102 protein-coding genes, 2 tRNA genes and 1 riboswitch are annotated in these 111,867 nt (G+C 72.6%); of the genes, 40 read left to right on the top strand and 64 right to left on the bottom strand.

Annotated features, from left to right (window positions below):
- Window positions 1-51: 51 nt before the first annotated feature.
- Complete coding sequence (locus tag ACWEJX_RS07710; protein ID WP_451606616.1) at window positions 52-1,626, bottom strand: hypothetical protein; 1,575 nt, start codon at window positions 1,624-1,626, stop codon at window positions 52-54.
- A gap of 40 nt (window positions 1,627-1,666) precedes the next feature.
- A complete protein-coding gene (locus ACWEJX_RS07705; RefSeq protein WP_451606615.1) occupies window positions 1,667-1,840 on the bottom strand; it encodes a hypothetical protein in 174 nt (57 codons plus the stop codon).
- A 334-nt stretch (window positions 1,841-2,174) separates the two neighbouring features.
- On the opposite strand from ACWEJX_RS07705, the gene ACWEJX_RS07700 reads away from it, so the two are divergent.
- Window positions 2,175-3,512 carry a UDP-glucose dehydrogenase family protein gene (locus tag ACWEJX_RS07700; protein WP_451606614.1) on the top strand — a complete coding sequence of 446 codons (1,338 nt, stop codon included), beginning with the start codon at window positions 2,175-2,177 and terminating at the stop codon, window positions 3,510-3,512.
- A gap of 60 nt (window positions 3,513-3,572) precedes the next feature.
- Here the strand turns inward: ACWEJX_RS07700 and ACWEJX_RS07695 are convergent, their stop codons facing one another.
- From ACWEJX_RS07695 to ACWEJX_RS07680, 4 genes are all read right to left on the bottom strand, one after another.
- On the bottom strand, window positions 3,573-4,508 hold the full coding sequence (locus tag ACWEJX_RS07695; protein WP_451606613.1) for a membrane dipeptidase: 936 nt from the start codon (window positions 4,506-4,508) through the stop codon (window positions 3,573-3,575).
- Between the two features lie 154 nt (window positions 4,509-4,662).
- Entirely contained in the window at window positions 4,663-5,871 is a 1,209-nt protein-coding gene (locus tag ACWEJX_RS07690) for a dipeptidase (RefSeq protein WP_451606612.1), read from the bottom strand.
- Window positions 5,868-6,365, bottom strand: coding sequence for a 5-(carboxyamino)imidazole ribonucleotide mutase (purE, locus tag ACWEJX_RS07685; RefSeq protein ID WP_451606624.1), 498 nt, complete (start codon window positions 6,363-6,365; stop codon window positions 5,868-5,870). Before purE ends, ACWEJX_RS07690 begins: the two co-directional genes overlap by 4 nt.
- A gap of 34 nt (window positions 6,366-6,399) precedes the next feature.
- Window positions 6,400-7,539 (bottom strand): 5-(carboxyamino)imidazole ribonucleotide synthase, encoded by a 1,140-nt coding sequence (locus tag ACWEJX_RS07680; protein ID WP_451606611.1) that lies wholly within the window; start codon window positions 7,537-7,539, stop codon window positions 6,400-6,402.
- A gap of 187 nt (window positions 7,540-7,726) precedes the next feature.
- On the opposite strand from ACWEJX_RS07680, the gene ACWEJX_RS07675 reads away from it, so the two are divergent.
- Window positions 7,727-8,242: a GtrA family protein gene (locus ACWEJX_RS07675; RefSeq protein WP_451606610.1), complete on the top strand. Its 516-nt coding sequence runs from the start codon at window positions 7,727-7,729 to the stop codon at window positions 8,240-8,242.
- A gap of 31 nt (window positions 8,243-8,273) precedes the next feature.
- Here ACWEJX_RS07675 and ACWEJX_RS07670 read toward each other — a convergent pair whose 3' ends face one another.
- Together ACWEJX_RS07670 and ACWEJX_RS07665 are read right to left on the bottom strand one after the other, a co-directional pair.
- Window positions 8,274-9,539, bottom strand: a complete 1,266-nt coding sequence (locus ACWEJX_RS07670) for an ATP-binding protein (protein WP_451606609.1) — start codon at window positions 9,537-9,539, stop codon at window positions 8,274-8,276.
- 20 nt (window positions 9,540-9,559) lie between these two features.
- A complete protein-coding gene (locus ACWEJX_RS07665; RefSeq protein ID WP_403801360.1) occupies window positions 9,560-10,237 on the bottom strand; it encodes a response regulator transcription factor in 678 nt (225 codons plus the stop codon).
- 449 nt (window positions 10,238-10,686) lie between these two features.
- On the opposite strand from ACWEJX_RS07665, the gene ACWEJX_RS07660 reads away from it, so the two are divergent.
- Window positions 10,687-12,207 (top strand): peptide MFS transporter, encoded by a 1,521-nt coding sequence (locus tag ACWEJX_RS07660; protein WP_451606608.1) that lies wholly within the window; start codon window positions 10,687-10,689, stop codon window positions 12,205-12,207.
- Between the two features lie 96 nt (window positions 12,208-12,303).
- Here the strand turns inward: ACWEJX_RS07660 and ACWEJX_RS07655 are convergent, their stop codons facing one another.
- From ACWEJX_RS07655 to ACWEJX_RS07630, 6 genes are all read right to left on the bottom strand, one after another.
- Complete coding sequence (locus ACWEJX_RS07655; RefSeq protein ID WP_451606607.1) at window positions 12,304-13,683, bottom strand: hypothetical protein; 1,380 nt, start codon at window positions 13,681-13,683, stop codon at window positions 12,304-12,306.
- Window positions 13,680-14,753: a hypothetical protein gene (locus ACWEJX_RS07650; RefSeq protein ID WP_451606606.1), complete on the bottom strand. Its 1,074-nt coding sequence runs from the start codon at window positions 14,751-14,753 to the stop codon at window positions 13,680-13,682. Before ACWEJX_RS07650 ends, ACWEJX_RS07655 begins: the two co-directional genes overlap by 4 nt.
- Window positions 14,750-15,679, bottom strand: coding sequence for a COG1470 family protein (locus tag ACWEJX_RS07645; protein WP_451606605.1), 930 nt, complete (start codon window positions 15,677-15,679; stop codon window positions 14,750-14,752). Before ACWEJX_RS07645 ends, ACWEJX_RS07650 begins: the two co-directional genes overlap by 4 nt.
- Window positions 15,679-16,389 (bottom strand): peptidase, encoded by a 711-nt coding sequence (locus ACWEJX_RS07640; protein ID WP_451606623.1) that lies wholly within the window; start codon window positions 16,387-16,389, stop codon window positions 15,679-15,681. Before ACWEJX_RS07640 ends, ACWEJX_RS07645 begins: the two co-directional genes overlap by 1 nt.
- A 108-nt stretch (window positions 16,390-16,497) precedes the next feature.
- Complete coding sequence (locus ACWEJX_RS07635) at window positions 16,498-16,926, bottom strand: ATP-binding protein (RefSeq protein WP_451606604.1); 429 nt, start codon at window positions 16,924-16,926, stop codon at window positions 16,498-16,500.
- Window positions 16,927-17,007: 81 nt separating this feature from the next.
- Window positions 17,008-17,373 carry an STAS domain-containing protein gene (locus ACWEJX_RS07630; protein WP_451606603.1) on the bottom strand — a complete coding sequence of 122 codons (366 nt, stop codon included), beginning with the start codon at window positions 17,371-17,373 and terminating at the stop codon, window positions 17,008-17,010.
- A 171-nt stretch (window positions 17,374-17,544) separates the two neighbouring features.
- On the opposite strand from ACWEJX_RS07630, the gene ACWEJX_RS07625 reads away from it, so the two are divergent.
- A complete protein-coding gene (locus tag ACWEJX_RS07625; RefSeq protein ID WP_451606602.1) occupies window positions 17,545-18,399 on the top strand; it encodes an RNA polymerase sigma factor SigF in 855 nt (284 codons plus the stop codon).
- An 18-nt stretch (window positions 18,400-18,417) separates the two neighbouring features.
- Here ACWEJX_RS07625 and hutI read toward each other — a convergent pair whose 3' ends face one another.
- The 4 genes from hutI to hutU form a co-directional block, all read right to left on the bottom strand.
- A complete protein-coding gene (hutI, locus tag ACWEJX_RS07620; protein WP_451606601.1) occupies window positions 18,418-19,665 on the bottom strand; it encodes an imidazolonepropionase in 1,248 nt (415 codons plus the stop codon).
- An 11-nt stretch (window positions 19,666-19,676) separates the two neighbouring features.
- Window positions 19,677-21,011, bottom strand: a complete 1,335-nt coding sequence (locus tag ACWEJX_RS07615; RefSeq protein WP_451606622.1) for a formimidoylglutamate deiminase — start codon at window positions 21,009-21,011, stop codon at window positions 19,677-19,679.
- Window positions 21,008-22,210 (bottom strand): allantoate amidohydrolase, encoded by a 1,203-nt coding sequence (locus ACWEJX_RS07610; protein ID WP_451606621.1) that lies wholly within the window; start codon window positions 22,208-22,210, stop codon window positions 21,008-21,010. The genes ACWEJX_RS07615 and ACWEJX_RS07610 overlap by 4 nt, the downstream gene beginning before the upstream one ends.
- Before the next feature lie 122 nt (window positions 22,211-22,332).
- Window positions 22,333-23,997, bottom strand: a complete 1,665-nt coding sequence (gene hutU, locus ACWEJX_RS07605) for a urocanate hydratase (RefSeq protein ID WP_403801388.1) — start codon at window positions 23,995-23,997, stop codon at window positions 22,333-22,335.
- A 141-nt stretch (window positions 23,998-24,138) separates the two neighbouring features.
- Here hutU and ACWEJX_RS07600 point away from each other — a divergent pair, with 141 nt between their 5' ends.
- From ACWEJX_RS07600 to ACWEJX_RS07575, 6 genes are all read left to right on the top strand, one after another.
- A complete protein-coding gene (locus tag ACWEJX_RS07600) occupies window positions 24,139-25,500 on the top strand; it encodes a diaminopimelate decarboxylase (RefSeq protein WP_451606600.1) in 1,362 nt (453 codons plus the stop codon).
- A gap of 13 nt (window positions 25,501-25,513) precedes the next feature.
- Entirely contained in the window at window positions 25,514-25,993 is a 480-nt protein-coding gene (locus ACWEJX_RS07595; RefSeq protein WP_451606599.1) for an SRPBCC family protein, read from the top strand.
- 187 nt (window positions 25,994-26,180) lie between these two features.
- Window positions 26,181-26,567: a hypothetical protein gene (locus tag ACWEJX_RS07590; protein ID WP_451606598.1), complete on the top strand. Its 387-nt coding sequence runs from the start codon at window positions 26,181-26,183 to the stop codon at window positions 26,565-26,567.
- An 89-nt stretch (window positions 26,568-26,656) separates the two neighbouring features.
- Window positions 26,657-27,403 carry a transcriptional regulator gene (locus ACWEJX_RS07585; RefSeq protein ID WP_451606620.1) on the top strand — a complete coding sequence of 249 codons (747 nt, stop codon included), beginning with the start codon at window positions 26,657-26,659 and terminating at the stop codon, window positions 27,401-27,403.
- Window positions 27,404-27,444: 41 nt separating this feature from the next.
- Window positions 27,445-27,837, top strand: a complete 393-nt coding sequence (locus tag ACWEJX_RS07580) for a roadblock/LC7 domain-containing protein (RefSeq protein ID WP_451606597.1) — start codon at window positions 27,445-27,447, stop codon at window positions 27,835-27,837.
- Window positions 27,838-27,892: 55 nt separating this feature from the next.
- On the top strand, window positions 27,893-28,264 hold the full coding sequence (locus tag ACWEJX_RS07575) for a hypothetical protein (protein ID WP_451606596.1): 372 nt from the start codon (window positions 27,893-27,895) through the stop codon (window positions 28,262-28,264).
- A gap of 59 nt (window positions 28,265-28,323) precedes the next feature.
- On the opposite strand, the gene ACWEJX_RS07570 is transcribed toward ACWEJX_RS07575, so the two are convergent.
- Complete coding sequence (locus tag ACWEJX_RS07570) at window positions 28,324-29,157, bottom strand: MurR/RpiR family transcriptional regulator (RefSeq protein ID WP_451606595.1); 834 nt, start codon at window positions 29,155-29,157, stop codon at window positions 28,324-28,326.
- Window positions 29,158-29,495: 338 nt separating this feature from the next.
- Window positions 29,496-30,890, bottom strand: coding sequence for a cystathionine beta-synthase (locus tag ACWEJX_RS07565; protein WP_451606594.1), 1,395 nt, complete (start codon window positions 30,888-30,890; stop codon window positions 29,496-29,498).
- Window positions 30,891-31,027: 137 nt separating this feature from the next.
- On the opposite strand from ACWEJX_RS07565, the gene ACWEJX_RS07560 reads away from it, so the two are divergent.
- The 3 genes from ACWEJX_RS07560 to ACWEJX_RS07550 all read left to right on the top strand — a co-directional run bounded on the left by ACWEJX_RS07560 (window position 31,028) and on the right by ACWEJX_RS07550 (window position 34,578).
- The gene (locus ACWEJX_RS07560; RefSeq protein ID WP_451606593.1) at window positions 31,028-32,119 is read left to right on the top strand and encodes an SGNH/GDSL hydrolase family protein; all 1,092 of its coding nucleotides are present in this window, start codon (window positions 31,028-31,030) and stop codon (window positions 32,117-32,119) included.
- A gap of 111 nt (window positions 32,120-32,230) precedes the next feature.
- Window positions 32,231-33,451 carry an acetyl-CoA C-acetyltransferase gene (locus ACWEJX_RS07555; protein WP_451606592.1) on the top strand — a complete coding sequence of 407 codons (1,221 nt, stop codon included), beginning with the start codon at window positions 32,231-32,233 and terminating at the stop codon, window positions 33,449-33,451.
- A gap of 212 nt (window positions 33,452-33,663) precedes the next feature.
- A complete protein-coding gene (locus ACWEJX_RS07550) occupies window positions 33,664-34,578 on the top strand; it encodes a hypothetical protein (protein WP_451606591.1) in 915 nt (304 codons plus the stop codon).
- A 55-nt stretch (window positions 34,579-34,633) separates the two neighbouring features.
- Here the strand turns inward: ACWEJX_RS07550 and ACWEJX_RS07545 are convergent, their stop codons facing one another.
- Window positions 34,634-34,969, bottom strand: a complete 336-nt coding sequence (locus tag ACWEJX_RS07545; RefSeq protein ID WP_451606590.1) for a hypothetical protein — start codon at window positions 34,967-34,969, stop codon at window positions 34,634-34,636.
- A 100-nt stretch (window positions 34,970-35,069) separates the two neighbouring features.
- Here ACWEJX_RS07545 and ACWEJX_RS07540 point away from each other — a divergent pair, with 100 nt between their 5' ends.
- Both ACWEJX_RS07540 and ACWEJX_RS07535 read left to right on the top strand, forming a co-directional pair.
- Window positions 35,070-35,300: a DUF4287 domain-containing protein gene (locus ACWEJX_RS07540; RefSeq protein ID WP_451606589.1), complete on the top strand. Its 231-nt coding sequence runs from the start codon at window positions 35,070-35,072 to the stop codon at window positions 35,298-35,300.
- Between the two features lie 77 nt (window positions 35,301-35,377).
- Window positions 35,378-35,938 (top strand): TetR/AcrR family transcriptional regulator, encoded by a 561-nt coding sequence (locus ACWEJX_RS07535; protein WP_451606619.1) that lies wholly within the window; start codon window positions 35,378-35,380, stop codon window positions 35,936-35,938.
- A gap of 65 nt (window positions 35,939-36,003) precedes the next feature.
- Here the strand turns inward: ACWEJX_RS07535 and ACWEJX_RS07530 are convergent, their stop codons facing one another.
- Both ACWEJX_RS07530 and ACWEJX_RS07525 read right to left on the bottom strand, forming a co-directional pair.
- Window positions 36,004-36,882: a Bax inhibitor-1/YccA family protein gene (locus ACWEJX_RS07530; protein WP_451606588.1), complete on the bottom strand. Its 879-nt coding sequence runs from the start codon at window positions 36,880-36,882 to the stop codon at window positions 36,004-36,006.
- Between the two features lie 144 nt (window positions 36,883-37,026).
- A tRNA-Leu gene (locus tag ACWEJX_RS07525) sits at window positions 37,027-37,111 on the bottom strand.
- Window positions 37,112-37,544: 433 nt separating this feature from the next.
- Between ACWEJX_RS07525 and ACWEJX_RS07520 the strand changes: the two genes are divergently transcribed.
- Together ACWEJX_RS07520 and ACWEJX_RS07515 are read left to right on the top strand one after the other, a co-directional pair.
- The gene (locus ACWEJX_RS07520; RefSeq protein WP_451606587.1) at window positions 37,545-38,318 is read left to right on the top strand and encodes an ABC transporter ATP-binding protein; all 774 of its coding nucleotides are present in this window, start codon (window positions 37,545-37,547) and stop codon (window positions 38,316-38,318) included.
- A gap of 125 nt (window positions 38,319-38,443) precedes the next feature.
- A complete protein-coding gene (locus ACWEJX_RS07515) occupies window positions 38,444-40,975 on the top strand; it encodes an ABC transporter permease (protein ID WP_451606586.1) in 2,532 nt (843 codons plus the stop codon).
- Window positions 40,976-41,048: 73 nt separating this feature from the next.
- Here the strand turns inward: ACWEJX_RS07515 and ACWEJX_RS07510 are convergent, their stop codons facing one another.
- From ACWEJX_RS07510 to ACWEJX_RS07465, 10 genes are all read right to left on the bottom strand, one after another.
- Window positions 41,049-42,263 carry a phospholipase D-like domain-containing protein gene (locus tag ACWEJX_RS07510; protein WP_451606585.1) on the bottom strand — a complete coding sequence of 405 codons (1,215 nt, stop codon included), beginning with the start codon at window positions 42,261-42,263 and terminating at the stop codon, window positions 41,049-41,051.
- A gap of 114 nt (window positions 42,264-42,377) precedes the next feature.
- Window positions 42,378-43,673, bottom strand: coding sequence for a class I SAM-dependent methyltransferase (locus tag ACWEJX_RS07505; RefSeq protein WP_451606584.1), 1,296 nt, complete (start codon window positions 43,671-43,673; stop codon window positions 42,378-42,380).
- A 171-nt stretch (window positions 43,674-43,844) separates the two neighbouring features.
- Window positions 43,845-45,230, bottom strand: coding sequence for an NAD(P)/FAD-dependent oxidoreductase (locus tag ACWEJX_RS07500; protein WP_451606583.1), 1,386 nt, complete (start codon window positions 45,228-45,230; stop codon window positions 43,845-43,847).
- Window positions 45,231-45,655: 425 nt separating this feature from the next.
- Complete coding sequence (locus ACWEJX_RS07495) at window positions 45,656-46,576, bottom strand: Ppx/GppA phosphatase family protein (RefSeq protein WP_451606582.1); 921 nt, start codon at window positions 46,574-46,576, stop codon at window positions 45,656-45,658.
- Window positions 46,573-47,121: a DUF501 domain-containing protein gene (locus tag ACWEJX_RS07490; protein WP_451606581.1), complete on the bottom strand. Its 549-nt coding sequence runs from the start codon at window positions 47,119-47,121 to the stop codon at window positions 46,573-46,575. The genes ACWEJX_RS07495 and ACWEJX_RS07490 overlap by 4 nt, the downstream gene beginning before the upstream one ends.
- A gap of 31 nt (window positions 47,122-47,152) precedes the next feature.
- Window positions 47,153-47,623: an FtsB family cell division protein gene (locus tag ACWEJX_RS07485; RefSeq protein ID WP_403801447.1), complete on the bottom strand. Its 471-nt coding sequence runs from the start codon at window positions 47,621-47,623 to the stop codon at window positions 47,153-47,155.
- A gap of 116 nt (window positions 47,624-47,739) precedes the next feature.
- Window positions 47,740-49,026: a phosphopyruvate hydratase gene (eno, locus tag ACWEJX_RS07480; protein WP_451606580.1), complete on the bottom strand. Its 1,287-nt coding sequence runs from the start codon at window positions 49,024-49,026 to the stop codon at window positions 47,740-47,742.
- A 239-nt stretch (window positions 49,027-49,265) separates the two neighbouring features.
- Window positions 49,266-49,964 carry a transglycosylase family protein gene (locus ACWEJX_RS07475; protein WP_451606579.1) on the bottom strand — a complete coding sequence of 233 codons (699 nt, stop codon included), beginning with the start codon at window positions 49,962-49,964 and terminating at the stop codon, window positions 49,266-49,268.
- A 3-nt stretch (window positions 49,965-49,967) separates the two neighbouring features.
- Window positions 49,968-50,141, bottom strand: a riboswitch (cyclic di-AMP (ydaO/yuaA leader).
- A gap of 258 nt (window positions 50,142-50,399) precedes the next feature.
- Complete coding sequence (locus ACWEJX_RS07470) at window positions 50,400-51,404, bottom strand: transglycosylase family protein (protein ID WP_451606578.1); 1,005 nt, start codon at window positions 51,402-51,404, stop codon at window positions 50,400-50,402.
- A 114-nt stretch (window positions 51,405-51,518) separates the two neighbouring features.
- Entirely contained in the window at window positions 51,519-52,781 is a 1,263-nt protein-coding gene (locus ACWEJX_RS07465) for a cytochrome P450 family protein (protein ID WP_451606577.1), read from the bottom strand.
- 97 nt (window positions 52,782-52,878) lie between these two features.
- On the opposite strand from ACWEJX_RS07465, the gene ACWEJX_RS07460 reads away from it, so the two are divergent.
- Window positions 52,879-53,502, top strand: a complete 624-nt coding sequence (locus tag ACWEJX_RS07460) for a Uma2 family endonuclease (RefSeq protein ID WP_451606576.1) — start codon at window positions 52,879-52,881, stop codon at window positions 53,500-53,502.
- A gap of 105 nt (window positions 53,503-53,607) precedes the next feature.
- Window positions 53,608-54,819, top strand: a complete 1,212-nt coding sequence (locus tag ACWEJX_RS07455) for a globin domain-containing protein (protein ID WP_451606575.1) — start codon at window positions 53,608-53,610, stop codon at window positions 54,817-54,819.
- A 33-nt stretch (window positions 54,820-54,852) separates the two neighbouring features.
- Here ACWEJX_RS07455 and ACWEJX_RS07450 read toward each other — a convergent pair whose 3' ends face one another.
- The 5 genes from ACWEJX_RS07450 to ACWEJX_RS07430 all read right to left on the bottom strand — a co-directional run bounded on the left by ACWEJX_RS07450 (window position 54,853) and on the right by ACWEJX_RS07430 (window position 59,342).
- Window positions 54,853-56,007, bottom strand: coding sequence for a calcium-binding protein (locus tag ACWEJX_RS07450; protein ID WP_451606574.1), 1,155 nt, complete (start codon window positions 56,005-56,007; stop codon window positions 54,853-54,855).
- Between the two features lie 218 nt (window positions 56,008-56,225).
- On the bottom strand, window positions 56,226-57,203 hold the full coding sequence (locus ACWEJX_RS07445; RefSeq protein WP_451606573.1) for a nucleoside triphosphate pyrophosphohydrolase: 978 nt from the start codon (window positions 57,201-57,203) through the stop codon (window positions 56,226-56,228).
- Window positions 57,204-57,222: 19 nt separating this feature from the next.
- The gene (locus tag ACWEJX_RS07440; RefSeq protein ID WP_451606572.1) at window positions 57,223-57,867 is read right to left on the bottom strand and encodes a SurA N-terminal domain-containing protein; all 645 of its coding nucleotides are present in this window, start codon (window positions 57,865-57,867) and stop codon (window positions 57,223-57,225) included.
- Window positions 57,868-57,948: 81 nt separating this feature from the next.
- Window positions 57,949-58,383 carry a GtrA family protein gene (locus ACWEJX_RS07435; RefSeq protein WP_451606571.1) on the bottom strand — a complete coding sequence of 145 codons (435 nt, stop codon included), beginning with the start codon at window positions 58,381-58,383 and terminating at the stop codon, window positions 57,949-57,951.
- Entirely contained in the window at window positions 58,380-59,342 is a 963-nt protein-coding gene (locus ACWEJX_RS07430; protein ID WP_403801474.1) for a glycosyltransferase family 2 protein, read from the bottom strand. The genes ACWEJX_RS07435 and ACWEJX_RS07430 overlap by 4 nt, the downstream gene beginning before the upstream one ends.
- 142 nt (window positions 59,343-59,484) lie before the next feature.
- On the opposite strand from ACWEJX_RS07430, the gene ACWEJX_RS07425 reads away from it, so the two are divergent.
- Window positions 59,485-61,842, top strand: a complete 2,358-nt coding sequence (locus ACWEJX_RS07425) for a YfhO family protein (protein ID WP_451606570.1) — start codon at window positions 59,485-59,487, stop codon at window positions 61,840-61,842.
- Window positions 61,826-62,167: a DUF5713 family protein gene (locus ACWEJX_RS07420; RefSeq protein WP_451606569.1), complete on the top strand. Its 342-nt coding sequence runs from the start codon at window positions 61,826-61,828 to the stop codon at window positions 62,165-62,167. Before ACWEJX_RS07425 ends, ACWEJX_RS07420 begins: the two co-directional genes overlap by 17 nt.
- A 9-nt stretch (window positions 62,168-62,176) precedes the next feature.
- On the opposite strand, the gene ACWEJX_RS07415 is transcribed toward ACWEJX_RS07420, so the two are convergent.
- Window positions 62,177-62,905 (bottom strand): leucine-rich repeat domain-containing protein, encoded by a 729-nt coding sequence (locus tag ACWEJX_RS07415; RefSeq protein WP_451606568.1) that lies wholly within the window; start codon window positions 62,903-62,905, stop codon window positions 62,177-62,179.
- Window positions 62,902-63,414, bottom strand: a complete 513-nt coding sequence (locus tag ACWEJX_RS07410; protein ID WP_451606567.1) for an NADPH-dependent FMN reductase — start codon at window positions 63,412-63,414, stop codon at window positions 62,902-62,904. Before ACWEJX_RS07410 ends, ACWEJX_RS07415 begins: the two co-directional genes overlap by 4 nt.
- Before the next feature lie 119 nt (window positions 63,415-63,533).
- Between ACWEJX_RS07410 and ACWEJX_RS07405 the strand changes: the two genes are divergently transcribed.
- Together ACWEJX_RS07405 and ACWEJX_RS07400 are read left to right on the top strand one after the other, a co-directional pair.
- Complete coding sequence (locus ACWEJX_RS07405) at window positions 63,534-64,013, top strand: carboxymuconolactone decarboxylase family protein (protein ID WP_451606566.1); 480 nt, start codon at window positions 63,534-63,536, stop codon at window positions 64,011-64,013.
- Between the two features lie 240 nt (window positions 64,014-64,253).
- Complete coding sequence (locus ACWEJX_RS07400; RefSeq protein WP_451606565.1) at window positions 64,254-64,484, top strand: hypothetical protein; 231 nt, start codon at window positions 64,254-64,256, stop codon at window positions 64,482-64,484.
- Window positions 64,485-64,488: 4 nt separating this feature from the next.
- On the opposite strand, the gene ACWEJX_RS07395 is transcribed toward ACWEJX_RS07400, so the two are convergent.
- The gene (locus tag ACWEJX_RS07395; protein ID WP_451606564.1) at window positions 64,489-64,968 is read right to left on the bottom strand and encodes a nuclear transport factor 2 family protein; all 480 of its coding nucleotides are present in this window, start codon (window positions 64,966-64,968) and stop codon (window positions 64,489-64,491) included.
- Window positions 64,969-65,100: 132 nt separating this feature from the next.
- On the opposite strand from ACWEJX_RS07395, the gene ACWEJX_RS07390 reads away from it, so the two are divergent.
- Complete coding sequence (locus tag ACWEJX_RS07390) at window positions 65,101-65,925, top strand: LysR family transcriptional regulator (RefSeq protein ID WP_451606563.1); 825 nt, start codon at window positions 65,101-65,103, stop codon at window positions 65,923-65,925.
- 82 nt (window positions 65,926-66,007) lie between these two features.
- Here the strand turns inward: ACWEJX_RS07390 and ACWEJX_RS07385 are convergent, their stop codons facing one another.
- The gene (locus tag ACWEJX_RS07385) at window positions 66,008-66,733 is read right to left on the bottom strand and encodes a DUF4232 domain-containing protein (RefSeq protein ID WP_451606562.1); all 726 of its coding nucleotides are present in this window, start codon (window positions 66,731-66,733) and stop codon (window positions 66,008-66,010) included.
- A gap of 348 nt (window positions 66,734-67,081) precedes the next feature.
- Between ACWEJX_RS07385 and ACWEJX_RS07380 the strand changes: the two genes are divergently transcribed.
- Complete coding sequence (locus ACWEJX_RS07380) at window positions 67,082-68,272, top strand: DUF6004 family protein (protein ID WP_451606561.1); 1,191 nt, start codon at window positions 67,082-67,084, stop codon at window positions 68,270-68,272.
- A 4-nt stretch (window positions 68,273-68,276) separates the two neighbouring features.
- Here the strand turns inward: ACWEJX_RS07380 and ACWEJX_RS07375 are convergent, their stop codons facing one another.
- A complete protein-coding gene (locus ACWEJX_RS07375) occupies window positions 68,277-68,678 on the bottom strand; it encodes a VOC family protein (protein ID WP_451606560.1) in 402 nt (133 codons plus the stop codon).
- 178 nt (window positions 68,679-68,856) lie between these two features.
- Window positions 68,857-69,774 carry a LysR family transcriptional regulator gene (locus ACWEJX_RS07370; RefSeq protein ID WP_451606559.1) on the bottom strand — a complete coding sequence of 306 codons (918 nt, stop codon included), beginning with the start codon at window positions 69,772-69,774 and terminating at the stop codon, window positions 68,857-68,859.
- Window positions 69,775-69,835: 61 nt separating this feature from the next.
- Between ACWEJX_RS07370 and ACWEJX_RS07365 the strand changes: the two genes are divergently transcribed.
- A complete protein-coding gene (locus ACWEJX_RS07365; RefSeq protein ID WP_451606558.1) occupies window positions 69,836-70,189 on the top strand; it encodes a DoxX family protein in 354 nt (117 codons plus the stop codon).
- Between the two features lie 61 nt (window positions 70,190-70,250).
- On the opposite strand, the gene ACWEJX_RS07360 is transcribed toward ACWEJX_RS07365, so the two are convergent.
- Window positions 70,251-70,658, bottom strand: coding sequence for an LppU/SCO3897 family protein (locus ACWEJX_RS07360; RefSeq protein ID WP_451606557.1), 408 nt, complete (start codon window positions 70,656-70,658; stop codon window positions 70,251-70,253).
- A gap of 214 nt (window positions 70,659-70,872) precedes the next feature.
- On the opposite strand from ACWEJX_RS07360, the gene ACWEJX_RS07355 reads away from it, so the two are divergent.
- Window positions 70,873-72,114: a globin domain-containing protein gene (locus tag ACWEJX_RS07355; RefSeq protein ID WP_451606556.1), complete on the top strand. Its 1,242-nt coding sequence runs from the start codon at window positions 70,873-70,875 to the stop codon at window positions 72,112-72,114.
- 92 nt (window positions 72,115-72,206) lie between these two features.
- Complete coding sequence (locus ACWEJX_RS07350; protein WP_451606555.1) at window positions 72,207-73,664, top strand: serine/threonine-protein kinase; 1,458 nt, start codon at window positions 72,207-72,209, stop codon at window positions 73,662-73,664.
- Window positions 73,665-73,715: 51 nt separating this feature from the next.
- On the opposite strand, the gene ACWEJX_RS07345 is transcribed toward ACWEJX_RS07350, so the two are convergent.
- The 4 genes from ACWEJX_RS07345 to ACWEJX_RS07330 all read right to left on the bottom strand — a co-directional run bounded on the left by ACWEJX_RS07345 (window position 73,716) and on the right by ACWEJX_RS07330 (window position 79,762).
- Window positions 73,716-75,122 (bottom strand): hypothetical protein, encoded by a 1,407-nt coding sequence (locus ACWEJX_RS07345; protein ID WP_451606618.1) that lies wholly within the window; start codon window positions 75,120-75,122, stop codon window positions 73,716-73,718.
- Between the two features lie 305 nt (window positions 75,123-75,427).
- On the bottom strand, window positions 75,428-76,972 hold the full coding sequence (locus ACWEJX_RS07340; RefSeq protein ID WP_451606554.1) for a protein kinase domain-containing protein: 1,545 nt from the start codon (window positions 76,970-76,972) through the stop codon (window positions 75,428-75,430).
- Window positions 76,969-77,556, bottom strand: a complete 588-nt coding sequence (locus tag ACWEJX_RS07335; protein WP_451606553.1) for a hypothetical protein — start codon at window positions 77,554-77,556, stop codon at window positions 76,969-76,971. Before ACWEJX_RS07335 ends, ACWEJX_RS07340 begins: the two co-directional genes overlap by 4 nt.
- A gap of 85 nt (window positions 77,557-77,641) precedes the next feature.
- On the bottom strand, window positions 77,642-79,762 hold the full coding sequence (locus ACWEJX_RS07330; protein ID WP_451606552.1) for an N-6 DNA methylase: 2,121 nt from the start codon (window positions 79,760-79,762) through the stop codon (window positions 77,642-77,644).
- A gap of 171 nt (window positions 79,763-79,933) precedes the next feature.
- Between ACWEJX_RS07330 and ACWEJX_RS07325 the strand changes: the two genes are divergently transcribed.
- Both ACWEJX_RS07325 and ACWEJX_RS07320 read left to right on the top strand, forming a co-directional pair.
- Window positions 79,934-80,683: a DUF4190 domain-containing protein gene (locus ACWEJX_RS07325; RefSeq protein WP_451606551.1), complete on the top strand. Its 750-nt coding sequence runs from the start codon at window positions 79,934-79,936 to the stop codon at window positions 80,681-80,683.
- Window positions 80,684-80,741: 58 nt separating this feature from the next.
- A complete protein-coding gene (locus tag ACWEJX_RS07320; RefSeq protein WP_451606550.1) occupies window positions 80,742-81,530 on the top strand; it encodes a hypothetical protein in 789 nt (262 codons plus the stop codon).
- Between the two features lie 88 nt (window positions 81,531-81,618).
- Here the strand turns inward: ACWEJX_RS07320 and ACWEJX_RS07315 are convergent, their stop codons facing one another.
- Both ACWEJX_RS07315 and ACWEJX_RS07310 read right to left on the bottom strand, forming a co-directional pair.
- A complete protein-coding gene (locus ACWEJX_RS07315; protein ID WP_451606549.1) occupies window positions 81,619-82,371 on the bottom strand; it encodes an N-acetyltransferase in 753 nt (250 codons plus the stop codon).
- An 86-nt stretch (window positions 82,372-82,457) separates the two neighbouring features.
- A complete protein-coding gene (locus ACWEJX_RS07310) occupies window positions 82,458-83,351 on the bottom strand; it encodes an SCO6745 family protein (RefSeq protein ID WP_451606548.1) in 894 nt (297 codons plus the stop codon).
- Between the two features lie 92 nt (window positions 83,352-83,443).
- Between ACWEJX_RS07310 and ACWEJX_RS07305 the strand changes: the two genes are divergently transcribed.
- The gene (locus tag ACWEJX_RS07305) at window positions 83,444-84,031 is read left to right on the top strand and encodes a TetR/AcrR family transcriptional regulator (RefSeq protein WP_451606547.1); all 588 of its coding nucleotides are present in this window, start codon (window positions 83,444-83,446) and stop codon (window positions 84,029-84,031) included.
- 60 nt (window positions 84,032-84,091) lie between these two features.
- Window positions 84,092-85,384, top strand: a complete 1,293-nt coding sequence (locus ACWEJX_RS07300) for an SGNH/GDSL hydrolase family protein (protein WP_451606546.1) — start codon at window positions 84,092-84,094, stop codon at window positions 85,382-85,384.
- Window positions 85,385-85,461: 77 nt separating this feature from the next.
- Here the strand turns inward: ACWEJX_RS07300 and mfd are convergent, their stop codons facing one another.
- From mfd to ACWEJX_RS07280, 4 genes are all read right to left on the bottom strand, one after another.
- Complete coding sequence (gene mfd / locus ACWEJX_RS07295; RefSeq protein ID WP_451606545.1) at window positions 85,462-88,992, bottom strand: transcription-repair coupling factor; 3,531 nt, start codon at window positions 88,990-88,992, stop codon at window positions 85,462-85,464.
- 209 nt (window positions 88,993-89,201) lie between these two features.
- On the bottom strand, window positions 89,202-89,477 hold the full coding sequence (locus tag ACWEJX_RS07290) for a hypothetical protein (protein ID WP_451606544.1): 276 nt from the start codon (window positions 89,475-89,477) through the stop codon (window positions 89,202-89,204).
- Window positions 89,478-89,596: 119 nt separating this feature from the next.
- A complete protein-coding gene (locus tag ACWEJX_RS07285) occupies window positions 89,597-92,176 on the bottom strand; it encodes an ABC transporter permease (RefSeq protein WP_451606543.1) in 2,580 nt (859 codons plus the stop codon).
- Complete coding sequence (locus tag ACWEJX_RS07280) at window positions 92,173-92,979, bottom strand: ABC transporter ATP-binding protein (RefSeq protein ID WP_451606542.1); 807 nt, start codon at window positions 92,977-92,979, stop codon at window positions 92,173-92,175. The genes ACWEJX_RS07285 and ACWEJX_RS07280 overlap by 4 nt, the downstream gene beginning before the upstream one ends.
- A gap of 203 nt (window positions 92,980-93,182) precedes the next feature.
- Between ACWEJX_RS07280 and ACWEJX_RS07275 the strand changes: the two genes are divergently transcribed.
- Window positions 93,183-95,018, top strand: coding sequence for an MFS transporter (locus tag ACWEJX_RS07275; RefSeq protein WP_451606541.1), 1,836 nt, complete (start codon window positions 93,183-93,185; stop codon window positions 95,016-95,018).
- Here ACWEJX_RS07275 and ACWEJX_RS07270 read toward each other — a convergent pair.
- From ACWEJX_RS07270 to ACWEJX_RS07250, 5 genes are all read right to left on the bottom strand, one after another.
- Entirely contained in the window at window positions 94,993-95,259 is a 267-nt protein-coding gene (locus ACWEJX_RS07270; RefSeq protein WP_403801552.1) for a hypothetical protein, read from the bottom strand. The two genes, ACWEJX_RS07275 and ACWEJX_RS07270, sit on opposite strands and share 26 nt — an antisense overlap.
- Window positions 95,260-95,569: 310 nt before the next feature.
- Window positions 95,570-96,751: a baeRF2 domain-containing protein gene (locus tag ACWEJX_RS07265; RefSeq protein WP_451606540.1), complete on the bottom strand. Its 1,182-nt coding sequence runs from the start codon at window positions 96,749-96,751 to the stop codon at window positions 95,570-95,572.
- 10 nt (window positions 96,752-96,761) lie between these two features.
- Window positions 96,762-97,286: a DUF5709 domain-containing protein gene (locus ACWEJX_RS07260; RefSeq protein ID WP_451606617.1), complete on the bottom strand. Its 525-nt coding sequence runs from the start codon at window positions 97,284-97,286 to the stop codon at window positions 96,762-96,764.
- Window positions 97,287-97,288: 2 nt separating this feature from the next.
- Window positions 97,289-97,471, bottom strand: a complete 183-nt coding sequence (locus ACWEJX_RS07255) for a hypothetical protein (RefSeq protein WP_451606539.1) — start codon at window positions 97,469-97,471, stop codon at window positions 97,289-97,291.
- A gap of 382 nt (window positions 97,472-97,853) precedes the next feature.
- On the bottom strand, window positions 97,854-99,113 hold the full coding sequence (locus ACWEJX_RS07250) for an MFS transporter (protein ID WP_451606538.1): 1,260 nt from the start codon (window positions 99,111-99,113) through the stop codon (window positions 97,854-97,856).
- A 133-nt stretch (window positions 99,114-99,246) separates the two neighbouring features.
- On the opposite strand from ACWEJX_RS07250, the gene ACWEJX_RS07245 reads away from it, so the two are divergent.
- Window positions 99,247-100,101: a DUF5937 family protein gene (locus tag ACWEJX_RS07245; RefSeq protein ID WP_451606537.1), complete on the top strand. Its 855-nt coding sequence runs from the start codon at window positions 99,247-99,249 to the stop codon at window positions 100,099-100,101.
- A gap of 287 nt (window positions 100,102-100,388) precedes the next feature.
- On the opposite strand, the gene ACWEJX_RS07240 is transcribed toward ACWEJX_RS07245, so the two are convergent.
- The 3 genes from ACWEJX_RS07240 to ACWEJX_RS07230 all read right to left on the bottom strand — a co-directional run bounded on the left by ACWEJX_RS07240 (window position 100,389) and on the right by ACWEJX_RS07230 (window position 105,313).
- Window positions 100,389-101,300: a cellulose-binding protein gene (locus ACWEJX_RS07240; RefSeq protein ID WP_451606536.1), complete on the bottom strand. Its 912-nt coding sequence runs from the start codon at window positions 101,298-101,300 to the stop codon at window positions 100,389-100,391.
- Window positions 101,301-101,388: 88 nt separating this feature from the next.
- Entirely contained in the window at window positions 101,389-104,304 is a 2,916-nt protein-coding gene (locus tag ACWEJX_RS07235) for an SUKH-4 family immunity protein (protein ID WP_451606535.1), read from the bottom strand.
- 7 nt (window positions 104,305-104,311) lie between these two features.
- Entirely contained in the window at window positions 104,312-105,313 is a 1,002-nt protein-coding gene (locus ACWEJX_RS07230; RefSeq protein WP_451606534.1) for an SMI1/KNR4 family protein, read from the bottom strand.
- A 261-nt stretch (window positions 105,314-105,574) separates the two neighbouring features.
- On the opposite strand from ACWEJX_RS07230, the gene ACWEJX_RS07225 reads away from it, so the two are divergent.
- Both ACWEJX_RS07225 and ACWEJX_RS07220 read left to right on the top strand, forming a co-directional pair.
- Complete coding sequence (locus ACWEJX_RS07225) at window positions 105,575-106,108, top strand: YwqJ-related putative deaminase (protein WP_451606533.1); 534 nt, start codon at window positions 105,575-105,577, stop codon at window positions 106,106-106,108.
- Window positions 106,109-106,117: 9 nt separating this feature from the next.
- Entirely contained in the window at window positions 106,118-106,618 is a 501-nt protein-coding gene (locus ACWEJX_RS07220) for an SUKH-3 domain-containing protein (protein WP_451606532.1), read from the top strand.
- A 46-nt stretch (window positions 106,619-106,664) separates the two neighbouring features.
- Here ACWEJX_RS07220 and ACWEJX_RS07215 read toward each other — a convergent pair whose 3' ends face one another.
- Window positions 106,665-107,984, bottom strand: a complete 1,320-nt coding sequence (locus ACWEJX_RS07215; RefSeq protein ID WP_451606531.1) for a sensor histidine kinase — start codon at window positions 107,982-107,984, stop codon at window positions 106,665-106,667.
- Between the two features lie 153 nt (window positions 107,985-108,137).
- Here ACWEJX_RS07215 and ACWEJX_RS07210 point away from each other — a divergent pair, with 153 nt between their 5' ends.
- The 4 genes from ACWEJX_RS07210 (at window position 108,138) to ACWEJX_RS07195 (ending at window position 111,750) form a co-directional block, all read left to right on the top strand.
- Window positions 108,138-109,001, top strand: a complete 864-nt coding sequence (locus ACWEJX_RS07210) for a hypothetical protein (RefSeq protein WP_451606530.1) — start codon at window positions 108,138-108,140, stop codon at window positions 108,999-109,001.
- Window positions 109,002-109,025: 24 nt separating this feature from the next.
- Window positions 109,026-109,100, top strand: a tRNA-Gln gene (locus ACWEJX_RS07205).
- Window positions 109,101-109,206: 106 nt separating this feature from the next.
- Window positions 109,207-110,655, top strand: a complete 1,449-nt coding sequence (gene glmU / locus ACWEJX_RS07200) for a bifunctional UDP-N-acetylglucosamine diphosphorylase/glucosamine-1-phosphate N-acetyltransferase GlmU (protein ID WP_451606529.1) — start codon at window positions 109,207-109,209, stop codon at window positions 110,653-110,655.
- Window positions 110,656-110,775: 120 nt separating this feature from the next.
- Complete coding sequence (locus ACWEJX_RS07195; protein ID WP_365761115.1) at window positions 110,776-111,750, top strand: ribose-phosphate diphosphokinase; 975 nt, start codon at window positions 110,776-110,778, stop codon at window positions 111,748-111,750.
- The last annotated feature ends 117 nt before the right edge of the window (window positions 111,751-111,867 follow it).

The following is a 111,867-nucleotide window of genomic DNA, read 5'->3' as shown; positions in this document are numbered from 1 at the left end:
CAGTAGTGTGCTCTTCCGATGTGTCCCTTGTCCGGAGGGCCGATCGGCCGGTCAGCCCACCACCCGGTAGAGCGACTGGTTGTTCGGCCCCTTCGTCACGAAGCGCAGCGCCGGGTCCTTTCCGGAGAGCCCGCCCTCGGTCTGCCACTGCAGCACCCACTTCACGTGGTACCGGTGCAGGATGGCCAGCCGCTCGTCGCGCGGCGTGCCGGGCGCGAAGTACCGCTGCGTGTCGGTGATGCGCTGCCGCTCGTCCGGCAGGAACACGTCCGGATAGCCCGCCATGACGGTGTATCCGCCGTAGCCGGGCAGTTTCTGCGCCGTCCACGCGCCCGTCATGAAGACGTCGCCGTAGGCGGTGTACGGGGTGAGCCAGGCGTACGAGGTCTTCGCCGGCGCGGCGTCCCGGGTGACCGCGTTCGGCAGCGCGTCGTCACGGAAGACGAAGGTGAGGGCGCCCTTCTGACCCCAGGCGCCGACGGCGAGCGCCGCGGCGAGGAGGGTGCCGAAGGTGGCCCGCAGCAGCCGCCTGCCCCCTTCCACCGCGCAGAGGGCGGCCGCGATCTGCGCCGGGATGATCATGGCGGGCTCCGCCCGGCCCAGCGACCACTTGTGGAGGACGGCTCCGGCGCCGACCGTCAGAAGTCCCAGGACGAACCAGACGACCAGCGGGTCACGAAGGTCGCGCCGCAGGCGCACGGCGAGCGCGAGCACCCCGATCGGCAGCAGCGTGAAGCGCGCCGGCAACCGGCCGTACAGGTTCTCGTGGATCGACTCCAGGCCACCCACGCCGAAGAGATGGAAGAACGAGTAGTACGGCCACACCGCCAGGAGCAGGAGGCCGAACGCGAGGGCCGCGCCGAACCGTAGCCACACCGCCCTGGTGGGCCGGACTCGGAGCGAGGCGAGGAGGCCGAGCGCGCCGAAGGTGAAGACCACGCCCGAGAACTGGTGGCTGAGGGTCATCCCCGCCCACATCACGCCCAGGCCGAGGTACGCGGCCCAGGTCGACGTCCTGCGGTTGAGCGCCCGGTGGAGCAGGGCCAGGAAGTGGAAGCCGAGGCCGGTGGCGAACGTGCTGGGATAGGAGACGTTCAGGGCGAGGGACGTGAATCCGAGGAAGCCGCTCCACACCAGGACCTCCGTGCCCCAGAGGAAGAGCAGGCAGAGCACGGCCAGCGGCGGGGCCGCCCGGTGCGGGGTGAGGGTGCGGGTGAAGTGCCACACGCCGCTGAGCAGCAGGGTGAGGCCGATGGCGGCGGCGCACCGCAGCACGTCGAAGGTGCCGAGGTCGGTGGCCTTGGCGAACAGCGCGAGGAAGACCGTCCACGGCGAGTAGTACGGACTGTCCGTCGGGGAGTCGACCATCGGGTTCCCCGGGTGGACCAGGTCGTGCCGGAGCCGTTCGATCGTGGCGGCGTGCACGCCCAGGTCGCCGCGCCAGGGCAGCCTGACGACCATGAAGACGTAGGTGGCCGTCACCAGGAGCACCGCGCCGTTCAGCGCGGCGGTGAGGCGGTCCGCGCCGAGCGTGCGCCGCCGTGGGGGACGGCGGCGTCGCCGGGAGGGCGCGGGCCCGGCCGGTCGGGGGTCGAGGGCACTGGACGTGCCGAGGACGCTGGACATCAGAGGGGACGCTCCGCGCTCTTCGGGCTCTTCGGGCTCTTCAGCCGCCTCCGACGGAGCGGGCCCGGAGCTTCCACGGCATGGCGAGGGACTCCAGCTGGACCGCCGGGTTCATCTCGGACTCGCCGACCGTGCGGTCCTCGAAGTGGATCGGGACCTCCATCGCCTCGGGCAGCGCGACGGCCGTGGTGGTGGTCTGGTGTTCGCCTGTCACTGGGTCGTGCCTCACTGAGTTCGCTCGCACGCCTCTGCCGACGGCCTGCGCGCCGTCAGCCCGGGAGCTCACTCCCCCGCGCGAAGTGTCGTGGTGTCTTCCCCCCGCCGGCGGTGCGGTCCACTCGATCACAGAACTCACGAGGACTCGTTCGACTCACCGGCCCGGCCGCGTCACCTTCACACCGTTGCCGCACGGCAGCCCCCCGGCCGGCCCCCGCACACGAGAAGCGGCCCGAAAGCCCGAAAGGCAGGGCGAGACCGGGTGCCGGTCGAGGCCCCGACTATGCTCGGGCAGGCATTCCGCCCGACCTCGACTCCTCACTGGAGACCGCATGGCCCTCAAGATCACCGTGATCGGCACCGGCTACCTCGGCGCCACCCACGCCGCGGCCATGGCGGAGCTCGGCTTCGAGGTCCTCGGCCTCGACGTCGTGCCCGAGAAGATCGAGATGCTCGCGGGCGGGCGCGTCCCGATGTACGAGCCCGGCCTGGAGGAGCTGCTCGCGCGGCACGTCGCCGGGATCGAGGGATCCAGCGGGCGGCTGCGCTTCACGACCTCCTGGGAGGAGGCCGGCGCCTTCGGTGACGTCCACTTCGTCTGCGTGAACACTCCGCAGAAGCACGGCGAGTACGCGTGCGACATGTCGTACGTGGACGCCGCCTTCGCGTCCCTCGCCGGTGTCGTACGCGAGGGGGCGCTGGTCGTCGGCAAGTCGACCGTGCCGGTGGGCTCCGCGCAGCGGCTCGCCGCGCTGCTGCCGGAGGGCGTCGGACTGGCCTGGAACCCGGAGTTCCTGCGCGAGGGCTTCGCCGTGCAGGACACCCTGCACCCGGACCGGATCGTGGTCGGCGTGCCCGAGGGCACGGACGGCGAGCGGTACGAGAAGGTGCTGCGCGAGGTGTACGCGGGGCCGATCGCGGAGGGCTCGCCCTTCGTGGTGACGGACTACCCGACCGCCGAGCTCGTGAAGACCTCCGCGAACTCCTTCCTCGCCACGAAGATCTCCTTCATCAACGCGATGGCGGAGGTCTGCGAGGCCGCCGGCGGCGACGTCGCCAAGCTGGCCGAGGCGATCGGGCACGACGAGCGGATCGGCGACAAGTTCCTGCGGGCCGGGATCGGCTTCGGCGGCGGCTGCCTGCCCAAGGACATCCGGGCCTTCATGGCCCGGGCCGGCGAGCTGGGCGCCGACCAGGCGCTGACCTTCCTCCGCGAGATCGACTCCATCAACATGCGGCGCCGCGCGTCCATGGTCGAGATGGCCCGCGAGGCGCTCGGCGGCGGCTTCCTCGGCAAGCGGGTCGCGGTACTCGGCGCGACCTTCAAGCCCGACTCGGACGACGTCCGCGACTCGCCGGCGCTCAACGTCGCCGGCCAGATCCACCTCCAGGGCGGCCAGGTCACCGTCTACGACCCCAAGGGCATGCCCAACGCCCGGCGCCTCTTCCCGACGCTCGGCTACGCGGACTCGGCGCTCGACGCGGTGCGCGGCGCCGACGTCGTGCTCCACCTCACCGAATGGCGCGAGTTCCGCGACGCGCTCGACCCGGCCGCCCTGGCCGCGGTCGTCTCCTCCCCCGTCATCCTCGACGGCCGCAACGCGCTGGACCCGGCGCGGTGGCGCGAGGCGGGCTGGACGTACCGTGCGATGGGCCGACCGCGCGCCTGACGCCCGTCACTCACACCGCCGACAGCGGCGCCCCGCACCCGCGGGGCGCCGCTGTCGGCATCAGGCTGCCGTCCGCAGGCGGGACGCTCTCGCTCGGAACTCCGTTTCCCTCAGGACTCGCGTCGCGTTGGCGTGGGACAGCCCCACCAGGTCCTCGGCCGGCCAGGCGCGCCGCAACAACTCCGTGAAGAGGGGGGCGTAGCCGGTGGCGGGGGGTGTGGTGTGGGAGAGGGCCACGGCTCGCGGGCCCGCGAGGGTGCGGACGCGGTCGAGGGCGTCGGCCGTGGCGGACGCGTCCGGGGTGACCGGGACCATGCACACGCCGTCGTGCTCGCCGAGCAGGCGCAGCAGGTCGTCGGGCACGGCGTCCGGTTCCGCGCGGGTCATCAGGACCGGGGCGCGGCTGACCGCGAGGGTCTGGCGGACGGTGTCGGGGTCGGCGTCCGTGAGGTCCACGGTGAGGCCGAGCCGGTTCATCTCCCGTACCGCCTCGCGGGCGAAGCGGTCGTAGCGGGTCAGGTTGACCACCCGTACCCCGAGCGCGTGATACGCCCTGAGGGTCGCGAGCGAGCCGCCGACCGCGGCCCAGCTCACCGGTCCGAGCAGCACGGCGACGCGGCCGCAGTTGCGGGCGTGCTCCATCTCGGCGGTGCTGTGGGCGAGGCGCAGGTCCTCGGGGCAGGCCGCCACGAGCGCGCGGACCGCGTCGATCCGGCGCAGCGTGCCGAGCACGCCCTCGTCGGCGTCGACGCGCAGCGACCAGAGCTGAGCGCCCGTCTCGGCGGCGCGTGCCGGTGGCAGGTCCTCCGGATCGGGGTCGGCCACGAGGGGTGGTTCCGTGTGCCCCTCGACGACCGGCTGCGCCGCGAGCAGGGCGCGGGCCCGGGTGGACTCGTCGAGGGGCCGGGGATGTTCGGGGGTGTCGGCGTCGCCGGCGCCGTCGGCGTGGGCGACGGTGAAGGTCGTGGTGGTGGGATCGTCGAGCAGATCTGCCATGGGGGACTCAACTCCGTACTACTGAGGCAGTACACCAACCGTCCCACCCAGACGGGGCACGGGCGCGGCGGACTGAGCCGTCCGGGGGATGTCCGCGAGACGCGCCGAGGGCCCCGGCTCAGCCGGGGCCCTCGGTGACGTGCCGTCAGTTCGCTCAGGCCGTGAAGGAGTTGATCGTCGCCACCGACGGGCCGCGCAGCGCCCGCTGCTCCCGCGCCACCGCCTCCGCGTCCCGCAGCACCCGTACCGCGTTCGACCACGTCAGCTTCGCGAGGTCCGCACGCGACCAGCCGCGTACGAGCAGCTCCGCGATCAGGTTCGGGTAGCCGGCCACGTCGTCGAGGCCCGACGGGGTGAACGCCGTGCCGTCGTAGTCGCCGCCGATGCCGATGTGGTCGATGCCGGCGACCTCGCGCATGTGGTCGAGGTGGTCGGCGACCGTGGCGGCCGTGGCGATCGGGCGCGGGTTCTCCGCCTCGAAGGCGCGGTGCAGCGCCATCGCCGGGGCGGTCGTGTCGAGGTGGTGGAAGCCGTGCGCGCGCAGGTTCTCGTCGGCCCGGTTCGTCCACTCGACCGCCGCCGGGAGGATGAACTTCGGCACGAAGGTCGCCATCGCCACGCCGCCGTTGGCCGGCAGCCGCTCCAGGACGTCGTCCGGGATGTTGCGCGGGTGGGGGCAGACCGCGCGGGACGAGGAGTGCGAGAAGATCACCGGCGCGGCGGTGGTGTCGAGCGCGTCCCGCATCGTCGTCGCGGCGACGTGCGAGAGGTCGACCAGCATGCCGGTGCGGTTCATCTCGCGGACGACCTCGCGGCCGAAGGCGGTGAGCCCGCCGTGCCGCGGCTCGTCGGTGGCCGAGTCCGCCCAGTCGTTGTTCTCGTTGTGGGTGAGCGTCATGTACCGCACGCCCAGGGTGTGCAGGGCGCGCAGGGTGGCCAGCGAGTTGTTGATGGAGTGGCCGCCCTCGGCGCCCTTGAGGGAGGCGATCCGGCCCTCCGCTCGGGCCGCCTCCATGTCGTCGGCGGTCAGCGCGGGCGCGAGGTCGGCCCCGTACCGCGCGAGGAGCAGGTCGACGGCGTCGATCTGCTCCAGGGTGGCGCTCACCGCGTGGTCGCCGGCGAGGCCGCCGGGCACGTACACGGACCAGAACTGGGCGCCGACGCCGCCGGCCCGCAGCCGGGCGAGGTCGGTGTGCAGGGCGCCCGACTGGTCGCCGGCGATGTCGAGCCTGTCGAGGTCGTAGCCGCAGTGCTCGCGCAGCGCCCAGGGCAGGTCGTTGTGCCCGTCGACGACGGGGGCGGAGGCGAGGAGTTCCCGCGCCTCCGCGAGCCGGTCGGCGGCGGTCTCGCCGGCGCCGCTCACTGGGCGAACCCGAAGGACGCCGAGCCCTCGACCTTCTGCCGCAGCCGCTTGCCCTTCTCCGTGGCCTGGTCGTTGAGCTCCTGCTGGAACTCCTTCATGCGGGCGAGCAGTTCGGAGTCGTGCGCGGCGAGCATCCGGGCGGCGAGCAGGCCCGCGTTGCGGGCGCCGGCGACCGAGACGGTGGCGACCGGGACGCCGGCCGGCATCTGCACGATCGAGAGCAGCGAGTCCATGCCGTCGAGGTACTTCAGCGGCACCGGCACGCCGATGACGGGCAGCGGGGTGACGGAGGCGAGCATGCCCGGCAGGTGGGCCGCGCCGCCGGCGCCCGCGATGATCGCCTTGAGGCCGCGCTCGGCGGCCTCCTCGCCGTACGTGATCATCTCGCGCGGCATGCGGTGCGCGGAGAGCACGTTGACCTCGTAGGGGATCTCGAACTCGTCGAGGGCCTGTGCGGCGGCCTCCATGACGGTCCAGTCCGAGTCGGATCCCATCGCGATGCCGATGAGCGGGTTGCCGTCAGCCGGGTTACTCAACGATCGTCCCTCGCAGGTAGTCGGCGGCGTGGCGGGCGCGCTCCAGCACCTCGTCCAGGTCGTCGCCGTAGGTGTTGACGTGACCGACCTTACGGCCGGGCTTCACGTCCTTGCCGTACATGTGGATCTTCAGCTGCGGGTCGCGGGCCATGCAGTGCAGGTACGCGGAGTACATGTCCGGGAAGTCGCCGCCGAGGACGTTGCACATCACGGTCCACTTCGCGCGCGGGCGCGGGTCGCCCAGCGGCAGGTCCAGGACGGCCCGGACGTGGTTGGCGAACTGCGAGGTCACCGCGCCGTCCTGGCTCCAGTGGCCGGAGTTGTGCGGGCGCATGGCGAGCTCGTTGACGAGGATGCGGCCGTCGCGGGTCTCGAACAGCTCGACGGCCAGGTGGCCGACGACGTCCAGCTCCTTGGCGATGCGCAGCGCCAGCTCCTGGGCCTGCCCCGCGAGCTCGTCGGAGAGCTCGGGCGCGGGCGCGATCACGGTGTCGCAGACGCCGTCGACCTGACGGGACTCGACGACCGGGTACGCCACGGCCTGGCCGTGCGGCGAACGGACGATGTTCGCCGCCAGCTCGCGGGTGAAGTCGACCTTCTCCTCGGCGAGCACCGCCACGCCGGCCTTGAAGGCGTCGTGGGCGTCGGCCTCCGACCGGACGAACCAGACGCCCTTGCCGTCGTAGCCGCCGCGGACGGTCTTGAGGATGATCGGGAAACCCCCGCCCTCGGCGGCGAAGGCCGCCGCGTCGGCCGGGTCGGCCACGATGCGGTGCCGCGGGCTGGGCGCGCCGATCTCGTCGAGCTTCGCCCGCATCACCCCCTTGTCCTGGGCGTGCGCGAGGGCCGCGCGGCCGGGCCGGACGACGACGCCGTCCGCCTCCAGGGCCGCGAGGTGCTCCGCGGGCACGTGCTCGTGGTCGAAGGTGATCACGTCACAACCGCGCGCGAAGTCACGCAGCGTGTCCAGGTCGCGATAGTCGCCGATGACGACGTCGCTGACCACCTGGGCCGCCGAGTCCTGCGGGGTGTCACTGAGGAGCTTGAACCTGATGCCGAGCGGGATGCCAGCCTCGTGCGTCATACGAGCGAGCTGACCGCCGCCGACCATGCCGACTACCGGGAAAGTCACCCTCTTAGGGTATCCGCACAAGTGGCGGACCCTCGTCCGGCTGTGTTTTGTCACAGGTCGGGTGGGGTCGCCTACGGAACGCGCACGATCGCGGCCTTCCCGGGCGGGCGGGGGGTGGCGTGGTTAGCATGGCTTGGTTGACGCCGTCCGGCGTCGAGGGGTCAACGAACAGGACTGAGCCATCACGATGAGTGAACCCGGCGCGCTGCGCATGCGAGTGGACCGGCTCGTCCGCGAAGTCGCCAAGTTCGGGGTCGTCGGCGGACTTGGCGTCCTCGTGAACCTGGTGGTCTTCAACCTGGTCCGCCACCTCACCGGGCTTCCGGTGGTACGGGCGAGCATCATCGCCACGATCGTGGCGATCCTCTTCAACTACGTGGGGTTCCGCTACTTCACGTACCGCGACCGCGACAAGTCCGGTCGTACGAAGGAACTGATCCTCTTCCTGCTGTTCAGCGTCGTCGGCATGATCATCGAGAACGGCGTGCTGTTCGTGGCGACGTACGGCTTCGGCTGGGACAGCCCGCTGCAGAGCAACTTCTTCAAGTTCTCCGGCATCGGCGTCGCGACGCTCTTCCGCTTCTGGTCGTACCGCACCTGGGTCTTCAAGGCCCTGCCGGCGAAGGAGGCCGTGCAGACCGCCGAGTCCTTCCTGGAGCAGGCGCCGCGTCAGGCCACCCGCAAGCAGCCCGACCGCGTCTGATCACCTACAACCGATCACATGGAGCGCCCGGTCAGCGGACCGGGCGCTCCGGCTGGGTGCGGCTCCTGACCTCGCGGCTCAGGAAGAGCGCGAAGACCGGCGGCTGCTGCTGGAGCAGTTCCAGGCGGCCGCCGTCCGCCTCCGCGAGGTCGCGGGCCACCGCCAGGCCGATCCCGGTGGAGCTGCGGCCGCTGACCGCCCGCTCGAAGATCCGCGCGCCGAGGTCGGCGGGGACGCCGGGGCCCTCGTCGGTCACCTCGATCACCGACTGGTTGCCGGTGACGCGGGTGCGCAGGGCGACCGTGCCGCCGCCGTGCATGAGCGAGTTCTCGATGAGGGCGGCGAGGACCTGCGCCACCGCGCCGGGGGTGCCGACGGCCCGCATGCCCTGCTTGCCGGAGTGCACGATGGCGCGGCCCGCACTGCGGTAGGCCGGCCGCCACTCCGCCAGCTGCTGGGTGATGACCTCGTCGAGGTCGAAGGCGACCGCGGAGCCGGTCCGCGGGTCGCGCGAGTTCGTGAGCAGCCGCTCGACCACGTCCGTGAGCCGCTCGACCTGGGTGAGCGCGATCGTGGCCTCCTCCCGGACCGTCTCCAGGTCGTCGGCGACGGCGACCTCCTCCAGGCGCATGGAGAGCGCGGTGAGGGGCGTACGGAGCTGGTGGGAGGCGTCGGCGGCGAGCCGGCGCTCGGCGGTGAGCATCCGGGCGATCCGTTCGGCGGAGGCGTCGAGGACGTCCGCGACCCGGTCCAGCTCGGGCACTCCGTACCGCTTGTGGCGTGGGCGGGGGTCGCCGGAGCCGAGCCGCTCGGCGGTCTCGGCGAGGTCGGTGAGCGGCGAGGACAGCTTGTTGGCCTGCCGTACGGCGAGGAGCACGGCCGCCACGACGCAGAGCAGCGCCACCCCGCCGGTGGTCATGGTGGTGCTGAGGACCTCGGAGGTGATCGTGGAGCGGGACTCCTCGACCACCACCTGCTCGCCGCGCTCGCCCTCGGCGCGGCCGCGGAGCACGCTGCCGCCCGGCCGGACCCCGATCTCGATCGGCGGGCGGCCGGGGATGCTGATGTGCGCGTACCGCTTGGCGCCGCTCTGCTCGGCGAGGATGTCCGGGGTGACCGGCTCGCCGCCGATCAGCCGGCTGTCGACGATCGAGACGATCCGCAGCGCCTCGGAGTCCACGCTCTCCTGGGCGCCCTCGGTGATCGTGCGGGTCTCGACGATGACGAGGGCGCTGCCGAAGACGGCGATGACGACGAGCACCACGGCGAGCGTGGAGTTGATCAGACGGCGGCGCACCCCGTTACGTACCTTCGCTGTCAGTTCTTCTCGAAGCGGAAGCCCACGCCGCGGACGGTGGCGATGTACCGCGGGTTGGCCGCGTCGTCGCCGAGCTTTTTGCGCAGCCAGGAGATGTGCATGTCGAGGGTCTTGGTGGAGGACCACCAGGTGGTGTCCCAGACCTCGCGCATCAGCTGGTCGCGGGTGACGACCCGGCCCGCGTCCCGGACCAGGACCCGGAGCAGGTCGAACTCCTTGGCGGTGAGCTGGAGCTCCTCGTCGCCCATCCAGGCGCGGTGCGACTCGACGTCGATGCGCACGCCGTGGGTGGTGGGCGCGGTGGCCGGCTCGGTGGCGCCGCGCCGCAGCAGGGCCCGGACGCGGGCGAGCAGTTCGGCGAGGCGGAAGGGCTTGGTGACGTAGTCGTCGGCGCCGGCGTCGAGGCCGACGACCGTGTCGACCTCGTCGGCGCGGGCGGTGAGCACCAGGATGGGCACCGTGTGGCCCTCGGCGCGCAGCCGCCGGGCGACCTCCAGGCCGTCCATGCCGGGCAGACCGAGGTCGAGCACGACCAGGTCGACCCCGCCCTGGAGTCCGGCGTCGAGGGCGGTCGGGCCGTCCTCTCTGACCTCGACCTCGTATCCCTCCCGCCGCAGGGCGCGGGCCAGCGGTTCCGAGATGGAGGCGTCGTCCTCGGCGAGCAGTACACGGGTCATGAAGGTGATGGTAGTCCGCGCGGCGACGGTGCCGGGGCGTGATCCACAGCCCCGTCGCCCCGCTGTGCGCCTGGCATCCGCGACCCTATGGATCATGATGCCCAAGTGGCTTGGGACCTTCGAAAGGGCGAAGTTGGTTCCGTCAGGGCCTGTGATCCATCTCTCAAGTCCTTCCATACCGGGCAGTGTCGTGTCGTATGGTGGCGAGAGTTCTGTAGCGGTAATCGGGGACCTTTGGCCGTGTTGAGGCGCCAAGGGTCTCTTTTCTGCACAAGTCGCCGTCGGCGGTCTTGAGGACAGTGAATGACCTGTGGGCCGGGTCCGACGGCGCGATAGCGCGTCAAGGGCGTGGATCCCGGGGAGGTGCGACCGCACCTCGCCGGTGCCGGCCTCCCCCACCGGGCGCACCCCGCTCACGAAGCGCGCGTCCCGACAGAGCAAGGATCGACATGGCGTCCACCCTCGCCACGCCTTCTACCGGAACCTCTGGTTCCGGGAAGACGTTCTTCGGCCACCCCCGTGGTCTGGCCACCCTCTTCATGACCGAGATGTGGGAGCGCTTCTCCTACTACGGCATGCGCGCCCTCCTCGTCCTGTACCTGGTCTCCGGCGGCGCCGACGCCGCCACGGGCAGCCAGGGCGGCGGCCTCGCCATGACGGCCGCCACGGCCACGGCGATCTACTCCGTGTACGTGTCGATGGTCTACCTGATGGCCATGCCCGGTGGCTGGTTCGGTGACCGTGTGTGGGGTGCCCGCAAGACGGTCACCATCGCCGGCTTCGTGATCATGGCGGGTCACACCGCGCTCGCGATACCGGGCCAGGCGGCGTTCTTCGCCGGTCTCGCGCTCGTCGCCGTCGGCTCCGGTCTGCTGAAGGCCAACATCTCGACGATGGTGGGTCACCTCTACGACGGCCCGGACGACGCGCGCCGTGACGGTGGCTTCACGCTCTTCTACATCGGCATCAACCTCGGCGCCTTCCTCGCGCCGCTGGTCATCGGCACCGTCGGTGAGAGCTACAACTGGCACTTCGGCTTCCTGCTCGCCGCCATCGGCATGGCGATCGGCCTGGGCCAGTTCCTCCTCGGCACCAAGCACCTGAGCGAGAAGAGCAACCGGGTCCCGAACCCGCTCTCCGACGCCGAGCGCAAGGCCGTCATCGTCAAGGTCGCCGCCGTCGTCGCCGTCGCCGCCGTCTTCTACGCGGCCGTCGTCGCCCTCGGCATGTACACCCTGAACTGGGCCCTCGTCCCGATCACCCTGGCCGGTCTGCTCATCCCGATCGCCGTCCTGGTGCGCATCAAGCGCGACAAGGAGCTCGACAAGGCCGAGCAGTCGAAGGTCTCCGGCTACATCTGGTTCTTCGTGGCCGCCGCCGCCTTCTGGATGATCTACGACCAGGGTGGCTCGACCCTGTCCCTCTTCGCGGACAGCAAGACCAGCGACCACATCGGCCCGCTGAGCTTCCCGGCCACCTGGTTCCAGTCGCTCAACCCGCTCTTCGTCATGGCGCTGGCTCCGGTCTTCGCCTGGCTGTGGCTGTGGCTCGCCCGCCGCAACCAGGAGCCGAGCACCATCGTGAAGTTCTCGCTGGGTCTGCTGGGCATCGGCATCTCGTTCTTCGTCTTCCTCGCCCCGATCGGCCTGGCCACCGGCGACGCCAAGGTCAGCCCGATGTGGCTGGTCGGGATCTACATGATCCAGACCATCGCGGAGCTGTGCCTTTCGCCGGTCGGCCTCTCGGTCACCACGAAGATGGCGCCGCAGAAGTACTCCTCGCAGATGCTGGGTGTCTGGTTCCTCGCCGTCACCGCCGGTGACTGCACCACGGGTCTGCTCTCCCTCGCGGGCGTCGACCTGAACGGCACGGGCATCATCGCCCTGCAGGCCGCGGCCGCAAGCGCCGCCGCCGTCGCCGTGTTCATGTACCGCAAGAAGGTCAAGGCGCTCATGGGCGACGTCCACTGACGGACGTACCCGCCTGACGTACGTACGAAGGCCGCCGCACCGGGTTCGGTGCGGCGGCCTTCGCCGTTTCCGTACGTCGTCCCCCGTGCGTTCCTCCTAGCGGCGGAGCTTCGCCCACGGAGTGAACGTGAACACCGCGCCGCCCAGCAGGATCACCGTGCCGGCCACCAGCGCGAGGGCGCGCAGGGCGCCGTCGTCGCCGGCGCCGGTCTCGGCGAGGCCGCCGCCCGAGGAGCCGCCGGAACCGCCGGAGGCGGACGTGGAACCGCCGGAGGTGCCGGTGCCCCCGGAGGCGCCGCCCGCCTGCTTGCTCGTGTCCAGGGTCAGGGACGCCTGCACGGAGCCCTTGACCTCGCAGGGGATCACGATCGGCGAGCCGCCGAGCGAGACGCTGATGGTGAGCTTCCCGGGGCTCAGCGTGGACTTCCCGCTCGCGCCGGGCTTGTACGTGCCCGTCATGTCCGGCAGGTCGACGGGCTTGCCCGCCTCCAGCGGGGCGGGGTTGCCGGGCCCGGTGACCTTCACCGAACCGGAGTCGGCGCCGCCGAGCTTCACGTCCATGGAGGGCTTGAGGGCACCGGCGGGGAGGGCGGCGGGGCTGTTCATGACGCCCTTGGCCGTCCTGACGGTGAGGGCGTAGGAGCCGCCGCTCTTCTTGGCGTCGATGGTGACCTTGGAGCTGATGGAGGCCGGCCCGGGCGCCTGACAGGCGAACGTGACCGACACCTGCTTGCCGTGGAAGTCGGTCTGCCCGCCGCCCCCGCCGCCGGTGGAGCCGCCGGATGTGGTCGTGCCGCCGGAGGCGGACCCCCCGGACGTCGTGGTGCCGCCGGACGTCGTCGTACCGCCGGACGTGGTGCTCCCACCCGTACCGCCGCCGGAGGTCGTCGTGCCGCCACCGCCGGAGGAACCGGATCCGCCTGACGAGCCCCCGTCGGACACCTTGATCGTGGCGCCGACCGCGACCGTCTCCTTCGGCGAGCACTTGGTGTCCGTGGACATCGGCTTGGAGACGTTGATGTCGTACTTGTCGGGCGTCAGGGTCACGTCGCCCGCCTTGGTCAGCTTCAGCTTGCCCTTCATGTCCGGCAGGACCATCGGGCTGTTCTTCTTGATCGGCGGGTTCTGCCGCGGGCCCTCCATGGCCAGCGTGCCGCTCGCCGCGCCGCCGAGGTTGATCACCCCGGTCGGCTTCACGGTGTCCTTGTCCAGGTCGAGGATGTCCGGGTTCTTGGACGCGGCCTCGACCGTCTTCCAGACCACCTCCACCTCGTCGCCGACCTTGGCCTGCGCGGGCGCGGTGATCTGCACCCTGGTCGTGCCCTCCACCGGCGGCAGGCCGGAGATGGCGGGCGGGATGCACTCGGTCTTGTACGAGACCTCGGCGGCCAGCGCGGGGCTCGCGGTCAGCAGGATCCCCGCTCCGCCGAGCATCAGCGCGATCCCGGCCGCGATCGTCCTCCGTTGCGTGCTCACGACAGTTCCTTCCTCGTCGGGCTGTTCTCGGGCGGTGCGGACGGTGCGGACGGTGCGGCGTCGGGGGTGAACCAGGGCAGGGCCGCGGTCGGTACGGGTTCGGGCTCGGACGCGGGCGCGGGCGCGGAGGTTCGGTGGGCCCGCCGGGGGCGCCGGGCGCGACGCCGGGCGGGGGCCCGGGCCGCCTCCGGCCGGACCTTGTCGACGATCGCCATGCCGATGCGGAACAGGGCGGCCGGGACGACGAGCGCGAGCAGCAGCCAGAAGAGCACCACGCCCCACGGCCGCCCCACGCCCCACGGCTGTTCGACGAGCACCTTCCCGCCGTACCGCACCGAGACCTGGTAGTCGCCGTGCGCGCCGGCGGTGAGCTCGACGGGCAGCCGCACCAGGGCCTTCTGGCCGGGTGCGATCGTGCCGCGCCACTGCCGCTCGTCGTACTGCGGCGAGAAGACACCGTGGCTGCCGCCGACCTCGAAGACCGGGTCCTTGACGGTGGTCTGGCCGAGGTTGCCGAGGGTGACGACGACCTCGCGGCGGGCGGGCGCGCCGAACCAGACGAGGACGCCACTGGAGCCTTCGAGCCGGGCCGAGGTGAGCGGCACGAGCCGACCGCTGCCGGTGGCCTCCGGCAGCGGGGCGGTCGGGTGCCCGGCGACGGTGAAGGCGACGTCGACGGCGTCCTGCTGCCCGGTGACCCCGGCGACGTGCACCACGCAGGGGCAGGGCCTGGGCGGTTCGGCGACCGGCACTTTCTGGCTGAAGGTGCCCTTGGCGTCGACGGTGGCGGCGCGCCCGTCGGTGTTGGCGCAGGAGTTGGTGCCGCCGATGACGCCCCTGCCGGGCGCGGACTGGCCGCAGACCAGCAGCATCAGCAGGGCGCCGGGCTTCCAGCCGGAGCCGCTGACGGTGATCTCGCCGCCCTTGCCGCCCTCGCTCTGCGAGAGCGCGGCCGTCGGGCCGGGTGCGGCGGTCGCGGGCGCGGGCGCGAGCACGGTCGGCGACAGCGCGAGGAGCACGAGGAGCGCGAGGAGCAGTACGGAGGGCGGCGCCGTACGCGGGTGGGTCATCGTCGTCTCCTCCGGATCGCGTACGTCGTGGCCGCGCCCGCCGCCGCGAGGAGGACGGCCGCCGCGCCGCCGAGGCCCGCCGGGGAGGCGAAGGAGGCGTCCGCGCGGGCGGTCGCGGGGGCCGCGTCGGGCGCGCCGGCGGTCAGCCGGACGGTGACCGAGTCGAGCGCGGGCGGGTCGGGCCAGGGCTCGGTGCGGGTGGCGCGCTCGCCGGGGCGCAGGACGAGCGGGAGCGGGCGCTCGGGGCGGTCGAGGACGGTGCCGAGGACGCCGTCGGCGTGCACGGCGAGGCGCGGGGCGAGGACGGTGTTGCCGCGGTTGACCAGGGTGTAGCGGATGCCGCGTGACCGGTCGACCGTCACGTCCTCGACGGTGAGCGCGGCGAGGCACGGCCCGCTGACCCTGAGGTGGAGCGGGACGACCGCCGCGCGGCCGGCGGCCTCGGCCCGTACCGCGCCTCTGCGCTCCCCGGGCGGGGTGTCGGCCGCGACGGTGACGGCGAAGGGCACGTCGGCGCGGGTCCGGGCGGGCACGGTCACGGTGCGGGCGGCGAAGGCGACGGGCGCGCCCTGGGCGGTGAGCCGTACGGTGAGCGGCCCGGAGGTGCGGTTCGTGACGGACAGGGTGTCCTGGAGGACGCTGCCGGGGGCGCCCTCCAGATAGACGTACGGGCGGCCGGCGGCGGGCGTCGCCGTCCAGGCCTCGGCGGCGCGGGGCGGCGGGGCGGCCGCGAGCACGCCGAGGACCGCGACGGCCCCGAGCCCCGCCCGTACCGCCTGCCCCGCCCGTACCGCGTGCCCCGCCCGCCCTGCCTGCCCCGCCTGCCCTGCCCGTACCGCCCGTGCCGCCCGCCCTGCCCGTACCGCCCGTGCCTCCCGTACCGCCCGCCCTGCCCGTACCGCCTGCACCGCCCGCACCGCCCGCATCAGCGCGCCGTACGCCGGGTGAGCCAGAGCACCCCGGCCGCGCCGGTCAGCAGCACGGTGCCGCCGAGGGTGCCGAGCGCGACGGCGGAGTCGAGCGGCCCGGTCTTGGGCAGTTGCCCGCCGGAGCCGCCACCGGAGTCCGTACCGCCGGAGCCGCCGCCGCTGGACCCGCCGTCGGACCCGCCGGAGCCGCCCGCGGCGGTGACGTCCAGCTCCAGGGACGGCTTGGGGCTGTTGGTCGGCTTGCAGACGGCGGCGTCCATGCCGAGCGCGTGGACGGTGAGGGTCCCGGCCGTGAAAGTGACCTTGCCGCTCTTCTTCGGCGTGTACGTGCCCGTCAACCGCCCGATCTTGATGGGGGTGTTGGGCGGTATCGCCGCGGTGTTGGGCGTGCCCTTGACCTGGACCCTGCCGCTGTCGGCGCCGCCGAGGACGAGTTCGGCGCGCGGGGTCATGACGCCCTTCGGCAGCTCGACGGGGCTGTCGGAGACGCCTTTGTCGAAGGACATCGTGATCGTGTACGAGCTGCCGCTCTTCTCGGCCGTGATGTCGACGGGCGATACGGCGCTCTTGGGGCCGATCTTCGTCTCGCAGGCGTAGTCGACGTCGACGACGGCGGCGTGCGCGACGGGGGCCGAGAGCAGCACGGCCGAGCCGGCCACCGCCACCGCCGCCGTCAGCGCACTGGCTGTTCTTCTCCGGTTCGGCACGTTAGGCACCCCGAGCACCCCTCACCGCGAGTTACTGACGGTCTATCAGATTGGCCGTCAAGGTACGCCGGGGCCCTTGGGGAGGGAAGAGAGAGGGCTGTGAAAGTCCTATGCCGGAGCGGCGAGTTCGGCCCAGACGGTCTTGCCGGGGGCGCCGGGCACGCGGTCGATGCCCCAGGAGCGGCAGAGCCGCTGCACGATGAACATGCCGTGGCCGCCGGGGCGTCCGGCCCGGTGCGGGGTGCGCGGCGCGGGCTGGCCGGCGCCACGGTCGGCGACTTCGAGGCGGAGGACCCCGGCGAGGCGGAGGACGCGCAGGCTCTCGGGGCCCTCGGCGTGCAGGCAGGCGTTGGTGACGAGTTCGGAGACGACGAGGAGGACGTCCTCGGCGGCGGCCCGGCGGTCGGCGGTGGCGGCGGGCAGCCAGCCCCACTCGTGGAGCAGCTGCCGGGTGAAGTCGCGGGCGAGCGGCACGGTGCCGCTGGCGGACCCGAGGACGAGGTGGCGGACGTCGGGTTCGCCGGAGGTGGTCTCCATCAAGCGCTTCACCTCACAGGGACGGTCAGGACGGCGGTCGGGGCGGTACGGGGCCGGGGCCGGGCCGGGGGCCGGTCGGGCTCAGCCGGGAAGGGCCGAGTCCAGCGACTCGTGGAGGGTGAAGACGGCGTCCGCCCCGGTGATCTCGAAGACCCTGGCGACTTGGGGCGGCATTCCCGCCAGATGGACCCCGCCGCCGGCGGCGTCCGCCCGCAACCGGGCGGTCAGCAGCACGTTGAGTCCGGTGGAGTCGCAGAACTCGAGGCGTGAGCAGTCGAGTACGAGGCGTGTGCGGCCCGCGTCGAGCGCGCGGTCGAGTGGCGCACGCAACAGTTCGGCGGTGTGGTGATCGAGCTCACCCACGGGGGTGAGCACCTCGCTCGCCCCCACGGTCCGGACCTCGACCCGGAACCGCCCGGGTGCGCTGCCGATGTGCTGGCGGTACATGCGTCGAACCATACAAGTCGGGGCTCTACCTGTGCACACGAGCTCCACCTCAAAACGCAACAAACCAGACAATTGCCACTTGCAACCATCGTGGTCGAGCGGGTAGGGCTAGAAGGACACGTTCCGCATAGCCGGCCTCGGAGGCGCCGCAAACCGCAGCAAGACATCACGATGGAGGAGACCATGTCCCCCCGGCTCGACGTACCGGACCTCGCAGTCCTCACGGACCTGCACCGGCTTCCGCCCGTCGACGAGATCGCGCCGCACGACGCGCGCGCCCTGTCGAAGACCCTCTTCGCCCGCCTCGGCGACCTGGAGGAGGGCACCCACGAGCACGCGTACGTCCGCAACACCCTGATCGAACTCAACCTGGCGCTCGTGAAGTTCGCCGCCTCGCGGTTCCGCACTCGCAGCGAACCGATGGAGGACATCGTCCAGGTCGGCACGATCGGCCTGATCAAGGCGATCGACCGCTTCGAACTGACGCGCGGCGTCGAGTTCCCCACCTTCGCGATGCCGACGATCATCGGCGAGATCAAGCGCTTCTTCCGCGACACCTCGTGGTCGGTGCACGTCCCGCGCAGGCTCCAGGAACTCCGCCTCGACCTCGCCAAGGCCGGCGACGAACTCGCCCAGCGCCTCGACCGGGCCCCCACGGTCGACGAACTCGCCCGCGAACTCGGCATCCGCACCGAGGAGGTCGTCGAGGGCATGGCCGCCGCCAACGCCTACACCGCCTCCTCCCTCGACGCCCCGCCCGAGGACACCGACGCCGACGGCGCCACCCTCGCCGACCGCCTGGGCTACGAGGACCACGGCATCGAGGGCATCGAGTACATCGAGTCCCTGAAGCCGATGATCGCCTCCCTCCCGCCCCGCGAACGCCGCATCCTCTCGCTCCGCTTCACGGCGGGCCTCACCCAGTCGGAGATCGGCGAGGAACTGGGCATCTCGCAGATGCACGTCTCCCGCCTGCTGTCGCGCACGCTGGCGCGACTGCGCCGGGGGCTGACGGTCGAGGAGTAGGGCGCCCGCGCTTTCGACTCAGGTCGCCCGTACGCCCTTTCGCCAGACCTCCGAGACCAGCGGCACGCCCGGCCGGTAGGCCAGGTGGACGTGGGACGGGGCGTCGAGGACGACGAGGTCGGCGCGGGCGCCGGGGGTGAGGCGGCCGACGTCGGTGCGGCGGAGGGCCGCGGCGCCGCCGGCGGTGGCGGACCAGAGGGCCTCGTCGGGGGTCATCAGCATGTCGCGGACGGCGAGGGCGATGCAGAAGGGCATCGAGGACGTGAAGGACGAGCCCGGGTTGCAGTCCGTGGAGAGGGCGACCGTCACGCCGACGTCGATCAGACGGCGGGCGTCGGGCCACTCGGCGCGGGTGGAGAACTCGGCGCCCGGCAGCAGCGTCGCGACCGTGTTGCCCTGGGCGAGCGCGTCGATGTCGGCGTTGGTCAGGTGGGTGCAGTGGTCGGCGCTCGCCGCGTCCAGTTCGACCGCGAGCTGCACGCCGGGGCCGTACGTGAGCTGGTTGGCGTGCACGCGGGCCTGCAGGCCCTTCGCCATGCCGGCCTTGAGGATCGCGCGCGCCTGGTCGCCGTCGAAGGCGCCCTTCTCGCAGAAGACGTCGACCCAACGGGCGTACGGGGCGCAGGCGTCCAGCATCTCGCCGGTCACCAGCTTCACGTACGCCGCCGGGTCGTCGGCGTAGTCCGGCGACACGATGTGCGCGCCGAGGTAGGTGACCTCGTCGGTGTGCTCGGCGGCGATGCGCAGCGCGCGGGCCTCGTCCTCGACGGTGAGGCCGTAGCCGGACTTGGTCTCGAAGGTGGTGGTGCCCTGGCGCAGGGCCTCCCACATGTAGCGGGCGACGTTGGCGGACAGCTCGGCGTCGGTCGCCGCGCGGGTCGCGGCGACGGTCGTCCGGATGCCGCCCGCCTTGTAGGGCTGGCCGGACATCCGGGCGTTGAACTCGGCCGTGCGGTCGCCCGCGAAGACGAGGTGCGAGTGCGAGTCGACGAAGCCGGGGATCACGGCCCGGCCGGCGGCGTCGACGCGATTGTCAGAGGCGGGTGCTTTGCTTGATTCACCGACCCAGACGACGGTGTCGCCTTCGATGACGACGGCCGCGTCCTGGATCAGACCGAGTGGCGAACCATCACCGAGGGAGGGGTCGTTGGTGACGAGACTTGCGATGTTGGTGACGACCGTGGCGTTCGTCGCCACGGCGCTGTTCGCGCTCGTGGGGGCGGAGGTCGCCGCCGGCCTGTTCGTCGCCGCGGGGCCGGTGTTCATGTTGAGCTCCTTCAGCCGCGCACGGCGGCGATCGAGTCCGCGAGGGCCTGTGCCACGTCCGGTACGGAGACGTGCGCCCCGTCCCGTACGACCTGGCGTCCGCCCACGATCGTGTGCCGCACGTCCGCGGCCGACGCTGCGAATACCGCCGTCTCGGCTGCCAGACGCGGCACCGGTCCCGCTGTCCTGACCGAGTCGAGCGCGATCGTCGTGAAGTCGGCGAGCGCGCCCGCCTCCAGGCGGCCGGCGTCGGCCCAGCCGAGGGCCGCGTGGCCGTCGGCCGTAGCCGCGCGCAGCAGCGCGGCCGCGGTCCAGTGGCCGCGGGTGCGGGTCCGGAGGCGTTCGTCGAGCTCCATGGCCCGCGCCTCCTCCAGGAGGTCGATGACGGCGTGGCTGTCGCTGCCGAGCGAGAGGGGGGAGCCCGCGCGCTGGAGGGCGACGGCGGGGCCGATGCCGTCGGCCAGGTCGCGCTCCGTCGTCGGGCACATGCAGGTGCCGGTGGCGGATCCTCCGATGAGCGCGATGTCCTCGTCCGTCAGGTGGGTGTTGTGGACGCCCACGGTCCGCGCGCCGAGCACGCCGTGGTCGGCGAGCAGCTGGGTCGGGGTGCGGCCGTGCGCCGCCAGGCAGGCGTCGTTCTCCGCCGTCTGCTCGGAGAGGTGGACGTGGAGCGGGGCCCGCCGGGCCTCGGCCCACTGGGCGACGGTCGCCAGCTGGTCGGCCGGGACCGCGCGCACCGAGTGGATCGCCGCACCGATCCGCACGCCTGCGCGCTCCTTCAGCGCCGAGGCGCGCTCCGCCCAGGCGTCGGCGGTGCCGTCGCTGAAGCGCAGCTGGTGCGGCTCGGGGGCGGCGCCGAAGCCGGAGGAGAGGTAGGCGGTGTCGAGGAGGGTGATGCGGATGCCGGCCTCGGCGGCGGCCGCGATCAGGGCCTCGCCCATGGCGTTGGTGTCGGCGTAGGGGGTGCCGCCGGGGGCGTGGTGGAGGTAGTGGAACTCACCGACGGAGGTGATGCCGGCGAGCGCCATCTCGGCGTACACGGCCCGGGCGAGCGCGAAGTAGCTGTCCGGGGTGAGCTTCTGGGCGACGGTGTACATGACCTCGCGCCAGGTCCAGAAGGTGCCGGAGCCGACCTGGACGGTGCCGCGCAGCGCGCGGTGGAAGGCGTGGCTGTGGGCGTTCGCCAGGCCAGGGATGGTGAAGCCGCGCAGGACGACGGCGCCGGGCGGCGGGGTCTCGACCCCGGTCCGTACGGCGGTGATCCGGCCGTCCGTCGTGGACACGTCCAGGGCCACGCCCGGCTCGACGTTCGTGTCGAGCCAGGCGTGTTCCAGCCAGTACGTCATCGGCACGCCAGACCCTCCAGGACGTCGGCGAGTGCGTGGACCCCGGACAGGCAGTCGTCCTCGGCGGCGAACTCGGCCGGGGAGTGCGAGACGCCGGTGGGGTTGCGTACGAACAGCATGGCGGTCGGGACCGAGGCGGAGAGGATTCCCGCGTCGTGTCCCGCGCCCGTGCCCAGGACCGGCACCTTCGCGCCGGTCGTGTCGCCGAGGATCCGCGCCATCTCCTCGCGCAGGGCGTGCCCGAACTCGACGACGGGGGTGAAGGACTCGCGGACGACGGCGAGGTCGACGCCCAGGCGGACGGCGTGCTCGCGGGCCGCGGCCTCGATGCCGGCGACGACGGTGTCCAGGGACTCCTGGTCGGCGGCGCGGGCGTCGAGCCAGCCGCGCACGAGCGACGGGATGGCGTTGACGCCGTTGGGCTCGACGGCGATCTTGCCGAAGGTGGCGACGGCGCCGGCGAGTTCGGCCTCCCGGCGCGCCGAGAGGACGGTCTCGGCGTACGGCAGCATCGGGTCGCGCCGGTCGACGAGCCGGGTGGTGCCCGCGTGGTTGGCCTCGCCGTGGAAGTCGTACCGCCAGCGGCCGTGCGGCCAGATGGCGGAGGCGATGCCGACGGGGTCGCCGGACAGGTCGAGGGCGCGGCCCTGCTCGACGTGGAGCTCGACGAAGGCGCCGATGCGGGCGAGCCGCTCCCGGTCCGGGCCGATGGCCTCGGGGTCGTAGCCCGCCGCCTCCATCGCCTGCGGCAGGCTGATGCCGTCGGCGTCGCGCAGCTCGAAGGCCTTCTCCTTGGTCAGCTGGCCGGAGGTGAGCCGGGAGCCGACGCAGGCGAGGCCGAAGCGGGCGCCTTCCTCGTCGCCGAAGTTGACGATGGCGAGGGGGCGCTTGAAGGAGACGCCGCGGGCGCGGAGTTCGTCGAGCGCGGCGAAGGCGGACACCACGCCGAGCGGGCCGTCGAAGGCGCCGCCGTCGGGCACGGAGTCCAGGTGGGAGCCGGTGACGACGGCGTCACCGGCGGTGGGGTCGCCGAGCCAGGCCCACTGGTTGCCGTTGCGGTCGGTCTCGACGTCGAGGCGGCGGGCCTCCGCCTGCATCCGGAACCAGAGCCGGCAGTCGGCGTCGGCGCCGGTCCAGGCGTAGCGGCGGTAGCCGCCGGAGGCCGCGTGGCGGCCGATGGGGGCGAGGCTGCGCCACATCGCGTGGAACGAGGGCGAGTCCGGCCGCCCCGCGCCGGCCTCGCGGCCGGCGGCTGCGGCGCCCTCCGCCGAGGCGGCCCGGGCCGGGCCGTGGGCCGCCTCGGTGGCGTCGTGGGGCGAGGTCACGCGGAGTCACCCTCGCGCATCGGGATGCGGACCCCGCGCTCGTCGGCGACCGACTCGGCGATGTCGTAGCCGGCGTCGACGTGGCGGATGACGCCCATGCCGGGGTCGTTGGTGAGCACGCGGCGGACCTTCTCGCCGGCGAGCGCGGTGCCGTCGGCGACGGTGACCTGGCCGGCGTGGATGGAGCGGCCCATGCCGACGCCGCCGCCGTGGTGGATGGAGACCCAGGAGGCGCCGGAGGCGACGTTGACCATGGCGTTGAGCAGCGGCCAGTCGGCGATGGCGTCGGAGCCGTCGAGCATGGCCTCGGTCTCGCGGTACGGGGAGGCGACGGAGCCGCAGTCGAGGTGGTCGCGGCCGATGGCGAGCGGGGCGGCCAGCTCGCCGGAGGCGACCATGTCGTTGAAGCGCTCGCCGGCCTTGTCGCGCTCGCCGTAGCCGAGCCAGCAGATGCGGGCGGGCAGGCCCTGGAAGTGGACGCGCTCGCCGGCCATCTTGATCCAGCGGTGCAGGGACTCGTTCTCCGGGAAGAGCTCCAGGATCGCCTTGTCGGTCTTGGCGATGTCGGAGGCCTCGCCGGAGAGGGCGGCCCAGCGGAACGGGCCCTTGCCCTCGCAGAACAGCGGGCGGATGTAGGCGGGGACGAAGCCGGGGAAGGCGAAGGCGCGGTCGTAACCGGCCAGCTGGGCCTCGCCGCGGATCGAGTTGCCGTAGTCGAAGACCTCGGCGCCGGCGTCCATGAAGCCGACCATGGCCTCGACGTGCTTGGCCATCGACTCGCGGGAGCGCTGGGTGAAGCCGGCCGGGTCCTTGGCGGCGGCGTCGGCCATGTCCTCGAAGGCGACGCCGATCGGCAGGTAGGCCAGCGGGTCGTGGGCGGAGGTCTGGTCCGTGACGATGTCGATGGGCGCGCCCTCGGCGAGCATCTGCGGGAGCAGCTCGGCGGCGTTGCCGAGGAGGCCGATGGAGAGCGGGCGGCGGGCGTCGCGGGCCTCGGTGGCGAGCTGGAGGGCGTGGGCCAGGTTGTCGGCCTTGACGTCCAGGTAGCGGTGCTCGATGCGGCGCTCGATGGCGCGCGGGTCGCAGTCGATGCAGATGGCGACGCCGTCGTTCATGGTGACGGCGAGCGGCTGGGCGCCGCCCATGCCGCCGAGGCCGGCGGTGAGGGTGATGGTGCCGGCGAGGGTGCCGTTGAACTTCTTGGCGGCGACGGCGGCGAAGGTCTCGTAGGTGCCCTGGAGGATGCCCTGGGTGCCGATGTAGATCCAGGAGCCGGCGGTCATCTGGCCGTACATGGTGAGGCCGAGGTGCTCCAGGCGGCGGAACTCCTCCCAGTTGGCCCAGTCGCCGACCAGGTTGGAGTTGGCGAGGAGGACGCGCGGGGCCCACTCGTGGGTCTGCATGACGCCGACCGGGCGGCCGGACTGGACCAGCATGGTCTCGTCCTGCTTGAGGGTCCGCAGGGTGCGCTGCATGGCGTCGAAGGAGCGCCAGTCGCGGGCGGCCTTGCCGGTGCCGCCGTAGACGACGAGCTTGTCGGGGTGCTCGGCGACCTCGGGGTCGAGGTTGTTCTGGAGCATCCGGAGGGCGGCCTCCTGCTGCCATCCCAGGGCGCTGAGTTCCGTACCGCGCGCGGCCCGTACGGGGCGGGGTCCTGACATGGCGATGCCTCCTCGGAGTGGGGATCAGAACGCACGACGAAGAATGTGGTTCAGATATTCACATCCTGGCCCGCTGAATAGAGTTAGTCAACAGCTGCGCGGCGGCTGCGCCCGCGCCCCACCGGGTGGTGCCATGGATCCATGACCGCGACCCTCCGGGAACACACCCGCGACCAGGCCGTCCGCGCCGCCGTCGAGCAAGGACTCCTCCACCCCGCGCAACCCGTCGTCGCCCTCCTCGACACCGCCGGCATCCGCGCCGCCGCCACCGCCCTGACCAGCGCTTTCGCCGCCGCCACCGACGCGCCCGTGCTGCACGCCTTCGCCGTGAAGGCCTGCCCGCTGGTGCCCGTGCTGCGCCTGCTGTACGACGCGGGGCTCGGCGTCGAGGTCGCCAGCCCCGGCGAGCTGGCCCTCGCCCGCGCCGCCGGGGTGCCCGCGGCCCGTACCGTCCTCGACTCCCCCGCCAAGACCGCCGCCGAACTGCGCCAGGCCCTCGCGCTCGGCGTGGCCGTCAACGCCGACAACCTCCAGGAGCTGGCCCGGCTGGACGGACTGATCGGACAGGCCCCCACCGCCTCAACGCTCGGACTCCGGGTGAACCCGCAGGTCGGAGCCGGTTCCATCAGCGCGCTCTCCACCGCGACCGCCACCTCCAAGTTCGGCGTGGCACTGCGCGACGAGGGCGCCCGGGAGGCGGTCGTCCAGGCGTATCTGGACCGCCCCTGGCTCACCCGGCTGCACACCCACACCGGTTCGCAGGGCGTGCCGCTCACGCTGATGGCCGAGGGCGTCGCAGCGGCGTACGCGCTCGCCGAGGAGATCAACACCAAGGCCGGACGGCAACAGATCGACACCCTCGACATCGGCGGCGGCCTGCCGGTGGACTTCCGCTCCGACGACGACACCACGAACTACGCTGACTACGCGCGGCTGCTCGCCGCGACCGTGCCCGGACTGCTCGACGGGCGGTACGCACTGGTCACCGAGTTCGGCCGCTCGCTGCTCGCCAGGAACGGCCTGATCCTGGCCCGCGTCGAGTACACCAAGACCTCCGGCGGCCGCCCGATCGCCGTCACCCACGCCGGCGTCCAGCTCGCCACCCGTACCGTCTACGCGCCCGAGTCCTGGCCGCTGCGGATCCTCGCGTACGACTCCGAGGGCCGCCCCCGCGCCGGCGAACCCGCGGTCGTCCAGGACGTGGCCGGGCCCGCCTGCTTCGCCGGGGACCTGCTCGCCACCGGGCGGGAGCTGCCGCTGCTGCGCCCGGACGACGTGGTGGCGGCGCTCGACACCGGCGCGTACTACTTCGCCCACCACTACGCGTACAACAGCCTGCCCCGGCCCGCCGTGCACGGATTCACCCCGACGGAGGACGGCGGGATCGCCTTCACGACCGTGCGCCGGGCCCAGACCCTCGACGAGATCGTCGCGGAATCGGGCGGCGACCGCCCCGACGCGCTCCTGCGGGACCCGGCGGACGGTGCTCCCATGGAGCCATGACAGGACTGGAGCCATGACAGGGACCACCTCCGTGGTCGTGGAGCGCAAGGTCAACGCCTCCCCCGGGCGGGTCTGGGAGTCGATCACCGACCTGCGCGACCTGCCCCGGATGCTGTCCTCCGTCGAGAAGGTCGAGGTGCTCACCCAGGGCGTCTTCGGGGTGGGCACCCGCTGGCGCGAGACCCGCCGGATGCTGGGCCGGGCGGCCACGGAGGAGTTGACGGTGACCGTCTGCGAACCGGTCGAGCGGTACGTCACCGTCGCCGACTCGCACGGCATGCACTACGTCTCCGAGCTCTCCCTCGCCCCCGACGGGCCCGCCCTCAGCGCCCGGTCCACCACCCTGCGCATGACCTTCACCGCCCGCCCCGCCTACGACCGCGCCCCCGGCGTGCTGACCCGGCTGCTCAGCCGGCTCGGCGCGCGGGCGGTGGCGCGGGCGCTCACGAAGGACCTGACCGAGATCGCGCGGGCGGTGGAGCGGCGGGGGTGACCCGGCGGGGGTGAGCTGGCGGGGCTGATCCGGCGGGGGCGCGGGCGGGCCCGGCTTCGGCCGGCTGTACCACCCACGCGACAAATTCCATTGGAAAATGCCAGAACTCCTGCCCGCGCAGGCGACGTTGAGTAGCGTCACCGTTACTGCCACACGTCCGCACGCCGCGCTCGGGAGGGGATGACGCGTGCCCGGAATCGACGAGTGTCTGCTGGAGGCCATGAGCCTGCCGGGGGCACGCGGGGCCTGGCTGGTCGACTGGACCAGTGGACTGGCCCTCGGGGCAGCGGGCGAGTCGCCGGTCGGCGACCACGAGACGACGGCCGCGGAGAGCGCCGAACTGGCGCGCGCGGCGGCCGAGTTCGAGTCACCGGACCTGACGGAGGCGACCGGCGGCCCGCCCGTCGAGGACCTGATCGTCACCAACCGCGCCGGCTACCACCTCATCCGCTTCGTGGAGACGGCCTTCGACAGCAGCGTCTTCCTCCACCTCTGGCTCGACCGCTCCGTCGGCAACCTCGCCCTCGCGCGCATGAGGCTCGCCGATCTCGCCGAGCGGCTGGTCCTCGGATGACCGCGATACCGGCCCCGTCCGAGGCCCCCTCCGAAGCCCCGCCCGGGACAGCGCCCGGAACGACGCCCCTCGCCGCCCCCGTCTCCCCCATGCTGATCCGCCTCGCCGCCGAGCGGGCCACCGGCGCCCTGCTCCGCGACCACGGCACGCTCTACCTGGTCGACGGCCGGGTGGTGCACGCGGAGAGCCCCAGCGCCCCCGGCGTCGACGTCCTCCTCACCGCGGGCGGGCGGCTGCCCCGCGAGGGCTGGGAGGAGGCCGTGGACCGGGCCGGAGCGCAGGGAGCCGTCGGCCGCTTCCTGGTCGACAGCGGCCGGCTGCACGGCGGCGAGCTGGAGATCTGCCACCTCGGCGCCGTCTTCGACGCGGCCTTCTTCGCCCTCGCGCCCGCCAGCGGCCCGACCCGCTTCCGGTACGGGGTCGGGCACTGGTTCGGCGCGGTGCGGCCGGTCGACACCGGGGCCGTCGAGCGCGAGACCCGGCGCCGGCGCGACCTCCTCGACTCCGTCTGGCCCTACCCCGCCGTCGACACCGCGCCCGTCGTGCCCCGCCCCGCCGCCCCCGGCCAGCCCGTCGGCGCCCGTCAGCGGGCGCTGCTCGGGGCGGCCGACGGCGTCCGGACCCCGGCGGACCTGGCCAGGCTGCTCGGCCGGCCCGCCTTCCACACCCTGCTCGACGTACGGCGGCTCGCCGCGGCCGGCCTGGTCGAGACCCCGTACGAGGCGCCGCCGCCCGCACCGCCGCCCGTCCCGGACTGGGTCGGCGCGGCGGCGACCCAGGACCCCGACATCGCCCTGCTCCGCCGGCTCCGTGACGCCCTGGAGGCAGCTCTGTGATGAGGCGTGCTCTGCGCATGCGCGCCGAGAGGAGACAACTGATGACCGCAGAAGCCGACGTGCTCGGCGAGCTGAGACGGCTGCGGGCCCGGCTGCCGCAGCTCACCGGGGCGCTCGCGGCCAGCGCCGACGGACTGGTGCTCGCCCAGGACGCCGTGGACGGCGAGGCGGAGAGCGTGGCCGCGCTGACGGCCGCCGCGCTCGGCGTCGGACAGCGGCTCGCCGACACCACCGGCCAGGGCGGCTTCCGCGAGCTGCTCGTACGCGGCGAGCACGGCTATGTGGCGACGTACGCGGCGGGCGGCTCGGCCGTCCTCACCCTGCTCGCCGAGCCCCGCATCAACGTCGGCCGGCTCCATCTGGAAGCGCGCCGGTCCAGCGCCCGGATAGCCGAACTGGTCGACGGCGCCCTGGACCGCGGCAACCAGAACTGACCCACTGAGAAGCCCAGAAAAGCCCCGGAAAAGCCCCAGAGAAGAAGGAAGAACCATGGCGAACACCGAGACCTCCCTCAAGGAAGCCGCCCAGATCGAAGGCGCGCTCGGCGCCGCGCTCGTCGACTACACGAGCGGCATGGCCCTCGGCACCATCGGCGGCAGCAAGGACCTCGACCTGAACGTGGCCGCGGCCGGCAACACGGACGTGGTCCGCGCCAAGGTCCGCGCGATGGAGATGCTGGGCATCAAGGAGGAGATCGAGGACATTCTGATCACCCTCGGCACCCAGTACCACCTGATCCGGCTGCTCAGGACCCGCGGCGCGGGCGGCCTCTTCCTCTACCTGGCCCTGGACAAGAACCGCGCGAACCTGGCGATGGCCCGCCACCAGCTGAAGAAGATCGAGTCCGAGCTGGAGATCTGATCCCGGTCGGGCGCCCGAGGGACCGAGGTCCGCGGGGGCCGGGCGTCCGAGGCGCCGGCTCAGTCCACGAACAGGCCCCGCGCCGCCGCCTTCGTGTCGAACTCCTCCAGGCGCGCCTGCGCGTCCGGCAGTTCGTCGGCCATCGCCTCAAGCAGCACCCGGCCGAGCAGCATCGGCGCGCACGCCGTGTCGAAGGCGAGGCCGGTGCCGACGGCGGCCGGGAGGAGCAGGTCGCTGTGGGCGGCGACCGGCGCGAAGGCGGACTCGGCGACGGTGACCACGGTGAGCCCGGCCCGGCGCGCGTAGGCGAGCGCGTCCACGACCTCGCGCGAGTGGCGGGGCAGCGCGAAGCAGAGCAGCGCCGTGGCCCCGGCCCGTACGGCCGCGTCGATGCGGTCGTCGAGCATCGTGCCGCCCTCGTCGAGCAGCCGGACGTCCGGGTGGACCTTGCCCGCGAAGTACGCGAAGCCGCGCGCCTGTGAGGACGCGGCCCGCAGCCCGAGCACGGGCAGCGGCCGGGAAGCGGCCAGCAGCCGGCCCGCGCGCTCGACGGGCGCCGGGTCGGCGAGCAGCTCGGCGAGGTGCTTGAGGTTCTCGATCTCGCCGAGCACGGCCTGCTGGTACTCGTTGTAGCCCGCGGCCTCCTCGGCGGCCGCGGGCACGCTCTCGCGCAGGTGCCGGCGCAGCGCCGGGTAGCCGTCGAAGCCGAGTGCGACGGCGAAGCGGGTGACGGAGGGCTGGCTCACGCCGGCCAGCTCGGCCAGCTCCACGCTGGACAGGAACGGCACGTCGGCGGCGCGCCGCACCATGCAGTGCGCGATCCGCCGCTGCGTGGGCGTGAGCCGCTGCCCTTCGAAGAGCGCCTGCAGCCGTCCGGCCGGGCTGTCGTTCATGCCTGCCGTCCCCCTTCCACCTTCACCACCGGTTATTCATTAACCGGGAACTCTGCATGAGCATATGCAGAGGAGCAAGAGCGGGGCGAAGGGAAAGACTGCGCGGGGACCGCCGCACCCCCGTTTCCGGGGGGCGGGACGACGGCGGTCCCCGCGGGGACACGGGCCCGGGTCAGGGCCGGTCCGCGTCCAACGGCGTGGCCTGGAGGTCCGGGAGCCGCTCCGGAGGTCCGTGACGCCGACGAGGAACACTCTGCCGTCGCCTTGTTAAGGGGGTGCTGCGGGTACGTGACGCGCTCGTACCGTTTGCGCGAACGTACCCACAGCGCCCCGGCACGTCAGTGCTGCTTCGTGCCACCGCTCGCGGCGAGGAAGGCCAGCAGGTCCTGGCGGCTGACGACGCCGGTCGGCTTGCCCTCGACCAGCACGATCGCCGCGTCCGCCTCGCCGAGCACCGACATCAGGTCGGCGACCGGCTCGCCCGAGCCGACCTGCGGCAGCGGGGCGGACATGTGGTCCTCCAGCGGGTCCTCCAGGGCGGCCTTCTGGGTGAACAGGGCGCCGAGGAGCTCGCGCTCCACGACCGAGCCGATGACCTCGGCGGCCATGACGTCGGGGTGGCCGGCGCCCGGCTTCACGATCGGCATCTGGGAGACGCCGTACTCGCGCAGCACCTCGATGGCCTGGCCGACCGTCTCGTCCGGGTGCATGTGGACGAGCGAGGGCACCTCGCCCGACTTGTGGGTGAGGACGTCGGCGACGGTGGCGGAGGTGGTGTCCTCCAGGAAGCCGTAGTCGGCCATCCACTCGTCGTTGAAGATCTTGGACAGGTAGCCGCGGCCGGAGTCCGGCAGCAGCACGACCACGACGTCGTCCGGGCCGAGCTCCTTGGCGACCTCGAGCGCGGCGACGACCGCCATGCCGCAGGAGCCGCCGACGAGCAGGCCCTCCTCCTTGGCGAGGCGGCGGGTCATCTGGAAGGAGTCCTTGTCGGAGACCGCGACGATCCGGTCGGCGACGTTCTGGTCGTACGCGGTCGGCCAGAAGTCCTCGCCGACGCCCTCGACCAGGTACGGACGGCCGGAGCCGCCGGAGTAGACGGAGCCCTCCGGGTCGGCGCCGATGACCTGGACCTTGCCCTTGGAGGCGTCCTTCAGGTAGTTGCCGGTGCCGGAGATGGTGCCGCCGGTGCCGACGCCCGCGACGAAGTGGGTGATCTTCCCCTCCGTCTGCTCCCACAGCTCGGGACCGGTGGTCTCGTAGTGCGAGCGCGGGTTGTTCGGGTTGGAGTACTGGTCGGGCTTCCAGGCGCCCGGCGTCTCGCGGACGAGCCGGTCGGAGACGTTGTAGTACGAGTCCGGGTGCTCGGGGTCGACGGCCGTCGGGCAGACGACGACCTCGGCGCCGTACGCGCGCAGCACGTTGATCTTGTCCGTGGACACCTTGTCCGGGCAGACGAAGATGCACTTGTAGCCCTTCTGCTGGGCCACGATCGCCAGGCCGACGCCGGTGTTGCCGGACGTGGGCTCGACGATGGTGCCGCCGGGCTTGAGCGCGCCGCTCTCCTCGGCCGCCTCGATCATGCGCAGGGCGATGCGGTCCTTGACCGAGCCGCCGGGGTTGAAGTACTCGACCTTGGCGAGGACCGTCGCCTGAATGCCGGCCGTGACGCTGTTGAGCTTCACCAGCGGGGTGTTGCCGACGAGGCTGATCATCGAGTCGTGGAATTGCACCGTAATCTCCGGGGTCTCCGTAATGGTGCTGCCAGCGTATTCCGTGGAATGCGTAGGCGGTGCCGCTTACGGGGCAGTAGACGGCAAGACGGCTTGTTGAACCGCTTGGGTGCGACGGACTGGAGGTGACCGTTCCGATGTCCAGGGCGAGGGTGGCGCGGCGGATCGCGGCGGGGGCGGCGTACGGCGGCGGGAGCATCGGACTGCTCGGGGTCGCCGCGGTCGGGGTGCTGCTCGCCGAGGCGGCGCTGGCCAGGCGGTCGGTGGGCGGCGGAGTGGCGCCGCTGCCGCCGGGCGCCGACGGGCGTTACGGGCGGGAGTACGGCCCCGAGGAGCCGCTGCGGCTGGCCCTTCTGGGTGATTCCACGGCGGCCGGGCAGGGCGTGCGGCGCACCGGGCAGACACCGGGAGCGCTGATCGCCTCGGGGCTCGCCGCGGTGGCCGAGCGCCCGGTGGACCTGCGGAACGTGGCGCTGCCCGGGGCGCGCTCGGACGACCTGGACCGGCAGGTGTCGCTGCTGCTCTCCGCTCCGTCCGGCGCCCCGGACGTCTGCGTGATCATGATCGGCGCGAACGACGTCACCCACCGGATGCCCGCCACCCAGTCGGTGCGCTGTCTGTCGGCTGCGGTGCGGCGGCTGCGCACGGCGGGCGCGGAGGTGGTGGTCGGCACCTGCCCTGATCTCGGCACCATCGAGCCGGTCTACCAGCCGTTGCGCTGGCTGGCCCGGCGGGCCTCGCGGCAGCTCGCCGCGGCGCAGACGATCGTGGTCGTGGAGCAGGGCGGGCGGACCGTGTCGCTCGGCGACCTGCTCGGGCCGGAGTTCGCGGCCAATCCGCGCGAGATGTTCGGCGTGGACAACTTCCACCCGTCGGCCGAGGGGTACGCGACGGCGGCGATGGCGATCCTGCCGACGGTCTGCGCGGTGCTCGGCGTCTGGCCGGAGCCGGACCGGATCGACGTCGCGCGCAACGAGAACTGGCTGCCGGTCGCCAAGGCCGCGGCCGAGGCGGCCCGGGAGGCCGGTACGGAGGTCACCGCGGCCCGGGCGCCCTGGGCGCTGCTCAAGCACCGCAGACGGCGCCGGCTGCCGGTGCCCGGGGTCTCCCTCGTACGGGAGCACGATGGAGAGAGGGAGACGACCGTGCCCCTTCCCCCGGACGAGGCCGTGACGCCGCGGGACGAGGCGGCCGCGGCACCGGACGAGGCCGCCGCGCCGCGCGACTGAGCGAGCGCTTAGAAAAGAGGTCCGCATCACACACCGCGGCCGGTGACCCACGCGGTACGTACAGGTAACTTCCCTTTCTGTCCGCCCACTCCGCACCCTTCTGGAGCCGTGATGCCCGAAGCCGTCATCGTCTCGACCGCCCGCTCGCCGATCGGCCGGGCCTTCAAGGGCTCCCTGAAGGACCTGCGGCCCGACGACCTGACCGCCACGATCATCCAGGCCGCGCTCGCCAAGGTCCCCGAGCTGGACCCGCGCGACATCGACGACCTGATGCTCGGCTGCGGTCTGCCCGGCGGCGAGCAGGGCAACAACCTGGGCCGCATCGTGGCCGTGCAGATGGGCATGGACCACCTCCCCGGCTGCACGATCACCCGCTACTGCTCCTCCTCGCTGCAGACCTCCCGCATGGCCCTGCACGCGATCAAGGCGGGCGAGGGCGACGTCTTCATCTCGGCCGGTGTCGAGATGGTGTCCCGCTTCGCGAAGGGCAACTCCGACTCGTGGCCGGACACCCACAACCCGCTCTTCGCCGAGGCCGAGGCGCGCACCGCCGCCGTCGCCGCCTCCGAGGGCTCCACCTGGCACGACCCGCGTGAGGACGGCCTGGTCCCGGACGCGTACATCGCCATGGGCCAGACCGCCGAGAACCTGGCGCGCTGGAAGGGCATCACCCGCCAGGAGATGGACGAGTTCGGCGTCCGCTCGCAGAACCTCGCCGAGCAGGCCATCAAGAACGGCTTCTGGGAGCGCGAGATCACCCCGGTCACGCTGCCCGACGGCACCGTCGTCTCGGCGGACGACGGCCCGCGCGCCGGCGTCACCCTGGAGGGCGTCTCCGGTCTGAAGCCGGTCTTCCGCCCCGACGGCCTGGTCACCGCCGGCAACTGCTGCCCGCTGAACGACGGCGCCGCCGCGGTCGTGATCATGTCCGACACCAAGGCGCGCGAGCTGGGCCTGACCCCGCTGGCCCGGATCGTCTCCACCGGCGTCTCCGGCCTCTCCCCCGAGATCATGGGCCTCGGCCCGGTCGAGGCGTCGAAGCAGGCCCTGCAGCGGGCCGGCCTCACCACCTCCGACATCGACCTGGTCGAGATCAACGAGGCGTTCGCCGCGCAGGTCATCCCGTCCTACCGCGACCTGGGCTTCGACCTGGACAAGGTCAACGTCAACGGCGGCGCCATCGCCGTCGGCCACCCCTTCGGCATGACCGGCGCCCGCATCACCGGCACGCTGATCAACAGCCTCCAGTTCCACGACAAGCAGTTCGGCCTGGAGACCATGTGCGTCGGCGGCGGCCAGGGCATGGCCATGGTCATCGAGCGCCTCTCCTAACCGCCCCGCGTCCAAGCCGTGACCGAATCTCCCCCAGGATGTGACATACATCCCGGGGGAGAGTCGTTTTCCCAGGTCACAGCCGTTTCGGGACCAAACACCCGGCCGAAATACCTGTCCATTTCGTGACGTAATGCACTGACAGGCGGTGCGCCCCCACGACAAGCTGATGTAGGAAGTCGGGGGATCGACTCGGAATCGGGAGTACGTCAGTGAGCGCACTGTCCATTGCCCTGCTGGTGAGCACGGCCGCTGCCACGGTCGTGGGCGCCGCCGCCCTGCACGCTGCCCACGGTCTCCGCAAGCAGGTCACCGCGCTGCGCGGCGAGCTCGCCACCGCGCACGGCCTCACGGTCCCCCACGCCCGGCAGTCCCCGGCCGCCGAGATACGGGCCGCTGTCGCCGAGGCCCTGGCCGAGGAGCGCGAGCGCGAGCTCGCCGAGGCGCGCGCCTTCTGGGCGGCGCAGGAGGCCCGGGACGCGGCCGACGCCCCGTCGCTGCTCGGCGGCCTGGCCGGCCCGGCCGAGGAGGGCCCGTACTTCGTGCCGCGCCAGTCCGACTTCGTGGGCCTGGAGGCGATGGCCCTGGAGGCCATGGAGGCGGAGGCCGCCGCGCTGGAGAACCGCGAGCCGCGTGAGACCCGGGACGCGCTCGACGCCGTCGACCCGCTGGACGTCTTCGACACCTTCGACACCTTCGAGGAGTTCCCGGAGCCGGCCGGCGCCGGTGAGTACCCGGAGGACTCCCCCGAGCTGGCCGCGGCCCGCCGCCGCCACCCCTCGCACCCGGACTTCGTGCCGGTCCAGACCCCGGTGGTGACCGACCACGAGCGCACCGTGGCCCGCCTGGAGGAGCTGGCGGACACGCAGACCGCGCTGACCGACGTGCGGCCCGGCCCGCTCGGCACGCTCGACGTGTACGTGTTCGCCGACGGCACCACGCTCTGCATGACCCCCGGCCACCGCGAGACCGCCGAGCGCCTCGCCGAGGCCCTGCGCGCGGGCCGCACCCCGGTCCTGCTCGGCGGCTCGGGCGTCTCCGGCGCGTACGCGCTGACCTTCTCGTGCGGCGAGGCGGTCGAGGACAACGTGTACATCCTCGCGGACCGCGTGATCGCCAGCCTGTGACCCCCTGACGCCCCGCGAAGCGGGGCTACAGCCCGGCGCGGGCCTCCGCACGGGACTACAGCCCGGAGCGCGCCTCCGCCTCCCGCACCAGCCTCACGGCCTCGTGCAGCGCCCCCTCGGCCCCGGGGGTGTCCGCCGGGGCCGTTCGCAGTGTTTCGGCCAGATCCGTGGCGGCCACGACGAGTTGGTCGGCGACCACGAAGAGGCCCGCGTCCGGCAGGGGCGCCGGCTCGCGGCCGGGGAACTCCGCCCGCTGCGCCCGGTCGGCCAACTCCCTGGCCAGCGCCAGGCCTTCGGCTGCGGCCCCGCGCTGGAGGCGGCTCTGCGGGGCGGCCCGCAGCCGGTCGGCGAAACGCTCGGCGGCGGCGGTCAGTTCAGTCGTATCAAGCACTCCGCGACCCTATGCGTCCGCCGGGGACCATTGCCAACGGGCGAACGCTCGGGCACGGTGACGTGAAGGAGCACACGGCACAACGCGTCCGGAGGCGCCGATGTCCCACACATTCTCCGAAGAGACCCACCGCAACCTGCTCGCCCGCATCCCCCGTTGCACCGGTCGTGAGATCGCCGACTGGCTGAAGGCCGTGGAGGAAGGCCCCTCCCTGATCCGCTTCGAGGAGAAGGTCAGCTGGCTGCGTGGCGAGCACGGCCTCGCGTACGGCCACGCCAAGGCGATCATCCACGAGTACGACCTCCGGCGGGCCGCCCGCCGCATGCTCTGACGGGAGCCCCGCCGCAGACCGCCGTAGAGTGGGAGAACGATGGTTCTCCCACTCCGGCCCCAGGGGTGATCGCGATGGTGGAAACGGAAACCGCCGAGCTGAAGCTCCTGGAGACGGCCGAGGCGCTGTTCGACGAGAAGGGGGTCCAGGCCGTCGGCATGGACGCCATCCGCAACGGCTCCGGCGTCTCCCTCAAGCGGCTCTACCAGCTCTACCCGTCCAAGGACCATCTGGTCTGGGCGGTCCTCAAGCGCCGTGACGAGGCCATGCGCGCCGCCATCGCCGCCCACGGCGACACCCACGCCACCAACCCGTACCAGCGGGTCCTGGCGGTCTTCGACTACCTCGGCACCTGGTTCGCCGACCCGGGCTTCCGGGGCTGCGCCTTCATCAACACCTTCGGCGAGATGGGCGGCATCTCCCCGGACGTCGCCGAGATCGCCCGCGGGCACAAGCAGGCCCTGCGGGACTACTTCGCCGAGCAGACCGACGCCATGAACGCCCCGCCCGGGCTCGCCGACCAGCTGGCGCTGCTCGCCAACGGCGCGATGGCCGTCGCCGGCATCAACGGCACCTCGGAGCCGGCCGCGCAGGCGAAGGACGCGGCGCGGGTACTGCTCGACGCCCACGTGGACTAGAGAAGCGGGAAGGGCCCGCCCGGCTGCCGCCGGACGGGCCCTTCCCGTCAGATCACTCGGTGGCGTCAGTCGTCGCCCTGGAGGATCGACAGGAGGCGCAGCGCCTCCAGGTAGATCCACACCAGCGTCATCGTCAGACCGAAGGCCGCCAGCCACGCCTCCTCGCGCGGGGCACCGTAGGTGATGCCGTCCTCGACCTGCTTGAAGTCGAGGGCCAGGAAGCAGGCGCCGATCACGATGCCGACGATGCCGAAGACGATGCCGAGGCCGCCGGAGCGGAAGCCCAGGCCGTCACCGCCGCCGAAGACCATGAACAGCAGGTTGACCGCCATCAGGATCATGAAGCCGATCGCGGCCGCGATCACGAAGCCGTAGAAGCGGCGGGTGACGCGGATCCAGCGCATCTTGTACGCGACGAGCACGCCGGCGAAGACCGCCATGGTGCCGAGCACGGCCTGGGCGACCACGCCGTCGGCGATGTACGTCGACACGGCGGCCGAGATGACGCCGAGGAAGACGCCCTCGAAGGCCGCGTAGCCCAGGATCAGCGCCGGGGTCGGCCGGCGCTTGAAGGACTGGATCAGCGACAGGACGAACGCGACGGCCGCGGCGCCGACGCCGATGCCGTACGACTTGCCGAGGTTCGCCGGGTCCACCGGCAGCAGCAGCCAGGACAGCACCGCCGTGACGACGACCGTGCCGAGCGTCATGGCCGTGCGGCTCACGACGTCGTCGATCGTCATCGTGTGGGTGCGGACCGGCTGCTGGACGCCGAACTGGACGTCCTGAGCCGCGTAGGGGTTGGTCGCGTACGGGTTGCCGGTCGCGTACGGGTTCGTTCCGACGGCGGGGCCCCCGGCCTGCGGCTGCTGCGCGTTGAAGCCCGCGTAGCCGTTGTCGCGGCTGAACCCCCGTCGCGAGAAGACCGGGTTGCTGCTCCTCATCTCACTCCTCCATGGACGGCCGCACTGGCGCGGCCTCGCGTCAAGAGTAATGCGACGGCAAAAGAATCTCCCTCGTGCGCAGGGAGGATCCTTTATAACGATCGGGTGAGCGGTAAGGAGGAGCCTCGAAGGGCTTGGTGCGTCTGGTGCCCGGAGCCGGATTCGAACCGGCACGGCCCGAAGGCCAGCGAGGTTTAAGCTCGCCGTGTCTGCATTCCACCATCCGGGCGTGGCGCGAAGCTCCGCGTTGGCACATGAGCCTATCGGGGCCCGTTCGCCCGATCAGTCGAACGCTGGCCCGATGTTGTCTTATTTTATTGACACCTGAGGGTGCGTCAGCGCAGGTGGGGGCCCCTGAGCCGAAGTGTGACGGGGATCGCGGCAGCAAAGCTCCCGGGTCCGGAATGACGGAAACTCGCCGCCGGATCGGGCGAGGGTTCGTCACCTCGCCACCACGGGGCCACCACGGCGCCGCCACGCGACCGCCACCCTCCGCGCCGGGAATCTCCTCAGGGTCGCCGTCATACCTCAGGATGACGGCCCGCCGCCCCGGTCCGACTCCAGTCGCCCCCAGGAACGGGCACGTGGACGGACGATCCGCGGCTCAACGCTCGACACGATGGAGTGGTTCCCGAACAGACGTAGTGACAGGAGTCCACCTCGTGACCACCTACTCCACCGTGCCCCGCACCACCGCCGCGGTGGCCGCCCGTGCCACCGACCTCTCCAAGGTCTACGGACAGGGCGAGACCCAGGTGGTCGCCCTCGACCGGGTCAGCGTGGACTTCCGGCAGGGCGAGTTCACCGCGATCATGGGCCCCTCCGGCTCCGGCAAGTCGACCCTGATGCACTGCGTCGCCGGCCTCGACTCCTTCTCCTCCGGCTCCGTCCGGATCGGCGAGACCGAGCTCGGCACCCTGAAGGACAAGCAGCTCACCCAGCTACGCCGGGACAAGATCGGCTTCATCTTCCAGGCGTTCAACCTGCTGCCGACGCTGACCGCCCTGGAGAACATCACGCTGCCGATGGACATCGCGGGCCGCAAGCCCGACAAGCAGTGGGTGCAGCAGGTCATCGACATGATCGGCCTGTCCGGCCGGCTCTCCCACCGCCCCTCGCAGCTCTCCGGCGGCCAGCAGCAGCGCGTGGCCGTGGCCCGCGCCCTCGCCTCCAAGCCGGAGATCATCTTCGGTGACGAGCCGACCGGAAACCTCGACTCGCGCTCCGGCGCCGAGGTCCTCGGCTTCCTGCGCAACTCGGTGCGCGAACTCGGCCAGACCGTGGTGATGGTGACCCACGACGCGGTCGCCGCCTCCTACGCGGACCGCGTCGTGTTCCTGGCGGACGGCCGGATCGTCGACGAGATGCTCCAGCCGACGGCGGACGGCGTGCTCGACCGCATGAAGGCGTTCGACGCCAAGGGCCGCACGAGCTGAGCCGCCGGGCCCCTCGCGGGGCCCCCGCCCGGCCCCAGGCCCCAGGCCCCGGCCCCGAGCCCCCGGCACCGGCACCGCCCGGCCCCGGCACCGTCCTCCGTCCCACCTTCCGTTCAGGACCCTCCATGTTCCGTACCGCCCTGCGCAATGTGCTCGCGCACAAGGCCAGGCTGCTGATGACCGTGCTCGCCGTCATGCTCGGCGTGGCCTTCGTCTCCGGCACCCTCGTCTTCACCGACACCCTCTCCAACGCCTTCCGCAACCAGTCCGCCAAGAGCTACGACGACGTCGCCGTGGCCATCACGGCCGCGCCGAACCAGAAGGACCCGAACGCCACTCCGGGCCTGTCCGAGCAGACCCGGCAGAAGATCGCCGCGCTCGACGGCGTCGCCTCCGCCACCGGCCGCGTGGGCGGCTTCGCGGGCGTGCCGGACAAGGACGGCAAGCTGATCGGCGCAGGCTGGTCCAACAAGGGCACCAACTTCTCGCCCGGCAAGGACGGCAAGGACTCCGCGTACGCCTTCACCGCCGGCACCGGCCCGGTGAAGGACGACGAGATCGCGCTCGACAAGGAGACCGCCGAGAAGGGCGGCTACCAGGTCGGCGACCAGGTCCGCGTGGCCACGAACGGCCCGGTCGAGACGTACACCCTGACCGGCGTCTTCACCACCGAGGACGGCGCCGTGAACGCCGGCGGCAGCCTGGTCCTGTTCGACACCGAGGTCGCGCAGAAACTGTTCCTGAAGCCGGGTCACTTCCTCGACATCACCGTGACCGCCAAGCCGGGCGCGGACGCCGACAAGATCCTCGCCGAGGTGCAGCCGGTCGTCGGCGACACCGCGGACGCGCAGACCGGCCAGGAGCTGGCCGATCAGCAGGCCAAGGACATCGAGGCCGGGATGGGCGCCGTCAACCAGATGCTGCTGGGCTTCGCCGGCATCGCGCTCTTCGTCGGCATCTTCCTGATCTCCAACACCTTCACCATGCTGGTCGCCCAGCGCACCAAGGAACTCGCGCTGATGCGCGCGGTCGGTGCCTCGCGCAAGCAGATCACCCGCTCGGTGCTCGCGGAGGCCGGTCTGGTCGGTCTGGTCGCCTCGGTGATCGGCTTCGGGCTCGGCATCGGGCTCGCCGCGGCGCTGCGCTCCGCGATGAGCACCTTCGGTCTGAAGGTCCCGGCCGGTGACCTGGTCGTCACCGCCACCCCGCTGCTCTCCGCGCTCGCCGTCGGCGTCCTCGTCACCATGCTGGCCGCCTGGCTGCCGGGCCGCCGCGCCGCGAAGATCCCGCCGGTCGCCGCGATGAGCAGCGTCCACGCGGTCGCCACCACCAAGTCCCTGGTCGTGCGGAACACCATCGGCGCGATCATCACTGCCCTCGGCGTGGTCGGCATCGCCGGCGGCGCCTCGAAGGGCGGCGACGACGGCCGGATGCTGATCGCCGGTGGCGCGTTCCTCGCCCTCATCGGTGTGATCGTGCTGATCCCGCTGCTGTCCCGCCCGGTGATCGCGCTGGCCCGGCCGCTGCTCAAGCCGTTCGGCGTGGCGGGCGCGCTGGCCGGCCAGAACGCGGTCCGCAACCCGCGCCGCACCGGCGCCACCGCCTCCGCGCTCGCCATCGGTCTCACCCTGGTCACGGGTCTGTCGGTGCTCGGTGCGACGGTCGGCTCGGCCGTGGACCGGATGACGACCGACCAGATCAAGGCCGACTACATGATCACCATGGCGAGCGGCGAGGGCCTCAGCCAGGCCGCGCTGGACGCCGTGGAGAAGACCCCGGGCGCGACGGCGGTCTCGCCGCAGCAGGCCGGCTACCTGGACGTGAAGGGCCCGGGCTTCAAGTCCGTCTCCGGTGTGACCCCCGGTGACGTCGAGAAGGTGCTCAACCTCAAGGTCGTGGACGGTTCGCTCGGCTCGCTCGGCGGCGGCGAGGTCGCGGTCGGCGAGAAGACCGCGAAGTCGAACGGCTGGAAGGTCGGCTCGGAGCTGCGCGTGACCTACTCGGACCACAAGAAGGGTGCGCTGAAGGTCGGTGCGCTCTTCGAGGAGAGCGAGTTCGTCTCGGGTCTGGTCATGGACGCCAAGATCCTCAACGCGCACGACCCGAAGCCGTACATCCCGCAGATCTTCGTGAAGATGGACGGCGGCCCGTCGGCCTCCGCCGAGAAGGCCGTGCAGAAGTCGCTCGGCGACAACCCGGCGATCACGGTCATGGACCAGAAGGACATCCGCGACCAGTTCGGCGGCGCCATCAACATGATGCTGAACATCATGTACGGCCTGCTGGCGATGGCCCTGATCATCGCGGTGCTCGGTGTCGTCAACACCCTGGCGATGTCGGTGTTCGAGCGGCAGCAGGAGATCGGCATGCTGCGGGCGATCGGTCTCGACCGGCGCCGGGTGAAGCGGATGGTCCGTCTGGAGGCCGTGGTCATCTCGGTGTTCGGCGCGGTGGTCGGCATCGGCCTCGGCTCGTTCCTGGGCTGGGCGATCGGCGAGACGCTGCGCAGCAGCCTGCCGGAGTACGCGCTGGTGCTGCCGTGGGGCCGGATCGGGCTCTTCCTGGTCCTGGCCGGACTGGTCGGCGTGCTCGCCTCGCTGTGGCCGGCGCGCAGCGCGGCGAAGCTGAACATGCTCCAGGCCATCAAGGCCGAGTAGTCCCGTCAAGGGCGAGCGGAGAGGGCCGGGTTCCCACCGGGGGACCCGGCCCTTCCGCGTGTGCCGGTACGGGTCAGCTGCCCGCGCAGTACGTCATCAGCTGGTCGTGGTTGGCCCGGTACAGGTCGTAGAGCGCCGGGACGTCGATCTTCAGCAGCGTCTCGTCGCCGGACCGCAGCGCCGGGTAGGTGTAGTTGTGGCTGCCGGTCCACACCAGCTTCTTGCCGGCCACTCCGGCGTACGTGCCCTCGACGAGCAGGTACTTGGAGTGCAGCCCCGCCTTGGCGACGCCGGTGCCCCGGTCCTCGTAGCACTGGACGCGCTTGCTGAGCTTGCCGTACAGGATCGACTCGACGTCCGAGCTCATCGAGCCGGGGGCGCCGTCCTGGGCGAGGATCACCGTGCAGCCGGCGTTCTTCAGCTCGACGAGCCTGGTGGCGACCTCGCGGCGGGTGAAGAGGTTGGCGGCCATCCGGACCTGGGTGGCGCCGCCGGCGCAGTCGACGTTGTCGAGGATGAGCTTGACGGTGTCGGTGCTCGCGTCGGCGTCGTAGGAGCCGCCGGCGGTCTCCTTGCGCGGGAAGAAGTACGCCTTGTACGGGCCGCCGGCCGGCGTCCGGTAGTAGTCGTCGAGGCCGGTCGGGGAGGTGCCGTAGGCGAGCAGGTCGGCGAAGTAGCTCTGGTAGATGCCGTAGAGGCCGGTGTCGACGATCGTGACGGCGTTGTTGAAGAGGTCGGTGCGCTGGAGGCCGGTCAGGTTGGCCGAGGTCTGCACGACGACGTCCTTCGCCCCGCCGGTGGCGGAGAAGAGGAAGAACTTGTTGTGGTTGATGGCCCCGTCGGGGTCGTCGGGCAGCTGCCGGGTGCCGATGCAGCCGCGGCCGGCCGGGCAGGCGTAGACCCAGGAGCCCTGGGTGCGGTCGGTGCCGAGGTCGCGGGCGAGGTCGGCGTACTCGTTGCCGGTGGTGGCGAGGGTGGTGTGGTCGAGGATCACCCGGACGTTCACGCCGCGGGTCTTCGCGGCGGCGAGGGCGGCGGCGACGGTGTCGTCGGTGAAGTTGTACATGCTGACCGAGATGGTGGAGCCGGTCTCGGCGCGGTCGACCAGGTCGGCGATGTGGTCGCGGATCCGGTTCTGGGCGGCCGTGTCGCCCGAGGGGTCGTTGAAGGTGGCGGTGGTGGTCACGGGGGCGGGCGCGGCGCCGGCGGGGGCCGGGGCGGCGGTGAGGAGGCCGACGGCGGCGGCCAGGGCGAGCAGGGGGCGGGTGAATCGGCTGCGCGGGCGCAAGGGTTCCCCTCCGGGGCATAGCTGATCGCCATATGCATGACAATCCGGACACAGGAAGAACGGGGCACCGGTGAGAACACCGGCACCCCGTCCGCCGAAACGTATCCCCAAACGCTACGACTCGGTCCACTCCCGCGACCGCAGCGGCAGCCCCGAGTCGCCCGAGCCCGGCGTCTTCACCGCCAGGAACTGGTTCACGCCGATCCGGTTGCGCTCGAACGACACCGCCGAGGCCGCCATGTAGAGCCGCCAGATCCGCGCCCGGCCCGGCGAGGTGAAGCGGACCGCCCGGTCCCACTCCTGCTCCAGGTTGGCCACCCACTGGCGCAGCGTCAGCGCGTAGTGCTCGCGGATCGCCTCGACGTCCCGCACCTCGAAGCCCGCTTCCTCAAGAGTCGTCAGGGTGCTTCCCATCGGGGAGAGTTCGCCGTCCGGGAAGACGTACGCGTCGATGAAGGCGTCCACCTCGTACGCCTTCTCGTCGGCCTCCGGCCGGCGCGCGATCTGGTGGTTGAGCAGCCGCCCGCCCGGCTTCAGGAGCCGGTACAGGATGTCGGCGTACTCCCGGTACCGGACCGAGCCGACGTGCTCGGCCATGCCGATCGACGAGATGGCGTCGAACGGCCCGTCCACGACGTCCCGGTAGTCCTGCACCCGGATCTCGATCCGGTCCGTCAGGCCCTCGTCGGCGATGCGCTTGCGGGCGTACGCGGCCTGCTCGCGCGAGAGCGTGATGCCGACGACCCGGGCCCCGTACTCCTTGGCCGCGTGGATGGCCATCGAGCCCCAGCCGCAGCCCACGTCGAGCAGCCGGTCGCCCTCCTTCAGGCGCAGCTTGCGGGCGATCAGGTCGAGCTTGTCGCGCTGGGCGTCCTCAAGGGTGCCGCCCTCGGTCCAGTACGCGCACGAGTAGACCATCGACGGGCCGAGCACCAGCTCGTAGAAGTCGTTGCCCACGTCGTAGTGGTGGCTGATCGCCTGCTTGTCCCGGCGCTTGGAGTGCCGGGCGCCGCTGCGGCCGCGGATCTCCTCGACGGGCGGCTTCGGCGGCGGGAACGGACCCGCCAGCTTCAGGAGCGTCTTGGCGGCCGCCCGCACCTTCGGGTCGCGCACGGTCTCCAGAGCGCTGCGGGACTCCTCCCCGCGCTCCCAGATGAACCCGGCGAGCTTGTCCAGGACCTCGTACAGATCCCCCTCGACGTCGATCTCACCGGCCACCCAGGCCCGCGCGAGGCCCAGCTCCCCGGGCTTCCACAGGAACCGGCGCAGGGCGCGGCGCTCGCGCACGATCAGTACGGGGCCGCCCGCAGGACCTGCTTCGCTGCCGTCCCAGGCCCGCAGCCGCACCGGGATCCTCGCTCCCAGCACGTCCTCGGCCAGCGCGGTCAGCCGCGACGCGGCGTCGGCCATGGTGCAACACCTCCGTGATCTCGTGCCCCAGAAATGCTTGTCACCATGGGAACACCGTCGGTAGGCAATCCACTCCCACGACGTCGAAATCAGTCCGGAAAAACACGCGAAGGGCCGTCCGCACCACGGATGGCGGACGGCCCTTGCGGGGTACTGCTGGTGCTGCGGAGGTTACGAGGCCTTGGCCTTCTCCTGCGCCGGGGCGGCCGGCGCCGGGGCGGGCTTGGCCGCCTCGTAGAACTCCTCGCGCGGCGTCTCCATGGCACCGAGGGAGACGACCTCGCGCTTGAGGAACATGCCCAGGGTCCAGTCGGCGAAGACGCGGATCTTGCGGTTGAAGGTCGGCATCGCCATGCCGTGGTAGCCACGGTGCATGTACCAGGCGAGACGGCCCTTGAGCTTGATCTTCATCTTGCCCATGACGATCATCGCGACGCCCTTGTGGAGGCCGAGACCCGCGACGGCACCCTTGTTGGCGTGCTCGTAGTCCTTCTGCGGGAAGCCGCGCATGCCGGCCACCACGTTGTCGCCGAGGACCTTGGCCTGGCGCAGGGCGTGCTGGGCGTTCGGCGGGCACCAGGCGCGCTCGCGCGGGACGCCGGCCTTGATCGAGGCCAGGTCCGGGACCTGGGCGTTGTCGCCCGCGGCCCACACGTAGTCGAGGCCGTTGACCTGGAGCTTCTCGTTGCAGTCCACGTGGCCGCGGGGGCCGAGCGGCAGACCGAAGCGGGCGAGCGCCGGGTTCGGCTTGACGCCGGCGGTCCACACGATCGTGTTGGCGTCGACCTCGAGGCCGTTCTTCAGCACGACGTGGCCGTCGACGCAGGAGTCCATCGACGTCTCGAGGTAGATCTCGATGCCGCGGCTCTCCAGGTGCTCCTTGCCGTACTGGCCGAGCTTGGGGCCGACCTCGGGAAGGATCTTGTCGGCGGCGTCGACCAGGATGAAGCGCATGTCCTCGCGCTTCACGTTCTGGTAGTACTTCGCCGCGTCGCGGGCCATGTCCTCGACCTCGCCGATGGTCTCCGCGCCGGCGAAGCCGCCGCCCACGAAGACGAAGGTCAGCGCCTTGCGGCGGACCTCCTCGTCGGTCGTCGAGTCGGCCTTGTCGAGCTGCTCGAGGACGTGGTTGCGCAGGCCGATGGCCTCCTCGATGCCCTTCATGCCGATGCCCTGCTCGGCGAGGCCGGGGATCGGGAAGGTGCGGGAGACGGCACCCATCGCGATGACCAGGTAGTCGAACGGCAGCTCGTACGCCTCGCCGACGAGCGGCGCGATCGTGGCGACCTTGCGGTCCTGGTCGATGGTGGTGACCCGGCCGGTGAGCACCTCGGCTCCGCGCACGACGCGTCGCAGCGGGACGACGACGTGGCGCGGCGAGATGCTGCCGGCGGCGGCTTCGGGGAGGAAGGGCTGGTAGGTCATGTACGACCGCGGGTCGACGACCGTGACGGTCGCCTCCGCATAGCGCATCTTCTTGAGGATGCGCCGTGCCGCGTACAGACCTACGTACCCACCGCCTACTACGAGGATCCTGGGACGCTCCGTGGTGCTCATGCATCCGAGTATCCACCCCCTCAGGAGGGGTGGCTCGTGCGCCCCTTCACAAGCTCGATGGGCACCTCTGCTACACTCCGCCGCCCACGTGACCCACGTCATGTTCGAGCAAAGGAACCAAGGGCTCGGGGCGAACGTTGTTCACCCCTTGTGAACTGGCCCGGAGAGCCTTCCTTAACGCCGAACCGCAGGGCGCGTTCACACGATGGAAACTTCGAGCGAAGTGGCCCCCACGCCTGGGAAAGGACCCTGGGAAGCCCCTCGGAGGGGCCAAAGGCCCTCCAGGAGGGCTCCTGGAGGGCCTTCCGAGCCCATTCTCTTGTGAAGAACTTCACGAAGCTTTTCGCCGGACCGCTCCACAAGGTGCCCCGGAGGGGTATCGGAGGATCCTCAGAGCCTGCCTCACAGGGGCTTATAGGCACGCACTATGCGACGGATAGCGCGATCCCATCGAGGATGTCGTGCTCGCTGACGACGACCTCGGCGGCGCCGGTGCGCTCCATGATCTCCTCCAGCACCAGGGCGCCCGCGATGATCACGTCGACCCGGCCGGGGTGGATCACCGGGATCGCGGCCCGCTCGTCGTGGGTGGAGCCGAGCAGCCGGGCCACCACCTCGTCGACCTGGGCGCGGGAGATCCGGGAGTGGTGGACGCGCTCGGAGTCGTACTCCGGCAGGCCGAGCGCGATCGCGGCGACCGTGGTGACCGAGCCGGCCAGGCCGACCAGCGTCTCGGCCTCGGTGACCGGCACGGTCTCGGCGGCCAGGTCGAGCGCGGCCCGCACGTCGGCGCGGATCGCGGCGACCTCCTCGGCGGTCGGCGGGTCGTGCCGGACGTGCCGCTCGGTCAGGCGTACGCAGCCGATGTCGACGGACCGGGCGGCCTCGACGTGCTTGTTGCCGACCACGAACTCGGTCGAGCCGCCGCCGATGTCGACGACCAGGCGGCGGTCGTCGCCGTGCAGTTCGCCGGTGGCGCCGGTGAAGGAGAACTCGGCCTCCTGGTCGCCGGTGATGACCTCGGGCTCGACGCCCAGGATCCCGACGACGCCGTCGACGAACTCCTCGCGGTTCTCGGCGTCGCGGGAGGCGGAGGTGGCGACGAAGCGCAGCCGGTCGGCGCCTACGCCGAACTCCCTGATGACCTCGGCGTAGGCACGGCAGGCGGCGAAGGTCCGCTCCAGGGCCTCGGGCGCGAGCCGGCCCGTCTTGTCGACGCCCTGGCCGAGCCGGACGATCGTCATCCGCCGGTCCAGCTCGATCAGCTCGCCGGTGACCGGATGGACGTCGGCGACGAGGAGGCGGATGGAGTTCGTACCGCAGTCGATTCCGGCGACCCGGGTCACTTCTCGCCTTCTTCCTTGTCCGGCTCGTCCACGCACGGGGTGACGCAGGGGCCCTTCGCCCACCACTCCGGCAGCATCGCCAGCGCCTCGTCGCCGAACGGGTTCACGCCCGGGCCGGCCACCAGCGAGTGCCCGACGAGCACGTGCAGGCACTTGACCCGGTCCGGCATGCCGCCGGCGCTCGGGAAGCCCTCCAGGACCTCGATGGCGTCGCGGCGCGCGATGTAGTCCTCGTGCGCGGCGCGGTAGGCGGCGGCCAGCTCCGGGTCGGTGGCGAGCCGGGCCTGCATCTCCTTCATGACCCCGTTGGCCTCCAGGGTGCCGATGGCGGAGGCGGCGCGCGGGCAGGTCAGGTAGTACGTGGTCGGGAACGGCGTGCCGTCGGGGAGCCGGGGCGCGGTCTCGACGACGTCCGGGTTGCCGCACGGGCAGCGGTGCGCGATGGCGCGCAGGCCGCGCGGCGGCCGGCCGAGCTGGGCCTCGAACGCGGCGACGTCGGCGGCGGTGGGCTCGGTGCGTTCGGTCTGCGGAGGGGGCGTTTCCATGTCTGCCTTGGTCGTCGGTGGTACGGGTGGGTCAGCGGCGGTCGGCGTTGTCGACGCCGTCCCACAGGTTGTCGTACCAGGGGCGGTCCGTGCCGCCCTGGTCGGTGCGCGGCCGGGCCTGCGCGTCGGGGTCGTTCACGGTGAAGCCGGTCTCGCCGGGCATCACGTAGTGCAGGTGCTCGCGGGCGAGCCGGCGCACATAGGCCGGGTCCTGGAGCCGGGCCTTCTCGTCCCGCAGCTCCTCGACCCGGCGGGCGGCGTCGGCGGCCTTGCGTTCCTGGTCGGCGATCTCGCCCTGCTGGGAGACGTACTGCCGCATCGGGTAGGCGAGCGCCACCACGAGCGAGCAGACGACGAGCGCGAGGAAGGCCGCGCGGCCGGTGAGCCGGGAGCGGGCGGCCTGGCGGCGGGTCTGGGAGCGGTAGACACGGGCAGCGGTCTGCTCGCCGAGCAGCCTGATCCGGGTCGCGGTCGAGAACCGGTCCCGGTCCTTCACGGCCATGTCCAGCGGCTCCCCTGCGTCGCGTGTCTGATCAAACGTGCGTCCCCGCACACGGTACGGGACCGAGTGCGGGGACGTCCGTAACTACAGCGTCAGGGCAGGTCAGCCCGTGAAGCTCAGCCCTTGAAGCGCGGGAAGGCGCTGCGGCCGGCGTAGACCGCGGCGTCGTCGAGGATCTCCTCGATGCGCAGCAGCTGGTTGTACTTGGCGACGCGCTCGGAGCGGGCCGGGGCGCCGGTCTTGATCTGGCCGCAGTTGGTGGCGACGGCGAGGTCGGCGATGGTGACGTCCTCGGTCTCGCCGGAGCGGTGGGACATCATGCACTTGAAGCCGTTGCGCTGGGCGAGCTCGACGGCGTCCAGGGTCTCGGTCAGCGAGCCGATCTGGTTGACCTTGACCAGGAGGGCGTTGGCGGTGCCCTCCTCGATGCCGCGGGCGAGGCGCTCCGGGTTGGTGACGAAGAGGTCGTCGCCGACGAGCTGCACCTTGGTGCCGAGCTTGTCGGTGATGGTCTTCCAGCCGGCCCAGTCGTCCTCGAACAGCGGGTCCTCGATGGAGACGAGCGGGTACGCGGAGACGAGCTCCTCGTAGTACTCGGTCATCTCGGCGGCCGTGCGGGACTTGCCCTCGAACTCGTACGAGCCGTCCTTGTAGAACTCGGAGGCGGCCACGTCGAGGGCGAGCGCGACGTCCTTCCCGGGCACGTAGCCGGCCTGCTTGATGGCCTCGAGGATGAGGTCGAGGGCCTCGCGGTTGGAGCCGAGGTTCGGGGCGAAGCCGCCCTCGTCGCCGAGGCCGGTGGACAGGCCCTTGTCCTTCAGGACCTTCTTGAGGGTGTGGTAGACCTCGGTGCCCCAGCGCAGGGCCTCGGAGAAGGACTCCGCGCCGATCGGGGCGATCATGAACTCCTGGATGTCCACGTTGGAGTCGGCGTGCGAGCCGCCGTTCAGGATGTTCATCATCGGAACGGGCAGCAGGTGCGCGTTCGGGCCGCCCAGGTAGCGGAAGAGCGGGAGGTCGGAGGCCTCGGAGGCGGCGTGCGCGACGGCGAGCGAGACACCGAGGATGGCGTTGGCGCCGAGCGAGCCCTTGTTCTCGGTCGCGTCCAGGTCGAACATCGCCTGGTCGATCAGGCGCTGCTCGGTGGCGTCGTAGCCGACGAGCTCCGGGCCGATCTGCTCGATGACGGCGAGGACGGCCTTCTCGACGCCCTTGCCGAGGTAGCGGTTGGGGTCCCCGTCGCGGAGCTCAATGGCCTCGAACGCACCAGTGGAGGCACCGGAGGGAACGGCAGCACGGCCGGTGCTGCCGTCGTCGAGGCCGACCTCGACCTCGACGGTGGGGTTGCCTCGGGAGTCCAGGATTTCCCGGGCTACGACGACGTCGATGGACGGCACGAGCATCTCCTTCTGGGATGTGACGCTGGTTGTGACGCATGCGGCAAGGTCTCGTTCGCCTTGCGACAAGAGCCTAACCGGCGCGGGGGCTCCGGCCAGCCGGGCGCCCGCCCCCTGGGACGAAAAAGGACCCAAGGGCATGCATTGGGGGACGAAAGAACCCGGTTACCGATCGGTACGAAACGGGCCCGGAGCACAGGCTCCGGGCCCGTTCCAGGGTCACCGCGGGGGGACAGCCGTCAGGCTCACTTGAGGTGGAGCTGCTGGCCCGGGTAGATCAGGTCGGCGTCCTGGACGATGTTCTTGTTCAGCTGGAACAGCTTCTGCCAGCCACCCTTGACGTGGTGCGTCTGGGCGATCTTGCTCAGCGTGTCGCCGGCCTTGACCTTGTACTCGCCGTCACCCTTGGCGACCTTCTTGCCGGTCGGCGTGGTGACGGTCTTCGCGGCCTTCGGCGCGGTGCGCTTCTCGCTGCGGGTGGTCGGCTGCTCGGCGGTGCGCTGGGTGGTGGTCGTCGGCGCGGCCGGCTTCGGGGCGGGGGCCGGGGCCTCGGCGGAGCCGCCGTCGTACGAGGCGCTGGACAGGCCGACGCCGCAGCTCGGCCAGGCACCCTTGCCCTGGCCCGCCAGGACCTTCTCGGCGACGGCGATCTGCTGCGACTTGGAGGCCAGGTCGGCGCGGGAGGCGTAGGCGGTGCCGCCGTAGGCCGCCCAGGTGGAGTTGGTGAACTGCAGGCCGCCGTAGAAGCCGTTGCCCGTGTTGATGGACCAGTCGCCGCCGGACTCGCACTGGGCGACGGCGTCCCACTCGGAGGCGGTGGCGGCCGAGGCGGTGCCAGCGGTCATCAGCGGGGCGGCGACGGCGACGCCGGCGACACCGGCGAGGGTGACGACGCGGGTGGCCTTGGAGGGACGACGGTGTTTGCCCTTGCCGGAAAGCAGCATGGAAGTTCTCCTCACCGACGCCTACGAGGTGAGCTGTCGGGTTCGGGCGAGTGAGTTGCCCGGCCGCGTGTCCTTGCACGCGGCTCCACCCCAAGCCGGTCGTCGGCCGTCTGTCTCAACGGCCGGGGCCGGCACTTACCTTGGGTCCCCCGCTCCTGCCTTCGGCGCTTGCGCGACGACTGTTCCCGGCGTCCGGCGGCAGGATTCGGCGTACCGGTCGGCGGGGCCCGCGGTGGCGAGCGGTCACGACCGTAGACACACCCCCGGCGGAAGTTCAAAGCCCATCAACCCGGAAAAATCGCCCCTACTTGCACTCCGTCAGGTGACGTTTGTGCAGGTGAGGGGCGAAACGCGCAAAGTTTGCGGACGTGACACGGCCGTTCGACAAGAGAGACTCATGTCTCACTTGCACAGAACCGGACATTCAGCCCCTAACTACCCCTCAGGCGTGACCTGGGGCGCGGTCTTCCCGAGGTTCAACTCAAGGCTCTGACCAGGGAGGATGAGGTCGGGGTCGGTGCCGACCGTCTTCTTGTTGGCGTCGTAGAGCGCGGTCCAGCCGCCGGGCAGGGCGTTCTGCTGTGCAATGTCCGACAGGCTGTCACCCGGCTTGACGGTGTATTCGTCCGCACTGGGCGTCTTGTCCGTGTTGTCCGCGGCCGCGTCGCCGGTCGGAGCGGCGTGCCGTCCGGATTCGGGCGTGCCGTCCGTATCGCCCGGTTCTTCTGTCGCGGCGTCACCGCGGTGCTTGCCGGTGCCGGTGGGGGCCGTTTCGGACGCACCGGGCGTACCGGGCGTACCGGAACCATCGGGTGTACCGGGCGTCACGGAGGTGCCGGGCGTCACGGGAGTGGTGGGTGCGTCCGGCGAGGCGGGCGTGGTCGGCGTGGCCGAAGTCGACGGGGCGGCCGGAGTGGTGGGCGCGGTGGGCGTCGTGGCGCTCGACGAGGGCTCGGTGGTCTTCGTGCCCGACTCGGCGGGCAGCCCCTCGGTGCGGTTCGACTCCTGGGGCGCGGCCGGCTGCGCGGGAGTGGTGGCCGGGCCCGGGTCGACGGCGGGCTTCCTGCCGTCGTTCTTCAGGCCGGCGATCGGCGCGCAGGTGGCCCACTGGGTGTCGCCGGCGGCGAGCGCCTTGTCGGCGATGGCGATCTGCTGGGCGCGGCTGGCGAGGTCGGGGCTCGGCGCGTAGGCGAGGCCGCCGTGCCGCTCCCAGCTCTCCTGGGTGAACTGGAGCCCGCCGTAGAGCCCGTTGCCGAAGTTGGCGCTCCAGGCGCCGCCCGACTCGCACTCGGCGACCCGGTCCCAGGTCGGTGCGTCGGCGGCGGAGGCGGAGCCGGTGGCGAGCAGCGGCAGCGCCATGGCCGAGCCGGTGACTCCCGCGGCGACGACGATCGCGGGGGCCTGGCGGGGTCTGCGGTGACGTCCGTTCCCGGAGCGCATGCGGAGTGCCTTTCGCGTGACTGCTGAGGTTGCGGGTGAACGTAGCGGCATTCGAACGCACGTCACAAGTCGATGCAGCGCAGATCACGCGAAGATCACAGCTTTGACGCTCCGTCAGTTCCGCGCGGCTTTGTGGGAAGCGCTGAACTCCACCGGAAGCGTGCGCAGGCCACGCATGATGAGCCCGCCGCGCCACCGCAGTTCCGCCGGATCGGCCCCAAGTCGCAGGTCCGGCAGGCGAGTCAGGAGCGTCGCGAGCGCCGTCTGCCCTTCGAGGCGCGCCAGCGGCGCGCCCAGGCAGTAGTGGATGCCGTGGCCGTACCCCAGGTGCTGGTTGTCGCGGCGCGCCAGATCCAGCGTGTCCGGCTCGTCGAACCGCGCCGGATCCCGGTCCGCGGCCGCGAGCACCACCAGGACCGGGTCGCCGGCCGGGATGTCCTGGCCGCCGATGGTCAGCGCCTCGGTGGCGAAGCGCCAGGTCGCGAGCTCCACCGGCCCGTCGTACCGCAGCAGCTCCTCGATCCCGGTCTCCAGCAGCCCGGTCTCCCCGGCCGCGATCGACTCCTGGAGGCGGGCACGCTGCTCCGGGTGACGAAGCAGGGCATACACACCATTACCGATCAGATTGACCGTGGTCTCGAAACCGGCGAAGAGAAGGATGAAGGCCATGGCGGCGGCCTCGTTCTCGGTGAGGTGCTCGCCGTGGTCCGACGCCCTGATCAGACCGGAGATCAGGTCGTCGCCCGGCTCCTCCCGCTTCTTGTGGATGAGCTCGGCGAGATAGCCCCGCATCTTCTTCACCGACCGCGCCACCCCGCCGCGCGGCCCGCCGCCGTGCCGGATCATCATCCCGGCCCAGTCGCGGAAGTCGTCCTGGTCCTCGCGCGGCACGCCGAGCATGTCGCAGATCGCGTAGATCGGCAGCGGGAACGCGAACTCGTGGATGAGGTCCGCGCTCCCCTTCTCCGCGAAGCCGTCGATGAGCCGGTCGGTCAGCTCCTGCACACGCGGCGCGAACTCCGCGACCCGGCGCGGCGTGAACGCCTTCGACACCAGCCGGCGCAGCCGGGTGTGGTCCGGCGGGTCGATGTTGAGCAGGTGCGTCATCAGCTCGGCCTTGCGCTCGCCCGGGATCCCCGTCTTGCCCTTCGCGTGCGCCGGCTCGTCGTGGTGCGCCGGGTTCTTCGAGAGCCGCTGGTCCGCCAGCGCCTGCCGCGCGTCCGCGTACCGCGTCACCAGCCACGCCTCGACCCCGCTCGGCAGGGTGGCCTTGTGGACCGGCGCGTGCTCCCGCAGCCAGGCGTACGCCGGATACGGATCGGTGGCGAACTCCCAGGTGAAGAGCTCGGGGGCGGGGGTCGACGGCTGCTCGTGCATGCCCCGACCGTAACCGGCCCGCCGACCGCTCACTCGTTCGGTGGACCGGCTCGCGTTCCCGGTGGGTAGGCTCACCGTAAGCGCCAGACTCCGTCGCATGGGAGCGCTGATGAGTGCCGCAGCCGATGAAGAGCGGGCAGAGCAGTACGCATTTCCGACGCCGCCGGCCGGTGGGTGGACTGCGGACGACCTCGACCGGATTCCGGGTCTCCCGCCGCACACCGAGCTGCTCGACGGAGGACTGTTCTTCATGAGTCCGCAGACCGACTTCCACATGGCCACCCTGCGCCTGCTGGAGAACGCCCTGCTGGATTGCGCACCGGACGACCTTTACGTCGTCCGCGAGATGACCACCAAGCTCGGCCTGCGGGACCGGCCGGAGCCCGACCTGATGGTGGTACCGCTGAGCTCCCGCACCGGCCCCGAGCAGACCTGGTACGACCCCAGCCACATCCTCCTCGCCGTCGAGATCGTCTCCGAGGAGTCGGTGGAGCGCGACCGGGAGATCAAGCCCCGTAAGTACGCCGCCGCCCGGATCCCCCATTTCTGGCGGGTGGAGCAGAACGGCGAGCTGCCCGTGGTCTACGTGTACGAGCTCGACCCCGCCACCAACAGCTACGCGGTCACGGGCATCCACCACGACCGGCTCAAGGTCACCCTGCCGTTCGAGATCGACATCGATCTCACCGCCGTGAACCGGCGGCGGGGCGCTCAGGCCTGAACCTCGCCGCCCCGGCAGAGCCACCGGTCTCCTCGCCACGGCCCCGAAGGCGAAGGAATGGCCAAGCCCACCCGTGTGAAGGACCGCGTCGCCTAGATTCAGGACGTGGATGCCCAGTTGCCCCAGTTGCTCAGAAGCACGTTCGCGGTCGTCGAGAGGCGGGCGGAGCACGCCGTCACCTTCTTCTACTCGCACCTCTTCTGGCACAACCCCGGCATGCGCGCGCTGTTCCCCGAGAACCTGGCCCCGCAGCGCGACCGGCTCTTCGCCGCGCTCGCCCATGTGGTGACCCACCTGGAGGACCCCGAGCTCGCCGGCTACCTCGGGCGGCTGGGCCGCGACCACCGCAAGTTCCTGGCCACGCCCGCGCTCTACGCGGCGGTCGGCACCAGCCTGCTCGCCGCCTTCGCGCACACGGCGGGCGCCGCCTGGACGATCGAGGCGGAGAAGGCCTGGACGGAGGCGTACGCGGTACTCGCGGAGGCGATGCAGTCGGGCGCCGAGGAGTCGGTACGGGACGGGCAGCCGGCCTGGTGGGACGCGGACGTGATCGGGCACGAGAGGTACGGCGACGACCTGACGCTGCTGACCCTGCGCCCGCGCCGGCCCTACCCGTACCTCCCCGGCCAGTACGTGAGCGTCAGCACCCTCCACGTCCCCCGGGTCTGGCGCACCTACTCGCTGGCCAACGCGCCCCGCGCCGACGGCACCGTCGAGCTGCACGTCAGCCGCGTCGAGGGCGGCCTGATGAGCACCGCGCTCACCGAGCGGCTCCGACCGGGCGAGACGCTGCGGCTCTCCGCCCCGGGCGGCGCGCTCACCGCCCGGACGCCGCCCGGCAAGCCCCGCACCTACATAGCGGCGGGCACCGGCTGGGCGCCGGTGCGGGCGCTGCTCGAAGAGGCGGCGGCGGACGAGCCCGACCTGGAGGGGCGGCTCTTCCTCGTGGCCCGCGCCAAGGAGTACCTGTACGGACGGGACGACGCCGAGCAGTTCCGAGAACGGATACCCGGGCTGCACGTCACCTACATCACCGCCGCCCCGCGCCGCCCGCGCGACCAGGCCACCGAGCGGCTCGTCCAGACGCTGCGCGCCTCGGTCAACTGGCCGGCCCACGACGTCTACCTCGCCGGCCCGCCCGGGTTCCTCACCGAGGTCACCGAGGAGCTGGCGGAGCTGGGCGCCGCCCCGGACCGGGTCTTCCACGACCGCCTGCCGAGCGCGGGCCGCTTCACCACCCGCCCCGGGTCCCGCGCCGAGTGGCTGATCGAGCCGCCCCAGCTCCACTGGCACGACCCGGACGCGCGCCAGCCCTGAGCCTCTTGCCCATGTGCCCGGCGGCGGCCGCGGCTACGGCACGTTGGTGACCGTCTCGCAGCGGACGGCGGTGTCGGTACCCGCCTCGCCGTCGCAGACGTCGGGTGCGCCGGTTCCGCCGTCGAGGCGGTCGTTGCCCGGGCCGGCCTTGAGGGCGTCCGCTCCGTCTCCGCCCGCCAGACGGTCGTTGCCGCCCGCGCTGCCGACGTTGCCGGTCGTGACGAAGTCGGCGTCGAAGCCGGCGTTGTCGGCGAAGATCCGGTCGTTGCCGGCGCGGCCGTCGATCAGGTCGTTGCCCGCTTCGGTGGGTGTGGAGGTGTCGGGGACGGAGCTGTCGCCGTCGAGTTCCTCGTCCGCGCCTCCCCCGATGATGGTGTCGTTGCCGGCTCCGATCGCAATGCCCGAGAGATCGAAGATGTTGTGGTCGCCGATCGCGACGAACCCGCCGTCCGCGCCCAGGTCGATGTAGTCGTTCCCGCCGCTTCCGCGGGCGGTGGTGGGGGCCTGGCTGTCACCCACCCCGGCGTCCATGCCGAGCCCGCCGAGGAGCACGTCGTTGCCGGCACCCGAGGCGTCGCCTCCGAACCCGCCGGAGTCTCCGAGCATCAAGTCGTTGCCGGCGCCGCCCTCCAGCCGGTCGTTGCCGCCACCCGACGCGGTCAGCCCCCGGCTGTCGCCGGTCAGCCGGTCATTGCCGTTCCCGCCGAAGACGCGGTCGTTGCCGCCGCCGTCGGCATGCCCGCCGATCGCGACGCTGTCACCCCTGATGGTGTCGTCGCCGTCGCCGCCGTACAGCTGGTCGTTTCCTCCTCCGGAGGCGTCACCACCCGGATTGAACACGTCGCCGACGAGCGTGTCGTCGCCGGCGCCACCGTCGATCCGGTCGTCGTCCACCCCGCCGGACAGCGTGTCGTTCCCGCCCAGGCCGCAGATCAGGTCGTCACCGCCCGCGCCGTCGATCACGTCGGCTCCGGCGGTCCCGACGATCACGTCCGGACCGGCCGTGCCGGTGGTGGTCGTGCCGGGGGCCGTCACGACGATGGTCGCCGGCCTGCCGAAGCAGGTGGGGGTCTGGTCGGCAGTGGCGGCCGTGGCGCCGGGCAGGGTGATCGCCCCCGCCGCACAGAGCGTCGCGCAGGCGGTCAGGGCTGCGTTCCAGGGGAATACGGTCCGACGGTGATGGCCCATGGGATGCGACTCCGATCAGATCATGACGTCTGGCGCACCATCACTGTCCACGCCGTCGGCGTCCCACCGGTCCACACGCACGGCGTCATCCGGACAGACCCCTCCCTCCACCCGGCCGGCCCCGGCCGGCGCGGCCGCAGCGACGACGGCCCGCGCGACACGGCGGTGGGTGCGAAACGGGCCGCGACGATCGGGCGTCCCCGCACGGGCCGGCGCCGTCAGTCGCGGAGGTCCGGCGGCGCGCCCTCCGCCGCGCGGATCGCGTCCCGGTAGATCCGGCCCGCCGCGCGCAGCGCCGCCTCCGGGTCGATCCCGGCGGCCTCCGCCCGCACGGCCAGGGCGAGCAGCTCGTAGCCGATGCCGTCACCGGTCGGCGGTGCCACGTCGAGCCCGGCCGTCCGCACCCGGCCCGCGAGCTTGGCCGCGAGCGCGAGGCCCGGCTGGCCCAGCGGCACCCCGTCCGTCACCGAGTCGCGCTGCTTCTCCGCGGCCTTGGTGCGCAGCCAGTGCGCCTTGACGTCCTCGGGGGTCTCGGCGGTCGCGTCGCCGAAGACGTGCGGGTGGCGGTGGACGAGCTTCTCGACGAGCGTGCCGGCGACGTCGTCCACGGAGAACGGCTCCTCGGCGTCCTCCTCCGCGATCCGCGCGTGGAAGACCACCTGCAGCAGGACGTCGCCCAGCTCCTCGCGCAGCGCCTCGCGGTCGCCGTCCTCGATGGCCTCGACGAGCTCGTACGCCTCCTCGATGCCGTACTTGGCGAGCCCCTTGTGGGTCTGCTGCGAGGTCCACGGGCACTCGCGGCGGATCCGGTCCATGACCTGGACGAGGTCGAGCAGCCGCGCGCCCGGCAGGTCGTACGAGCCGGGCAGCAGCTCCAGGTCGGGCATGGCGAAGCGGCCGGAGCCGGCCATCCGCGCGAGCCCGTCGGTCAGCGCCTGGTCGCCCTCGCCGGACGGCAGCACGACGACCGTGCGCCCGCCCGCGCACGCCTCGACCAGCTCGTCGGCGGTGGGCCGGAGGATCTCGACGGCGACTCCGGCCTCGCGCAGATACGGCAGCTGGGGGTGGCCGGCGTCGGGGCAGAGGACCCGGTCGGCCGCGTGCAGCGCCTGCCACGCGGGCCAGGACAGCAGTCCGGGCGCCACGCGGTGGCTGGCGGTGAGCAGGACGATGCGACCGGGGTTCTCAGCGTTCACCCCTCGAACCTACCTCGCCCTACGCACCGGCCTCGGGCGTGGTCCGGCTGATCTGCCGCAGCCACGGCGGGGTGTAGGCGGCGAGCTGGATCTTGGCGTCGTCCCAGGTGCCGTAGCGCGGGTTCACGTCGATCCGCAGCTCCTTGGACGCCTTGGCGAAGGCCTCCTGGAGCTTCTTCTGGCCCTCGGGGGTGTTGGTGACGCCCAGCTTGGCCGCGATCTTGTTCATGAGGACGGCGCGGCGGGCGACGCCGTCGATCTGGTCGGGCGCCACGCTCTGCTGCTGGAGCAGCACGGCCGCCATCTGCGCCTCGCCGCCGCCCTGCCGGGCGAACTCCGCGCGGGTCTGCCGGATCTCGCCGCGGCTGGCGCTGATCCCGTTGTCCTCGGCGACCTGGTCGACGACGCGGTCGAAGATCATGCCGTGCAGCTTCTGCCGGCTGAGGTCGCCGGTCTCCTTGACGAGCCGCGCGCCGTCGGGTGACGCGGCCTGCGCCGCCCGGACGTCCTCGACCTGCGCCTGCAGGCTGGACACCTCGATCCGGCTGCCGCCGACGACGGCGGCCGCTCCCGGGTGGGCGTCGCTGCCGCAGGCGGTGAGGAGCGGGGCCGCGACGAGCAGGGCAGCGGCGGCGGAGACGGAGAGCGCAGTGCGGCGGTGCAAAGGAGCCTCCCGGCGTGGGTCGTGCGTCAGTGGGACGACCGTGCGGTGATCGATGTTAGGCAGTCGCCGTGGCGCGGGCCACTACTTGGCGGCGACTGTCTCGGTTGATTCCGATGTTCCGGTCAACGACTCACGCGTTCGGGTGGTGTCGGGTCCCAGCATGATCGTCCGGGAGAGGACGAAGGTGACGGGGATCGCGGCCGCGGCGGCGATCAGCGGCGCGTAGGTGCTGTCGACGCCCATGAGGCCGACGAGGACGTACACGCCGACCGTCGTGATGACGAAGTTCGCCGCGTTGGTGAGCGGGAAGAGCAGGAACTTCTTCCAGGTCGGACGGGTGCGGTAGGTGAAGTACGAGGTGAGGAAGAAGGACCCGACCATCGACAGCGCGAACGCGAGGACGTGCGCGACGAGGTACGGCGCCCAGCGCCCGAGGAGCAGGTAGAGCCCGTAGTACGTACCGGTGTTGACGACGCCGACCAGGCCGAAGCGCACCACCTGCCAGGTCGTCCTCATCGGCGCAGCAGCTCCTCGTCGTGCCTTCGGGGCCCGGGGACGGCCGCGTTGGTGGCCTTCACCAGGTAGTGCGGCCGCCGCTTCACCTCGTAGTAGATACGGCCGACGTACTCGCCGACCAGTCCCAGCATCACCATCTGCACTCCGGCGAGGGCCGTGACCGTCACCAGCAGCGTGACATATCCGGGCGTCTTCACGCCGTTCACCAGGGCGTCACCGACGATCCAGGCGGCGTACGCGAATGCGAGGGCGACCAGGGTCATTCCGAGGTAGACGGCGGCGCGAAGCGGCTTGTTGTTGAAGGAGAGAAGGCCGTCGAGACCGTAGTTGAGCAGCTTTCCGAAGGTCCATTTAGAACGGCCTTCCTCGCGCACCGCATTCTCGTACTCGAAGGTCGTCGTCCGGAATCCGACCCAGGCGAAGAGGCCCTTGGAGAAACGGTTGTATTCGGTCAGTTCGAGAATCGAGTCGACCGTACGGCGGGAAAGCAGCCGGAAGTCGCCGACGCCGTCGACCAGCTCGACGTCCACCAGGCGGTTGATCGCCCAGTAGTACGCGCGGGCGGTGACGGTGCGGGTGACCCGGTCGCCGGCGCGGGTGCGGCGGGCGATGACCTGGTCGTATCCCTCGGCGTGCAGCGCGAGCATGCGGTGCACGAGCTCCGGCGGGTGCTGAAGGTCGGCGTCCATGATCACCACGGCGTCGCCGGCCGCGTGCTGGAGACCGGCCAGCATGCCGGCCTCCTTGCCGAAGTTGCGGCTGAAGGAGACATAGCGCGCCCGTGGATCCTTTGCGGCGATCTCCTCCAGGAGCGGCAGGGTTCGGTCATGGCTTCCGTCGTCCACGTAGACGATCTCGAATTCTCCGTCGATGCGGGAGAGTTCCTTCGTCACATGGTCGTGGAAGCGACCGATGATCTCTTCTTCGTTGAAGCACGGGACCACGATCGAGAGCAGCACGCACGACACGACAACGGCTGCGGATGTCGGTGCCGGATTCGCGTGGTGAAGGACAGACGACCATTGCGTGAACTGCCCAACCCGGACCGCTGTTTCGGCATTCTTCCTGTCATATTCGACCCGAGATGAAGACCAGGATCAGATGAAGACCAGGATCATTCGCGACGGAGGCCGGCCGCCGGCCGTGGCGGCGCTGCTCGTCGCCCTCGCCGTGTGCGCCGGGGACGCCGTCGCCACCACCTTCCCGTTCGGGCACCACCGACGGAGCGTCAACGACCTGGGCAACCAGTTCCTGCCGTTCCACGCCCGGCTGTGGGACCTGCTGCACGGCCGGGCGGACGGCGGGCTGCTGCTCAACTGGCAGTCGGGCTGGGGCACCAGCTTCCTGCCCGACCTGGGCACCTACCTGACCAGCCCGTTCGCCCCGCTGGTCGCGCTCTTCCCGCGCGCGGACCTGGACTACGCGCTGTACGCCGTGACGGTCCTGAAGATGGCGGCCGCGGCGGCCGCCATGGCCTTCGTGCTGCCGAGGCTCCGGCCGGCCGCCGACGCCCGCATGCGGTGGGGCGCGGGGCTGCTCGGCGCCGCGTACGGGCTGTGCGGCTGGGCGCTCCTGGAGGCCGTCTACAACCCGATGTGGCTGGACGGCCTGATCGCCTTCCCGCTCCTGTGCCTGGTGGGCGTGTGGGTACGGGAGGGGCGGCGGCCGCTGCTCGGCCCGCTGGTGGTCGCGGTCTGCTGGATCGCCAACTTCTACACCGCGTACATGGCGACGCTCGGCGCCGCGCTCGTCCTGATCGTCACGGTGCGGCGGTGGCGGGTGGTGCTGCGGGGCGCGGTGACGGTGCTGCTCGGCGTGGCGCTCGCGTCGCCGCTGCTGCTGCCTTTGTTCCTCGGCACTCGGTACGCGTACCCGGGCGTCGTCCGCGACTTCGTACCGGCCGGCGGGGCGGACCTCGCGGCCCGGCTGATGCCGGCGACGTACGGCTTCTCCACGCCGGCGCTGTTCGTGGCCACGGCGGTGCCGGTGCTCGCGGCCTCGCTGCTCTTCCGGCGGCAGTGGCTGTGGCCGTGCGTGGTGGCGGGCGTGGCGCTGTCGTTCCAGTTCACGCCGACGCACCTGGTGTGGCACGTCTTCGCGACGCCGAACGGCAGCCCGTACCGCCAGACCTTCGTCCTCACCGGCGTGCTCGTCATCGCCGCGTGGACGGCGATCGCCGACGGCGTCCCGGACGCACGCTCGCTGCTCGGCGGCGCGGGCGTGGTGGCCGCGCTCGGGCTGTTCGCGCTGGGCAGCGGGGAGGCGACGCCGGTGGGCTGGGCGCTGTTCGGGCTCGGCCTGGCCGCGGTGGCGGCGGTCGTCTCGCCCCGCCGGTCGATGGTCCTCGTCCTGGCCGCGGTCCTGGTGGCGCAGGCGGCCGCGACGACGGCGTGGGGCGACAAGGAACGCCTGGCGCGCCTCGACGACTATCCGGCCTGGAGCGCCGCCGACACGCGCCGCGCCGATGCCCTGCACCGGGCCGACGGCTGGCCCGCGTACCGCACGGACTCCGGCCGCACCCAGAAGACCGGCAACGAGCCGATGGCGCTCGGCACCCAGGGCGGCTCCTACTACAGCAGCCTCACGCCCGACGTCCTCACCCACACCATGGCCGCCCTCGGCGTCGGCTGGACCTCTCGCGGCCGCAACCTGCAGAGCCTCGACAACCCGGTCACCGACGCCCTCTTCGCCGTCGGCGCGCGCTGGCGCGACGGGAAGGTCATCCGTACGGAAACGGCCCTCCCGCTGGTGACGGTACGGCCGCCGGGCCCCGCGCCGGTCTACGGCGACTCGCCCTTCCGCAACCAGGAACTCCTCCTCGGCGCCCGCGTCTACGAGCCTCCGGCCGCGGACGGCGCCTGCCGCGTCGGCACCGAGGTCTTCTTCTGGTCCCCCGACTACACGGGCAAGGTCCGCTTCGGCGACCGCACGGTCAAGATGCGCGGTCAGCTCCTGAAGTGGCGCGCCACGCTCACGTCGCTGGGCGTCCAGAAGGTCCCCGGCCTGCGCCCGGAGCTCCCGCCCAAGGGCGAACTCGCCTGCCTGGACCACGAGCGGCTGAGGTCGGCGGTGGACGCTCTGCGTGCCCAGGCCCCGACCTCGGTCCACGTCACGGACACCGGCATCCGCGCCGCCCTCCGCCCCGGCACGACCGGCACGGTCGTCCTCTCTGCCCCGCGCATCCCCGGCTGGACCTGCGACGGCCGCCCGGCGTCCTCGTACGGCGGCCTGGTCGCGACGCCGGTCGCGGCCGGACAGCGCGAGATCACCTGCACCTTCCGCCCGCCGGGCCTGAGGGCGGGCCTGGGCGGCGGCGGGGCGGCGGTGCTGCTGCTGGTGGCGTGGGTGTGGCTGGACGTACGGCGGCGTCGGCGGCGAGACGGAGCGTTGTCAGTGGTGCCGTGCATGATCGGAGACGAGGAAGAGGAGAGGGGAAGGCACCATGCCGATCACCAATGAGCAGGTGGCCGCGCGCGCGTTTCTGCGGGGGCTCTACCAGGACGGGTACTACCCGGATCACGTCGTCGACAAGGGCCGGGAGATCCTGCTGCGCCTGTGCGCGCGGATCGAGGCGGAGCGGCCGGCGGATCTCGGGGCGCTCTACGGGCTGACGCAGGCGGCGACGGAGGAGTTCAACGAGCTGGAGGCCGAGTTCGAGGCGGCGGACAGCGAGATAGAGACCGTGGCACGGGAGGAGATCGCCGGGGACTTCTGGTTCGTGGCGCAGGCGTACGGGTTCACGGACGCGGACACGGAGGAGCTGATCGCCACCAGGGAGTGGTGAGCGGCGCGATCACTGGAGCACCACGCAGCCCCGGCGTTCCAGTTCCGCCACCAGCCCGTCCTGCGGCTCGCACCAGTTCCAGCGGAGGTCGAGCTTCTCCAGGGACGGCAGCCCGTCCATGACCCACTCCGGGAGCCGCGCGATGCGGTTGCCGCGCAGGTCGAGCTGGCGCAGGAGCGGCAGCCCGGCGAGGGCGGCGGGGAGGGCCGTCAGGGCGTTCTCGCGGAGTTCGAGGACCCGCAGCTCGCGCAGCTCGGCGACGGAGGCGGGAAGGTCGGTGAGCTGGTTGCCGCGCAACCACAGCTCCCGCAGCCGCGCCGCCCCACCGATCGAGTCGGGGATCTCCCCCAACCGGTTGTTCTGCGCCCGCAGTTCGACGAGCCCGGCCATCTGCCCGATCTCGTCCGGCAGCGCCGTCAGCCTGTTGTCGCCGACGTTGAGGTACCGCAGCCGCGTCAGCCGCCCCAGCGAGGGCGGCAGCTCGCGCAGCGCGTTGTCGTGCACGTAGAGACAGCCGTCGAGGCCGGCCAGCTGGCCGAGTTCGTCGGGGAGGGCGGCCAGGCGGTTGTGCCCGAGGTCCAGCGTCGAAAGCCCTCGCAGCCGCCCGATCGCCGCCGGCAGCTCCGTGATGCCGGTGTCGGCGAGGATCAGCACCCGCAGATCCTCGCCGCGCTCCCACACCGACTCCGGCACGGCGTCCAGCGGTTGCCGCCAGAGGTTCAGTACGTCGTCGGTCACTCCGCGGCGGCCCTCGCCAGCGTCACCAGCACCTCGCCAAGGGCCCGCTTCACGTCCCCGTCCGCCGGCACCCGCACGCACGCCGCGTCCACGATCCGTGCGCCCGTGTACCCGAGCACCGTCCGCAGCGTGGCCCCCGCACCCTCGCCGCGCCCCGGGGCCGCCGCGTTCACCCAGGCAGCGGGCTTGTCGCTGATCTCGACGCCGCCGACCGTCCAGTCGAGCAGGTTCTTGAAGGAACCGGGCAGCGTCCCCGCGTACTCCGGCGTGCAGATCAGCAGGGCGTCCGCCTTCTCGATCGCCGAGCGCAGGGCGGCGACGGCCGGCGGCAGCGGATCGCGGTCGTCGTCGGGGTTGAAGTGCGGCAGATCGGCGAGACCGTCGAACCGGACGGCCTCCACGCCCACCGTCGGCGCCACCTCGTACGCGGTGCGCAGCACGGCCTCGTTCGTGGAGGCAGCGCGCAGGCTGCCGGACAGCAGAAGGACCACCGGTCGCGTCGTCGTCATGCACCCAACGTACGGGACGGGGCGGGTGACGCAGGTCACTTCCAGGGCTGTCACAACTCGGCGGGCCACTCCGTCGTATGGGTGGAAGCGAACGCAGGACAACGGCAAAGGAGCCCGCCATGGAACCCCGCCTCAACCCCCTCGGCAACCCGGCCGTCGCCAAGATCTTCAAGCACTTCGCCGGCGCGGGAATGGCTCTGGCGGACACCACCCTGCCCATGTCGACGCAGGAGCTCGTGAAGATCCGCGCCAGCCAGATCAACGGCTGCGCCGGCTGCCTCGACATGCACACCAAGGAGGCCGCGGCGGCCGGTGAGACCGCGGTCCGCCTCGCCCTCGTCGCCACGTGGCGCGAGGCCACCGTCTACACCGACGCGGAGCGCGCGGCCCTGGCCCTCACCGAGCACGGCACCCGCCTGGCCGACGGCTACGGCGTGCCGGACGACGTCTGGGAGAACGCGGCCAAGCACTACGACGAGGACCAGCTCCTCGCCCTCACCTCGCTGATCGCCCTCATCAACGCGTACAACCGCCTGAACGTCATCCTCCAGGTGCCGGCGGGCAACTACGAGGTCGGCCAGTACAAGAACCACGTCTGACCCTCACCTCTCACCTCACTTCATCCCTTCACTCCCTCCCTTCCCCCTCCGACGTGCTCCTCCGCCAGATGACGGCGGAGGAGCACGTTCGCGTCCGTCTCCGGCAGGCGTCGTGGCGACGCTCGTCGCGTGAGCGTCCAGGGGGGTTGTCGATCTTCCGCTCCCCCGTGTCCACGTATCTCACCGGGCGGGCTCTCGTTGGTCACGCCGTACCAGTCGTGACTCCCGGAAGGCGGACCCATGAAGTCCACGTCCAAGATCGTCAGTGGTGTGCTGTTGGCCGGGGCCATGGCCCTCGGGTCCGCCGGGGTGGCCGCGGCCGACGGGCCCGGCGACGGGGACGCGCCCGCGCCGCGTCCCGCCGTGGCTCCGGATGCGGTGCCGTCGGCGGCGCAGGGCGTGCCCGCCCTCGACGGGCTGCCGCTGTCGGGCAACCAGCTGTCGCCGCTCGGCACGCTGCTCGGCGCCTGAGGGCTCAGCCGAAGATCGCGGTGGGGTCGCCGGTGTACCACGTGTTCTCGATGCGCAGGCGCCGGATGACCCACCGCTCGCCGTCACGGACGAGGTCGACCTCGTAGGGGTTCTTGAGCAGCGCGTGGGTGGCGTGGTCGGCGGTCAGCAGGTGCTGGGCCTCGACGAGGGCCGTGGCGTGGGCGGTGTCGCCGTCGATGGCGATGCGGACGTTGGTGACCTGGTGGGTGGTGTCGACCCGGCCCGTGAACATGGCCAGGATGGTCGTGACGATGGTGTCGCGGCCGGACATCACCGGCGGTGCGGCGCCCCATTTGGCGGCGGCGGGGCGGAAGTCGAGCTCCGCGTCCGGGGCGAAGGCGGAGGCGAAGAGGTCCTTGTCCTTCCGGTCCTGGCCGAGGCCGAAGCGGTAGAGGGCGTCGGTGATCTCGGCGCGGTCCTTGAGCTCGGCGACGGCGGTGGCGAGGGCGGCGACGTCGGTCATGATGTTCTCCCGTTGCAGGTTCGGTGGGGGCTTTCGGTACGTCTGATCCTGCTGCGGGCGACAGGGGGCATCAACGCGCACCTGCGCAACGATCGTGAAGCGTCGGTTAACGAATGGCGGGGGCGGGCCGGGATGCTGGAGCGGCACGAGCTGGAGGCGTTCCTGACGCTCGCCGAGGAGCTGCACTTCGGCCGCACCGCCGAGCGGCTTCACGTCTCGACGGCCCGGGTCAGCCAGACGATCGCGAAGCTGGAGCGCCGTATCGGCGTTCCGCTGTTCCAGCGCACCAGCCGCCGCGTCGCGCTGACACCTCTCGGGCGGCAGTTGTACGAGGAGGTCCGGCCGGCCTGGTCGCGGATCACCGACGCGGTCGAGCGCGCGGTCGAGGCCGGACGGGGTGTGACCGGGGTGCTCAGGGTCGCGTTCACGGGGCCGGCGGCCGGGCAGTTGCTGATCGGCGCCACGCAGGCGTTCCGGGCCCGGCATCCGGAGTGCGAGGTACAGATCAGGGAGGCGCGGCCGTCGGACGTGCTGCCGTGGCTGCGCGCGGGCGAGGTGGATCTCGCGCTGGCCGGGCACCCGGTGCGCGAGGAGGACATGGCGGCGGGGCCGGTGCTGGTACGGGAGGCGCGGATGGTCGCCGTGCCCGTCGGCCATCCGTTCGCCCGCCGTAAGAACGTCGCCCTCGCGGATCTGGCGCGCGTGACCGTGCTGCAGGATCCCGAGACGCCGGGCGCGGCGGCCCTCACGTACAACGAGGTCCTGACGCTCGTCGGCGCCGGCGAGGGCGTCTTCGTCGTCGGTGCGCACGTGCGGCGCTACTTCGCCCGCCCCGACGTCGCCTACGTCCCGATCGCGGACGCTGGGCCGGTGGAGTGGGGCCTGGTGTGGCTCGCGGAGGGCGCGACGGCTCGGGTGCGGGCGTTCGGTGAGGCGGCGCTCGGCCTGGTGGCCTGACACCGGCCACCAGCTACCGGCTGGCCGGCTGAGCGGCTGACCGGCTGACCGGCTGACCGGCTGACCGGCCTGGACGTGCCTCCTAGGAGTGGAACGACCCGAACTTCACGTCCTTGCCGCAGACGTTGAAGACACCGGCCGAACCGTTCGCCTTGGTGACGTTGACGGTGCGGGCGATGTCCTTCGGCAGTGCGATCTCGACCTTGGACGCCTGAACGGCGCAGACCTCGCGCGCGGACGCGCTGCCCTCGAAGTTGAGGTCCGTGTAGAGGACGTCGGCCGTGGCGGAGGCGCCCGCGGCGATGTCGACGGCGTCGGTGCCGGAGGCCGAGTTGTCGGTCTCGACGGGGTCGGACTTGCCCTGGTCGTCCTTGGCCGTCAGGGTGGTCGCGCCCACGAGGGTGCAGGTGCTGCCCGAGGTGTTGGTGACCTTGACCGTGGCGGCCGCCGGCTCCGACTCGCTGGCGTGCGAGGCCGAGGCGATGAACGTGACGGTGGTCGTCTTGGTGGTGCACGCTCCGGCGGCACCGCCACCGGAGCGGGAGCCCTTGCCGGCGCCCGTGGTCGCGGAGGCATGGGTGCTGCCCGTCTTGCCCTTGGACGTACCCGCGGTGCCGGAGCTCGTCGATCCGGTGGTACCGGTCGAGCCCGTGGAGCCGGTCGAGCCCGTAGACGTCGGCGACGCCGTGGTCCCCGAGACGGAGGTGTCGTTGGCCTTGGCCTGGTCGTCGCCCGAGTTGCAGGCGGTGAGGCTGAGGCCAGCGACGAATACAGCGGCCGTCGCGAGGGTGGCGGTACGCAGGCGCATGAGTGGTTGTTCCCCTGGGTCAGTCCGGCACAGTGCCGGTGGGCTTTGACGTGTGCAGCACGTCGAACGCTCCCTCCGCGGTTCCGCAGGCGGCCGGTCGTCCGCCTGTGAATCAACTCACCGGCCGCACGGACAACCGGGGCTCACAGGAAGCCATCTGACAGGCAATCGCCTCCCGCGGAAAGCGGCGCGGGTGCGGGCGTTCGGGGAGGCGGCCGTCGGCCTGCTGGCCTGATCTCGGCTCACTCGTTCGGGTGCCGTGCCGGGCTTGTCGGCGACACCCGCGCCCCGGCCCGCGAGGCTCAGCGTCGGTAGTGCCATGCACGTACAGATGATGGAGGTATCCCGATGAGTGGCGAGACCTACGAGTCCCTGAACATCGAGCCCAAGCCGATCCGCCCGCACCTCCTCGGTGCCGTGACGGTGGTCCTCGGCGACGACTTCTACGCCGGGCGCCGGGAAACCATCACCTTCTCCGGGTTCACGCAGATCAACAAGTGGCCCATGCCGGGCTTCGAGCACCGGGTCGACGAGAACGGTCGCGCGACGTTCGACGTCGAGCTGATCTCCGCGCCCGAGGTCGGGATCAAGGGCTTCAGCTACGAGTTGAACGACCGCGTCCAGATCCTGACGAACCCGTTCCTGCCGAACACGGGCCACATCAGGCAGATCGCGCCCGGCAAGAACTTCCCGGCGGAGTTCCACCTCCGCCGGTTCGGGATCCTGGAGACCAGCACGCTGCGGCTGAGCCACCGCGGCGTCATCGAGACCTTCGGTGTCGTGGACGGCGTGCCCCCCTTCAAGCAGCCGCTGACCGGCCCCTGCCTGGGTGCTCCGCGCGGAGAGGTGTCCGAGGTCGCCGCGGCGCCCGGCGTGGTGCGCGCCACCGGCATGCCCGAAGCCTGGTACCCGGCCAACGACGAGAACGAGCCGGTCGGCATCACGCCGTCGCTGTTCTTCGCCGCGAGCCCGAGCCCCTTCATGACCATGATGGTCGACCCGTCAATGATCATGCAGTGCACGCTGGAGGGATCGCTGACCCTCGCCGTGAACGGCAAGACCGTGAAGGTCGAGCTGGCAGGCGAGCGCGCCAAGGCCGCCGGCGCGGAGATCCTGCTCTTCGGCCCGGAGAAGCACGACGAGGGCAGCGGGGTCCGGGCTCGGCTGTCCCGCCTCGCCGTGGTCGGCGAGTGCGCCGAGCTGGGCGGGCGCGTCATGCTGCGGACGAGCTGGGCGCGGCCGTCGGGCGGCAGCTTCGGCAAGGGCGACGAGGACAGCCTCAGCCGCCTGCGCTACCCGGCTGACCTGCACCTCGACACGTACCTCGAAGTGTGCACCCCGAAGGGCACCCTCTACGCCGGCGCCGCCGTCCCGCTCGCGGGCCGCCCGGCCGACATCGACCCCACCGGCACCGAACTGCGCGCCGAGAGCGACGTCCCGCTGGTGGCGGAGGACGGCACGACGAAGGCGCGGCTCACCGACGTACAGCTGGTCGTGCGCGACAGCCACGTCGGCGAGACGGCCCCGGTCAACGACTGACCCGCTATACCGGCTGGACCGGCCTGACCCGGGAGCGCAGCAGGCAGAACTCGTTGCCTTCCGGGTCGGCCAGCACGTGCCAGCTCTCGTTGCCGGTCTGACCCACGTCGGCCGGCCTGGCGCCGAGGGCGAGCAGCCGCTCCAGCTCGGCGTCCTGGTCGCGATCGGTGGCGTTGACGTCGATGTGCAGCGGGAGCTTGCCGGGGCGCGGGTCGGTGGTGTGGCTGAGGACGAGGGTCGGCAGCGGGTTGCTCGCGTAGTCGGCAGCCGCGCCGGGCGGCCCGATCTCGATGCTTCCGTCGTCTTCCCGGTTCAGTTCGACGTAGCCGAGGACCTCGCTCCAGAAGGCGGCGAGCCGCTCGGGGTCGGCGCAGTCGAGGACCAGTTCGGTGATGCGGCATGCCATGCGCGGCAGTGTACGGAGCCAACTCGTGGGGAAGCGAAGGCATTTCACGTCCGTGCGGCCGGTCGGGCTCGCGCTGGGGCGGGAGGATGCCGTCGAGGCGGCTGGCGAGGAGCCCGGCCGGTGGGTGGGTCGGTCGGTGGTTTCCATCGGCACTCGGCTCTTGCCTCGCGTCTCGCCTTCACGCGGACGACCGGGCCGCGTCCTCCGACGACCCGGTCTCACGGCAGCACCGCACAAACGCCTGGACAGCGGGGTCGGCGTCGCTCGCCGGAGCCCAGGCGATCGCGAGCCGGGTCGGGGAGACACCGTGGACAGGGCGGTAGACGACGCCGGGGCGGGCGTAGAAGCGGGCGGCGGAGGCGGGGGCGAGGGCGATCCCGTAACCGTTGGCGATGGCGCTGAGCCAGTCGTCGGGGTGCTCGGTGACGGCCCCGACACGGGCCGGGTGCCCTTCGCGCTCGTCCGTCGCCAGCCAGTGGTCGCGCCACGAGCCCGTCTCGGCCGGGGCGGCGACGAAGGGCTCGTCCCACAGCTCACGGAAGTCCAGCTCCCGGCGGTCCGCGAGGCGGTGCCCGGCGGCCAGGGCCACGCAGCGGGGCTCGCTGAACAGGACGTGGGTACGCAGGTCTTCCTGACCGGGGAACGGGAGCCGTACGAAGGCGGCGTCGACGTCGCCGTCCGCGAGCCCGGCGCTCGGGTTGGACCAGGCGGCCTGCCGCATCTCGACGCGCCAGCCGGGCAGGGCGCGGGCGAAGGCGGCGATGATGGCGGGCGTGGCCTCGTTGGCGGCGCTGGCGACGAAGCCGACACGGAGGATCCGTTCCGTCCGGGTCGCGGTGCGGCGCGTCTCGGCGAGCAGCCGCTCCCATGCGTCGAGCAGCGGCGAGGCCCCCTCGACCAGGGCCCGGCCGGCCTCGGTCGGGGTCATGCCCTCGCGGGAGCGGGTGAAGAGCCGGACCCCGAGGTCCGTCTCCAGGCGTCTGATCTGCTTGGTGAGCGCGGGCTGGGAGACGTGGAGCCGCTCGGCGGCGCGGGTGAGGCTGCCCTCGCGCGCGACGGCGACGGCGTAGCGCAGCAGCCGGGTGTCGACGTCCATTCCGCCAGGTTATAGAAGCAGGTATTGGACGCCGTTCGGGGTGCGCGAGGAGGGTGGAGGCATGTTCCTCGCCTACGTCCTCGTGACCGCTATGGCCGTCGTCGCGAACGCCGGGATCGTCGCTGCGGATCTCGCCCGCGCCGACTTCGTCCTCGCCAACTCCGCCGAGGTCCGGGTCCCCGCCTCCTGGATCCCGGGCCTCGCCGCCCTGAAGGCCGCGGGGGCGGCGGGCCTCCTCCTCGGCTTGCTGGGGGCCCGGCCGCTGGGCCTCGCCGCCGCTGTCGGCCTGGTGCTCTTCTACGTCGGTGCCGTGGCGACCCACGTCCGGACGCGGGTCTTCCACAGCATCGCGTTCCCGGTGACGTTCCTGCTCCTGGCCGCGGCCACGCTCGCACTCACGCTCACCGTCGCCTGACACGCGGAAGGGGCCGGCCCACACGGGCCGGCCCCTTCCCCACGTTCTGCTGTGCGAGGACTTACTTCGCCTTGACGTCCGTCAGGCAGAGCACGAACTTGTCGGCGTCCCACTGCTGGGCCAGCGCCGAGTACTTGTTCTGGTCGCACTTGTTGAGGTCGAAGGTGTTGTCGTGCACCTCGGCGACCTTGTAGAGGTCCTTCTTGCCCGAGTTGCAGTCCTGGGTGTCGACCTTCGGGTCGTTCTCCGGGCCGCTGACGGTGACGCAGTCGCCGACCTGGGCGTGGACCGGGGTGTCACCCGTGAGGTACGGGATGCCGAGCTTGACCGCGAGGCCGACCACGAGGAGAACGACGAAGCCGCCGATCTTCTTCAGCGCGCCACCCTTCTTCTGCGGAGCGGGCGCGGGCGCCATGGGCGCGGCACCCGGAGCGGCGGCGAACGGGTCGGACGGCGGAGGCGTGGTCATCTCGGAATCCTTGAGCGGCGTGGACACGATCAAACGCGCACGTTACAGACCGCAAAACGGCCAAAAAGGATCTCTTCGTTCCGTTGTCCAATCAGATGCCGAGTCGTGATCCTGCCGACCCGTCAGAAGGGCGCGGGTCAGGGGCCGGCCGGCCTCGGACCCGAGGGCCGAACGGCCCTCCCCACCTGCGACTTCCGTGCGGTTCCCTGGTCGGATGACGGGTCACCACGACGACTACCACGCCCTGCTCGCCCGCCGCGAGGCGATGCGGCTCCGGGACAACCTCCTGCGGCCCTCGCGCACCGCCGTCGCCCCCGCAGCGCAGTCGTACGCGAGAGCCGACGGCGCCGCCGACCAGGAGACCATCACCCGACACCTCGCCGCCGTCACCCCCTTCGCCGGCCTCATCGACCGCCTCTACGCCGCCATGTTCGGCCGCCACCCCTACCTCCGGCAGCTGTTCCCCGACTCCATGGAGTTCCAGCAGGCGCATCTGGAGCGCGCGTTCTGGTTCATGATCGACGGCCTCGACCGGCCCGACGAGCTCGCCGAGTCCTTCGCCCGGCTCGGCCGCGACCACCGGCGGCTCGGCGTGCTGCCCGTGCACTACGAGGTGTTCGAGGCGTCACTGGTGGAGGCGCTGCGGGGCGCCGCCGGATCCGCCTGGGACGGCGAGGCCGAGCGGGCGTGGGTGCGGATGGTGCGGCACGTCTCCGCCGCCATGGTGGACGGCGCAGAGCGGGCCGTCGGCGAGCCGGTGGCCTGGCCCGCCACGGTGACCTCGCACGAGCGGCGCGGGGCCGACCTCGCCGTCGTACGAGTGCGGCCGGCCGAGCCGTACCCGTACCGCGCCGGGCAGTACGCGCGCGTGGAGTCGCCGCTGCTGCCGCACACCTGGCGGCCGTACACGCCCGCCTGCGTGCCGGGCGAGGAGCTGGAGTTCCACGTCCGGCGCACCGCGCCCGGCGGGGTCGGCGACGCGCTCGTCGCGCACACGCGGGTCGGCGACGAGCTGCGGCTCGGCCCGGCGCAGGGGCGGACCACGCTCGACGAGGAGCCGGACCGGGACATCCTGCTCGTCGCGGGCGGCACCGGCTGGGCCACCGCCAAGGCGCTTCTCCAGGAGCTCTCCCACCGCCGCCCGCCCGGCCTGTCGGCCCACCTCTTCCTGGGCGCGCGGACGGCCGGCGACTGGTACGACGGGCCCGCCCTCGAACGGCTGACGGAGCGCTGCCCGTGGCTGCGGGTGAGCCTGGTCTTCGGCGACTCGATGCTGGACGCCGTCCTCGGAGCCCGTACGGACTGGTCGGGACACATGGCGTACGTCAGCGGCCCGGCCGGTCTCGTCACCTCCGCCGTCTGGCACCTCGGCGAGGCCGGCATACCGGCGGAGCGGGTGCGGCACGATCCGCTGCCCGTCACCGCGACCCGCGAGCCGGCGCTGTCCCGGCCGTAGCCGCGCCACGCGCTCGCGCCGATCGGGGTGCGCCACGCCTCGCCCTCGGGCCATGATTCCGGGAGCGGAGTCGATCGAGGGGGAGGCGTCCGGTGCGAGACCAACTCCTGGGCGGCCGTTACCGGTTAGTGCGGCAGCTCGGCGCGGGCGGCATGGGGCAGGTGTGGGAGGCGCGGGACGAGTCGCTGGACCGGCTCGTCGCGGTCAAGGTGATCTCGCTGCTCGCGGGCGGCGGCAGCCATGGCGACGAGGCGCGCGCCCGGTTCCTGCGCGAGGCGCGGATCACCGCCCGGCTGCAGCACCCCGGCATCGTGACCATCCACGACCTCGGGGAGACGGACGACGGCGCCGAGCGGGCTCCGTTCCTGGTGATGGAACTGGTCAGGGGCGAGGGCCTGGACGCGATCCTGCGCCGGGGCCCCGTCGCCCTGCCCGACGCGGCCCACTGGGGCGCGCAGATCTGCGACGCGCTGGCCGACGCGCACCGGGCCGGAGTCATGCACCGGGACATCAAGCCGTCCAACGTCTTCGTCGCTCCCTCCGGCACCGTGAAGCTCCTCGACTTCGGCATCGCGCGGGCCGCCGACCCCTATGCGACGGCCGACCGCCTGACCCAGACCGGCTTCATCATCGGCACGCCGCCCTACATGGCCCCCGAACAGGCCCGTGGCTTCCCGGAGCCCCGCAGCGACCTGTACGCACTCGGCTGCGTCCTCTTCGAGCTGATCACGGGGCGGCTGCCGTTCCAGGCGCCGGACACCGTGGGCTACCTGTCGGCGCACCTCACGCAGGACCCGCCCGCGCCCGGGTCGGTGGCCCCGGGCATCCCGGCCGCCTGGGACGACCTCGTGCTCACCCTGCTCAGGAAGGATCCGGCCCAGCGGTATCCGGACGCCGCCGCCCTCGCTCGGGCCCTGCGGCGACTCGGCGCCGATGCCCGTACCGCCGGCCCGGAACCCGTTCCGCCCCAGCCGGCGGAGTCCCGCGCCGAGCTCCTGGCCCGGCTCGCCGCCGCGATGCGCGCCGTGCACGACGCCGCCGCCGCCCGCACCCCGGTGGTGCGCGTCGCCGCTGCCCGCACCCCCGCAGCGCGTGCCGCCGCTTCCCGCACTCCTGTCGTGCCCGCCACGAAGCCGCTCCGGCCGGCGGCCCCCTCAGGCCCCTCCGCACCGCCTAAGGCCGCTGACCGGACACTGGCCCGTTTCCTCGTCCCGGCACCCCTGGTCGTGGTCCTCCTCATGGCGTTTCAACCCCTGTCGGGCATGGGCCCGCTGACCTACTGCGCCCTTCAGGCGGTCACCCTCGCACTGGCCGCCGCACTCACCCCCCGCTCCGGCGGCGCGGTGCGGGCGGCGGGCTACGCGGCCGCGGCGCTCGACACCACGGGCACCCTGGTGCTCCTGCTCGTGCCCGAGTCCCGCTTCACGTCCTCCGGCACCCCGCTGTGGCCCTACGTCCTGATGTCCGCCGCGGCCGTGGCGACGTACTGCTACCGCGAGACCGGCACCCGCCGGGCCCGGCAGGCCGGGCGGGCCCTTACCGGCCCCTGACCGTGCCGATGTGCCGGGAAGACCTGCGCTGTGGTGCTCATCGCGCCGCTGCTACCGGGGCGTTGCCACCGGCGCGATGTACGCGTAGACCTGCCGGTCCACGTGGACGAGCGGCCAGCCGTGGGCGTACGCCGGAGGAGGGGCCGTCCGGGACGTGAGCACCGCCACCGGGATCCGCCGCGCCGTGCGGGTCAGCGCCTCGGGCGTCGTGTTGGCGTTGTGGCCGTCGGTGTCGGCCGACGAGCAGGCGGCGTAGAAGGCGATGGGGATGTGGGGTGCGGCGGTGTCCTCCCCGGTGAGCAGGCAGGGCGGCCGGACTCCGGCACGGTGCAGTGCGGCGGCGGTCCGTGCCCAGTTCTCGTGGCTGCCCGTCGCCCGCCCGACGACTTGGCGCAGTACGGCACCCTGCACCGCCAGGTGCCCGACGAGCGCCACCGCGGCCACTCCTGCCGCGACCGTACGTCCGGTTCCGCGCGGGAGTCGCACGAGGCGGACGAGGCCGTCGGCGACCGGGATCGCCATCAGGGCGTAGGCCGGCAGCAGGAAGCGGGGAGCGGCGTATCCGATCAGGAACAGATAGGGGAAGGCCACCGCCACCGCGCAGGCCAGGGGGAGCACGGTGACCGCGGCCCGCCGGGTCCGGACCGCCACGGCGAGGCCGACGGCGGCGAGCGCCGGCAGGGCGAGCCACCAGAGGAACAGCACCGGGTTCGGCATCCCGCCCGTACACGGACGGCACAGGACCCGGCCGCTCTGGCTGCGCATCTGGTCGTCGACGGCGATGTTCCAGTGCAGCCCGCCCTGGATGAGCGAGCCGTCGTGAAGCCGCCGGACCAGGCCGCCGTAACCGGTGTACGCCTCGACGATCCACTCGGCGGCCCCGGCGGCGAGTCCCGCGGCGAGTGCGACCAGCAGCCAGGTGTGCCGCCACCGGCGTACGACGAGGGGTGCCACGATCAGCGGCAGGCTCACCCACGCCGCGTCCACGGGACGCATCAGCGCCACCAGTGCCGCGCCGGCGGCGAGTCCCCACAGCGGGGTGCGGAGGGTCCGGTCCGCCTGGGCGCGCAGGAACCAGCCGACGCCGCAGAGGGCGCCGATCGCCACCCAGTAGTTGGGCATCGCCTGCGGGCCGTAGAAGAGCGTCACCCACAAGGAGGAGAACAGGGCGCCGCCCAGGGCGAGCACCTTCACGGGAAACAGCGGCCGCCACACGCGGAGGGCCAGATGGAGCCCGAGCCCGGACAGGACGGCGAGATAGACCCGCAGCAGGGCGGTCGACGACGACCAGGTGGCGATCGGCGCCGCCAGCAGCGAGACGCCACGGGCGCGCGGTGCGCTGAAGAAGGCGGCCGGCGCGTGGCCGCTGACCTGGCTGACGTACACCGTCTCGTCCCAGCCGAGCCCTATCCCCGGTCGCACGAGGACGAGTTGGGCCAGCACGAACGCCACCGCCACGGCGGCGGGGAGGAACGTGCCGTTCCGCAGCGGTCGTCGACCGGTCGCGCGGGCGGTCGGCGCGCGCAGGGTAAGGGTGGTCATTCGCCGTGCCCTCTACGAGGTGGGGTGCCAGAGACGGACGCAGGGCAAAACCGGGCAATCGGGTGAAGAGTGCTCGGGAGTTTAGCGCGACGGCGGCCGCACTCCGACCGGATGCCGACGGGCGGATCCTCACGTTGACGCCGAGGGGCGGCGGCGGACGACGCGGCCGACGGGCGCCGAGGCCGGAGCGGCACGGGGCGGAGCTCTACCTGGCCCCTGGCCTAAGGGCCCCAGCCGTACGCCTCTTGGGAGCTCCTCGGGTCCAGCTGGCGCTGGTGGTCGAGCGCGCGGCGCAGCTCGGCGGCGAGGGGGTGGTACGGGCCCTGGGTGCGCTCGACGTCGAAGAGCAGCGCCCGCAATTCGCTCCGGCCCGACGCGTGGTCGCCCATCGCGAGCAGCAGCAGGCCGATCCGGTGCCGGATGTCGAAGGCCCGCGAGCCCGGTTCGGCGGACTGCTGGAAGGGCAGCAGGGCGCGGTACTCGGCGAGCGCCGCCGCCGGGTCGCCGAGCTGCTCCAGGCACTGGGCCACGTCGAAGCGGAACTCCAGCGTCTGCGGGTCGGCCGGGCCCGCCTCCGCCGCCCGGTCGGCGGCGAGCCGGCGCAGCTCGGGCAGGGCGCGGCGGTACTGGCCGTCGTCCATCAGCGTGCTCGCGTACTGCTTGCGCAGGATGCGGACGACCGGCGACTGCTCGCCGTGCTCGGCGGCGGCCGCCGGGAGGATGCCGCCGAGGATGTCCACGGCCTGTGTGATCGAGCCCTCGCCGAGCAGCCGCTTCACCTCGTCCACGGCGGCCGCCACGTCCGGCCTGGCGGGCGTCGCGGGGGCCGTCGGGGCTGCCTGGGCGGCGGGGCGCTGCGGCCAGGGCGCGTGCGGGCGGCGGAACGGGCGGGTCGGGTCCAGCGGTCCGGAGGGGCCGGGAGCGCCGCGCTGCGGGAGGAGCGGCAGCAGCGTCTCGTACACCTCCTCGGCGCTCGACGGCCGGGCCTGCGGGTCCTTGGCGAGCAGCCGGAGCACGAGCGCCTCCAGGGCCTCCGGCACCTCGGGCCGCAGCCGGCGCACGGGCACGGGCGGCTCGTACAGGTGCCGGTGCAGCACGCCGAGGGCGGTGGAGCCGGCGAAGGGCACGTTGCCGCTGAGGAGTTCGTGCAGCGTCACCCCGAGCGCGTACAGGTCGGTGTACGGGCCGACGGCGCCGCCCATCGCCTGCTCGGGCGCCATGTAGGCGGGACTGCCGATGGGCGAGCCGGTGTGCGTGAGGCGGGTGGTGTCGGTGTCGAGGACGGAGGCCACGCCGAGGTCGAGCACGGTGACGGCACCGTCCGGGCGGACCATCACGTTCCGCGGCTTGAGGTCGCGGTGCACGATCGGCACGGCGTGCACGGCGGCGAGCACCGCGCACAGCTGCGCGGCCACCGACACCGCCCACGGCCACGGATACGGGTCGTGCTCGGCCAGGTGGTCGGCGAGGTCCGCGCCCTCGACGTACTGCATGACCAGGTACAGGTCGTCGCCGTCGCTGCCCGCGTCGTGCACGGTGACCAGGCCCGGGTGGTCGACCTGCGCCGTCACCCGGCACTCGCGCACGAAGCGGCGCCGCAGCTCGTCGGCGGCCGTCGCCGGGCCGCTGAGGCCGGCGGGCTGGAGCAGCTTGACCGCGACGCGCCGGTCGAGCCGGCCGTCGTAGGCTGTCCAGACCTGGCCCATGCCGCCCTGGCCGATGAGGGTGGCCAGCTCGTAACGCCCGCCGACGATCCGGCCGTTCACCGGCCGCCTTCCCGGGGGTCTCTCGGCTCTCTGCGGAGGAGGTCGCTGAGCTCGTCGAGCTCGGCGCGGACCTGGTGGATGCGGGGGTTCGGGGGCGTGAGGGGTTGGGGCTGCGCTTGCGGCTGGGACTGGGGCTGGGGCTGCGGGTAGTCGTAGCCGGGCTGGGGCTGGTGCGCCGGGACCGTCGCCGCGTACGGGTTGTACGGGGACGGGGACGGGGACGGCGGCAGGACCGGGGCCGGTGCGGCGGGTGCGCGGTCGTGACGTATGTCGACGACCAGGAAGTACGCCGTGAACGCCACCGCGTTGAGCAGGATCATCCCGACGACCCAGTCGGCCCGGGACGCGTCCGGGTCGTCCGGCATCAGCACCAGACCCGCGATGACCACCGCGACCGAGACGGCGAGCAGGATCCAGTCCCACACCTTGCGGGTCAGCAGGGCGATGCGCAGCGCCGTCGCCCAGGTCAGGAAGCCGATGCTGAGCAGCGGCAGCACGGCGAAGAGCACGCGCAGCACGATGACGGACGCCGGCACCCCCCGCTGCGGAGGCGGCGTCGGCTGCGGATAGCCGTGGCCGTACATAACTGCTCCTGGATCGAACCGTCTGTCGGAGACGAGCGTATACACCGACTCCGACAGCCACCCAGAGGTTGTACGGAACGGACGATCAGGGGGCGACCGTGCCGTCCGCCAGGCCGTCGTACATGCCCTGCACCAGCTGCTCCCCCAGCCGGCCCGCGAGCCGCAGCGCCTCCTCGAACTCCGCGAGGGCCCGGAACCGGTCCCCGTACCGCCGCTGTTCGGCGAGCGGCAGGCGCGGCAGCTGGAGGCGGCGGACGTCGAGCCGGGTGGCGGTGGAGGCGTACGAGCTGGCCTGGCGGTTGTTGGCGGTGGCGCGCAGGAATCCGGCGAGGAACCAGGGGTCGAGGGCCGCCGGGTCGGGGCGCAGGAGGTGCACGTTGCGGCCGAGGGCGGCGCCGGTGGTGGCCCGGTCGGCCGCGTCGACGACCCGGGCGACCGAGCCGCCGCCGAGGACCGGGACGACGACGTCGCCGGCGGCGAGCAGCGCCGGTTCCTCGGCGGGTTCGCCGGGCGGGGCCTCGGGGAGGGTGCCGGACGGCGGCTGCGCGGCGAGCACGTCGGTGTCGGTGAGGACGGCGACGGGGGCGGTCCCGGCGGCGGTCGTGCCGGTGCCGCCGGCGCGGAGGGTGAGGGCGCCGGCCCGGGCCAGCTCGCCGACGGTCGTGACGGGCCAGCGGCCGGCCGGGCCGCCGGTGTCGGCGGCGGGCGGCGGGGTCAGCTCGCGGGTACGGCGCAGGGCGGCGGTCAGGCGGTCGCGCACGCCGTCGAGCTGGGCCGCGCCCTCGGCGGCGGCGGGCGGCGGGAGATGGCGGGCGGGGGCCAGGTCGACGTCGTCGTCGAGGAGTTCGATGACGGGCACGGACCGGCTCTCGCCGGGGCTCTCGGCGAGCGTGCCGTCCTGGTCGAAGGGGCGCCAGGCGGCGAGGACGGCGGTCTCGACGGCGGGCCAGTCGAGCCGGTCGCGGCCGGCGGCGCTCGTCTCGGTCGCGGTGTCGACGAGGAGCAGCTCGGCGGGCGGGCGGGCGCCGGGGACGGGCCTGCGCAGCACCCAGAGGTGGAGCGGGATGCCGTACGGGGGCGCCGCGCCGGCCGGGAGCGCGACGACGGCCCGCAGCGCGCCGCGCCGCAGCAGGTCGGCGCGGATGCGGCGGCCGGAGCGCCGGGAGGCGGCGGCGGGCGGCATGAGCAGGACGGCGGTGCCGCCGGGGCGCAGCCGGGCCAGGGCGTGCTGGACCCAGGCCAGCTCGGACTCGGTGCGGGCCGGGAAGCCGTACTCCCAGCGCGGGTCGTAGGCGAGCTCGTCGTGGCCCCAGTTGCGCTCGTTGAAGGGCGGGTGGCAGACGACGGCGTCGACGGCGAGGGCCGGGAAGGCGTCGGCGCGGAGGGTGTCGCCGGGCAGCACGTGGACGGTGGGGCCCTTGGCCTTGGCCGTCGTCGCCGTCCCGCCGCCGAGGGCGAGGCGGAGGGCGGTGAGCGCGGCGAGGTCGCGGTCGGCGTCCTGGCCGCAGAGGGTGGTGGCGCCGGTGGCCGCCCGGAGGAGGGCGCCGGTGCCGCAGGCGGGGTCGAGGACGGTGGCGGCGGGGCCGGCGAGGGCCGCCATGAGGGCGGCGGGGCCGGGCGGGGTGAGCGTGTACTGGCGCGGATTGGCGTCCAGGTGGCGGCCGAGCAGGAACTCGAAGGCGTCGGCGGGGCCGGTCTCGGCGGCCAGGTCGGCGGCTCCGCGCAGGAGCGGGACGGACGGGACGAGTTCGTGGGCGGCCGGGGTGCGGACCGACCGGGGGAGGCCGAGGCGCTCGGTCAGCGTCTCCTCCAGCGGCACGGGGAGCACCTCCGCGAGCCGCTCGTCGGGCGCGGCGGCCAGCGCGGGCCAGGCACCGGCCCGGTCCCGTACGAGGAGAAGGACGCAGCCCGCGTGCACGAGGGCGGTGACGGGGCCCGCGGGGTGGCCGGCGATCTGCTGCCAGACGCGCTCGCGCAGCGGGACCTCGGCGAGCTTGCCCTGGACGCGCAGCCACTCCTCGACGTCGGCGAGGGCGAAGGACGGGCTGGTCTCCGTGCCGCCGACGGGCTTGGGGAAGTCGGCGTGCCGGCGGCGCCAGTTGCTCACGGCCGCCCGGCCGACCCCGGCGAGGCGGGCGATGCCCGCGGCGGTCACCTCAGCTGCGGTCGCTTCGGCTGCGGTCGCCTCGGCTGCGCTCTCCGGCATGTGCCGCTCCCCTCGTGCCCTCGTGTGTGACACCGATCTTACTGACCAACGCTGGCGACACCACTTCACAGCGTGAGCTGACCAAAACTTTGTGAACCGTGTTGACTCGGTTCACAGGCTCTGCTGTGATTGATCCATCGCGCCAGACAAACTCACTGTCCGGGAGGACACATGTCGTACACGCAGGCTCCGGTGGCCATGCGGAACGGGCTCGGCACCGCGGCCCTGATCCTCGGCATCATCGGCACGCTCTCCGGTCTCATCCCGCTCTTCTTCTGGCTCGCCGGCGTCCTCGGCCTGATCGCCCTGATCCTGGGCCTGGTCGGCAAGGGCCGCGTGAAGCGCGGCGAGGCGGACAACAAGGGAGTCGCGCTCACCGGCGCGATCCTGGGCCTCGCGGGGCTGGTCCTCTCGGTGGTCGGCGCGGTCATCACGTTCACCGCGGTCAACGACGCGGTGAACGAGATCGACAAGACGCTCAAGGACCTGCCCAGCGCCACCGCCCCGGCCGTGCAGAACCCGGGCGGCAAGCCCCTCGCGGCCGGTGACACCTCCGAGTACGACGACAAGCTGAGGGTCACCGTGTCCGAGCCGAAGGCGTACACGCCGGGCGAGTTCGCGGCCGGCCACACCAAGGGCAACAAGGCGTGGCAGGTCACCGTCACCATCGAGAACGGCGGCAAGAAGAGCTTCGACAGCACGCTGACCTCGCTGAGCGGCCGTACCGGGACGAACGGCGCCACCGCCGAGGAGATCACCGACGACAAGGTCGGCGGCGGCTTCACCGGCTCCGTCCTGCCTGGTAAGAAGGCCACGGCCACCTTCGCCTTCGACACCCCGGCCGCCGCCGAGAACCTCATGGTCGAGGTCGCCCCGGGCGGCGACTACGCCGGCGTCCAGTGGGACCTGAAGCTCGGCTGACTCCGCCCCCGCGCCGGTCCCGCCCCCTCCCCTCGTACCACCCCCTCGGAGAACCACCATGTCTGCCACCGCCCGCCCGCGCCGTGCCGCCCTCGCCACGGCCCTGTGCGCCGCCACCCTCGCCCTGGGTGCGACCGCCTGCGGCCCCTTCGACACCATGGACTCGGACGCGGGCCCGGGCTCGGGCAAGCCGAAGGCGACCGGCCCGTTCGCGGGACTGACCGGATCCCAGATCGCGGACAAGGCCATGGCCACGACGAAGTCCGCGAAGTCGCTCAGCCTCGACATCGACTACAAGACCTCCGACGGCCCCATGAAGGCGTACGTGTCCACCGACCACCAGGGGAGGTGCACCGGCACGATGACCATCGGCGCCACCGGAACCGCCGAGCTCATCCGCCCCGCCGACAAGGCCGTCTACCTCCGCTTCGACAAGGCCTTCCTGAAGGAGCAGACGAAGGGCGAGTCGGCCGAGGTCCAGCGCCAGGTCATGAAGCAGCTCAAGGGCCGCTGGATCAAGACCGACGCCAAGGACCCGGACGCCAAGGACATGCTCGACCTGTGCGACCTGAAGACCCTGCTCGCCGACTTCGAGGGGCCGTACGCGGGGGTGGTGAAGGGGAAGGAGACCACGGTCGACGGCCGGAAGGCGCTCCCCCTCACCCAGGACGCCGGCGGCGAGAAGAGCACCGTGTACGTCGCCACCGAGGGCACCCCGTACGTCCTGCGGATCGTGACGACGGGCGGCTCGGAGCCCGGCACGCTGACCCTCTCCGGCTTCGACAAGCCGGTGGAGGCGAAGACCCCGCCGAAGAAGAGCGTGGTGGACGAGAAGAGCCTCGGCTGAGAAGCCGGTGAGAACGCGAGCGGCGTGAGGACCTCCGGAGGGGGGTGGTCCTCACGCCGCTCGCGTGTTGCGTGGTTGTCGACGCGGCTCACAGCCGGTGGCGCACCCAGATGTTGGGCTCGACGTAGACCGCGTAGCCGCGGGCCGTGTCGCAGTGCACCGGGACCAGCGCGCCCGGGACCTCGACCGGGCCGTCGGTGTCGAAGGGGAGACCGGTCCAGGAGCGCCACTGCGCCAGGGAGCCGCCGATCGTCATCGACGCCGGCGCCACCTTCTCCACCGTGCCGCCGGCCCGCACGTGCACGCGCAGCCACGGGTCGTGCGGCAGGCCGTCCGACGCGCGGGTGCGGTGGGCGTACTCGTGGATGGAGGAACCGGCCTCCAGCTGCTTGCCGTTCGGCCGCAGCGGCGCCACCAGGTCGGTGTGGCCGAGGCGGCGGGCGTTGTCGCGCATCGCGGCCAGCATGCGGTGCGAGACGCCGTTGCCGAGCGCGCTCGTGGCCACGGTGATCTCGATGGCGCTCACGGTGTCGGGCGTGCGGCCGTGCCGCAGGTCCGCGAACGCCCAGAGGAGGACCTGGTCCCAGCCGGTGTCGGGCAGCTCGCCGCGGCCCTCCGCCCGGAGCCGGAACGGCACGCTGAAGCCGCGCGCCACGACGTCCTCGCCGTCGGCGCCGTCGGTCGCGACGAGCACGTACTCCGGGAACTCGGCCACGATCCGCCCGATGTGGCTCCAGCCGACCGGGTCGTACATCATGAACTCCGGCCAGAGGTCCTTCATCTGCCACAGCTTCACCGCGAGGGCGGGGCGTTCGGCGAGCGTCGTGATGTGCAGGTCCATGCGCGCGAGGTTATGCGCGCCGGGGCGGCTGGTGAAACGATTTTCCGTGCAGGTCGGCGTGCAGGGGCGAGGCGGGCGCGGGTCGCTCACACCTTGCCGATGCCCAGCGTGTTCTCCGACGGCAGCAGGCCCGAGCCCACGATCGTCAGCCACGGGCCGCCGAGCAGCTCGTCGAGCCGGGCCGTCGCCTCGGCGCCGAGCGCGACCCACGGCGCGGCCGCGAGCTCGTCCGTGCGGAGTTCGACCTCGGCGCGCAGGGCGCGGCCGGCGTCGGTCGCCGTGCCGTCGGCGTGGACGAGGCCACGGGCGGCGAGGCGGGCGCGGGCCGCGGACCAGTCGGCGGCGGACCAGCCGCGGGTCTCGAAGGTGGCCTCGGCGGCGGCGCCCACGGCCGCGAAGGAGACCAGGGACTCGGCGGGGTCGAGACCGGCGGTGACGAGGGCGGCGAGGTGGCCGTCGCCGCGGTGTTCGCGCAGGATCGTCGCGGCCTGCCAGAGGACGAGGTGCGGGGCGTCGGGCCAGGGGAGTTCGGCGTGGGCGGCGGCCATGGGGCGCCCGGCCGTCGGAGCGGCCGCGGCGGCGCGGCGGGCGAGGGCGGCGGCCTCGGCGATCCCGGGGCTGGCGAGGAGCTCGTCGCCGAGGATCGTGCGGTACGCGCGGTCGACGGCGCGCAGCCGGCCCGCGAGCACGTCGGCGGGCGCGGCGACCTCCCAGGCGGCGGGGACGTGCCGGGCGACCTTCTCGGGACTGAACGTGTAGAAGGCGGACGCGACCCGCTCGGCGCCGACCGGGCCGAGGGCGGCGGCGCGCCAGGCGAAGTAGCTGGGCCAGCGGTCGGACACGTCGTAGCCGAGGTCGGCTGCCTCGTCGAACGCCTCGGGGGCGTAGTAGAGCACCGAGTGCAGGGGTTCGAGCAGGTGCCACAGCTGGCGGACACGGGCCGGTGCGACGGACGTTCCCACGGTTGCCTCCACGGTCATGACGACTTCTCCCGATCACTCATCTTGTCAGTGCCTAGATTGCTCCCGTCGCTCGAACTTGTCAATGACAAGATTCCGCGTACCCTGCTGCCATGACCAACCGGCGCACCTACCACCACGGCGACCTGCGGCAGGCCGTCCTCACCGCCGCCCTCGACGTCATCGCGACCGAGGGCCCCGGCGCGCTCAGCCTGCGCGACCTCGCGCGCCGGGCGGGCGTCTCGCACGCCGCGCCCGCGCACCACTTCAAGGACCGCACGGGCCTGCTCACCGCGATCGCCGCCCAGGGCTACGACCTGCTCGCCGAGGCCCTCGCCGGCGCGGCCGACCTGCGGGAGCGCGGAGTGCGGTACGTACGGTTCGCGGCCGCGCACCCCGCCCACTTCCAGGTGATGTTCCAGCCCGACCTGTACCGGGAGCGGGCCGACGACGCCGAGCTGCTCGCCGCCAGGGCGCGCGCCTCCGCCGAACTCCGCAGCGGCGCCGCGACCCTCGCCGCCGACCCGGCCGTCGCCCGCGACACCGGCATCGCCGCCTGGTCCCTCGCGCACGGCTTCGCGACCCTCCTGCTCACCCACAACCTGGACGACCCGCTGGGCGGGCGGGACCCGGGCGAGACGTTCCGCGCACTGACCGGACTGCTCGGTTCCGCTCAACTCACCGACAACGCACGGGAATAGCCCGAGTCGATCACGCCTTGTCCCTGTCACACGCAGTCACAAAGACAACGGGGACCAGACATGAACAGCCGCGCCACCCTCCGCAGCGCAGGGCTCGCCCTGCTCGCCGCGCTCACCGTCACCACCCTGCCCGCCACGTCCGCCACCGCGGCGGCGCAGCCGGCCTCCCACCCTGCCTCGCAGCCCAACTGGCACGGCGCCTGGGCCGCGTCCCCGCAGTCCCCCACGGCCCCGTTCGGCCCCAACTGGTCCACGCAGGGCTTCGACGACCAGACCGTGCGCCAGACCGTGCGGGTCACGACGGGCGGCACGAAGGCCCGCATCGAGCTCACCAACCGTTACGGCTCCACCCCGCTGCACATCACGGGCGCCACCGTCGCCCGCACCGCCAAGGGCGGCTCCGTGGAGCCCGGTTCGGTCCGCGCGCTCACCTTCGGCGGCGGCCGCACGTCCGCCACCGTGCCCGCCGGCGGCACCCTCCTCAGCGACGGCGTGCCGTTCCGGACCCACGCGCTCGAATCCGTCACCGTCACGCTCTACCTCGCGGGCCCGACCGGCCCGGCCACCTTCCACCACTTCGCCTCCGCGACCAGCTACCGCGCCTCCGGCGACCACCGCGCCGACGAGTCGGGTGCGGCCTTCACCGAGACCAGCACGTCCTGGTACTACCTCTCCGGCGTCGAGGTCTCCGGCGGCCCGGCCACGGCGCAGGGGCCCCGCCGCGACGGCATCGTCGCCTTCGGCGACTCCATCACCGACGGCGTCGGCTCCACCCTCGGCGCCGACAACCGCTACCCCGACGAGCTGGCCGAGCGCCTCGCCGCCACCGGCCGCCCGCGCGCCGTGCTCGACCACGGCATCGGCGGCAACGAGGTCACCAACGACACCACCTGGGCCGGCGAGAAGGCCGTCGCCCGCTTCAGGAAGGACGTGCTGACGGAGAAGGGCGTCGGCACGGTCATCCTCCTGGAGGGCATCAACGACATCGGCGGCAGCGGACCGGCCTTCCCCGGCGGCCCGACCCCCGAGGTCTCGGTCAACCAGCTCATCGAGGGCCACCGCACCCTCATCCGGCAGGCCCACGCCCACGGCATCAAGGTCGTCGGCGCCACCCTCACCCCGATCAAGGGATCCTTCTACTTCACCCCGGAGAACGAGGCGAAGCGCGAGGCGTTCAACGAGTGGGTCCGCACCTCCGGCGCGTACGACACCGTCGTCGACTTCGACCGCGCCGTCGCCGACCCGGCCGACCCCGACCGCATACTCCCCGCCTACGACTCCGGCGACCACCTGCACCCGGGCGACGCCGGCTACCGGGCGATGGCCGACGCGCTCGACCTCGACGAGCTGTAGGACCCGTCGCGGGTGCGGGGCGCGGACCCGATCCGGCCCCGCGCCCCGCACCCGTATACGTACACGTCCCCGGACGGCTACGACCCGAGGATCTCCGCCAGGAACTCGCCCGTCCACGCCAGCAGTTCGCGGCCGACCACCGGCTTGCCGCCGATCTTCCCGGTCGTCGGGCGCGGCACCAGGATCTGGTGGACGGCCGGCTTGATGACAGACTTCGGGTGGAGGCGCTTCAGGCGCAGCTCCTGCGACTCGCGCAGTTCCACGGGCGCGAAACGGATGTTGGGCCCCTGGAGGACGATCTCGCCGACGCCGCAGGCCCGGGCCAGCATGCGCAGGCCGGCGACGAGGAGAAGGTTCTCGACGGGCTCGGGCAGCTTGCCGTAGCGGTCGGTGAGCTCCTCGCGCACGGCCTTGATGTCGGCCTCCGAGTTGGCGGAGGCGATGGCGCGGTACGCCTGGAGGCGTAGCCGCTCGCCCGGCGCGTAGTCGTGCGGGACGTGCGCGTCGACCGGGAGCTCGATCTTGACCTCCAGCGGCTGCTCCTCCTCGGCACCGCCCTCCAGCGAGGCCCGGTAGTCGGCGACGGCCTCGCCGACCATCCGGACGTAGAGGTCGAAGCCGACGCCCGCGATGTGGCCGGACTGCTCGCCGCCGAGCAGGTTGCCCGCGCCGCGGATCTCCAGGTCCTTCATGGCCACGTACATGCCGGCGCCCATCTCGGTGTGCTGGGCGATGGTCGCGAGGCGCTCGTGGGCGGTCTCGGTCAGCGGCTTCTCCGGCGGGTACAGGAAGTAGGCGTAGCCGCGCTCCCGGCCACGGCCGACCCGGCCGCGCAGCTGGTGCAGCTGCGACAGGCCGAAGTTGTCGCCGCGCTCCACGATCAGCGTGTTGGCGTTGGAGATGTCGATGCCGGACTCGACGATCGTCGTCGACACGAGCACGTCGAACTTCTTCTCCCAGAAGTCGACGACGACCTGCTCCAGGGCCTGCTCCGACATCTGCCCGTGCGCCGTCGCGATCCGCGCCTCGGGGACGATCTCGCGCAGCCGGGCCGCCGCCCGGTCGATGGACTCGACGCGGTTGTGGATGTAGAAGACCTGGCCCTCGCGGAGCAGTTCGCGGCGGATGGCCGCGCCGATCTGCTTCTCCTCGTACGGGCCGACGAAGGTGAGGACCGGGTGCCGCTCCTCCGGCGGGGTGGTGATCGTCGACATCTCGCGGATGCCGGTGACCGCCATCTCCAGGGTGCGCGGGATCGGGGTCGCGGACATCGTGAGGACGTCGACGTTGGCGCGGAGCTTCTTCAGCTGCTCCTTGTGCTCGACGCCGAAGCGCTGCTCCTCGTCGACGATGACGAGACCCAGGTCCTTGAACTTCGTCTCGGACGAGAACAGGCGGTGGGTGCCGATGACGACGTCGACCGAGCCCTCCTTCAGCCCCTCCATCGTCGCCTTCGCCTCGGTGTCCGTCTGGAAGCGGGACAGCGCGCGGACGTTGACGGGGAACTGGGAGTAGCGCTCGGAGAAGGTGCCGAAGTGCTGCTGCACGAGCAGCGTCGTCGGCACGAGGACGGCGACCTGCTTGCCGTCCTGGACGGCCTTGAAGGCGGCCCGTACGGCGATCTCGGTCTTGCCGTAGCCGACGTCGCCGCAGATCAGCCGGTCCATCGGGACCGTCTTCTCCATGTCCTCCTTCACCTCGGCGATCGTCGACAGCTGGTCGGGCGTCTCCGCGTACGGGAAGGCGTCCTCCAGCTCGCGCTGCCAGGGCGTGTCGGGACCGAAGGCGTGGCCGGGCGCGGCCATGCGGGCGCTGTAGAGCTTGATCAGGTCGGCGGCGATCTCCTTGACCGCCTTCTTCGCGCGCGCCTTCGTCTTCGTCCAGTCGGCGCCGCCGAGCCGGTGCAGCGTCGGCGCCTCGCCGCCGACGTACTTGGTGACCTGCTCCAGCTGGTCGGTCGGGATGTAGAGGCGGTCGCCGGGCTGGCCGCGCTTGGCGGGGGCGTACTCGACGAGCAGGTACTCGCGGGTCGCGCCCTGCACGGTGCGCTGCACCATCTCGATGTAGCGGCCGACACCGTGCTGCTCGTGCACGATGTAGTCGCCGGCCTCCAGGGTCAGCGGGTCGATCGTCTTGCGCCGCTTGGCCGGCATCCGCTGGCCGTCCTTGCCGGCGGCCTTCTGGCCCGACAGGTCGGTCTCCGTCAGGACCGCGAGCTTCAGCACCGGGTCGACGAAGCCGTAGTCGATCGCGCCGCACGCGACGTGCACGACGGACGGGGCGATCTCCTTCAGGTCGGCGTCGAGACGGGCCGCGATGCCCTCGCCGCCGAGGACCTCGACGGTGCGGGAGGCCGGGCCGTGCGCCTCGGTCACGTACACCGTGCGCCAGCCGTCGGCCAGCCAGCCCTTGGTGTCGGCCAGGGCGCGGGCGGTGTCACCGCGGTACGTCTCCGGGGCGTGCATGCCCAGCTTCAGTGTGTCCGCGCCGACGGTCTCGTCCGCCGCGAACGGCGACACCGACCACCACATCATGTCCAGCTCGCGCGCCCGGTCCCGGACGTCCGCGATCCCCCACAGCGAGGCCGCGCCGACGTCGATCGGGGCCTCGCCACCGCCCGCCGTCGCCGCCCACGACGCCTGCAGGAACTCCTGCGAGGTGGCGACGAGGTCGGCGGCGCGCGTCCGCACCCGCTCCGGGTCGCAGACGACCGCCATCGAGCCCTTGGGCAGGACGTCGAGCAGCAGCTCCATGTCGTCGACGAGGACCGGAGCCAGCGACTCCATGCCCTCGACGGCGATGCCCTCGGCGATCTTGCCGAGCAGCTCGCCCAGCTCCGGGTGGAGCTCGGCGAGCGCCGCCGCCTTCTCCCGTACGGAATCGGTCAGCAGCAGCTCGCGACAGGGCGGGGCCCACAGACCGTGCTCGGCGACTTCCAGGGAACGCTGGTCGGCGACCTTGAAGTAACGGATCTCCTCGACGTCGTCGCCCCAGAACTCGATCCGGAGCGGGTGCTCCTCGGTCGGCGGGAAGACGTCCAGGATGCCGCCGCGGACCGCGAACTCACCGCGCTTCTCGACCAGCTCCACCCGGGAGTACGCGGCCGCCGCCAGGCCCTCGACGATCTCGTTCAAATCCGCCGTCTGGCCCGTCCGCAGCGCCACGGGCTCCAGGTCGCCCAGGCCCTTGACCTGCGGCTGGAGCACGGAACGGACGGGCGCGACGACCACGCTGACCGGGCCGGCCGCCGGGTCGTCCGGCGACGGGTGCGCGAGCCTGCGCAGCACGGCGAGACGGCGGCCGACCGTGTCGGAGCGCGGCGACAGGCGCTCGTGCGGCAGCGTCTCCCACGACGGGTAGTCCACGACCGTGTCGGGGTCGAGGAGCGAGCGCAGGGCCGCCGCCAGGTCCTCGGCCTCGCGGCCCGTCGCCGTGACGGCGAGCACCGGACGCCCCGCCTCGCGGGCGAGCGCGGCCACGGCGAAGGGGCGGGCGGCGGGCGGGCCGACCAGGTCGACGTGCGTGCGGTTGCCGTCACGCGCGGCCTTCACCGCTTCGGCGAGGGCCGCGTCTCGTACGACGACATCAAGCAGACCGTGCAGGCTCATGGGTCTTCCATCCCGGCAGAGGGCAACGCGAACCGCCCGACACGTCTCACGGGCCGGGGGCTCCAGCGTACGCCGAGGCGCCGACAGCCGCCGGGCCACAGCGCGCCACGAGGGCCGGCCGGTGGATTCCGGCCGGCCCTCGTGTCCCTCGTGTCCCTCGCGTCAGACCTCGCGTCGGACCTCACGTCGGACCTCACGTCGGAGCGACGTCAATGGGTCGGCCGGACGCAAGCCACGTCGTACTGGGAGACGGAGTGGACGTTCTTGCTGTTCTGGGGCTGTTCGCCCGCGTAGACGGTGCCGGCCTTGCCTTCTTCGTTGAAGGCGGAACCAGGGGCAGTCGCGGAATGTCCGGGCTGGTTGGGGTTCTCCTCGCAGGACGCGCCGGGCTGGCCGGCGAAAGCGGTGCCCGCGCCGATACCCGCGGCGCCCGCCATGAGGACGGCGGAGGCCACCGCAAGGGCTGCGCGCTTCACGGGATTCATGATCGCTTTTCCTTTCACGGAGCGCTTTCGGGCGTGCGATGCAGGGGTTCCTGTCCATGGATACGGACGGCGGGAGCGGATGGATTGTCCGCCCCCGCCGCCCGACTCCGACCCGGCGGCTAGTCGCTCGCGATCGCGTTCAGCACGTTCATCCGGCCCGCCCTGAACGCCGGCACCAGCGCCGCGAACAGGCCCACGAACGCCGAGCCCACGAAGACCGCCACGATCGTCGGCCACGGGATGTCCAGGACGCCCAGGCCCTCCAGGGCGAGCAGCTTCTGCGCGGCCGTGCCCCAGCCCATGCCCAGACCGAGACCGAGCAGCGCGCCGAAGAGCGCGATGACCACGGACTCCAGGCGGATCATGCGGCGCAGCTGGCGGCGCGAGAGGCCGATGGCGCGCATGAGACCGATCTCGCGGGTCCGCTCGACGACCGACAGCGCGAGGGTGTTCACGACACCGAGCACCGCGACGATGATCGCGAGGGCGAGCAGGCCGTAGACCATGTTGAGGAGCTGGCCGACCTGGTCCTTGAGCTCCTGCTTGTAGTCGGCCTGGTCGGCGACCTTGTACTGCGGGTACGGCTTCAGGGCGGCCTTCATCGACGCGTACGCCGCGTCCTCCTGGCCGTCCTTCGCGGTGCCGAAGACGAGGAAGCTCCTGGGCATGCGGTCGGCGGGCACGTACCGCTCGGCGGTCGCGATGCCGACGGACATCCGGCCCTTGTCGATCCGGGCGTCGTCGGAGGTGATCGCCGCGACGCGCAGGGTGGCCTGCCGGCCGCCGGTGAAGGCGACGGTGAGCCGGTCGCCGACCGTGACGCCGTGCTCGGCGGCGTAGGCGCTGCCGACGGACATCGCGCCCGGCCCGTACGCCTCCGCCAGGCTGCCCGCGGTGGTCGCGCGCCGCACGTCCTGGGCGTACGAGGGGTCGGCGGCGACGAGGCCGGTCTTCTCCTGCCGGCCGCGCGCGTCGGTGACGGTGGCGTCGACCCACTTGTAGCGGGTGACGTGGTCGAGCCCGGCGGCCTTCGCGACGGCGTCCTCGGCCTGCGGCACGATCGGCTGGCCGTTGGCGGACTGGACGATGAAGTCGGCGCCCACGGACCGGTCGAGCTCCTCCGTGGCGGAGGCGACCATCGACGAGCCGACGACCGACAGGCAGGCGACGAGCGCGAGGCCGATCATCAGGGCGGCGCCGGTGGCTCCGGTACGGCGCGGGTTGCGCAGCGCGTTGCGCTCGGCCATGCGGCCGACGGGTCCGAAGACGCGGAGCACGACCGCGCCGAGGACGCGGACGACACCGCCCGCGAGGAGCGGGCCGACGACGACGAAGCCGAGGAGGGAGAGGACGACGCCGAGGCCGAGCCACAGGGAGCCCGCGCCGGCCTCGGCGGCCCGGGTCGCGGTCCACAGCGCGGCGGCGCCGGCGGCGGTGAGGAGCAGGCCGATGCCGCCGCGCACGGCCCCTGCCCGGCCGTCGGCGGGCGTGCCTGTGTCGCGCAGGGCAGCCATCGGGGAGACCCTGGCGGCCCGGCGGGCGGGTACGAAGGCGGCGACGACGGTGACGACGACGCCGAGGACGACGCCGACGACGGGGGTGGTCCAGCGGACGGTGAGGTCCTGCGTGGACAGCTCCATGCCCATCGACGACATGAGCTGCATCAGTCCGACGGCGAGCCCGACGCCCGCCGCGACACCGGCGGCCGAGCCGACGACGCCGAGCAGCAGGGCCTCGACGAGGACGGAACGGTTGATCTGGCGGCGGGAGGAGCCGATGGCCCGCAGCAGGCCGATCTCGCGGGTGCGCTGGGCGACCAGCATCGAGAAGGTGTTGACGATGAGGAAGATGCCGACGAGGAAGGCGATCCCGGCGAAGCCGAGCATCGCGTACTTCATGACGTCGAGGAAGCCGGCGACGTCCTTGCGGCCGGCGTCGGCGGTCTCGGCGGCGGTCTGCAGCTTGTAGCCCGCACCGATCTTCGCCACCACGGCCGTCTTCAGCCCGGCATCGCTGACGCCGGGCGCCGCGTCCGCCGTGATCTGCGTGAACACCCCTTCCCGGCCCAGCAGTTCACGCTGCGCGGTGGCGGTGTCGTACCAGACGAGCGTGGCACCGGGGTTGGTCACCTTGAACTCGGCGATGCCGGAGATCCGCGCCTGGAAGTCGCCGGTGACGGCGATCGTGCGCAGTTCGTCGCCGAGCTTCAGGTGGTGCTTCCCGGCCGTGCCCGCGTCGACGACGACCTCGGTGGGGCCGCGCGGCGCGTGGCCGGAGGTGATCTCGACCGAACGCAGCTCGTTCGGCGTCCAGTTGGCGGCGATGGTCGGGGCGCCGGAGGCGGGACCGACGTTCTCGTTCCGGGAGTCGACGACGGTGACGGCCGTCGAGGTGACGACGCCCTGGACGTTACGGGCCCCGTCGGCCGCCCTCACCTGCGCGACGAGGGCGCCGGGCAGCGTCTCCGGCCGGCCGTTCCGCGGTACCTCGTCGTCCTTGGCGGCGCCTTTCGGGCTGACCGTGACGTCGGAGGCGGTGGTGGCGAAGAGCTTGTCGAAGGTGGTGTTCATGGTGTCGCTGAACACCAGGGTGCCGCAGACGAAGGCGACGGAGAGGAGGACGGCGACGGCGGACAGCGCCATCCGGCCCTTGTGCGCGAGGAGGTTGCGCATCGAGGTCCTGAGGACGGTCCCGCTCATGACGTCCGCCCGCGCGCGTCGAAGTCCTTCATACGGTCGAGGACGGCGTCCGCGGTGGGCCGGTGCATCTCGTCGACGATGCGGCCGTCGGCGAGGTAGAGGACGCGGTCGGCGTAGGAGGCGGCGACGGGGTCGTGGGTGACCATGACGATCGTCTGGCCGAGCGCGTCGACGGACTGCCGCAGGAAGCCGAGCACCTCGGCCCCGGCGCGCGAGTCCAGGTTTCCGGTCGGCTCGTCGCCGAAGATGATCTCGGGCCGGGCGGCGAGCGCCCGGGCCACGGCGACGCGCTGCTGCTGGCCGCCGGAGAGCTGGCCCGGCCGGTGCTTCAGCCGCCCGGCGAGGCCGACCGTCTCGACGACCCGCTCCAGCCACGCCGCGTCCGGCCTGCGGCCGGCGATGTCCATCGGGAGCGTGATGTTCTCCAGGGCGTTCAGCGTCGGCAGGAGGTTGAACGCCTGGAAGATGAACCCGATCCGGTCGCGCCGCAGCTGCGTGAGCTTCTTGTCCTTCAGGGCGGTGATCTCGGTCTCGCCGAGGAAGATCTGGCCGCCGCTGACGGTGTCGAGGCCGGCGAGGCAGTGCATGAGCGTGGACTTGCCGGAGCCCGAGGGGCCCATGATCGCAGTGAACCGCCCGCGGGCGATGTCCACGTCGACGTGGTCGAGCGCGACGACCCGGGTCTCCCCGGACCCGTACGCCTTGACGACCTGCCGCGCCCGCGCGGCGACGGCCGTACTCCCCCCGGTTCCCCCGGGCCTGAGGATGCTCACAGCCGAAGTCACGCCATTTCTCCTATGCATTCGTACGCCGTGTTCGTAAGAACAAGCTAAGAACGGCAGGCCCCGCGTCTCGTCCTCCGCCGGTACGAGCGGCCCCTGGGCTGTATGAGGGAGGGACCCCTAGGGGTTTCTCCGACCCAGGTAGGGGTGGGAGGCTGCCCCGGGCGCACTTGGATGTACGACGCACCCGCCGGGCGGCGGGGGCGCGAGGAGAGGTGGGCCGCATGTCCGAGGCCGGGGCGCACGCGAGACGGGCGACGGGAGCGAAGACGAGCGGGGCGAAGACGACCGGGGCGAGCGGGGCGACCCGACGCGGGCCGGTCGTCGCCGCGCTGATGCTGAGCATGGCGCTGGTCTCGCTCGACAGCACGGTCGTCGCCACCGCCGTACCGCAGATCGTCGGCGACCTCGGCGGTCTGTCGGTCTTCTCCTGGCTGTTCTCCGGCTATCTGCTCGCCGTGACCGTGACCCTGCCGGTGTACGGGAAGCTCAGCGACACCTTCGGCCGCAAGCCGGTCCTGATCGCCGGCATCGCGCTCTTCCTCGCCGGCTCCGTGCTGTGCGCCTCCGCCTGGGGCATGGGCTCGCTCATCGCCTTCCGCGTCGTGCAGGGCCTGGGCGGCGGAGCCCTGCAGGGCACGGTCCAGACGATCGCCGCCGACCTCTACCCGCTGAAGGAACGTCCCCGCATCCAGGCCCGGCTCTCCACCGTCTGGGCCACCTCCGCCGTCGCGGGCCCGGCGGTGGGCGGACTGCTCGCCGGGTACGCGGACTGGCGCTGGATCTTCCTGGTCAACCTGCCACTCGGCGGGGCGGCGCTGTGGCTGATCGGCCGCTATCTGACGGAGCCCGGCGCCCGGACGGCACGGGGCGCCGAGGCCGTACGGGACGGGGCCGGCGTACGGGACGGGGCCGGCGTACGGGACGGGGCCGGCGTACGGGTCGGGGCGCGGCGGCCCGGGGGGCGCCGGGACGGGGGGCGCCGGGGCGGCGTGCGGCACGGGATGCGGCGGTCTGCGGGGCGGTGGGTGGCCGTCGACTGGGCCGGGGCGCTCGCCGTCTTCGGGACCGGGACGCTGCTCCTCACCGGCCTCGTCCAGGGCGGGGTGGCCTGGCCCTGGACGTCGGCGCCGTCACTCGGCCTGTTCGGCGGGGCGGCCGTGCTCGCCGCCCTGACCGTCGTCATCGAGCGGCGGGCCGCCGATCCGATCATCCCCGGCTGGGTCTGGCGCCGCCGGACGATCGCCGCCGTCAACCTGGCGCTCGGCGCGCTCGGCCTGGTGATGGTCGCGCCGACCGTCTTCCTCCCCACGTACGCCCAGGCCGTCCTCGGCCTCGGCCCGATCGCGGCCGGGTTCGTGCTGTCCGCGATGCCGCTCGGCTGGCCCGTCACCGCGGCCCTCTCCAGCCGCCTCTACACCCGCATCGGCTTCCGGCAGACCGCGCTGCTCGGCATGACCCTGGCCCTCCTCGTCCTGCTCGCCTTCCCGCTCCTGCCCTTCCCCGGCGAGCCGTGGCAGCCGGCGCTGCTCATGCTGCTGCTCGGCGCAGCGCTGGGCTTCTTCCAGCTGCCGCTGGTCGTGGGCGTGCAGTCGACCGTCCCGTACGAGGAGCGGGGCACGACGACGGCGTCGGTGCTGTTCGTGCGGCAGATCGGGCAGAGCGTCGGCGCGGCCCTGTTCGGGGCCGTCGCCAACGGCGTCCTGGCGGCCCGGGTCGGAGGCGGGGGCGGGGGCGGGGACCTGGACGGTCTGGTCCGCGACCTGAAGACCCCGGGCGCACTGACCGTCGCGGCCGCCGACCATCTGCGGCGCGCGGTCGCGACGGCCGTCGACTACGTCTACCTGGGAGCGGCGGCCGCGGCGGCGCTCGCCGTCCTGGTCCTGCTGACGGTCGCGCCGCGCCGCTTCCCGGTCCTGAAGGAGCACGAGGAGCCGGGGTCGCACGAGCCGCATGAGGAGCCGGGGCCGCACGAGCCGCACGAGGAGCCGGAGAAGAACGCCCCGGAGGACGCCGGCGGGTCCTGGCCGGGCCCTAGGGGGCGGCCTCCGCGACCCTGACCGGGCCGACGACGGTGAGCGGGATCCGCAGGTTCTCGCAGAGCCGGCGGGTCCGGCACAGGGCGCTCAGACTGGCCGGTGAGGGGTCGGCGGTGGGGAGCTGGACACGGACGAGGCGGGGCCGGTGGGAGTGGACGAGGGCCTCGGTCTCCAGGAAGGCGGCGGCCCGGCTGGTGACGTCGAGGTCGACCAGGAGCGACACGTGCAGGACGCCGTCCTCGAAGGCGTGGTGGATGAGCATCACGATCTCCTTCCCCCGCCCGTCGGGCCGGCGTCCGGCACCGCGGGGTCCAGGAGGACGAGCGGGGCGGACAGCGGCCCGCACACCGGCGGGCGGATCTCCGGCATGTGCCGCCGGGCGGTGGAAGGAGTCGCTTCGCGACCACGTCCGACCTTGCCGGGGAACCTCGCCGGGCTCGTACGGCACAAGGCTAGGCGGAGGCCGTCGTTGATCGCACCTGGTGAGCGGTGTGGCCGGTGCCCCGGGGGTCGGGGTGGGGTGGGCCAGTGAGGGGTCACTGGTGGGTCAGTGGTGGGGCCAGTGGTGGAGGTCAGTGGTGGGCCGCCGCCTCCTCCGGGCTGCGGGGCCAGCGCAGCAGGGCGCCGATGCCGCCGGCGACGGTGTCGGTGGTCGGGACCAGGACGGCCTCGCCGCCCGTGGCGACGGCGCAGCGGACGAGGGCGTCGTCCGCCCGGGCCTGCTGCGGATGCCCGACGCCCAGCCGTTCGGCGTCGGTCCGGCGCACCGCGACCTGGTCGGGTTCGTCGCCCACCCAGATCTCCGTGCGCGGGTCGGCGCCCGCCGGGCTGATCAGCAGCGTGTCGAGCCGGTGCTCGCGGGCGGCCTCGGTCACGGCCGGGACGCCCGCGACGGCGGACTCGCCCCGGCCCGCCCGGAAGCGCTCCAGGGCCGCCTCGACGCCGAGGGCCGTCGACTCCAGGCGCGCGGCCTCGACGTCGGCCGTCAGGAGCGCGGTGTCGGCGCCGGGCGCCCGGCCGCCGTGGCGGCTGATCCGGGTGACGTGACGGAGTTCGGCCGGCAGCTGCTCCAGGACGCCCCGGCACTCCCGCGCACCGCCGGCCAGCATCATCAGCTCGGCCCCGGAGGCGGGGAAGATCCGGGCCAGTTCCGTGGCGACGTGAGCGGCGTTCTCCTGCCAGGTGTTCTCGACGGCGGCGTCGAAGTGCCAGGACGACCAGTCGCCGGACGAGGCCTGGTGCAGGGGCCAGTCACGGCCCTGTACGGAGCCCTCGCCGACGCTTCCGGCGGCGCCGGCGCCGCTGCGACCGCCACTACCGCTGCCGCTGCCGCTGCCGCTGAGCTCGCCGTCGTACATCCGGTAGTCCGCTCCGCTGCGGTCGACCCGTACGACCAGGCACGGAGGGGCCTGTCCGGCGAGTTCGAGGAGCGGGGTGACGCGGGGCAGCGGCCCCCAGTGGGCCTCCGCCATGCCCGGATCGCGGCCGAGCCGGCAGCTCAGGTCGACCTGTCCGTCCGCGGCGAAGAGGGCGAGGCCGTGCGGGGCGTCGGCCGGTGCCGACCGGTCGAGGGCCTCGCGTACGGCGCCGACCGTGGCCTCGTCCGCGCCCTGCTCCCCCAGCGACCGGCACAGTTCGCGCCAGGTCAACTCGCGCCGCTCCGCCGAGGATTCGTCGGGCGGGCCGGTGGTGGCGTACACGGAGGCCCACGGGCCCTCGTGCGCCGCTACGGCGTCAAGGAAGTCGAGCTTCACTGTGACCGCCTCACATCTCGTCGTCGGAGGCGTCGGCGGCGCCGTCCGTGCCGCCGTCGATGCCGGTGTCACGGTGGACGGCGGCCTCCTCGGCGGGCGCGGCACCTTCGTCGGGCCCGGGTCCGGCATCGACCGCGGTGCCGCCGCCGGCCGCCGCCGGGTCGTCCGGCGGGAGCAGGCGGCCGGCGCGGACGGCGCCGGACTCCTCGTCCATCGGCTCGCCCTCGCCGTCCGGCAGGTCGCCGACCCCGTTGCCGGGCGGCGGGGCCGCGTCCGGGCGCTCCTCGGCGAGCCGTTCGTCGAGGGGTGCGCCCTCGCGCGCCTCTCGTACGGTGGTGCCGTGCCCGGTCAGGGAGAAGGCCCGGTCGGGCGGGGAGTATCCCGGCTCCTCCGGGTCTTCCTCGGGTTCGGTGTCGAGCGCGTTCTCCGGGTCGAGCGGCCCGCTCGGCCGGTTGGCGCTGTCGGCGCCGGCCGGCTGGTAGACCTCGTCACCGCGTCCGCGCTCGTCCGATGCCGGCGAGGTGTTCTCGGGCATCGTCACCGCTCCCCTTCCTCACGGTCGGGCTCTTCGTAGGGCGGGGCGTCCACCGGGGGCTCGGGGTCGTGCCAGTCCTCCGCCCGCGTGGGGTGACCGGACCGCACCTGGCCTTCGACTTCCTTCTTGCGGGCGTCGTCGAGGCGGGGTCCGGACTTGCTGCTGCCGCGCTGAGGTGTGGTCATGGCTCGTCTCCTGCGGTCGGTACGGCGAGGCCCGTACCCATGGGCCTTCGATGGGCGGCCGCGCCGCACTCGGCGTGCTGGGTGCGCGGGGTGGGACCGGGCCGGTCCTCGGCCTGCCCGCGCGTCTGTACGGACCCCCTTCCCGCCCTCGCGTGTCCGGGTGTCCCCCGGCGACTACCCACCCCTCGACGGCGCAGACATCACCCGGCCCCGGCGATGAAAGCGGCCCAGGGCGGTGCAGACGTCACCGGCGGCCCGCCCCACGCAAGCAAGCCACGGCCGCCCCGACGTCACCCGCGACCCCACCCACGCAAGCGACCCACGGCGGTGCAGACGTCACCAGCTACCGCGCCGACGCAGGCGGCCCAGGGCGGTGCAGACGTCACCGGCGACCGCGCTCACGCAAACGCCCCACGACCAGCGGGAGTACGGCGGCGAGTTCGCCGATCGCGCCCGTCCACAGCGCCGCCCGCGCGCCCAGGTACTCGCCGATGAGCCCGCCGGCCAGCGCGCCCAGCGGCATGCCGCCCCACACCACGAACCGCACGGTCGCCGTCACCCGGCCCAGGAGCTCCGGCGGGCAGATCCGCTGCCGGAGCGCCACCGAGCCGATCTTGAAGGGCATGAAGGCCGTCCAGCCGAGCCCCTGCAGCGCCACCGCGAGCGCGAACCGCCAGTCCGCCTGGAAGAACGGCAGCGCGGCCAGCCACAGCACCCCGCTCACCGCCACGGAGCCCGCCATCGCCCGCAGCTCGCCGAACCGGCGGGCCACCCGGGCCGTCAGCAGGCTGCCCAGGAAGCCGCCGGCCGCCTCCGCCGTGAAGACGAGCCCGCACAGGAACGGCGAGAGCCGGAGCTCTCCGGCGAGCAGCACGAGCAGCATGGACGCGCCGACCGTGCCGCACAGGTTGGAGATCGCGGCGGTGAGGGTGAGCCCGCGCAGCACCGGCGTGCGGAACACGAACCGCAGCCCCTCGCCGATCTCGCTCCACAGCCGCGCCCCCGCCGCCGTGCGGGCCCCGGGGCGCGGTTCGGGCCGCGGGTCCGGGCGGCGGATGCGGGACAGGAGGACGGCGGAGCCGAGGTAGGTGACCGCGTTGACGGCGAGGGCGACCGGCGCGGTGACGGCCGCGATCAGCGCGCCGCCCGCGCCCGGGCCGGCGGCGGCGGTGACGGTGCGGGTCGACTCCAGGGCCGTGTTGGCGGCCACCAGCTGTTCCTCGTCGACGAGCAGCGGCAGATGGCTCTGGTACGCGATGTCGAAGAAGGCGGTGCAGACGGAGAGCCCGATCGCGACCGCGTACAGCTGCGGAAGCCCGAGCACGCCGAGCCAGGCGGCGAGCGGCAGGGTCGCCAGGAGCACGCCCCGGACCAGGTCGTTCACGATCATCACGCGGCGCCGCCGCATCCGGTCCACCCAGGCCCCGGCGGGCAGCCCGACGAGCAGGAAACCGAGGTACTCGCACATGACGAGCAGCCCGGCCTGGAACGGGGAGGCGCCGAGCGGGCCGATCGCCACGAGCGGCAGCGCGAGGACGGTGATCGCCGTGCCGGCCTGGCTGACCGTGTCGCCGGTCCACAGCCTGCGGAAGTCCGCGATCCGGTGCAGCCGGGGAGGCGAGGAGGTGAGGGTGGTGGTCATGCGGGGGACCTCATCACCCGGCGCGGGCGACGCCCATCGTTTTACGCTGGGCTAAATCCTGGAATCCTGGAATCCAGGGATCCAGGGATCCAGGGATCCAGGGATCCAGGAATCCTGGAGGAGGGCTGGGCTGTTGGGCGGCATACGGTTCGGGGCGGACGATCTCGCCCAGCTGAGGTTCGCGATCTCGCCGCTGTGGGAGACGGCCGCCGCGTTGCGGGCGGTCGCCGACCCGGGCGGCCACGCGCTCCATCTCCCCTGGATCAAAAGGGTGTCGGCCCTCCCCCGGCCGGCCGTCCCGGCCGCCCTCGCCCTCCCGGCGCCGCGCTGTCCGCTCGCCGAGTTCGAGGAGGAGCTCGCCGCGCTCGACGGGCCGGGCGGCGAGGCACTGCGCGCGTGGTGGGAGGCGGGCGTCCGGCCGTACTGGCCGCGCGTCCGGGCCGTACTGGAGGCCGATCTCGCCCACCGCACACGGCAGCTGACGGAGGACGGCATCCAGGAGGTGCTGACCCGGCTGCACCCGAACCTGCGCTGGACCGGCGAGCGGCTGGAGTCGGCGGAGCTCGGTCGCGGTGAACTCGCCTTGGACGGGGCCGGGTTGACGCTGGCGCCGAGCGCCTTCGCGACCCGCTGCGCACTGCTGCCGGGACGGCCCGGCACGCCGCCGTGCCTGGTGTATCCGGCCCGCGGGGTGGGACTGCTGTGGGAGCGCGGGGCGGCGGCCGGTGACGGGCTGGCCCGACTGCTCGGGCGCAGCAGGGCGGAGCTGCTGGCCCGTACCACCACACCGGCCACGACCACGGCCCTCGCCGCACAGACCGGCCTGACGCCGGGCGCGGTCTCCCAGCACCTGGCGGTGTTGCGCGACACGGGCCTGGTGAGCGGCCACCGCTACCGGCGCGAGGTCTACTACCGGGCGAGCGAGCTGGGCCGTTCACTGCTGGCGGGCACGGGCACGAGCGCGGGCGCGGGCACGGGCGCGGCCTAGGCCAGCGGACACGGGCTGGGCCAGTGGGCACAGGCGCGGGCCATCCCAGCGGGCAAGGCGCGGCCCGGGTCAGCGGCACCAGCAGGCGCAGGCGCAGGCCAAGCCAGCGGGCAAGGCGCGGCCCGGGCCAGCGGCACCAGCGGGCACAGGCGCGGGCCAGGCCAGCGGGCAGGGCGCAGGCCATCCCAGCGGGCAGGGCGCGGCCCGGGCCAGCGGCACCAGCAGGCACAGGCGCGGCCCAGGCCAGCGGGCACAGGCCAGGCCAGCGGGCAAGGCGCGAACGCGGGCTAGGTCTCCGTGCCGCCGCCGGACTCGGGGCCGGTGGTCCCGGGGCCGGCGACGCGGCCCGTCAGGGTCGCCAGCGAGGCGCGGATGTGTGCCATGTGGGAGTGGATCTCGTCGCGGGCCTCCTCGTGCTCGCGCAGCACCCGCTCCGTCTCGCGCTCCGTCCGCTCCCGCGCGAGGCGCGCCTCGGCGAGCAGCGCCGCCGCCTTCGCCTCCGCGTCCTCCTGGCCGTGCCGGGCGGCCTCCTCGGTCTCGGCGAGGGCCCGGCGGGCCTCGTCGAGCCGCGCCTCGGCCAGGGCGGTCGACTCGGCGTGCGCGGCGTCCTGTTCGGCCGTCCGGGCCGCGTCCTCCCGGTCGGCCGCCTCCCGCGCCGCGGTCTGCTCCTCGTGCTGCCGCGCGAGGAGTGCGGCGGCCTCGCGTTCGATGGCCTCGAAGGCGGCACGGGCCTCGGCGCGCTGTTCGTCGGCGTCGCGCTGCGCGGCGGTACGGATCGACTCGGCGCGCTCGCCGGCCGCCGCCAGGACGGCGCGGGCCGCCGACTCGGCCGCGGTCCGCACGCCCTCCGCGTACGCCGCGGCCGCGGCCGCCGCCTCCTGCCCGGCCGCCTCCGCCGCCTCCGCGAGGGAGCGCGCCTCGGCCTCCGCGGCCCGTACGAGCGCCTCGTCCTCGGCCTCGACGAGCTCCAGGATCCGGCGGGCGCGCTCGCCCAGGGACTCGTAACGCTGCGGCGCGAGGGCCGCGACGACCTCGCGGAGCCGGGCCGCCTCCTCCTCCATCTCCTCGGCGAGCACGGTCAGTCGCGCCGCCCGCTCCCAGGCGGCGTCGCGTTCGGCGGAGAGCGCGGCCAGGTACCGGTCGACCTGCTCCGGGCGATAACCGCGCCCGCGCCCGAAGGATCCGGTGGAGAAGCTCATGTGACAAGAATGCGGCATGAGAACGGACAAAAGGCGCCCGACGTGAATACACGTCGAGCGCCTTTTGTCACATTGCGAAAGGTGTGAACTAGAGCAGACCGTCCCACATCTGCTCGAGCAGCACCGACCACCAGTTCTCCGGCGAGGACAGCGCCGCCGGGTCCAGCATCGCCAGCTGGGCCTGGAAGTCGACCGTCCAGCGGCCCGCCTGCTCCGGGTTGAGCCCGAAGCGGAGCCGCCACATCCGGCCGAGCAGCGCCAGGCAGCGCACGAACTCGGGCAGCCCGGAGTTCACGAACTGCGGCGGCACCGACTGCCCGCCCGGACCGGCCTCCACCGGCACGGCCACGATGTTCGCGGTCCCGTACTGGACACAGATCGCCCGGCCGAAGTCCGAACCGAGGACGAGGTACGAGCTCGCGTCCGGCGCCGGCTGGACCTGCCGCTGCGCCGCCAGCTCCGCGAGCGTCGGCACCACCGGCATCGCCGGCTGCGCCCAGAAGAACGGACCGAAGTCGGCCGGCAGACCCGCCCACAGGAGCGTGACCGCCACCAGCTCCGGCACGCCCTGCCGGGACACCGCGCGCTGGTCGAAGCGCAGGATCCCCGGCCCGAACGCCCCGGCCAGCTCCTGCGCCACCCCGTCCGGCGGCAGCGGCGGCGCCGGCTGCACCTGCGGCAACGGCGCCCGCACCGGCGCGGGCCGCGCCGGACCGTCCGCGACCTGGTGCAACTCACCCTGGTGAGTGAGAAGTTGACGCATGCCCTGCTGCCGGCCCGCGTGGTCACGGCCGTACGGCGCGATGTTGGTGACCCGCGCCTGCGGCCAGGTCTCCCGGATCATGCGCGCGCAGTAACCACCCGGCAGCTCGCACGACTCCAACTCCGTGTGGAGTTCCAGCACTTGCTGCGGCGGCACGTTCAGCGCGCGCAGCTCGTGCAGGATCTGCCACTCCGGGTGCGGCGTGCCCGGCGCGGAACGGCGGATGATCTGCTGCTCCGAACCGTCGGGCGCGCGGTACCGCAACACGGCCTGGTAGCCGGGGCCGACGGTCGGCTGACCGGTCGGCTGCGGCTGCGGATAGCCGTACGCGGGCGCGTTCGCCGGTGCGGGGGCCGGCCCCGGCGGCGGAGGCGGCCCGGCCGGACCGGGCTGCGCCAGCATCGTCGCGGCGTGCGCGACCCCACCGGGCGGCGTCACGCCCGCACCGGGCACACCCGGCGGCGGAGGCGGAGGCAACGGCGTACCGGGCCCACCCTGACTCGGGTGCGCCAGCATCGTCGCCGCGTGCGCCACCCCACCGGGCGGCGTCACGCCCCCACCGGGCACACCCGGCGGCGGAGGCGGAGGCAACGGCGTACCGGGCCCACCCTGACTCGGGTGCGCCAGCATCGTCGCCGCGTGGTGCACGGCGGGCGGCGGCGTCGGCGCACCGGGAGGACCGGGCGGAGCCACGGGAGCCGACGGGGCCGGGGCGGCAGGCGGGGCAGGCGGGCCGTCCGGAAGCTGCGAGACCAACTGCGTCCGCACGTATCCACCGGGCGGCGGCGTGGCCTTGCTCGTCGCCGCAGCCGCGATGTCCGCCGCCCCGGGCGGCGGCGTCGGCCCGGAGGAGGGCGTGGGAGGAACGGGCGGCGCGGAGGGCGCGGACGGCGCAGACGGCGTCGACGGCGTCGAAGGCGTCGAGGAGGGCGCGGACGGCGTCGAAGGCGTCGAGGAGGGCGCGGACGGCGTCGAAGGCGCGCCCTGCCCGAACGTCCCGTCCAGGTTCATCCGCGGCGCGATCGCGGTCGCCGGCAGCGCACTCCCGCCCTTCATCAACGCGGTCGGCGCATCAGGCCCCACCGCAGGCGGCGGCGCGTCCTCGTCGTCGGCCCCCGACAACGGCGGCGCGAACACCGTCGCCGGCAACGGCACCGCCCCGTCCGCCCCACCGGAGCTGGCATTGGCATCGGCCCAGGGGCTCGGCGCGGGCGCGGGGGTGGCGGACGCGGGCGCGGGCGCGGGGGTGGACTCAGGGGAGGGCGCAGGCACGGCGCCGAGCACGGCGGTCGGCGCGGAAGCCGCTGACGGGGAGGGCGTGGCGGGCGTGGCGGTGGGCGCGGGCGGAACCGCGTCCGCCGGAGCGTCGACCGGCGCGGCAGACACCTCGTCGCCTGCGGGGCCCACGGGCTCGGCAACCGGGGCGGCGAACGGGTCAACCGGGGCGGAAGCCCCGGAGCCCGCCGCAGCGGCGGACGCGGACGGCACCGCCTCCGCAGGAGCGGCGAAGGGCGCACCCGACGGCACGCCGTCGACCGGGGTACCGGCCGAGCCGTTACCCGCCTCCGGCGCCGACGATTCGCTCCCCGCCGCAGCGTCGGCCGCCGGGACGGCGAACGGCGGCACGGACGCCTCGCCGGCGGCCACACCGGCCTCGGCGACACTGCCCGCGGGCCCGGCGCCCGGCGCCGACGACGTACCGGCCGAACCGGCACCCGCCTGCGCCGCGGACGCCTCGGCCGCGGCAGAGCCCGTGCCGGAAGCCTCGCCGGAACCGGCCGCGGCGCCCGCGCTCAACCCCGTCGACGCATCCGCACCCGCCGTCTCCCCCGTCGCCTGCGACGCGTTCGACGCCACCGGCGGGAGGCCGATCTTGTCCGCGGCCTCCTGGAGCCACTCAGGGGGGCTCAGCAGGAAGGACGTCTGGTTGAGGTCGATGCGGGGCGCGGCCTGGGCCGGAATCGGGGCGGCGGGCTCGGCGGCGGCGCCGTACTCCTCCTCGTAGCGGCGGATGACCTCACCCACCGGCAGACCCGGCCACAGCGTGGCCTCGCCGCTGTCGCGGGCGATGACGAGACGGAGCCGGTCGCCGTCCGGCGTCCGCGTCTCCTCGCGGTCCTCGGCCCAGACGACGAAGCCCAGCCCGAACTCGCGTACCCGCACCTCCCGGTGCAGATACGCCGGCACGTCGCCGTTGATCCATTCCTCGGCGCGCTCCTGCGCCTGCGCGAAGGTCACCACAGCCAGTTCACTCCCCCACCGGGACAACGGGCACGGCGCGCGCGAAGCCGCCGTCCACCATCAGGTTCGCCACCGTCTCCAACTCCGGCGGATTTCCCGCAAGACGCTGCAGGAACTCGTCGAAGTCCGCACCACAGGGCAGCAGCAGCCGCTCGACGCGCTCGTTCACCGTCCAGCCGGCCGCCACCGCACCCGCGTCACGCGCGTCGTCGTACGGGCAGAACCAGACCGAGCCGACCGCCTCGCCCCGCACCTTCACCGCCAGGATGCCGCCCTGGACGAAGGCCACACCCAGGAAGTCCTTGGTGAGGTGGTCGCGCAGACACTTGTTGACGTAGACGAGGTCGTTGATCCCCGCCTCCTCGCGCACCGTGAAGAACGGCTGGTCGACGAGGAGACCCAGCTCGGCGTCGAGGGCCGTGCCGACCGGGGCACAGCCGCCCGCCGCCTTGAGGAAGGAGCGGTACGCACCGGGCAGCCGGTAACCGAGGTCCTCCTCGACGCCCTGGACCTGCTGCTCGGACACCGACACGACGCGCTTCGGCAGACCGAAGTGCGCGGGGCGGGTCTCCTGCAGCGGGCGGGTGCCGCGCTTCGCCTGGTCGACGCCCGCCGCCGTCGCGATGCCGCCGTGATGGCGCAGCAGCGCCTTCACCTCGACCGGGACCAGTTCGAGGCGCCGCGACCCCACCACGTGGTGCCACGTCCAGCCGTGCGGCGTCGCCACCGCCGGAATCGTGTCCCACAGCTCGTGACCGGTCGCGGCGAGGGCCGCGTTCGCCGACACGTAGTCCGTCAGGCGCAGTTCGTCGACGCCGAACCCCTCCGGCGGATCGGCGATCTCCGCCGCCGCCCGCGCGTACGGAGAGAAGTCCGGGTAGCCGCGCTCGTCCACCCGTACCCCTCGGGGATGGCGGGAGGCCCGGACCGGGTCCGGGAAGTGCACGAGCTGCCCGGCGTACGCCGCGTTCGGCGGCGCGGTGTCCTGGCCGAGCCGACCTGTCGTCATGGCGGTTGCCCCCTGAGTGGCTGCTGCTGCCCTGTGGCTTTGCTGGCTGGTCCGCACAGCCTATGCGGTGCCACAAGGGCACGACCCGGGCCACCGCGGCGACCGCACCGACGGTGACCAACTGTCACGACGGCATGACAGAACCGCCATGGTTCCGACACGCCGATTGCACGTTTCCGCGCCCCAGCTTCCCCATCGGGCACGGCGTTTGGCAGGCTGTTCCCGCAACTCGGGGGATTGCAGGAGGGGAAGAACAGCACCATGCACGCAAGCGCAACACAGGCACCAATGCCCACTCAGGGTGACCCACGCCTCAGCTGGGGCAGCCGCGCCGACGCCCGCCGCGCCCCCTTACTGCGACACCGCCGCGACGGCATCCTGCCCACCGTCGGCGCCGCCCTCTCCGTCCGCGGCGAGACCCTCACCTGCACCGCGGCCCGCGGCGACCTGGCGCCCGCGCTCCACCCGCTCGTACAGGACTTCCTCGACACCCTCACCAGCGGCCAGCGCGAACGCTTCACCGGACGATGTCCCGAGGCGATCCTGCTCTCCCGGCACCTCACCGCCACCGACAACGCGCGCTCCAAGCGCGCCCAGCGCAAGCCGCTCACCCACGGCGAGGCCCGCCGCTCGCTCAAGCACGCCAAGCTCACCGCCCGCCGCATCCGCGAGGACGGCGACCCGCTGCACGGCAGCTACGCCGCGCCCTGCCGGTCCTGCACGGCGATGCTCGACCACTTCGGCGTCCTCACGGTCGACCCGACCGCCCCGACCACCCCTGCCGAGAACAGCTGACCCACGCACATGACCGACCACAGCACCACCCGTTTCCCGGTCAACGTCGACGCCGCCCTCCGCGAGGCGGGCTGGCAGCCCGGCCGCTGGGACATCAAACTCGCCGAGGAATGGGCCGACGCCCTGCGCGCCTACGTCTCCCCCGGCGGACACCGGCACGCCGTCTTCCCGGCCATCGTCGAGGCGTGGGCCGAGTTCGGCGGCCTGCGGATCACCGCCCCCGGCCACGGCCGCCAGATAGCCCCGGCGACCGTACGCGTCGACCCGCTCGCCGGACTCCACCTGGCCCGCACCCTCGGCGACCTCGGCCGCGCACTCGACACCGAGCTCGCACCCCTGGGCGAGGAGGTCGAGGGCGACGAGCAGCGCGGCGTACTCGCCATGGACGCCGAAGGACGCGTCTACAGCATCGACCACACCGGGGACTGGTACCTCGGCGCCGACGTCGACACGGCCCTCGGCACCCTGATCACGGGAACGCAGCCGACCCGACTGGTGGCGGGACCGTAGGAACCCGTCTCCGGGCGCCGACCGAGGCGACCGGAGACACGGCCGGCTACGAGGTGACCGGCAGCACCGCGCTCACCCGGAACCCGCCCGCGTCCGTCGGGCCCGACACGAAGACGCCGCCCAGCGCCGTCACCCGCTCCCGCATGCCCAGCAGGCCGTTGCCGCCGCTCGGCAGATGGGCGTCGGCCGCGGCGGCGTCCGACGGGCCGTTCTCGACCTGCATGGCGACCTCCGCCTCGCGATGCGCGAGACGTACGACAACCTTGGCGCCCGCCGCGTGCTTGTGGACGTTCGTCAGGGCCTCCTGGACCACCCGGTACGCCGTCTGCTCGACATCCGCACCGTACGGGCGGGCCTCACCCATCACCACGAAGTCCACGACCGCGCCCGCCAACCGCGACTGCTCCACCAGATCGGGCAGCGCGTCCAGACACGGCCCACCGTCCTGCGCGGCCGCCTCCGCCGCGGCGGCAGCGGCCCGGCCCACCGCGGCGAGCGGCGCGGCCACAGGGGCCGCCGGACTCGCCGGGGACTCCTCGCGCAACACCCCCAGCATCTCCCGCAGCTCCGTCAACGCCTGCCGGCCCATGTCCCCCACCAGCGCCGCGTTGCGCACCGCCTTCTGCGGATCCTTCAACGCCACCGCCTGCAACGCCGCCGCGTGCACCACCATCAACGACACCCGGTGCGCCACCACGTCGTGCATCTCCCGCGCGATCCGCGTCCGCTCCTCCTGACGCGCCCACTGCGCCCGCTGCTCCGCCCGGTCCGCGAGCAGCGACAACTCCTGCTCCAGACTGTCCGCGCGCTCCCGCAGCGACTCCATCAGCCGCCGCCGCGCGCCTATGTAGAGGCCGAACAGCAACGGCGGGGCGTTCAGCCCGAGCGTCATGAACAACGACACCGTCGGCACGTACCAGCCGCTCGGATCGAGGTCCGGCGTCCCGGCGTCGGCCTGCGCCACCTCCGCGCGCATCCGCACCACGGTCACGATGTAGACGGCGACGGTCGACATCCCGGCGAGGGCCGCGGTGAAACGACGGGGCACGTCGGAGGCGGCCAGCGAGTACAGGCCGACGATGCCCATCAGATAGCCCATCTCGGCGGGCGTGGTCGCGATCGAGACGAGCACCACGGTGATCGGCCACCGGCGCCGCACCAGCAGCACGGACCCGACCATCAGCCCGAACAGCACCCCCACGGGCACCGGCAACGACGCCTTCTGCGCGAACCCGACCCCTTCGAGCCCGCACTCCAGCGCGGACACCACGGCCAGCCCGACGTCCAGCACGACGCTGCGCCGCTTCCCCCACCACCACCAGGTACGCGACACCACCGCGTCCTGGTCTGCCCCCGTTGCGGTCATGCCACCCACCCTACGGGCGCGAGCCACCGATTTTCCCGCCTCTGACCGGCCGCGGAGTGGCACCCGTCAACGCGCACGCACACCCGTCCCTCGAACCCATGAATCGACTGGGTTTTCGACCCGGACGTCCGCATTCCGGACGACGGTGTCCGCATGACACCCGAAACGAGTCGCTACGCCGACTTCGAAGGCCTGCGCCGCCAGGCCGTCGCCCTCCGCCGCGAGGGCCACAGCCTCCGCCAGATCCGCGACCGCCTGCAGGTCTACAACAACGACCTCCTCCACAGGCTGGTGAAGGGCGAGCCCCCACCGGAGTGGACCAAGCGCCCCAGGGCCAAGGACGACCTCCGCGGCCGGGCACGCGAGCTGCGACTGGAAGGCAGGACGTACGACCAGATCCAGGTCGAGCTGGGCTGCTCGAAGAGCTCGATCTCACTGTGGGTACGGGACCTTCCGAAGCCGGAGCGCCGCGATCCGACCGAGCAGGCGAAGATCGCCGCGCAGAAGCGCTGGGAGCACGAGTTGGCTGTGCGCGACGCGAAACGCCAGAGGACCAAGGAGGCCGCGACCCAAGAGGTCGGCACCATGACCGACCGCGAACTCCTGCTCGCCGGGGCGGCCCTCTACTGGGCGGAGGGCGCCAAGGACAAGCCGTACTCACGCCGAGAGAACGTCCTGTTCGTGAACAGCGACCCCGGCGTCATCCGTGTCTATCTGGCCTGGCTGCGTCTCCTGGGGATCGAACCGCAGCGGCTGACATTCCGGGTCATGATCCACGCAACGGCTGACGTCGAGGGCGCGAGGCGCTACTGGGCCGATCTGGTCGGCGTCGACCCGACCACGTTCCAGAAGACCACGATCAAGAACCACAACCCGAAAACGGTCCGGAAGAACGTCGGCCCCGAGTATCGGGGGTGTCTCGTCATCCGCGTCGCGCAAGGCGCCGAGTTGTACCGTCGCATCGAAGGCTGGTGGTGCGGCATAGTAGGGGCGGTCGACTCGATCAGCAGGGCATGATGTCCGATTTGGTCGACTTAGCTATCCCCTGTGGTGTAATCGGCAGCACTGGGACCTTTGGAGTCCTATGTCCGGGTTCGAGTCCTGGCAGGGGAGCCAGTCGACACGGGCCCCGACCTCTCAGGTCGGGGCCCTTCCTCATACCCCGCCCAGTACCCCCCGGTATCCTTCGGAAGTCCACCACCCGAAGCCGAAGGGCATTCCCGTGAGCGCCAACCGCCCGGCCGCCGTCGTCGTCCTCGCTGCGGGTGAGGGCACCCGCATGAAGTCCAAGACCCCCAAGGTGCTGCACGAGATCGCCGGGCGGTCGCTCGTCGGGCATGTCGTGGCCGCCGCGCGTGAGCTGGAGCCCGAGGACCTGGTCGTGGTCGTGGGGCATGCGCGGGAGCAGGTGACCGCTCATCTCGACGCGCAGTACGCCGGGACGCGGACCGCCGTGCAGGAGGAGCAGAACGGGACCGGGCACGCGGTGCGGACCGCGCTCGGGGAGCTCGGGCGGGCGCCCGAGGGGACCGTGGTCGTGGTGTGCGGCGACACGCCGCTGCTGTCCGGCGAGACGCTGAAGGCGCTGGCGGCGACGCACGCGGCGGACGGCAACGCCGTCACCGTGCTGACGGCCGAGGTGCCGGACTCCACCGGCTACGGCCGGATCGTGCGCGACCCGGCGACGGGTGCCGTGACGGAGATCGTGGAGCACAAGGACGCGACGGACGAGCAGCGGGCGATCCGGGAGATCAACTCCGGGGTGTTCGCGTTCGACGGGCAGCTGCTCGCGGACGCGCTCGGCAAGGTGCGGACGGACAACAGTCAGGGCGAGGAGTACCTGACGGACGTGCTGTCGATTCTTCGTGAGGCGGGGCACCGGGTGGGTGCGTCGGTGGCCGGCGATCACCGGGAGATCCTGGGGATCAACAACCGGGTGCAGCTGGCCGAGGCCCGTACTCTCCTGAACCGGCGCCTGCTGGAGCGCGCGATGCTCGCGGGTGTGACGGTGGTGGACCCGGCGTCGACGTTCGTCGACGTGACGGTGACCTTCGAGGCGGACGCGACCGTCCTGCCGAACACGATCCTGCTGGGCGCCACGCACATCGCGGAGGACGCGGTGGTGGGTCCGAACTCGCGTCTGAAGGACACGACGGTCGACAAGGGCGCCCGGGTGGACAACACGGTGGCGGACTCGGCGCGCGTCGGCGCGGGCGCGAGTGTCGGCCCGTACGCGTATCTGCGTCCGGGGACGGACCTGGGTGCGAAGTCCAAGGCGGGTACGTACGTCGAGATGAAGAACGCGACGATCGGCGAGGGCACGAAGGTCCCCCATCTGTCGTACGTCGGTGACGCGACGATCGGCGAGTACTCGAACATCGGTGCGGCGAGCGTGTTCGTCAACTACGACGGCGAGGCGAAGCACCACACGACGATCGGGTCCCACTGCCGGACCGGTTCGGACAACATGTTTGTGGCACCCATCACGATCGGGGACGGCGCGTACACCGCCGCCGGCTCCGTGATCACGAAGGATGTGCCGCCCGGTTCGCTGGCCGTCGCCCGTGGCCAGCAGCGGAATATCGAGGGTTGGGTGGCCCGCAAGCGCCCCGGCAGTGCCGCCGCGCAGGCCGCTCAGGCCGCATCCGAGATGTCCGCCGGCGAAAGCTGACCGGAAACGAGTACGCCGAACTCGGCGTACCGTGATACGTGCACACAAATTCGGCTGGCTCGCACACGCGCACGGGAGCGCGGGGAATCGCTGCCAGATAACCGTCGAGGAGACAGTGCTGTGACCGGGATCAAGACGACCGGCGAGAAGAAGCTGATGCTCTTCTCCGGCCGCGCCCACCCCGAGCTGGCCGAGGAGGTCGCGCACCAGCTGGGTGTCGGCATCGTGCCGACCAAGGCTTTCGACTTCGCCAATGGTGAGATCTACGTCCGCTTCCAGGAGTCGGCGCGTGGCGCGGACTGCTTCCTGATCCAGAGCCACACGGCTCCGATCAACAAGTGGATCATGGAGCAGCTGATCATGATCGATGCTCTGAAGCGGGCCTCGGCCCGGAGCATCACCGTGATCATCCCGTCCTACGGCTACGCCCGTCAGGACAAGAAGCACCGCGGTCGTGAGCCGATCTCGGCCCGTCTGGTCGCCGACCTGCTGAAGACGGCGGGCGCGGACCGGATCCTCACCGTGGACCTGCACACGGACCAGATCCAGGGCTTCTTCGACGGCCCGGTGGACCACCTGTCGGCCCTGCCGGTCCTCGCGGACTACGTGGGTGCCAAGGTCGACCGCGAGAAGCTGACGATCGTCTCCCCGGACGCCGGCCGCGTGCGCGTGGCGGACCGCTGGTGCGACCGTCTGGACGCGCCGCTGGCGATCGTGCACAAGCGCCGTGACAAGGACGTCGCCAACCAGGTGACCGTCCACGAGGTCGTCGGTGACGTGAAGGGCCGTGTCTGTGTCCTGGTGGACGACATGGTCGACACCGCGGGCACGATCTGCGCGGCCGCGGACGCGCTGTTCGCGCACGGCGCCGAGGACGTCATCGTGACGGCCACGCACGGCATCCTGTCCGGCCCGGCGGCGGACCGCCTGAAGAACTCCAAGGTCAGCGAGTTCGTGTTCACGGACACGCTGCCGGACCCGAGCTCGCTGGAGCTCGACAAGATCACGGTGCTGTCGATCGCGCCGACGATCGCGCGCGCGGTGCGCGAGGTGTTCGAGGACGGCTCGGTGACGAGCCTGTTCGAGGAGCACTGAGACTTCCGGTAGATCCGGCAGCTCTGACAGATCTTCCAGAACCGACACAAGGGCCGGTCTGCACCGTACCCGTAGGGAGCAGACGGGCCTTTCCCGTTCCCTCGGCCCGTTCCCTCG

The sequence above is a fragment of the Streptomyces sp. NPDC004788 genome (assembly GCF_053601115.1).
This window is presented reverse-complemented; position numbering and strand designations above follow the sequence as displayed.

Excerpts from the sequence above, each read along its gene's own strand:
- ACWEJX_RS07300 (WP_451606546.1), top strand. The coding sequence starts at position 84,092 with ATGAACAGCCGCGCCACCCTCCGCAGCGCAGGGCTCGCCCTGCTCGCC.
- ACWEJX_RS07425 (WP_451606570.1), top strand. The coding sequence starts at position 59,485 with ATGAAGACCAGGATCATTCGCGACGGAGGCCGGCCGCCGGCCGTGGCG.
- ACWEJX_RS07335 (WP_451606553.1), bottom strand. The coding sequence starts at position 77,556 with ATGTACGGCCACGGCTATCCGCAGCCGACGCCGCCTCCGCAGCGGGGG.
- ACWEJX_RS07560 (WP_451606593.1), top strand. The coding sequence starts at position 31,028 with ATGTCCAGGGCGAGGGTGGCGCGGCGGATCGCGGCGGGGGCGGCGTAC.
- ACWEJX_RS07315 (WP_451606549.1), bottom strand. The coding sequence starts at position 82,371 with ATGGACCTGCACATCACGACGCTCGCCGAACGCCCCGCCCTCGCGGTG.
- ACWEJX_RS07250 (WP_451606538.1), bottom strand. The coding sequence starts at position 99,113 with ATGACCACCACCCTCACCTCCTCGCCTCCCCGGCTGCACCGGATCGCG.
- ACWEJX_RS07320 (WP_451606550.1), top strand. The coding sequence starts at position 80,742 with ATGTCTGCCACCGCCCGCCCGCGCCGTGCCGCCCTCGCCACGGCCCTG.
- ACWEJX_RS07625 (WP_451606602.1), top strand. The coding sequence starts at position 17,545 with ATGGAGGAGACCATGTCCCCCCGGCTCGACGTACCGGACCTCGCAGTC.
- mfd (WP_451606545.1), bottom strand. The coding sequence starts at position 88,992 with ATGAGCCTGCACGGTCTGCTTGATGTCGTCGTACGAGACGCGGCCCTC.
- ACWEJX_RS07355 (WP_451606556.1), top strand. The coding sequence starts at position 70,873 with ATGACGGGTCACCACGACGACTACCACGCCCTGCTCGCCCGCCGCGAG.
- ACWEJX_RS07225 (WP_451606533.1), top strand. The coding sequence starts at position 105,575 with ATGCACGCAAGCGCAACACAGGCACCAATGCCCACTCAGGGTGACCCA.
- ACWEJX_RS07665 (WP_403801360.1), bottom strand. The coding sequence starts at position 10,237 with ATGACCCGTGTACTGCTCGCCGAGGACGACGCCTCCATCTCGGAACCG.
- ACWEJX_RS07375 (WP_451606560.1), bottom strand. The coding sequence starts at position 68,678 with ATGGCATGCCGCATCACCGAACTGGTCCTCGACTGCGCCGACCCCGAG.
- ACWEJX_RS07280 (WP_451606542.1), bottom strand. The coding sequence starts at position 92,979 with ATGCATAGGAGAAATGGCGTGACTTCGGCTGTGAGCATCCTCAGGCCC.
- ACWEJX_RS07700 (WP_451606614.1), top strand. The coding sequence starts at position 2,175 with ATGGCCCTCAAGATCACCGTGATCGGCACCGGCTACCTCGGCGCCACC.
- ACWEJX_RS07395 (WP_451606564.1), bottom strand. The coding sequence starts at position 64,968 with ATGACCGACGTCGCCGCCCTCGCCACCGCCGTCGCCGAGCTCAAGGAC.
- ACWEJX_RS07585 (WP_451606620.1), top strand. The coding sequence starts at position 26,657 with ATGCTGATCCGCCTCGCCGCCGAGCGGGCCACCGGCGCCCTGCTCCGC.
- ACWEJX_RS07575 (WP_451606596.1), top strand. The coding sequence starts at position 27,893 with ATGGCGAACACCGAGACCTCCCTCAAGGAAGCCGCCCAGATCGAAGGC.
- ACWEJX_RS07410 (WP_451606567.1), bottom strand. The coding sequence starts at position 63,414 with ATGACGACGACGCGACCGGTGGTCCTTCTGCTGTCCGGCAGCCTGCGC.
- ACWEJX_RS07230 (WP_451606534.1), bottom strand. The coding sequence starts at position 105,313 with ATGACGACAGGTCGGCTCGGCCAGGACACCGCGCCGCCGAACGCGGCG.
- ACWEJX_RS07485 (WP_403801447.1), bottom strand. The coding sequence starts at position 47,623 with ATGGCCGTGAAGGACCGGGACCGGTTCTCGACCGCGACCCGGATCAGG.
- ACWEJX_RS07540 (WP_451606589.1), top strand. The coding sequence starts at position 35,070 with ATGTCCCACACATTCTCCGAAGAGACCCACCGCAACCTGCTCGCCCGC.
- ACWEJX_RS07580 (WP_451606597.1), top strand. The coding sequence starts at position 27,445 with ATGACCGCAGAAGCCGACGTGCTCGGCGAGCTGAGACGGCTGCGGGCC.
- ACWEJX_RS07695 (WP_451606613.1), bottom strand. The coding sequence starts at position 4,508 with ATGGCAGATCTGCTCGACGATCCCACCACCACGACCTTCACCGTCGCC.
- ACWEJX_RS07240 (WP_451606536.1), bottom strand. The coding sequence starts at position 101,300 with ATGAGCTTCTCCACCGGATCCTTCGGGCGCGGGCGCGGTTATCGCCCG.
- ACWEJX_RS07385 (WP_451606562.1), bottom strand. The coding sequence starts at position 66,733 with ATGCGCCTGCGTACCGCCACCCTCGCGACGGCCGCTGTATTCGTCGCT.
- ACWEJX_RS07610 (WP_451606621.1), bottom strand. The coding sequence starts at position 22,210 with ATGTGGCGCAGCCTCGCCCCCATCGGCCGCCACGCGGCCTCCGGCGGC.
- ACWEJX_RS07290 (WP_451606544.1), bottom strand. The coding sequence starts at position 89,477 with ATGAATCCCGTGAAGCGCGCAGCCCTTGCGGTGGCCTCCGCCGTCCTC.
- ACWEJX_RS07270 (WP_403801552.1), bottom strand. The coding sequence starts at position 95,259 with ATGCTCATCCACCACGCCTTCGAGGACGGCGTCCTGCACGTGTCGCTC.
- ACWEJX_RS07330 (WP_451606552.1), bottom strand. The coding sequence starts at position 79,762 with ATGCCGGAGAGCGCAGCCGAGGCGACCGCAGCCGAAGCGACCGCAGCT.
- ACWEJX_RS07400 (WP_451606565.1), top strand. The coding sequence starts at position 64,254 with ATGAAGTCCACGTCCAAGATCGTCAGTGGTGTGCTGTTGGCCGGGGCC.
- ACWEJX_RS07630 (WP_451606603.1), bottom strand. The coding sequence starts at position 17,373 with ATGTACCGCCAGCACATCGGCAGCGCACCCGGGCGGTTCCGGGTCGAG.
- ACWEJX_RS07530 (WP_451606588.1), bottom strand. The coding sequence starts at position 36,882 with ATGAGGAGCAGCAACCCGGTCTTCTCGCGACGGGGGTTCAGCCGCGAC.
- ACWEJX_RS07515 (WP_451606586.1), top strand. The coding sequence starts at position 38,444 with ATGTTCCGTACCGCCCTGCGCAATGTGCTCGCGCACAAGGCCAGGCTG.
- ACWEJX_RS07555 (WP_451606592.1), top strand. The coding sequence starts at position 32,231 with ATGCCCGAAGCCGTCATCGTCTCGACCGCCCGCTCGCCGATCGGCCGG.
- ACWEJX_RS07370 (WP_451606559.1), bottom strand. The coding sequence starts at position 69,774 with ATGGACGTCGACACCCGGCTGCTGCGCTACGCCGTCGCCGTCGCGCGC.
- ACWEJX_RS07325 (WP_451606551.1), top strand. The coding sequence starts at position 79,934 with ATGTCGTACACGCAGGCTCCGGTGGCCATGCGGAACGGGCTCGGCACC.
- ACWEJX_RS07595 (WP_451606599.1), top strand. The coding sequence starts at position 25,514 with ATGACAGGGACCACCTCCGTGGTCGTGGAGCGCAAGGTCAACGCCTCC.
- ACWEJX_RS07490 (WP_451606581.1), bottom strand. The coding sequence starts at position 47,121 with ATGGAAACGCCCCCTCCGCAGACCGAACGCACCGAGCCCACCGCCGCC.
- ACWEJX_RS07475 (WP_451606579.1), bottom strand. The coding sequence starts at position 49,964 with ATGCTGCTTTCCGGCAAGGGCAAACACCGTCGTCCCTCCAAGGCCACC.
- ACWEJX_RS07390 (WP_451606563.1), top strand. The coding sequence starts at position 65,101 with ATGCTGGAGCGGCACGAGCTGGAGGCGTTCCTGACGCTCGCCGAGGAG.
- ACWEJX_RS07260 (WP_451606617.1), bottom strand. The coding sequence starts at position 97,286 with ATGCCCGAGAACACCTCGCCGGCATCGGACGAGCGCGGACGCGGTGAC.
- ACWEJX_RS07635 (WP_451606604.1), bottom strand. The coding sequence starts at position 16,926 with ATGGAGACCACCTCCGGCGAACCCGACGTCCGCCACCTCGTCCTCGGG.
- ACWEJX_RS07650 (WP_451606606.1), bottom strand. The coding sequence starts at position 14,753 with ATGACCCACCCGCGTACGGCGCCGCCCTCCGTACTGCTCCTCGCGCTC.
- ACWEJX_RS07275 (WP_451606541.1), top strand. The coding sequence starts at position 93,183 with ATGTCCGAGGCCGGGGCGCACGCGAGACGGGCGACGGGAGCGAAGACG.
- ACWEJX_RS07470 (WP_451606578.1), bottom strand. The coding sequence starts at position 51,404 with ATGCGCTCCGGGAACGGACGTCACCGCAGACCCCGCCAGGCCCCCGCG.
- ACWEJX_RS07460 (WP_451606576.1), top strand. The coding sequence starts at position 52,879 with ATGGGAGCGCTGATGAGTGCCGCAGCCGATGAAGAGCGGGCAGAGCAG.
- ACWEJX_RS07710 (WP_451606616.1), bottom strand. The coding sequence starts at position 1,626 with ATGTCCAGCGTCCTCGGCACGTCCAGTGCCCTCGACCCCCGACCGGCC.
- ACWEJX_RS07220 (WP_451606532.1), top strand. The coding sequence starts at position 106,118 with ATGACCGACCACAGCACCACCCGTTTCCCGGTCAACGTCGACGCCGCC.
- ACWEJX_RS07420 (WP_451606569.1), top strand. The coding sequence starts at position 61,826 with ATGCCGATCACCAATGAGCAGGTGGCCGCGCGCGCGTTTCTGCGGGGG.
- ACWEJX_RS07450 (WP_451606574.1), bottom strand. The coding sequence starts at position 56,007 with ATGGGCCATCACCGTCGGACCGTATTCCCCTGGAACGCAGCCCTGACC.
- eno (WP_451606580.1), bottom strand. The coding sequence starts at position 49,026 with ATGCTCGTGCCGTCCATCGACGTCGTCGTAGCCCGGGAAATCCTGGAC.
- ACWEJX_RS07645 (WP_451606605.1), bottom strand. The coding sequence starts at position 15,679 with ATGCGGGCGGTGCGGGCGGTGCAGGCGGTACGGGCAGGGCGGGCGGTA.
- ACWEJX_RS07465 (WP_451606577.1), bottom strand. The coding sequence starts at position 52,781 with ATGCACGAGCAGCCGTCGACCCCCGCCCCCGAGCTCTTCACCTGGGAG.
- ACWEJX_RS07305 (WP_451606547.1), top strand. The coding sequence starts at position 83,444 with ATGACCAACCGGCGCACCTACCACCACGGCGACCTGCGGCAGGCCGTC.
- ACWEJX_RS07505 (WP_451606584.1), bottom strand. The coding sequence starts at position 43,673 with ATGGCCGACGCCGCGTCGCGGCTGACCGCGCTGGCCGAGGACGTGCTG.
- ACWEJX_RS07600 (WP_451606600.1), top strand. The coding sequence starts at position 24,139 with ATGACCGCGACCCTCCGGGAACACACCCGCGACCAGGCCGTCCGCGCC.
- ACWEJX_RS07255 (WP_451606539.1), bottom strand. The coding sequence starts at position 97,471 with ATGACCACACCTCAGCGCGGCAGCAGCAAGTCCGGACCCCGCCTCGAC.
- ACWEJX_RS07210 (WP_451606530.1), top strand. The coding sequence starts at position 108,138 with ATGACACCCGAAACGAGTCGCTACGCCGACTTCGAAGGCCTGCGCCGC.
- ACWEJX_RS07570 (WP_451606595.1), bottom strand. The coding sequence starts at position 29,157 with ATGAACGACAGCCCGGCCGGACGGCTGCAGGCGCTCTTCGAAGGGCAG.
- hutI (WP_451606601.1), bottom strand. The coding sequence starts at position 19,665 with ATGAACACCGGCCCCGCGGCGACGAACAGGCCGGCGGCGACCTCCGCC.
- ACWEJX_RS07675 (WP_451606610.1), top strand. The coding sequence starts at position 7,727 with ATGAGTGAACCCGGCGCGCTGCGCATGCGAGTGGACCGGCTCGTCCGC.
- hutU (WP_403801388.1), bottom strand. The coding sequence starts at position 23,997 with ATGTCAGGACCCCGCCCCGTACGGGCCGCGCGCGGTACGGAACTCAGC.
- ACWEJX_RS07500 (WP_451606583.1), bottom strand. The coding sequence starts at position 45,230 with ATGAGCACCACGGAGCGTCCCAGGATCCTCGTAGTAGGCGGTGGGTAC.
- ACWEJX_RS07215 (WP_451606531.1), bottom strand. The coding sequence starts at position 107,984 with ATGACCGCAACGGGGGCAGACCAGGACGCGGTGGTGTCGCGTACCTGG.
- ACWEJX_RS07405 (WP_451606566.1), top strand. The coding sequence starts at position 63,534 with ATGGAACCCCGCCTCAACCCCCTCGGCAACCCGGCCGTCGCCAAGATC.
- ACWEJX_RS07310 (WP_451606548.1), bottom strand. The coding sequence starts at position 83,351 with ATGACCGTGGAGGCAACCGTGGGAACGTCCGTCGCACCGGCCCGTGTC.
- ACWEJX_RS07615 (WP_451606622.1), bottom strand. The coding sequence starts at position 21,011 with ATGACGTACTGGCTGGAACACGCCTGGCTCGACACGAACGTCGAGCCG.
- ACWEJX_RS07365 (WP_451606558.1), top strand. The coding sequence starts at position 69,836 with ATGTTCCTCGCCTACGTCCTCGTGACCGCTATGGCCGTCGTCGCGAAC.
- ACWEJX_RS07380 (WP_451606561.1), top strand. The coding sequence starts at position 67,082 with ATGAGTGGCGAGACCTACGAGTCCCTGAACATCGAGCCCAAGCCGATC.
- ACWEJX_RS07435 (WP_451606571.1), bottom strand. The coding sequence starts at position 58,383 with ATGAGGACGACCTGGCAGGTGGTGCGCTTCGGCCTGGTCGGCGTCGTC.
- purE (WP_451606624.1), bottom strand. The coding sequence starts at position 6,365 with ATGGGATCCGACTCGGACTGGACCGTCATGGAGGCCGCCGCACAGGCC.
- ACWEJX_RS07285 (WP_451606543.1), bottom strand. The coding sequence starts at position 92,176 with ATGAGCGGGACCGTCCTCAGGACCTCGATGCGCAACCTCCTCGCGCAC.
- ACWEJX_RS07660 (WP_451606608.1), top strand. The coding sequence starts at position 10,687 with ATGGCGTCCACCCTCGCCACGCCTTCTACCGGAACCTCTGGTTCCGGG.
- ACWEJX_RS07360 (WP_451606557.1), bottom strand. The coding sequence starts at position 70,658 with ATGACCACGCCTCCGCCGTCCGACCCGTTCGCCGCCGCTCCGGGTGCC.